Below are 112826 nucleotides of genomic sequence, written 5' to 3'. Positions count from 1 at the left end.
CACCGAAAGCCGGCCGGACTTCCTGTCCTGGAAGGTCACGGACCTCGAAAGCGCCGCGCCCTATCTCTGCCGCAACGTCATCGGGATGCCGCTGATGAGCTGGACGGTGCGCACCCCGGAGGAACGGCAGCGGGCGGCCGATTTCGCCGACCAGATGGTGTTCGAGGGCTTTCGCCCTTGAGCGACGGCCCGGGCGACAGTCTCAGCGTCCGCGTTGCGACCTCGCTCAAGGCCGTGCCCGCCGGCGCGTGGAACGCCTGCGCCAATCCCCATGCCTTGCAGGACGCCCTCGCGGCGCCCTGCTCCCCGTCCGCGGAAACCGGCATCGACCGCGACAACCCCTTCGTCAGCCATGAATTCCTGAGTGCGCTGGAAGAGAGCCGCTGCATTGGCGGCCGCTCGGGCTGGTCGCCGGCCTATCTGGTTGTCGAGGATGAGAGCGGGCAGATCCTCGCCGCGAGTCCCAGCTTCCTGAAGGGCCACAGCCAGGGCGAATATGTCTTCGATCACGGCTGGGCCGATGCCTATGAGCGCGCCGGGGGCCGCTACTACCCCAAGCTCCAGGTCGCCGCACCCTTCACGCCCGCGACCGGCCCGCGCCTGCTCGTCACGGATACGCCGCGCGCCGAGGAAGCGCGCGCAGCCCTCATCGCCGGGCTGGAGGCGCTGCGCGGGCAGACGCAGGCCTCCTCCGTCCATGTCACCTTCGCGCAGGAGCCCGACGTCACGGCGCTGAAGCAGGCCGGCTATCTCGAGCGCAATGATTTGCAGTTCCATTGGCGGAACGAGGGCTTCGCTGGCTATGACGACTTCCTCGCCACGCTGGCCTCGCGCAAGCGCAAGGCGCTGAAGCGCGAGCGGCGCGAGGCGGTTTCGGCCGGCATCACCATCGAAGCTCTGTCGGGCTCCGACCTGACGGAAGCCGTCTGGGACGATTTCCACGGCTTCTATGAGGACACCGGCTCGCGCAAATGGGGCCGACCCTATCTCAACCGGGAGTTCTTCTCACTGGTCGGCGCGGCGATGGGCGAGCGGGTCGTGCTGATCATGGCGAAACGAGCCGGACGCTACATCGCCGGCGCAATCAATTTCCGTGGCGCCAACACGCTCTACGGCCGCAACTGGGGCTGCATCGAGGATCATCCCTTCCTGCATTTCGAGGTCTGCTACCATCAGGCCATCGACTACGCGATCGCGCATGGGCTCGCCCGGGTCGAGGCCGGGGCGCAGGGCGAGCACAAGCTGGCTCGTGGCTACCGGCCGGTCATCACCCGCTCGCTGCATCACATCGCCGATCCCGGCCTGCGCCGGCCGGTCGCGAACTATCTGGCGCAGGAACGCGCGGAGATCGCAGCCGCGCAGGCGGCGCTGGAGGCGGACGGACCGTTTCGGAAGACAGAGGGCGACAATGACTGACGGTCCCGTCGAGCCTGCGAGCCCGCTGCTGTTCTGCACGGACGGCGAGCTCGGCTATCGCCGCAGCCTGACCGATTTCTCGCAACCCCTGACGCTCGACGAGAGCTACCGACTGGCGCATCTGCCGCTGGTGGCGCCGGACCATCCGCGCGTCATTCCCCACCGGGACGGCAAGTTCTACGAGATGGGCCGGCATCCGCGCGTGTTCTCGCTGGTGCTGCCGGTCGACGACGCGACCCTGCAAGCCTCGCCGGCCTTCCGCGAACTGGAAAGCGTGCTGAAAGCGGCGCCTTTCGCCGGCAAGATCGCCTGGGACCTGCTTCCGAGGCGACGCGACAAGCTGCACGCGACCATCTGCGGTTCGCTCGGCGTGGGCGAGCCGCTCGTCATCGCACCTGAAACCCGCCGGGCACTGGCCGGGATCGGTCCTTTCGCGGTCGAGCTGCGCGGGCTGTTCTCCGGAAACGTCAATCGCGGACGCCTCTATCTCCCCGTCTATCCGCAGAAACGGGACGGGGCGAACATGCTGCACAAGGTCCAGGCGGCGTTCGGACGGCCTCCGGGCGATCTCTGGCTCGTCGGACTCTACAATCTGACCGAGGATCTCGATGCGGCGGAGACCGCCGCCCTCGCCGCTCTCATCGAATGCTGGCGGGACGTGGCGCTGCTGCGCTTCACCCCGCGCGAGCTCTGGCTGCTCGGCGCCGACGACGATCTCGTGCTCGACTCGCAGGTCGCGGAGACCCTGCCGCTCGGCGGCTGACGCAGGGGCGCCGGCGGCCCCGCGGCCTTGACGCCCCGGCGGCCGGGCCACAGGTTGCGACACCTTCGTCGAACCAGCCGGACCCGCCATGAGCGCCTATGACCCGTCCAATGTCTTCGCCAAGATCCTGCGTGGCGAACTGCCCTCCCAGACCGTCTACGAGGACGCCGAGACGCTCGCGATCATGGACATCATGCCGCGCGCCGACGGGCATGTGCTGGTGCTCCCGAAAGCCGCCTGCCGCAACATCTTCGACGCCCCGCCCGAGGCGCTGAAGGCCGTCGCGCTGACGACGCAGAAGCTCTCGCATGCGGTGAAGGCAGCCTTCGACGCCGACGGGCTCACCATCCAGCAGTTCAACGAGTCGGCCGGCGGCCAGGTCGTGTTCCACCTGCATGTCCATGTCATGCCGCGCTTCGAGGGCGTGGCGCTCAGGCCCCATACCGGCGCGATGGAAAAACCGGAGATCCTCGCCGCCCATGCCGAGAAGATTCGCGCCGCGTTGAAAAATTCCTGAGGAGCATGTCACAGCGGCGCAGGCTGCCTCGTCCTGTCTTCGTCAACTGATGGAGACGAACCATGAGCCAACGCCTCAACGCCTTTCAGGCCGCGCCCGGCGCGATCGACGCGATGCTGAAGACGCAGACCTACATCAATGAATGCGGGCTGGAGCACAGCCTGCTCGAGCTGGTGAAGATGCGGGCCTCGCAGATCAACGCTTGTGCCTATTGCCTGCACATGCACGCCGCCGATGCGCGCAAGGCCGGCGAAACCGAGGCCCGGCTCTATCTGCTCGACGCCTGGCACGAATCGGACCTCTACACCCCGCGCGAGCGTGCGGCGTTGGCCTGGACGGAGGTGCTGACCCGGCTCTCGCAAGGCGCGCCGAGCGACGAGGCCTTCGCGGAATTGCGCGCGCATTTCAGCGAGAAGGAATGCGTCGACCTGTCGCTCGCCATCGGCGCGATCAACAGCTGGAACCGGATCAATGCCGGCTTCCGTACGCGCCATCCGGCCGACAAGCCGGCGAAGGCCGCCGCCTGACGCTCACGCCTTGACCGGATCGGCCCACAGGCAGAACCTGCGGGCCGGCAACCGCTATCTCTCTCATCTCATCGGATTTCTTCGAAAAGTGGACTCCACTTTTCGGTCCGATGCCAGCGAGAACCGCCATGAACAAACGCCTCAACCCCTATACGACCGCCCCCGATGCATTGAAGCCGATGATGGCGCTCGAGGAGGCGGTCGCGAATTCCGGCCTCGAGCACAGCCTGATCGAGCTCGTGAAAATGCGAGCCTCGCAGATCAACGGCTGCGCCTATTGCCTGCACATGCACTCCGCCGACGCCCGCAAGGCCGGCGAGAGCGAGGCCCGGCTCTACCTGCTGAGCGCCTGGCATGAATCCGCGCTCTATACGCCACGCGAGCGCGCCGCGCTGACCTGGACCGAGGCGCTGACGCTGGTGCCGCAGACCCATGCGCCGGATGCCGATTATGAAGAAGCCTTGCGCCATTTCAGCGGGGAGGAAATGGTGAAACTCACCCTGCTGATCGGCGCGATCAATGTCTGGAACCGGATCGCGATCGGCTTCCGTTTGCACCATCCCAATGACAGGGCGCCGAAGGCTGCGGCAGCCTAGGAATCCGTATACACGGGATTTCATGACGGACGCCACCGCCGCCGGCTTCGAGCTTCACCGGCCCTATCTGACGCGCCTCGCCTACCGCATGCTCGGCTCGCTCAGCGATGCCGAGGATGTGGTGCAGGATGCCTGGCTGCGCTGGCACGAATCCGCGCCCGAAGCGCTCGCGAACCCGCGCGCCTGGCTCGGGCGCGTGGTGACGCGGCTTTGCCTCGACCTGATGAAATCGGCCCGGCGGCGGCGTGAGAACTATGTCGGAGCCTGGTTGCCGGAACCGCTGATCGAGGAGATCGGCGGCCTTTCCCGCGACGAGGACAATCTCGACATTCCCTATGTGCTGCAGCTCGCCCTGGAGCGATTGTCGCCGCTCGAGCGCGCCGCCTTCCTGCTGCACGACGTGTTCGACGTGCCGTTCTCCGACATCGCCGACACGCTGGGGCGCAGCGAGGCGGCGTGCCGGCAGCTCGTCTCGCGGGCGCGCCGGCATGCGCGGCAGGATGCCCCCCGCCACCCGCTCTCGCCTGACGAGGCCCGCCGCTACGCCATCGCCTTCTTCGAAGCGGCCCACAGCACCGATCCCACAGCCCTGAAGGGGCTGCTCGCACAGGATGCGGTGTTGCATGGCGACGGCGGCGGCAAGGCGAGCTCGGTGCTCAACCCGATCTTCGGGCGCGACAAGATCGGCCGCTTCTTCGCCGGCCTCGCCCGCAAATCGGAGCAGCAGGGTTTCGCTCCACGCTACGAGCCGGTGCTGATCAACGGGATGCCCGGCTATATCAGCGTGGAAACCGACACCGAGCAGGCCGTGGTGCTCGATATCCGCGATGGCCAGGTCCATGCGATCTACGTCATCCGCAACCCGGACAAGCTCGGCCCGGTGCGCGACCGCCTCAAAGGCAGCTAGACCGCTCCGAACAGCCAGACGCCACCGATCAGCACCGCTTCCCCCATCAGCACCGCCAGCATCATGCGCCGCCGGTCGATCGCCATAACGGCGACGGCGGCGGCCAGCGCCGTGATCCTTATCAGCAGCGGCGCGTGGGCCAGCGCGCCCGGCGGCGAGACGATGAGCTTGGCGACGATGCCGGCAAGCAGCGCGGTCGCGACGGCACGGACCCAGTCGAGCAGCGCCGATTCGGCACCGAGCCCGCGTGCGAAGACCACGGCGAGCCAGCGCCAGATCTCCGTCGGCAGCACCGCGAACAGAAAGAGCGCGAGATAGGGCCAATACGGCCCGTCGAGCCAGGCGATGGGCTGGGTCATGCCGTCTTTCGCCTTTTGCCGACGAAGAGCGCGATGGTCCCGGCGGCGAGTCCGGCCACGATGAGGTCGAAGCCGCCGCCGATGAAGCGCTCGCAGATCGGGGCCAGCACGAGGCCGAGGACCAACGCGACCACGTCGCCGCGATGGCGCAGCCCCGCCGTGAGCGAGACGAGGAAGAAGATCGGCGTGAGGCAGAGCAGCCCGGCGGCGAACGGCAAGGGCAGCGCCCCGACGAGATAATAGCCCGCGAAGGTGCCGAGCGCGCTCACCGCCATGCAGGTGTTGGCGAAGGCGAGGAAATAGGGAACGCGCTGGTGCAGCGGGATCGCGGGCAGCCGCCGCAGGCCCTCGGTCCAAGCGGTGACGGCGACGTAATGCGCCAGCAGGAGCTGCAGCCAGACGCTCTGGCCGGGGCGGCGCAGCAAGGGCAGGATCGCGACCGTCATCGGCAGGAAGCGCAACGACGCAAAGCCGATCGCGATGGCGATCGCGCTCCAGGCCGCGCCCGCCGCGATCGAGGCAAAGAACAGCACCTGAGAGGGGCCGGCCCAGACGAGAATGGTGGAGAGGACCGCGCTGCCGACGGGATAGCCGACATCGCGCGCCAGAGAGCCGATGCCGACCAGGCCGAAGCCGACGATCCAGGCCGGCAGCGACAGCGCGTCGCGCATGCCGGCCAACGCGACGCGCTGCCAGCTCCAATCGGCGGATACGCTCATGCGGTCATCGGCGGGAAGGCTCGGGAGGGTTCAGGTCCCGGCGAATCCGGAGCCCTCTCCTCTATCGTTCACGCAGCCGACGCTTGCATAGACATCAGCAAGCCGGCCTGCCCTGCGGTAGTTGCAAAGGGAACCAGGCGGCGAACCGGAATCCGCGAGCACCGCACAGCTTCAGGGTTCAGCGACGAGCCATGGCTTCGCCGCGCGCGGGATGACGGCGCCGCCTCAGCCCTTGCCCTTCAGGGCCATGGCGATCAGCTCGTTGGCGAAGTCGACCAGCTCCTTGGGGATGCCGCCGACCGACTTGATGCCGAGATAGATCAAATAGATGAAGGCCGGGACCAGGATCCAGCCCAGCACCTCCTCGAAAATGATGCGCCGCCGCCGGCGGCGGCTGCGCTTCTCGAACCAGCCGAGCTTTTCCTTCTGCCGCGGCGGTGGCGCGGCGGTTTCGGTCGCGACCTCGCCGGTCTCGGTCGCCAGCGTCGCAGTCTTCCGTCTGAACAGCACGTCTTAACGCCTTCTCACGCCTTGGTCAGCGGAACCTTCGGCACCGTGCGGACGGCACGGCCGGACGCCTTGGTCGGCGCGGCCGAGCCGCCCGGTGCCCCATTCGACCCCGCACCGCCTGACCCTGCACCACCTTTGGGAGCACGACGAGGCGGAACGGGCTTGGCCGGAGCGGCGCCCGACGCCTTGGCGCGCGACTTCGGCTCGCGCTTTGCGGTGGCGGCCACGACATCCTTCTCCGGCTTCGGCTTGACCGGGCCATCGGGGAACTCGAGGCCCAGCACCTTGATGCCGGTCTCGGACTGGACGACCACGACCTTGACGGCGCCGCCGCCCTTGAGGCGCCCGAACAGCACCTCATCGGCTAGCGGCGTCTTGATCGTCTGCTGGATGAGCCGGGCCATCGGCCGGGCGCCCATCGCCTCGTCATAGCCGTTCTCAACCAGCCAGTCGCGCGCCTCGTCCGAGAGCTCGATGGTGACGTTGCGGTCGGCGAGCTGCGCCTCGAGCTGGAGCACGAACTTGTCGACGACGCGGGCGACCACGGTCTTCGGCAGGTGGCCGAAGGAGATCGTCGCATCGAGACGGTTGCGGAACTCCGGTGCGAACAGCTTGTTGATCGCCTCGGTATCGTCACCCTCGCGCTTCTGGCGGGTGAAGCCATAGGCGTTCTTGGCCAGATCGGCCGCGCCGGCATTGGTCGTCATGATCAGGATGACGTTCCTGAAATCGACCTGCTTGCCGTTGTTGTCGGTCAGCTTGCCGTGGTCCATCACCTGCAGGAGGATGTTGAACAGGTCGGGATGGGCCTTCTCGATCTCATCGAGCAGCAGAACGCTGTGCGGATGCTGGTCGATCTGGTCGGTCAGCAGGCCGCCCTGGTCGAAGCCGACATAGCCCGGAGGCGCACCGATCAGCCGCGAAACGGTGTGGCGCTCCATATATTCCGACATGTCGAAGCGGATCAGCTCGACGCCGAGCGAAGAGGCGAGCTGGCGCGCGACCTCCGTCTTGCCAACGCCGGTCGGGCCGGCGAAGAGATAGCTGCCGATCGGCTTCTCGCCATCGCGCAGGCCGGCACGGGCGAGCTTGATCGCCGAGGACAGCGCCTCGATCGCCTTCTCCTGGCCGTAGACGGAGCGCTTCAGCGTCTCCTCGAGGTTGCGCAGCACCTCGGCATCGTCCTTCGAGACGGTCTTGGCCGGAATGCGGGCCATGGTCGAGATCGCGACCTCGACCTCCTTCACGCCGATGGTCTTCTTGCGCTTGCCCTCGGGCAGCAGCATCTGCGAGGCGCCGGTCTCGTCGATGACGTCGATCGCCTTGTCCGGCAGCTTGCGATCATGGATGTAACGCGCCGAGAGCTCCACCGCCGCCTTGATGGCGTCGCTGGTGTAGCGCAGCTTGTGGAACTCCTCGAAATAGGGCTTGAGGCCCTTGAGGATCTCGATCGTGTCCGGGATCGACGGCTCGTTGACGTCGATCTTCTGGAAGCGGCGCACCAGCGCCCGGTCCTTCTCGAAATACTGGCGGTATTCCTTGTAGGTGGTCGAGCCGATGCAGCGCAGCGTGCCGGAGGCGAGCGCGGGCTTGAGCAGGTTGGAGGCGTCCATCGCGCCACCCGAGGTCGCACCAGCGCCGATCACCGTATGGATCTCGTCGATGAACATGATCGCCTTGGGGTGCTGCTCGATCTCCTTCATCACCTGCTTGAGGCGCTCCTCGAAGTCGCCGCGATAGCGCGTGCCGGCGAGCAGCGTGCCCATGTCGAGCGAGAAGACGGTGGCGTCGTGCAGCACCTCCGGCACCTCGCCGCGGATGATCTTGAGCGCGAGGCCCTCGGCGATCGCGGTCTTGCCGACGCCGGGGTCGCCGACCAGCAGGGGGTTGTTCTTCTGGCGGCGGCAGAGGATCTGGATGGTGCGCTGGACCTCGGCCTCGCGGCCGATCAGCGGATCGATGCGCCCGTCCCTCGCCTTGCGGTTGAGGTTGACGCAGTAAGCGTCGAGCGCGCTTTCCTTTTTCTTCTTCTCCTTGTCGTCGCTCTGGCCCTGCTCGGCGCGCTGCTCACGCTGCGGCTCGGCATCGTCCTCGGCGCCGCGCACCGGACGGCTCTCGCTGGCGCCCGGGCGCTTGGCGATGCCGTGGCTGATGTAGTTGACCGCATCATAGCGGGTCATGTCCTGCTCCTGCAGGAAGTAGGCGGCGTGGCTCTCGCGCTCGGCGAACATCGCGACGAGCACGTTGGCGCCGGTCACCTCCTCGCGGCCGGAGGACTGGACATGGATGACGGCGCGCTGGATCACGCGCTGGAAGCCCGCCGTCGGCTTGGAATCGTCACGGCCGTCGGTGACCAGATTGGTCAGCTCGGCGTCGATGTAGTCGACGAGGTTGCGACGAAGCAGGTCGAGATCGACGCTGCAGGCGCGCATCACCGCGGCCGCGTCCTGATCATCGACCAGCGCGAGCAGGAGATGCTCGAGAGTGGCGTATTCGTGGCGGCGCTCATTGGCCAGAGCCAGAGCCCGGTGAAGCGCCTGTTCGAGACTGCGCGAGAAACTCGGCAAGGGGCGCGCTCCTATCTGTTTTGAGAGGGTGAAATACCCAAGGCTACTTCTTCTCCATCACGCATTGCAGCGGATGCATGTGCTTGCGCGCCAGATCCATCACCAGCGTAACCTTGGTCTCGGCGACCTCGTAAGTGAAGACGCCGCATTCGCCGACGCCGTTCTGATGCACATGCATCATGATCCGCGTGGCTTCGGAGCGATCCTTGTTGAAGAACCGCTCCAGCACGTGAACGACGAACTCCATCGGCGTGTAGTCGTCGTTCAAGAGCAGAACACGATAAAGATTGGGCTTGCGCGTGCGAGTCCGGGTCAGCACCGCCGTCCCGGTTCCCTCGCGCCCGCCATCGGCCGGCGGCCCGGCCCGTTTCGGGCGGTCGGCCATGCCGACGGTGCCCGCGACACGCTCAGCGCGCGCGGACATCTCCTGCGAAATCCCGGCTCGCATCGCTCTGCCCTGGCCTGCCTCGCTCATATCCGTCCGCGCCGTACCCAACCGATCCCGCATCACGATCCAAGATAGTGCTTCGTCACCGAATTTACAGACCTCGTCTCCGCTTCGCCAGCCTGTTCGCGTCGCAGCCGATCAACTCTGCGCTGGCCTCGCCCGCCCTGCCCCCGGACCGCGACTTGACCGGGGCGGTGCAGCAGCCATATGCCCGGCTGCCCGCCCGCAAAGGAAATGCCATGACCCCGCACGCCATCGTCTCCATCGGCGAGGATCTCGCCCGGCCCGTGCGCTTCGGCAACGCCCTGCCGCTCGCGCTGATCGCCGGCCCCTGCCAGATGGAAAGCCGCGGCCATGCGCTGGAATGCGCGCTGGCGCTCAAGGAGATCGCGACGGCGCTCGGCATCGGGCTGGTGTTCAAGACCTCCTTCGACAAGGCGAACCGGACCAGCGTGCGCGGCCAGCGCGGCATGGGGCTGGAGGCCGCCCTGCCCGTCTTCGCGGAGATCCGCGAGCGCACCGGCATGCCCGTCCTGACCGACGTGCATGATGCGAGTCAATGCGCGCCCGTGGCGGAGGTGGTGGACGTGCTGCAGATCCCCGCCTTTCTTTGCCGTCAGACCGACCTGCTTGTCGCGGCGGCGAAGACCGGCCGGGTGGTCAACATCAAGAAGGGTCAGTTCCTCGCTCCCTGGGATATGGTGAACGTCGCCAACAAGGTAACGGAAAGCGGCAATGCGAATGTCATGCTGACCGAGCGCGGGGCCTCCTTCGGCTACAATATGCTGGTCACCGACATGCGCTCCCTGCCGATCATGGCCGAGATCGGCGCCCCCGTGATCTTCGACGCCACCCATTCGGTGCAGCAGCCGGGCGGCAAGGGCTCCTCCTCCGGGGGGCAGCGCGAATTCGTGCCGGTGCTCGCGCGGGCGGCGGTGGCGGTCGGCGTCGCCGGCGTCTTCATCGAGACGCACCCCGACCCGGACAAGGCGCCGTCCGACGGGCCGAACATGGTGCCGCTGGCGGAGTTCCAGAGCCTGATCGCCGAGCTGCAGGGTTTCGATCGTCTCGCCAAGGGCCGCCCGTCGCCAAACCTGGCCTATGTCTGAGCTGAAGCCGGCCGCCGGCCATGATCTCGGCGCCCTCATCCCCGTGCTGGGGCTGTGCGGCTTCGCCTCGACCTTCACCATGCGGCTGGTCGACCCGCTGGTGCCGACCCTCGCCGCCGAATTCGGCCAGAGCATCCACCAGATCGCCTTCCTGGTGACGGCCTTCGCCGGCTGCTATGCGCTCGGCCAGCCCTTCCTCGGTCCGATCGCCGACTCGGTCGGGAAGCTGCGCAGCATCTCGACCTGCCTCGCCTTGCTGTGCGTGCTGTCCGGCCTCGCGGCCTTCGCCACCAACTACTGGATGCTGTTCGCGCTGCGTGCCGGAGCCGGCGTGATGGCGGGCGGCGTGATCCCCGCCGCGATGGCGGCGATCGGCGATAGGGCTCCGATGGCCGAGCGGCAGATCATGCTCGGTCGCTTCCTCGTCATCATGATCATCGGCCAGATGGCGGGCGCCTCGTTCTCGGGAGTGGTCGCCGACCATATCGGCTGGCGGGCGGTGCTGGGGGTGGCTGCCGCGCTCGCGGCCTGCGGCGCGCTGGTGGTGCGGCTCGTCCTGAAGCCCCGGCCCCTCGCCGAACGGCCGCCGCTGAGTCTCGCCGGCGCCATGACGAGCTACGCAGCCGTCTTCGCCAATCCGCGCAGCAAGGTGCTGTACGGCCTCGTGCTACTGGAAGGCGCGCTGATCTTCGGCTTGCCACCCTTCGTCGCTGCGATCCTGCACGAGCGCTCGGGCACCGGCCCATCCGAGGCGGGGATCGCCATCGGCGCGATGGGGCTTGGCGGGTTGGTCTATGGCCTGCTGACGCGCATCCTTGTCCAGCGCGTCGGACCCGCGCAGATGATGCGCCTTGGCGGGCTTGCCGTGGCGCTGGCCGATTTCGCCTTCATCCTGCCAGCGCCGTGGTGGACGTCGATCGGCGTCTTCCTGTCAATCGGCTTCGGATTCTTCCTGATCCACGGCACGTTTCAGGCCCAGGCGACGGAGCTCGCTCCCACGGCACGCGGTTCGGCCATGGCCCTCTTCGCCTGCTTCTTCTTCATGGGCCATGCGACCGGGCCGCTGCTGATGGGCACGGCCCTTCAAGCGCTCGGCACGCAAGGAGCGCTCGCCCTCTTCGGTACCGCCGTCGGCCTGCTCGGGCTGATGGCGCCGAAGCTGCTGCCGCCCTTGGGCTCGCGGACCTGAGAGGTATACGCCGCCGTCATGCTCGGGCTTGACCCGAGCATGTCTTCCCAAAGGACGTTCCCTGCGCTCCTCTGCCCGGAGTTTCTCGGGTCAGGCCCGAGAACGACACCCGGCTCCAAAACGTCCGGCCGGCCTCAGCGCCCGCGATAGGGCGCGACGCCCTGGTCGGGCAGCCAGAGCCCCTTCGGCGGCTCGCCGGTCTGCCAGAACACGTCGATCGGGATGCCGCCGCGCGGATACCAGTAGCCGCCGATACGGAACCATTCCGGCTCCAGCAGATCGACCAGCGTCTTGCCGATGCCGACGGTGCAATCCTCATGGAAGGCGCCGTGGTTGCGGAACGAGGCGAGATAGAGCTTGAGCGACTTCGACTCCACCAGCCACTGGCCCGGCAGATAGTCGATGACGAGGATGCCGAAATCCGGCTGGCCCGTCACCGGACAGATCGAGGTGAATTCCGGGCAGGTGAAGCGGGCGAGATAATGCGTGCCGACATGGGGATTGGGCACGCGGTCGAGGCGGGCTTCCTGCGGCGAGGCCGGCAGCGCGCTGGATTGCCCGAGCTGCAAGGTCGAGGCGTCGATGGACATCGGATGCTCCTGTGTTTGCGCCGCTTCTAGAGCAGGACGCCAAACAGTGGGAGCCGGTTTTTCGCGAGAATCCTGCCCCAACCCTTTCGCCAGAGCATCTTGCGCGATGACGGGAGCTGCCCGTGCAGGCGCATGACCCTTCGGCGCGCATCGGGGTCGGGCCGCATAGCCTCGCCTGTATCGGACAAGCGCAGAGACCGCCCTAAAGACCTACCGGGTGCGATATCTCAATATTTATCGATCTTCCACACGCATCCTTGCGACGCACCATGCAACATCATAGTGCAAATCAATGGCGTAACGGATCAGATCCCGATAATTTTATGATAATTGCGGGTATATTATTTCTACTCGGTATTCTGATTGGCCTGTCCTATGGCTATCCGGCCATCGTCATTGCCAGCGCCGCCTTGACGCTCTTTTTCTTTCCGCTCTGGTTGATCCGCGGAGAGCTGAGCTTCTTCACCCTCTTCATCTGGATCGGCTATCTGTTCGCGCTCCAGAGCGGCTTCCTGCTTGGCAGCTATTTCGCCACGCCGGATGACGAGGCGTGATCACCAGAACCAGATCGGCCTGCCGGCGTAGAGGCACAGGCCGACCCACCACGCGACGGTCAGCGCGCACCAGAACAGGACAAGGGCGAGAGAGGGGCGACGACGAGCGGACATATTCTGGAACATGCTTGTTTCCCGATGAGGCGAAGCGCCAAAACCATCGAAAAATCCGCAATCATCGCGCCACGCCTTGCCGGTCCGCGTTCCAGAGTAGCCGCTCTTCACACAGTCTCCTCTCGCCTGATCGCGCGGGCCAGAAAAACGCGATCGGCCTTGCCGCGATGCGCAACCAACAAGGAGGCCTCATGATGGCTTCCCGCGCCATGACGCGCCGGCCGGCTTGACCCCACCCCATGTCTAGCCAAGGCCGGGAACAGCCTCTAGAAGCTGCCTGTCCTTCCCGCTTGCCCCTTCTCCGGAGCCTGCCATGACCGCCATCATCGACATCATCGGACGCCAGATCCTCGATTCCCGCGGCAATCCGACGGTCGAGGTCGATGTGGTGCTCGAGGACGGCTCGATGGGCCGCGCCGCCGTTCCCTCCGGCGCCTCGACCGGCGCGCATGAGGCGGTGGAGCTGCGCGACGGCGACAAGTCGCGCTATCTCGGCAAGGGCGTCCTGCAGGCTGTCGAGTCGGTCAATGTCGCGATCGCCGAGGCGATCGTCGCGATGGACGCCGAGGACCAGACCGCGATCGACCAGACGATGATCGAGCTCGACTGCACGCCGAACAAGCGCAAGCTCGGCGCCAACGCCATCCTCGGCGTCTCGCTTGCCGTCGCCAAGGCTGCTGCCGAGGCGTCCGGCCTGCCGCTCTACCGCTATGTCGGCGGTACCTCGGCCCGCGTCCTGCCCGTGCCGATGATGAACATCGTCAATGGCGGCGCCCATGCCGACAATCCGATCGACTTCCAGGAATTCATGGTGATGCCGATCGGCGCGACCTCCTTCGCGGAAGGCCTGCGCATGGGCTCGGAGATCTTCCACACGCTGAAGAAGAAGCTGCACGACGCCGGCCACAACACCAATGTCGGCGACGAGGGCGGCTTCGCCCCCAACATCAAGTCGGCGGAAGCGGCACTGGATTTCGTCATGCAGGCGGTCGAGGCGGCCGGTTACAAGCCGGGCGAGGACATCGCGCTGGCGCTCGACTGCGCCGCGACCGAGTTCTTCAAGGACGGTTCCTATGTCTATGAGGGCGAGCGCAAGACGCGCGATCCCAAGGCGCAGGCCAAGTACCTCGCCAAGCTCGTCGGCAGCTACCCGATCGTCTCGATCGAGGACGGCATGGCCGAGGATGACTGGGAGGGCTGGAAGGCTTTGACCGACCTCGTCGGGGCGAAGTGCCAGCTCGTCGGCGACGATCTCTTCGTCACCAATGTCGAGCGCCTGTCGCGCGGCATCAAGAGCAAGACCGCCAACTCGATCCTGGTCAAGGTCAACCAGATCGGCACGCTGACCGAGACTCTCGCCGCCGTCGATATGGCGCAGCGCGCCGGCTACACGGCGGTGATGTCGCACCGCTCGGGCGAGACCGAGGACTCGACCATCGCCGACCTCGCCGTCGCCACCAATTGCGGGCAGATCAAGACCGGCTCGCTCGCCCGCTCTGACCGGACCGCGAAGTACAACCAGCTTCTGCGCATCGAGGAAGAACTCGGCACGCAGGCGATCTATGCCGGCCGCGCCGCGCTGAAGGCCCTCGCCTGATCGAGGCCCGCGCTGCCGCGCTCACCAGCGCGGCAGCAGGCCGCTCGCCTGCGACAGGCCCCAGGAGCCGACGGCCTGCACGCCGCCAGCAGCCCCCGAAACGGCATCGACGACCTTCGTCGCCGGTGCGATCACGAGACGGCTCCAGGAATCGTCGTGGGACGTCTCGGCCGTCGAGGCGATCTCGATCGCCGTCGCCGCGGCGGGGGGCAGGATGACCAGCGGCCCCGATGCCGCAACGGCGCGGGTCGTCGGCGAAGCGCTCCGGCGCGACACTGCACGGGGCGTGCTGTCGCCCGCCCGCGGCCGGCGCTCGGAGAGCATCGCGAGCTGCGGCGGCGCCCACTCCCCGATTTCCGGCCAATTCAACGACATCGGCATCGCCAGCGCCGCCGGCGTGACCGGCGCGTTGGCCAGGATCTCCGCGCCCCCGGCCGAGATGCGCTCCAGCCGGTCGGCGATCTTGCCGTTCCGCAGCATCGCCAGCGCCGGTACGGACGCCTGATTGCCGATCGCGGCGCGGGCTCCTTGTCCGGGCGCCGTACCGGACAGAAGCGCAGGCAGCGCCGCGAGCAAAGCAACAGTCGTCACCACGCCCAGCGAAAGCAGGAGGTGGTGGCCGAGCCGGCTCGCCATCGCTGCCGGGCTGGGTGGATAGAGGGTGCTGGACATCGCTGCCACTCCGGATCGCTCGCTGCCCCTTTGGCTCGCGGGAGCCAACAAGCCCTGCCCTGTGGGCGGCAGAAGGGCCGAACCGGGGCGCAATTGCGGTTCGCATCCGCAAGCGCGGGCGCCATGCGCAACGGCCCGTAACGGCAGTGCAGCAATCGCGCTATGCCAGCGCATGGATCAGCGCGTCGCCAGCCTTCCCGCACCTCAGGACAAGGAGCGCCGCCGACGCCGGCTCGCCGTCGCCGGCATGCTGCTCAGCGTGCTGATCTTCGGCTCCAACTTCGTCGTCAGCCGGCACGCCATGCTCAACGGCGTCGGTCCGCATGATCTGATGGCACTGCGTTTCGCGACGGCGGGCCTGTTGCTGATGCCGCTCTTCCTGCGCGGGGGCGGCTTGGCCACCTGTGGCGGCGTCGGCTGGAACCGCGGCCTCTGGCTCGCGGCGACCAGCGGCTTCCCGATGACCTTCCTGATGCTGACCGGCCTCACGATGGCACCCGCCGCCCATGGCGCCACGATCGGCCCCGGCACCGTGACCGTGATCGGCATCGTCGGCAGTGTCGTCCTGTTCGGAGCAAGGCTCTCCGCGCCGCTGATCGTCGGCATCCTCGGCGTGATCTGCGGCTTGAGCTTCCTCGCCTTCGCCGGCAGCAGCGGGGCGGCGTCCGAGACGCTCAGGGGCGATCTCTGCTTCCTCGGCGTCGGGCTGCTCTGGGGCTTCTACCCACTGCTGATCCAGCTCTGGAAGATCGACGGCCTCAAGGGGGCGGTGATCGTCTCGGTGCTGTCGCTCGCCTATCTGCCGATCTACTTCCTGTTCTTCTTCCGCGGCTTCGACATCGCGCCCTGGTGGGTTCTCCTCCTGCATGCGCTCTATCAGGGCGTCGTCAACGTCATCCTGGGTCTGTGGCTCTGGGGCTGGGCCGCGCATGTGCTGGGCGCCGCCGTGGTCGGGCGGTTTCCGCCGCTGATCCCTGTCACCGGCACAACGCTCGCCATTCCGGTGCTGGGCGAGCTCCCCGGCCCGATGCAGCTCGCCGGATTCGGTCTGATCGTCAGCGGGCTGTTCGTGGCGTCATGGCGCCGGCCGGTGCGCCAGGAGCCCGAGATTCCAGCAGATCGACAACAGCAATCCGAGAGCCAGCGCCGGTCCTGAGCCGAGCGGGACGGCCGTGAAGTGGAGCACGGCCAGGCCGAGGCCGACGCCGAGCAGGCCGAGCGCGCCATTCCCGATCAGGGCGGCGGTCGCGGCCCCGCCGATGCGCGGCTGCAAGATCAGGACAAGGCTCGACAGCACCAGCGGGAGCCCGGCGAGGATGCCCGACCAGTTCGCCCCGACCTGATGGCTCGCCACGGTGACGCCGCCGACCAGGGCGGCGACGCAAGCGGCGCGCAGCGGGACTGCGAACCAGGCCCGCTTGGACAGGACGGAAGGCCGCGCAGCGAGAAACGGCCGCACCAGGAGATGGACCAGGACAAGCGCGACCGTGGCGAGCAGCGTCAGGGGCAAAGCCGCCAGCGACAGGGCTCGCACCCCGAGCAGCACCGCGATCCAGGCCGTCAGCGCGGCAGCAAGGCTCGGCAGCGTCGCCAGGCGTTGCGCCGCCAGGACATAGGCCAGGACGAAGCCGGCATTGGCGACGTTGGAATGCATCGTGCCGCGGGCGCTCTCGGCGATAAAGGCCGGCTCGTGCTCGAGCGCCAGGAAGAACAGGACCGGGCCGAGCGAGATCGGCAAGGTGGCGATCATCGCCGCGAGCTTCGGCCCGCTGCGCTCGGCGATCAGCGAACAGGTGACCACCACAGCGGCCGCGATCGCCATCTTGACGAGCAGCAGGCCGGGATCGGTAACGGTCACGCCGGGCTGCTTCCGGGTTCGCCCCTGGCCCAGCCTTCCTTCGTCTCGGCGATGAAATCGGCCAGGCGCCCGGCCGCGATGGCACCACGCAGGTCGGCCATCAGCTCCTGATAATAGGCGAGGTTCACCCAGGTCAGCAGCATCTTGCCGAGCATCTCCTCGGCCTTGACCAGATGGTGGAGATAGGAGCGCGACCAGCCATTCGCGGCCGGGCAGGCGGATTGCTCGTCGATCGGGCGCGGATCCTCGGCGTGCTTGGCGTTCTTGAGGTTCATCCGGCCGAAGCGGGTGAAGATCTGGCCATGGCGACCGGCGCGCGTCGGCATCACGCAGTCGAACATGTCGATGCCGCGCGAAACCGCCTCGACGATGTCGTCGGGCGTGCCGACGCCCATCAGATAGCGCGGCTTCTCCTGCGGCAGATGCGGCTCGACGGCCTCGATCATCGCCAGCATGACCTCCTGCGGCTCTCCGACCGCGAGCCCGCCGACGGCATAGCCCTTGAGATCCATCGCGGCGAGCTCGCGTGCGCTCTCGACGCGCAGGCTCGGCACAGCCCCGCCCTGCACGATGCCGAACAGCGCGCGGCCCGGATGGGTGCCGAAGGCCGTTTTGCAGCGCTCGGCCCAGCGCAGCGACAGGCGCATCGCCTTCTCGGCCACCTTGTCCTCGCAGGGCAGCGCGACGCATTCGTCGAGCTGCATCACGATGTCGGAGCCGAGCAGGTTCTGGATCTCGACCGAGCGCTCGGGAGTCATCACATGCTTCGAGCCGTCGATATGCGACTGGAAGGTGACGCCCTCCTCGGTCAGCTTCCTGAGCTGCGACAGGGACATCACCTGGAACCCGCCCGAGTCGGTCAGGATCGGGTGAGGCCAGTTCATGAACTTGTGCAGCCCGCCGAGCCTCGCGATACGCTCGGCCCCCGGACGCAGCATCAGATGATAGGTGTTGCCGAGCACGACATCGGCGCCGAGCGCCCTCACCTGCTCGGGATACATGCCCTTGACGGTCGCGGCCGTGCCGACCGGCATGAAGGCCGGCGTGCGGATGACGCCGCGCGGCATGCTGATCGCGCCGGTGCGGGCTGCGCCGTCGCGGGCCGCGACCTTGAAGGTGAATTCGGGAGTGGCAGCGATGTCCGGCTGCATGGGCTGGGACTGAACGGTCATAGCCTGCGAGGTAGAGCAGCGCGCCGGTTTAGGGAAGAGACCCGCGCGCCGGATGGGCCATGCGTCATCACCGGGAATCCCGATCAGATCGTCATCCCGGGCCACCGCAGGAAGACCCGGGATCCATGCCGGAACCTTCATCGGAAAGGCTCAGCCATGGATCCCGGATCGGCGCCGCTACGCGGCTTGTCCGGGATGACCCGGTTCTTCTACTTCCCCGCGACCGCCGCCTCGTAAACCTCCGGCTTGAAGCCGACGATCGTGCTGCCCTTGCCGAGATCGAGCACCGGGCGCTTGATCATCGAGGGCTGAGCCAGCATCAGCGCGATCGCCTTGCCAGCGTCGAGCCCCTGCTTCTCGGCATCCGGCAGGGTCCGGAAGGTCGTTCCGGCACGGTTCAGCACCGTCTCCCAGCCATGCTCCTTCACCCAGCCTTCCAGCGAGGCGCGGTCGATGCCGCTCGCCTTATAGTCGTGGAAGGCGTGAGCGACGCCGTGGCTGTCGAGCCAGGCGCGCGCCTTCTTCATCGTGTCGCAGTTCTTGATGCCGTAGATCGTCGTCGTCATACCGAGCGCGCCTCAGGCCGGACGCTTCGGGCTGTCGAGGCCGCGCTGCACCGCCGGGCGCGACAGGCAGCGTTCCAGCCAGATCGGCACATGCGTCAGGCTGGCATAGTCGACGAGTTCGCCGGCGCCATAGAAGCCGACGAGGTTGCGCACCCAGCCGAGCATGGAAATATCGGCGATGGTATAGTCGTCGCCCATGATCCAGGTGCGGCTGCCCAGCCGGTCCTCCAGCACGCCGAGCAGGCGCTTGCTTTCGTTCGCGTAACGATCACGCGGGCGCTTGTCCTCATATTCGCGCCCGGCGAATTTATGGAAGAAGCCGAGTTGGCCGAACATCGGCCCGATCGCCGCCATCTGGAAGAAGACCCACTGGATGGTCTCGTAGCGGGCGGCAGGGTCCTTCGGCAGGAGCTTGCCGGTCTTCTCGGCGAGATAGAGCAGGATCGCGCCGGATTCCCACAGACCGAAGGGCTTCCCGTCCGGCCCATCGGGGTCGATGATCGCCGGGATCTTGCCGTTGGGGTTAAGCGAGAGGAATTCCGGTCCCCAGGTCTCGTTCTTGCCGATGTCGATCAGATGCGGCTCATAGGGCAGTTCCAGCTCCTCCAGCGCGATCGAGGCCTTCACGCCGTTGGGCGTCGGCAGCGAATAGAGCTGGATGCGGTCGGGATGGCTGGCGGGCCAGCGCTTGGTGATCGGGAAAGCGGAAAGATCGGCCATCGGGTGCTCCGGTTGAATCGGGAGAGCTTCGGGCGGGCACGATAGAGCCGGATGGGCTCAAGGCAACGGGGCAACCGCATTAGCTTCGCAAAGCCGGTTTGCGATGGTGCACGATCAGCGATTGGCCAGGGGCCAGCGGCCGAGGATTTCATAAGGCTGGTGCGGAACGCTCCGGATCAGGGCGAAGTCCGCCACGCGCCAGCCCAGCGGCCGCACGCGGAACGCCTTCGTCCGAAAGCGGGCATAGAGCAGCGTCAGATGAGGATGGCAGGGAGAGCGCCTGCCCCGAAAGCCGCCTACCCTCAGTTCCCGATCCAACGCGTCGTGAAGCCGGTCTGCCCCGATCACGCTGTCCTGGCCGGTCATGACGAGCGCCGGTTTCTCCGATCCTTGGGCGAAGGTCGCGACTTCGTCGAGCCGCAGCTTGAAGCCATCCTGCCTGACACGTCCCGCCGCGCAGTGCATCAAGGCGAGTTCCTGCGAATCCGGTTCGCGACGTTCAGGCCATCCCCAAAGCGTGACGTGGTATTTGCCGATACCGCGTGGATTGCCGGACAGATCGAACCAATTGCGCAGCGCGCAGGCCATATGGTCGGCCGCGGCCGCTGCGATCGGATTGGGCAGAAGCGCGAAGAAATAATGGGCCCGTTCGGGCAGCCGGACACTCCGTTCCATGGTCGCCTCCTTCGAAAAAATGGCCGAGGGCGACATTCTAGAACAAATCAGGAACATTCGTAAATCGTGATTTTCCTCTCGCACCGCCCGGACCCGGGACCGGGGCACACCGCGATTTTGCGCTCGAAGACTGTCATGAGGCATCGCTGTTGAGGCTTGCCGCCAGTCACATTTCCCCTATATTCGGAATATGCCGAATATATCAAACAAGCCCAGCAAGGATGAGCAACGGTTCGTGGAGGACGTGGCCCGGCTGCTCACGCCCTGGGGCGTGCCGCCCGTCGCGGCTCGCCTTTATGGCTATCTGCTTCTCTGCCCCGGCCCCGCCAGCCTCGACCAGATCACCGAGGGCCTCGAGATCAGCAAGAGCAGTGCAAGCGTCGCCGCGCGACTGTTGGAGAGTTACACGCTGGCGCGTCGCCATAGTCAGCCCGGGACAAAGCGTGCGCTCTATGCCGTGGCAGACGATTACGAAGTCATGATCCGGCAGCAGAACCGCCTGCTCGACGCCTTGGCCGAACAGTTGAACGCCGGAGCCGAAATCGCCGCGTCCAAAACGGCAAGCGCGCGTCTCGACGAGATGGCCGATTTCTATCGGGTGATGCGCGGCGCCATGGAAGACGCCATGAGCCGCTGGAAGCGTGGCCGGCGACCCCGGTGAGAAACGAACTCCCGCAGCGGCGTATGCCGCGCGGAAGGATCAACAGCTTCGACGCGAGAGGCAGGCAATGAGTCTCGTTCTCAATCTTATCCTCCAGACGATCGTCTGGTTCGGCTTCATGGGCGCGATCATCTTCGGCGCCGCAGGTACGATGGCCTACACCGGCGGCTGGCTCTATCTCGGCCTGATGGTCGCGCTTTCGATCCTGTTTGGGACGATCATGGCGCGTATCGATCCCGGGCTCCTTAGAGAACGCCTGAAGTCGCCCATGCAGAAGGACCAGCCTCTAGCCGACAAGCTGGTTCTCGTCCCGATCCTGCTCCTCATCTTCGGAGGCATGGGCTTCATGGCAGCCGATGCGGCGCGCTGGCACTGGTCGACCATGCCGCCATCCGTGCAGTGGGCAGGTTGCGCCCTTCTTCTGGCGGCGCTGGTCTTCGTTTACTGGGTCATGCGCACGAACAGCTTCGCGGCGCCGGTCGTGAAAATACAAAAGGATCGCGGACAGGCGGTCATCTCGACAGGCCCTTATGCCATCGTCCGCCATCCCATGTATTTCGGCTCGCTCTTCTACATCGCCGGCACGTCGCTCGTGCTCGGCTCGTGGTGGGGACTTGCGACAGTCCCCATCCTCGCCCTCCTGTTCGGCATCCGGATCGGCATCGAGGAGCAGGCGCTGCGGACGGGCCTCGAGGGCTATGACGATTACGCGCGCCGCGTGCGCTGGCGCCTGATACCGCTTATCTGGTGAGACGACTGACCCGCGGCCACTCCCAGCAGACTGTTCGGATTGACCATAAGCATCTGATTTCAATATAAATTTCTTAGCTTGGATAACAATAAGCCGACATGGGATCTGTAAAAATCCACGCTGTTGATTTTAACCGTTGTCGCCTCGTGAGGTCACGCGGCCGGCAAGCCTGGATCGATGCCGGTCATGGCGATGGATGCTTCCCACAGCCGCTTCGCGAGCGCTGAATCTTCGGCATGCGGCGCGCGCTTTGCTTCGCCGGCTACACCGCGGATTCCGCCAAAGCCGGTGGGACCATAATAGCCTCCGGGTTTCACCTCGCCGGTCGCGGCCAGAAGTGCCGGCCACGCGCCCTTGTCGGCGCTATTGAGCAACAGGCCGACGATTGGGCCGACGGTCTGGATCAGCCCCATGTGACGGCCAAGACTTGTGGCAGCGACTCCAGGATGAATGCCGATGGCTGTGACGGGCGACTTCGCCGCACGCAGGCGACGATCCAGCTCGAAGAAGAACAGCGCGTTCGCCAACTTACTGGCGCCGTAGCGCTCGGTCTTGACATAACTCTTGTCGGCGTTGAGGTCGTCCCAGTCGATCTTGGCCTTCAGATGTGCGACGCTCGAGGTCACGACCACCCGCGCTCCCGGAGTCTCCGCAAGTTTAGGCAGGAGCAGCGCAGTGAGCGCGAACACGCCGAGATGATTGACGCCGAACTGCGATTCAAACCCCTGCTTCGTGCGCGTCAGCGGCGGGTTCATGACCCCGGCATTGTTGATGAGCGCATCGATCCGGGACTCCTTCGCGGCGATCTCGGCTGCGGCGCGAATGCTGTCCAGGTCACCGAGGTCCAGCGGCAACCAGATGAGATCCGCATTCGGCGTGATCCGCTTGATCCGCGCAATGGCATCCTGCGCCCTAGTCTGCTCGCGGCAGCCAAGCAGGACGCGCGCGCCCCTGGCGGCAAGCACCCGCGCGATTTCAAATCCTACGCCGGCGTTGGCGCCTGTGACGATGAAGCTTTTTCCCGTTTGTTCGGGGACGTTGGCTTCGGTGAAACCCTTACTATTCGACACTTTCGATCCCTGTCTATGAGTGACTACATACTCATTTATGAGTTAAAATTTAAGCGGCGGACCCCTTCCAGAACAGGTCGAACCCGGCCTGCCGGATGGCGTCACTTTCCTGGGGTTTGGCCGCGACCGCGTTGATGCTGATATCGGCTAAATCGAAGAGAATGGTATCGATGTAGAAGGCGATCCTGTCAGGCGCGGTATGGCCGGCGAGACACTCCTCCACCATCGTTCGCGCATCTCGCTGCATGGCGTGACACCGGTTCCGGCTTTCCGCCGTCACGCGATCCGACACCTTCAACTGGCGAAGGGCCTTGCGCGCTGTGGCATGAGCCACCCCCCAATCAATCAGACGGTTCCAGACCGCGAATAGCCGATCTTGGGCGGAGGCGTTCGCGGGATATGGCGCCAGCATCGTCTCTGTGAGGTCGGTCTCGATCTCCAGAAAGAGCTGATTCAGCAGATCGTCCTTGGTTGGAAAGTAAGTGAACAGCGTCCCCTCGGAAACGCCAGCAGCCTTTGCGATCTTGGCCGTGGACGCGCCTGTGCCCAGGCTGGCCACGAACTCGGCCGCTGCATCGAGCAGCGCCTGTCGCTTTTCTTCACTGACGGGACGCGCCATATTTCGGCCTAACGATATTGAGTGAGTAGATGCTCAATTATCTAGGCGATGGCATCAGATTGGTCAAGGGATGCAGCCCCATCTTTCGCGGTCCGCGACGCCCAAGCAGGAATGTCCGCTATCTTTTGGGAATCGCTCTGAAGCCGACCGAGCACAAAGTCTCGCAAGCGGACATTTTCGGTACTGTCGAGGTGTGTAAACCGCCTACACTACGACACGGTTTCCCGCAGTATCCGAAACGACGCTCCTGTCACTCCCACTCGATCGTGCCGGGCGGCTTCGACGTCACATCGTAGACGACGCGGTTGATGCCCTTGACCTCGTTGATGATACGGGTCGCCGCACGGCCGAGGAAATTCATGTCGAAGGGATAGAAATCCGCCGTCATGCCGTCGACCGAAGTCACCGCGCGCAGAGCGCAGACATGGTCGTAGGTGCGGTAGTCGCCCATCACGCCGACGGTGCGGACCGGCAACAGCACGGCGAAGGCCTGCCAGATCACGTCGTAGAGGCCCGCCTTGCGGATCTCGTCGAGATAGATCGCATCCGCCTTGCGCAGGATGTCGAGCTTCTCCTTGGTGATCTCGCCCGGGCAGCGGATGGCGAGGCCCGGCCCCGGGAAGGGGTGGCGGCCGACGAAGGCCTCGGGCAGGCCGAGCTCGCGGCCGAGCACGCGGACCTCGTCCTTGAACAATTCGCGCAGCGGCTCGACGAGCTTCATCTTCATGCGCTCGGGCAGGCCGCCGACATTGTGGTGGCTCTTGATCGTCACCGAAGGCCCGCCGGAGAAGGAGACGCTCTCGATCACGTCGGGATAGAGCGTGCCCTGTGCCAGGAAATCGGCGCCGCCGATCTTGGCGGCTTCCGCGTCGAAGACCTCGATGAAGAGGCGGCCGATGGTCTTGCGCTTGGCTTCCGGATCGGGACCGACCTTCTCCAGCTCGGAGAGGAAAAGCTCCTCGGCCTCAACATGGACGAGCGGGATGTTGTAGTGATCCCTGAACAGGGTCACGACCTGCTCGGCCTCGCCGAGGCGCATCAATCCATGATCGACGAAGACGCAGGTAAGCTGGTCGCCGATCGCCTCATGGATCAGCACCGCAGCCACCGCCGAATCGACGCCGCCGGAAAGCCCGCAGATGACCCGGCCGGTGCCGACCTGCTCCTTGATCTTCTTGCTCATCTCGGCGCGATAGGCCGACATGCTCCAGTCCGGCTTGCAGCCGCAGATTTCGACGACGAAATTGCGCAGCAGCTTGCCGCCATCCGGAGTGTGGACCACCTCCGGGTGGAACATCGTGGTGTAGAAGCGCCGCGCTTCATCGCTTGCCACCGCGAAGGGGGCGTTCTCTGAAGTCGCCTTGACCGAAAAGCCCTGCGGCAATTCGGTGACGCGGTCGCCATGGCTCATCCAGACCGGATAGCGCGCGCCCTTCTCCCAGACGCCTTCGAACAGCTTCGAGGGCGCGACGATCTCGACATCGGCGCGGCCGAACTCGGCGGCATGGCCGCCCTCGACCTTGCCGCCCAGCTGATGCGCCATGGTCTGCTGGCCGTAGCAGATGCCCATCAGCGGGATATTCGCGGTGAACACCGCCTCCGGGGCGCGCGGGCTGCCCTCGTCCGGCACCGAGGCCGGGCCGCCGGAGAAGATCACGCCCTTGGGCTTCAGCCGCTGGAACGCCTCGCCCGCCGACTGGAACGGGGCGATCTCGCAATAGACGCCGATCTCGCGGATGCGCCGCGCGATCAGCTGCGTCACCTGCGAGCCGAAATCGATGATGAGGATGGAGTCGTGATGGGGCTGAGCGCTCGTCATCGCGTCCCGTTAGAGCATCGGACCGAAAAGTGGAACCCACTTTTCGGGGCAATCCGATGCGGCCGCAGAGTATGGATCATGCGGGCGCGCGCAATGGCTGCCCCCGCCTCAATCCCCGCGTCGCAGGCAAGCCAGATAGAACCCGTCCGTCCCGGTCCGGCGCGGCGAGAGCTGCAGGCCGAATTCCGTGGCGAAGCGGGCGAGCAGGGAGAAGTCGCTCTCGGCCCCGGTGAGCACGTCGATCGGCGCCACCGCGGCAAAACCCTGGTGACGGCCGAGGAAGGCGCGGATCGCCTCGTCGTTCTCCTCCGGCAGCATCGAGCAGGTGATGTAGGCGATGCGCCCGCCCGGCTTCACCAGCCTGGCGGCGCGGGCCAGCACCTCGGCCTGGTCCTTGATCCGCTCGGCGAGCGCGCCGGGGCGCACGCGCCATTTCGCATCGGGATTGCGCCGCCAGGTGCCGGAGCCGGTGCAGGGCGCATCGACCAGAACGAGATCGGCCTGTCCGGCGACATCCGCCAAAGGCTCGTGGCCGCGCGAGCGCGGAATGCGGATATCGACGATGTCGGCGCCCGAGCGCGCCAGCCGGTCATGCAGCGGGGCAAGGCGGCGGCTGTCGAGATCGGTGGCGTAGAGATTGCCGCGATTGGCCATCAGGGCTGCCAGCGCCAGCGTCTTGCCCCCTGCCCCGGCGCAAAGATCGATCACCGTATCGCCGGGCTTCGCGCCGGCAAGCAAGGTCACGAGCTGCGAGCCTTCGTCCTGGATCTCGAAGGCACCGGCAAAGAAGGGGGCTTCAGTCTGAAGCGACGGGCCGCGCCCGTCATGGCCGGGCTGGAAGCGCAGGGCGTCGGGCGACCAGGCGCCCTCTTCCGGCTGGAGATGGGCGAGATCCTTCAGCACCGCATCACGGCCAGCCTTGAGCCGGTTGACGCGCAGATCGACGGGCGCGCGCGCCGCCAAGGCCCGCGCCTCCTCCACCGCCATCGCGCCGAACGCCGCCTCGAAGGCGGGCCAGAGCCATTCCGGCACGTCCGCGCGAATCCAGTCGGGCGCATCGTCATCCGAGAAGGCGGTGAGCAGGGCCGTCTCGTCGGCGCTGAGCGGCGCGGGCGCGTGGTTCTCGCCGGAGCAAAGCGCGGCGATCTCGGCGAGCGGCAGGCCGCGCAGGCCCATCAGCATGCCCAGCACCAGCGCGCGCGGCTCCTCGGAAGCCATGGCGTAGCTGGAGGAGGCCTTGCGGCGCAGCGCGTCATAGACCAGCGAGGCGACGGCCGCGCGGTCCTTGGAGCCGGCGAAGCGGCGCGACAGGCCCCAATCCTTGAGCGCGTCGGCAGCCGGGCGACGGCGCTCGATGATGTCCTGCAGCACCTCGATGGCGGCGCTGATCCGGGCGGCTGGCGTCATGGTCGTTCGATCCTGGCGCGGGCCGCTGGGGCATGGCGCCGCGAAACAAGGGCAAGGTCAGTTTCAACGCATTCCATCATGTCGCTGCGGCATGGGTATCGCGGCGGCATGTTCTTGACGCGGTCGTTTCATAAGCAGAAAGACGATGCAACCGCATGTCGCGGCCAATGGGACACGACACCATGAAAAATGCCGCCCGCCTTGCCGTTCTCGGCCTCTTCGCCTTCGCTCTCGCCGCTTGCGCCACCCAGCCGCAGGCCGATCTGACCCCGCCGCCCGCCAAGCGCCTCGACGCCAAGACCACGCTCGAGAATCACCGCTGAGGTTCCGTTTGGAAACGCCCTGAACCCTCATCCCGAGCCGTCATTCCGCCCGGAATGGCCTCTCGGAGCAGGGTCGAGAGTTTCCAAACAGATTCCTGACGTCCGGTTCGCAGTCGGTCGTCTCCGGCCGGCAGCGCACAGGCGCGAACGCACTTCATGGGGATGTCACATCCCGCGGCCTAGCTTCGCGCGCCCTTTCGCGAGCCGAGGCCCATCATGAAGAAGACGCTGCTTTTCTCGACATCGCTTTTCGCCGCCCTGGCGCTGCAACCGCTGACCGTCGGCGCGCAGTCCGCGCCGACGCTTTCGGGCCAACCGCCCCTCGTCATCGCCCATCGCGGCGCCAGCGGCTATCTGCCGGAGCACACGCTCGAAGGTTACCGGCGCGCCATCGCACTCGGTGCCGACTTCATCGAGCCGGACCTGGTCTCGACCAAGGACGGCGTGCTGGTCGTGCGCCACGAGCCGATGCTGAGCGGCACCACCGATGTCGCCGACCGCCCGGAATTCGCCGGCCGCAAGACCACCCGCAAGCTCGACGGCATCGAAACAGCGGACTGGTTCGCCAACGACTTCACGCTGGCCGAGATCAAGACGCTGCGGGCCAAGCAGGCCTTTGCCGACCGCGACCAGTCGCATAACGGCAAATACGAGATCCCGACCTTCCAGGAGGTGATCGACCTCGCCAAGGCGGAGAGCGCCCGCACCGGCCGGACCATCGGCATCTATCCGGAAACCAAGCACCCGACCTACCACGCAGCGCTCGGCCTCGCCTTCGAGGACAAGCTGCTCGACATGCTCACGGACGCAGGCTGGACGCAGAAGAGCTCCCCGGTCTTCATCCAGAGCTTCGAGACGGCGAACCTGAAATATCTGCGCAAGAAGACGCAGCTCCGGCTCGTGCAGCTCGTTGACGGCGACGGCGTCGACAAGGACGGCAAGGTCACGCTGGCCGCCCCCTTCGACCGGCCCTACGACTTCGCGGTGCTCGGCGACAACCGCACCTTCCCCGACATGCTGTCGCCGGAGGGCCTCAAGGAGATCGCTACCTATGCCGACGGCGTCGGCCCCTGGAAGGTCTATCTGATCGGCGCCCGGCAGACGATCGGCCCGGACGGCAAGCCGAAGGACCTCAACGGCGACGGGAAGATCGACGAGCGCGACCGCAACGTCATCGCGCCGACCAATGTGGTGAAGGACGCGCATGCGGCCGGGCTGGTGGTCCACCCTTGGGCCTATCGCAGCGAGGCGCACCGGCTCGCGGCCGACTACAACAACGACCCGGTTGCCGAATACAAGGCCCATCTGGCGCTCGGCATCGACGGCATGTTCACCGACTTCACCGACCACGCCGTGAAGGCGCGCGACGGCAAGTAGGCCGCAAGGCTTGCCCAGGGAGGAAGCTTCAGGCCTCCTCCTCCATGACCATCTGAGCGATGCGCGGATCACCGTTGAACCGGGTGGCGGCGGCGTGGCCGACCGCGACGGCCGTCACGCAGAGCACGACGGAGGCGACGACGTTGATCGCCGCCCGCACCGTCTCGCCGCTGCGCAACAGGTCGAGCGTCTGCAGGCTGAAGGACGAGAAGGTGGTGAAGCCGCCGCAGAGGCCGACCATCACGAACAGGCGCACGGGCTCGGACACCGGGAAGCGGCCGCTCGCCAGCGTCAGCGTGCCGAAGAAGCCGATGACGAAGGAGCCGGCGATATTGATGAGGATGGTGCCCCAGGGCAGGCTCCCGCTGATCGGCAGCGCAAGCACGGAGATGAGGTAGCGCGCCAGCGTACCGAGCGCGCCTCCGATCATGACGAAAACGACGGTCGAGAAGGACATGCTCGCTTCGGCTCCCTTGTCGACGGGCATGAAAAAACCCGCCTTGCGGCGGGCTGCGGACGGCTTCCCACCGCAGTTTCGTGCGGTAGGAGTCATCAGCCCTCACGGGCGGTTTCGGGGGAACTCCATCCCCATCGCCGGTGAGAATAGGATGCCGCGCGGTCCGGCGCAACGGCGTTCGCGGGCGCCGGCCGCATGATTTCCGCATTGGACCGTCGTGATTTTACCCAGAACCTCCGCCGTCATCCCGGGCTTGACCCGGGATCCATGTTGGAGCGCCTCCGATCGAGATTCAGGCATGGATCCCGGATCTGCGCGGAGTTTATCCTTGGGCCGATCGAAGATCGGACCCGAGGGTTGCGTCCGGGATGACTCGCGCTTCCACCACGACGCAATGCTCGACGAAAAAGAAAAGCGCGCCGGTTTCCCGGCGCGCTTTCGCAATTCGATCTAACCCCATCTTCTCAGTGCAGGATCTGGCTGAGGAAGAGCTTGGTGCGCTCGTGCTGCGGGTTCTTGAAGAACTCGTTGGGGGTGTTCATCTCGACGATCTGGCCGGCGTCCATGAAGATGACGCGGTCGGCGACCTGGCGGGCGAAGCCCATCTCGTGCGTGACGCAGAGCATGGTCATGCCCTCCTCCGCCAGCGAGACCATGGTGTCGAGCACCTCCTTGACCATCTCGGGGTCGAGCGCCGAGGTCGGCTCGTCGAACAGCATGATCTTCGGGCTCATGCAGAGCGAGCGGGCGATCGCCACGCGCTGCTGCTGGCCGCCCGAGAGCTGGCCCGGATATTTATGAGCCTGCTCGGGAATCTTGACGCGCTTGAGATAGTGCATGCCGATCTCCTCGGCGTCCTTCTTGGGCATCTTGCGGACCCAGATCGGCGCCAGCGTCAGGTTCTCCAGGATCGTCAGATGCGGGAACAGGTTGAAGTGCTGGAAGACCATGCCGACGTCGCGGCGGATCTCGTCGATCTTCTTGAGATCGTTGGTGAGCTCCGTGCCGTCGACGACGATCTGGCCCTTCTGGTGCTCCTCCAGCCGGTTGATGCAGCGAATCATCGTCGACTTGCCCGAACCGGACGGGCCGCAGATGACCAGCTTCTCGCCGCGGGAGACCTTGAGGTTGATGTCACGCAGCACGTGGAACTCCCCGTACCACTTGTTGACGCCGACCATCTCCACCGCCGTCGCGGTCTTCAACGAGGTCGGCTTCAGCGCTGCCGGGCGGGTGTCGGTGATCTTGGTTTCGGCCATTGCCATGGTTTTTGTCCCTCTCAACGTCTTTGGCCGGCAGCCAGGCGCTTCTCGACCGCAATCGAATATCGCGACATGCCCCAGCAGCACAGGAAATAGAAGATCGCGGCAAAAGCATAGCCCGTCGTCCGCGTCGTCGGCGTCGCCCAGGTCGGATCGACCAGCGTCGCCTGGATCGTGTTCAGGAAGTCGAAGATGCCGACGATCGCGACCAGCGTCGTGTCCTTGAACAGGCCGATGAAGGTGTTGACGATGCCGGGAATGACGATGCGCAGCGCCTGCGGCAGGATGATCAGGCGCATCATCTGCCCGTAGCCGAGGCCGAGCGACATCGCTCCTTCGAACTGCCCCTTCGGAATCGCCTGGAGGCCGCCGCGGATGACCTCCGCCATATAGGCCGAGGCGAAGACCGCGACGCCGATCAGCGGCCGCAGCAGCCGGTCCGGCGAATATTCCTGCGGCACGAAGAGCGGCAGCATGGTGTTCGCCATGAACAGCACCGTGATCAGCGGCACGCCACGCACGAACTCGATGAAGATCACCGAGAGCAGCTGGATGATCGGCAGCCGCGAGCGGCGTCCCAGCGCCAGGACGACACCCAGCGGCAGCGAGAAGACGATGCCGACCGCCGAGATCAGGAAGGTCACCGTCATGCCGCCCCACAGGCCGGTATCGACCCGCGGCAGACCGAGCTGCTGCTGGATGACGGCGATCAGCCCGAAGACGACGAGCGCCATCAGGATCAGCCGCTTCGGCCGGTAGAAGCGCTGCCAGGGCGACGCCTCGCGCTCCGCCGCCAGCAGCGGCGCAGGGGTCCAGAACGCCAGCGAAGGCACGAAGGACACCACGGCGTAGAGCACCGCCAGCGCGGCGCTGAGCAGCAGCAGATTGCGCAGCAGCCCCTCGGCCGTCGCGCCGCCGAGCAGCAGGATGAAGCCGCTGAGCGGCAGGATGATGAAGAAGAAGAAGGCGCCGAGCTTCTTCAGCGGCGCCTTGTTCCAGAGGAGCCAGACGACGCCGAGCGCGAACATCACGAAGACGATGTTGACCCGCCAGCGCTGCGAGACCGGATAGGAGCCGTAGACGAAATACTGGAAACGATCGACCACATAAGGCCAGCACGCGCCGACCGGCCGGCCGATCTTGTCGGCGAGACAGGCTTCGCGGTTCGCACCGGTCCAGACGGCGTCGAGGATGTAGAACCGCACCAGGTCCTCCACCCCGACGATGACGATGTAGAGGCTCACCAGCGTCAGGACCGTGCCCAGCGGGCTGGAGAACAGGTTCGAGCGGATCCACGCCACCGGGCCGGCCACCGAGAGCGGCGCCGGCTGCTGCGCGAGCGTTTCCCTGCGGACGAAGGCGTTGGGTGCGTTGTCGAGAGTTGCGTCGGTCATCGCTTACGCCCTCACCGTTCCACCAGCGCCATGCGCTTATTGTAGATGTTCATCGCGAACGAGGTCACAAGCGAGATCGTGAGGTAGACCCCCATCGTAATCGAGACCATTTCGACGGCCTGGCCGGTCTGGTTCAGCACCGTGCCCATGAAGACCTGAGTGAGATCGGGATAGCCGATCGCCACCGCCAGCGACGAATTCTTGACGAGGTTGAGGTATTGCGAGGTCAGCGGCGGGATGATGACGCGCATCGCCTGCGGCACGACGACGAGCTTCAGGGTCGGCCCCGACCTCAAACCGAGCGCGTTGGCGGCTTCCGTCTGCCCTTTCGAGACAGCGAGGATGCCGGCGCGCACGACCTCGGCGATGAAGCCCGCCGTGTAGGTCGACAGGCCGACGAGGAGCGCGACGAATTCGGGGAAGATCTGCAGGCCGCCCGTCAGGTTGAAGCGGCCCTGCTGCGGATACTCGAAGGATAGCGGCTGGCCGGCCAGCAGGAAGACGATCAAGGGCATGCCGATGACCAGGCCGAACGCCACCCAGCCGTTCGGATACTGCTTCCCCGTCTTGGCCTGCTGCCCGCGCGCCCAGATGTAGAACGCGATCGAGCCCGCGATGCCGATGAGGAAAGCGATCACCACCCACTCGAAGGCCGGTGCAAATTGCGGGTTCGGGAAGATGATGCCGCGGTTGTTCAGATAGATGCCGCCGGGCAGCGAGATCGAATTGCGCGCGTCCGGCAGGGGCTTCAGCACCGCGTTGTACCAGAAGAAGAGCTGGAGCAGCAGCGGGATGTTGCGGATGACCTCGACATAGATCATCGCCAGCTTGGCGATGATCCAGTTGCTGGAGAGCCGCGCGACGCCGACCGAGAAGCCGATGATCGTCGCCAGCACGATGCCGAGCGCGGCGACGAGCAGCGTGTTCAGCAGGCCGACGAAAAACGCCTGACCATAGGTCGAGCCCGAAGCGCTGAAGGGGATGAGCTTCTGGTTGACGTCGAAGCCGGCCGCGTTGTGCCAGAAGCCGAAGCCCGAGGCGATCTTCTGCGCCCGCAGGTTCTCGATGACGTTCGAGGCGGCTGACCAGATCAGGAAGCCGACCACCAGCAGCAGAACGATCTGATAGACATAGCCCCGGATCTTCGGATCGTAGAATAACGACGCCTTGCCGGGTGATACCGTTTCGGTCGGGATGCTCGACACCTGTTACGCCCTTTTTTCTTCGCTTGTTGAGGCCGGCGATCCTGCGGCGGTGCGACTCCACCGAAGGCCGTTTGGTCCGGACCGATTGTCTCTGATCATTCCTGTCCGTCGTCGATCGCGCTTCCTGCGATGGCGGATGCGCCGCGCCTGTGACGCCCTGTCGCCAAGGCGTGCGGGTACCGCCTCGCCGGCCCATCCGCCGGGCTCGGCTGCGAAGAAACCGGCCGCGCTCGCAGCCTCTCGATCGAACTCTTCATCGTCATTCCCCTGTCGGAGCGGGTTGGTCCCGCTCTCGCCGCGTTCATAGCAAGTCCCGGACCACCTTTCCGGCGGTCTTCTTCTCGTTTCAATCCGGAAGCCCGAGGCTTCCGGCCGTTCGGCGCCCCTGCCTCCTGCGCCGGCCGATTTCAGCGCACCGGCGGCGCGTAATGCAACCCACCTCCGGTCCAGAGCGCGTTCAGACCCCGCTCAATCCCCAGCGGCGAGCCGCGGCCGAGGTTGCGCTCGAAGGATTCCCCATAATTGCCGACATGGCGAACGATCCGGTAGGCCCAGTCGCGCGAGAGCCCGAGCGCTCCTCCGAAATCGCCTTCGAGGCCGAGAAGACGGCGGACATCCGGCCGCTCGGAGGCCCGCATCGCTTCCACGTTGTTCTGGCCCACGCCGAGCTCCTCCGCATCGAGCATGGCGAACAGCGTCCACTTCACCAAGCCGAACCAGCCTTCGTCACCCTGCCTCACCACCGGCCCGAGCGGCTCCTTCGAAATCGTCTCGGGCAGGATGACATGATCCTGCGGCGCGGCGAGCCTGCTGCGCTGGATCGCGAGCCCGGCCCGATCATAGGCATAGGCGTCGCAACGGCCGGCCCCATAGGCATCGACCGTCTCGTCGCTGCCGCGATAGGTGACGATCTCGCTGCGCAGGCCGTGACGGCGAAAGAAATCGGCGACGTTGAGCTCCGTGGTGGTGCCCTGCTCGGCGCAGATCGTGGCGCCGCCGAGCTGCGTGGCGGAGGCGATGCCGAGCGCCTTGCGGACCATGAAGCCCTCGCCGCCGTAGAAATTGATCCCGGCGAAACGCAGCCCCAGCGCCGTGTCGCGCGTCATCGACCAGGTCGAGCTGCGCGACAGGAGATCGACCTCCCCCGTCTGCAAGGCGGTGAAACGGTCCTGCGAGGAGAGCGGCACGAAGGTCACCCTGGCCGGATCGTCGAAGATCGCGGCGGCCAGCGCGCGGCAGAGATCGACGTCGAGGCCGGTCCAGTTGCCCCGGCTGTCAGGCATGGAGAAGCCGGGCAGCGATGGCGCGACGCCGCAGAGGATCGTCCCGCGGGCCTTCACCTGCGCCAGCAGATCGCCCTTCGCCAGGGCCTCCGGGGCGATAATCGCCGCGGCGGCAGTCAGCGCAAAGATATGGGCTATCCTCGCTGTTCCCATGGCAAAACCGGTCGTTGCAGCCGATGAGCGGCCGATGTCGTCGCGGTCCGCCCGGGCCATGGCCCAGATCATGGCGCCGGGCGATATCGCGAAGAGGCGCCGGACGATCCGGCGCCTCCCGATGGCACGCTCAGCGAACCGGCGGAGCGTATTGCAGGCCGCCCTTGGTCCAGAGCGCGTTCTGGCCGCGGGCGATCTTGAGCAGCGAGCCCTGGCCGACGTTCTTCTCGAAGGACTCGCCGTAGTTACCCACCAGCTTGACGATCCGGACGACCCAGTCGGTGGTCAGGCCGATCTGCTCGCCGAACTTGCCCTCGGTGCCGAGCAGACGCTTGATCTCCGGATTGTCGGACTTCACCTGCTGGTCGACATTGGCCTTGGTGACGCCGAGCTCCTCGGCGTTCAGCATCGCGTAGCCGACCCACTTCACCAGGTTGAACCACTGCGGGTCATTGTTGCGGACGGAGGGGCCGAGCGGCTCCTTGGAGATGATCTCCGGCAGAACGATGTGATCGTCCGGGGCGGCGAGCTTCAGGCGCTCGGCATAGAGGCCCGAGGCGTCCGTGGTGAAGGCGTCGCAGCGGCCGGCATCATAGGCCTTGATGGTCTCGTCGGCGGTCGCGAAGGCCACGACCTCGTATTTCAGGTTGTTGGCGCGGAAGTAGTCGGCGAGGTTGAGCTCCGTCGTCGTGCCCTGCTGCGTGCAGACCGAGGCGCCGTTGAGCTGCAGCGCCGAGTTCACGCCGAGCTTCTTGCGAACCATGAAGCCCTGGCCGTCATAGTAGTTGACGCCGGTGAAGGCGATGCCGAGCGACGCGTCGCGGGTCATCGTCCAGGTCGAGTTGCGGACGAGCAGGTCGACCTCGCCGGACTGGAGCGCGGTGAAGCGGTCCTTGGCCGAAAGCGGGATGAACTTGACCTTGGCCGGATCGTTGAAGATCGCAGCGGCCACGGCGCGGCAGACGTCGACGTCGAGGCCGGTCCAGTTGCCCTGCGCGTCCGGCACGCCGAAACCGGCGAGGCCGGGATTCGAGCCGCAGTTCAGGATGCCGCGCTGCTTGACCTGCGCGAGTGTGGCCTGGGCCGAGGCGCCCGTTGCGGAAATCGCGAGCCCGGCTCCTGCAAAGAGGGCGGCTGCCAAAAGCTTTTTCATCGTAACTCTCCCGTTGAAACAAGCATACCGGAGGATCCGGACACGCTCGAAAATCCGGTTCGCCGCTGGCGGCTCCCAAACCGCTCTGTCGTTCCCAGCAATGAGGCGGCGTCCCCTTAAACAAGTCGATTGCCAGAGCGACCCATGAGCGTCAAGCAACGGCCATCCGCCGCAGCCGCCACTTGTTCGCCACAATCATCACATGCGAACTTGGCAAGACGGTCAAGCCCGGCCGCCTCGCCTTCCGCTCCAGCCGCATCGGTTCCATGAAAAAGCTGCCCTCCTCTGAATTTGCCCGCCTCGGCACACGGACCCGCCTCGCCCTCGCCGGCCGCGACCCCAGCGACAGCTACGGCTTTGTCAATCCTCCTATCGTACGAGGCTCCACGGTCATCTACCCGAACACGGAGGACTTCCTCGCCCGGAAGGCGCGCTACACCTATGGCACCCATGGCAACCCGACGCTCGACGCGCTCGAGGCCGCGGCCAACACCATCGAGGGTGGCGCCGGCGTCGTGGTGACCCCCTCGGGGCTGCTCGCCTGCACCCTGCCCTTCCTCGCCTTCCTCTCCGCCGGCGACCATGTGCTGGTGACGGACAGCGTCTACCGGCCGACGCGCAATTTCTGCGATTCCTTCCTGAAGCGGATGGGCGTCGAGGTCAGCTATTACGACCCGCTGGTCGGGGCCGACATCGCCAAGCTGTTCCAGCCGAACACCAAGGCGGTCTGGACCGAGGCCCCCGGCTCCCAGACCTTCGAGATGCAGGACATCCCGGCCATCGCCAAGGCCGCCGCCGCGCGCGGCATCCTGACGATGATGGACAACACCTGGGCGACGCCGCTCTATTTCGACAGCCACGCCTTCGGCGTCGACATCTCGGTCCAGGCCGGCACGAAATACTATGCCGGCCATTCCGACGTGCTGATCGGCACGATCTCGGCCCGCACGCCCGAGCTCTACAAGACCCTGCGCAAGGCCTGGGAAGAGCTCGGCGTCATCGTCGCCCCGGAGGACGCCTTCCTGACGCTGCGCGGCATGCGGACCATGGCGATCCGCCTCAAGGAGCAGATGCCAGCCGGAATCGAGATGGCGAAATGGCTGCAGGCGCGCCCGGAGATCGCCCGCGTGCTGCATCCGGCGCTGCCGGAAGACCCTGGCCATGCCCTCTGGAAGCGCGACTTCACCGGCGCCTCCTCGCTCTTCGCCTTCGAGTTCGCGCCGGTCTCGATGAAGGCGGTCGCCGCGATGCTGGACGGGCTCACGCTGTTCGGCATGGGCGCCTCCTGGGGCGGCTATGAGAGCCTCGTCCTGCCCTTCGACTGCCGCGCCTACCGCACGGCGACGACGCCCGACTACAAGGGGCCGACGGTGCGCATCCATATCGGGTTGGAGAACCTCGAAGACCTCAAGGCCGATCTCGAAGCGGGCTTCGCCCGGCTGAAGGCTGCGAGCTGAGAGAAATAGCCGTGATGCCCGGGCTTGACCCGGGCATCACGCGAAGCGGGGCTTCGACCCCGGTTCTGCAAGAGATTCTCGGGTCGGCGCTTCGCTCCGCCCGAGAATGACGCGAGCCTCGATCCCCGGCGTCAGACCCGCCCGATCTCGTAGTCCCGCGCCAGGAGCTTCGCGAGCTGCTTCAGCCGTCCCTCGACGCGCTCGCTCGCCAGCGCCGCGAGATCGTCGGGCAGGCGCAGCACGAGGCGCCTGTCGACGCAGAGCGCCGGAATGCGCGGCAGGATGCCGGCCATGCCGGCCGAGAGCAGATAGGCGACCCGGAAGATCGCGCCGATCAGGACCGCCCGCTCGAACAGAGCCGGCGGCAGCAGCGTCCTGAGACCATCGGCCGCAGGCGAGGACGCCTTCAGCCCGGCATAGCGAAGGAAGATCGTCAGCGCCAGGAAGGCGCGGCCGACATGGTCTATGCCGGTGAAATAGGCATGGGCGATGACGTTCATGCTCTGCTCGCCGCGATAGTCGGGATGGGCGCGCCAGCCGATATCCGACAGCAGGCAGACGGCCTCGACCAGCCGCGCCGAGGGTTCGTCCTGCGGCAGACCCGCCGTCTCCATGATCGCCTTGGTCCAGTCGATCAGCTCGGCCGCGTGGCGTGGATCGCGGGCGCGCAGGAGGTTGTAGTCGCGCGCCGCCTGCAGGAGCGGATCGGCCGCACGCTCCTCGGCCGAAAGCTGCTCGTGCAGCAGGCCCTCGCGTACGCCCTGGGCGGAGATGACGATGTTGCGCGGCTTGCCGCGCTTGATCAGCTCGTCCAGCACCAGTGCGCCATAGGCCAGCAGCGGGCGGCGCGCCGAGGAGACGGCGTCGATCGCATCGAGCACCGAGGCGTCGGCGCGCTCGACCAGCCTGACGAAATCGGCCGCGTCCCGGGGCGGGATGGCGTAGCCGTGCATGACGTTGAGGGGATAATTGGCCCGGCGCTGATGCAGCGTCGCGAGCGCACGCCAGGTGCCGCCGACGGCGTAGAAGTCCCGCCCCTTCATGGCGGCGAGCTGGGGCAGCTTGTCGAGCTCGTCCTTGACGATCTTCTCGGCGGCCTTCAGCGAGCCCTTCGAGCGGTCGAGCAGCGCCAGGCCGCCGAGCGGCACGCTGGCGCCCTTCCCGACTTCGCCGCGCTTCACGGAGATCAGCTCGAGGCTGCCGCCGCCGAGGTCGCCAACCACCCCATCGGGCTCGTCGAAGCCGGAAATGACACCGAGCCCGGACAGCACCGCTTCGCGCCCGCCCGAGATCAGCTCGATCGGCTGGCCGATCGCCTGCTCCGCCCGGGCGATGAATTCGGGGCCGTTCTCGGCATAGCGCGCGGCGGCGGTGGCGATGACGCGGAGCTCGCCGACATGCATCGCCTCGCAGAGGATGCGGAAGCGCACCAGCGCGGCGATCGCCTTCTCGATGGCGTCCTCGGCCAGGCGGCCGGTCGTGGCGACCTGCCGGCCGAGCCCGGCCATCTCCTTCTCGTTGAAGACCTGCGACGGTGCCCGAACGAGCATCTCGTAGACGACGAGACGAACCGAGTTCGAGCCGATATCGACGATGGCGATGGTGTCGCCGAGCGCCAGACGGCCGGGCGCGTGCTGCAATTCAGGCCTTACGGCCTCCCTTGCGGGAAAGGGCACGGGGACTGGAACTGGAGAGCGATTTTCCACGACCGGACAGACTCGGATTTGTCATGAAGTAATTATGCGCATTGAACGGTTCTTCGTTCGGCGCCGGGACAATGCGGCGCGAGCCGCCATCGGGCAGGATCGTCCAGCTCTGCTCATTGTCGAGCAGGTTGGCGAGCATGATCTGATCGAGCAATTGCTGGTGCACCGTCGGGTTCAGGATCGGCGTCAGCGCCTCGACGCGACGGTCGAGATTGCGCGGCATCAGGTCGGCGGAGGAGATGTAGACCTTCGCCTTGGGCGAAGGCAAGCCATGGCCGGCGCCGAAGGCGTAGATGCGGTTGTGCTCCAGGAAGCGGCCGATGATCGACTTGACCCGGATATTCTCCGACAAACCGGGCAGGCCTGGCCGCAGGCAGCAGATGCCGCGCACGACGAAGTCGATCTCGACACCGGCCCGGCTGGCGTCATAGAGCGCGTCGATGATCTCGGGATCGACCAGTGAATTGCATTTGCCCCAGATCGCGCCCTTGCGGCCGGCCTTCACATGCGCGACCTCCTCGGCGATGTCGCCGAGCAGACGCTTCTTCAGGTTCGTCGGCGAGACGGCCATGCGCTCCAGCCCGGCCGGCTCGGCATAGCCGGTGATGAAGTTGAAGACGCGGGCGACATCCTGCGAAAGCACCGGATCGGCGGTGAAGAAGGACACGTCGGTGTAGATGCGCGCCGTGATCGGATGGTAGTTGCCGGTCGCGATATGACAGTAGCTGACGAGCTGGCCGGCTTCGCGCCGCACCACCAGTGACAGCTTGGCGTGGGTCTTCAGCTCGATGAAGCCGTAGACGACCTGGACGCCGGCGCGCTCCATCTCCTTGGCCCAGCGGATGTTCGCTTCCTCGTCGAAGCGGGCCTTGAGCTCGACCAGTGCGGTCACCGACTTGCCGGCCTCGGCGGCCTCGGTCAGCGCCTTGACGATCGGCGAGTTCGAAGAGGTGCGGTAGAGCGTCTGCTTGATCGCGACGACATTGGGGTCGCGCGCCGCCTGCTGCAGGAACTGCACCACGACGTCGAAGCTCTCATAGGGATGATGGACCAGCAGGTCCTTCTGCCGGATCGCGGCGAAGCAGTCGCCGCCATGCTCGCGGATGCGCTCGGGGAAACGGGCGTTGTAGGGCCTGAACTTGAGGTCCGGCCGGTCGACGCTGACGAGCTGGGCAAGCTCGTTCAGGCCGATCATGCCGTTGACCTCGACGACCTCGTCGCTGTCGACCTTGAGCTCGCGCACGATCATCCGGCGCAGATGGTCGGGCATGCCGGTCGAGAGTTCGAGCCGGATGACGACGCCGAGGCGCCGCTGCTTCAGCATGGTCTCGAAGACGCGGACGAGGTCCTCCGCCTCCTCCTCGATATCGAGGTCGGAGTCGCGGATGACGCGGAAGGAGCCGGTGCCCTTGACCTCGTAGCCGGGGAAAAGCTTGGCGATAAAGAGCGAGACCGCATCCTCGAGGGTGATGAAGCGGTGCAAACCTTCGCGGGCGAGATCGGGCAGCTCGATGAAGCGGTCGATCTTGATCGGCACGCGGATCAGCGCGTCGAGCTGGCGCCCGTCGCTGAGGCGCTCCAGCGCGAGCGCGACGGTGAAACCGAGATTCGGGATGAAGGGGAAGGGATGGGCCGGGTCGATCGCCAGCGGTGTCAGCACCGGGAAGACGTAATTGAGGAAATAGTCCTCCAGCCAGATCCGGTCCTGCGAACCGATATCGGCCGGGCCGAGCAGGTGGATGCGGTTCTCGTGCAGCTCATGGCGCAGTTCGACCCAGCGCGCCTGTTGGTCGTCGGTCAGGGCCGAAACCGCATTGCCGATCTCGACGAGCTGCTCGGCCGGGGTGAGCCCGTCCTGGCTGGGAGTGACGACGCCGGCCTTGAGCTGCTCGCGCAGGCCCGAGACGCGGACCATGAAGAACTCGTCGAGGTTGTTGGCCGAGATCGAGAGGAAGCGCAGCTGCTCCAGCAGCGGATGGCTGCGGTTCGACGCCTCCTCCATGACCCGGCGGTTGAACTGCAGCCAGGAGAGCTCGCGATTCATGAAGCGCGCCGGCTGCCGGCGCAGCGGCAATGCGTCCGAATCCCCCGTCGCCCTATCCGGCATGTCGGGCATGTCGGCCGCGATCTCCGTGGTCATGCGCTTGGTCCGTACCCTTACCCTGGTCGTCGTCCTGCTCGTGCGTCTCATGGGGCGTTGTGAAGCCATCCTACCGTGACGGTTCGATGACAAGCGACATGAATCGCTGTCGGAAAAGGTTAGCAGGCATCGGCCGCCGGCCATAGATAGGAGGCTTCACGGGGCGCCCGGCAGCCCCCGCGATCGTCAGCAAGCCGCTCAGCCCGGCTCCTGCGGGAACAGCTCGGCCAGCACCTCCTGCACCAGCGGGCGCGTCACGCGCCGGCCGCGCTCCAGCGCCACCCGGTCGAGCCGGTCCACGACCTGCCGCGCGGCGGCGAAGGAGCGCTCCATCCTGAGCGCCAGCGTATCGATGACCGCCGTATCGACCACGAGCTGGCGATCGATGAAGAGCTTGACCAGCACGGCGCGAAGCAACCCGTCATCCGGCGGCTCGATGGTGGCGCTCGGTGCCAGCCGCAGGCGCGAGAGCAGGTCCGGCACGCGCAGGCCCCAGAGATCGGGCGGCGTGCGCGCCGTCAGCAGCAGATGGCCGCCGCGCGCCTTGATCGCGTTCATCAGATGGAACAGCGCCGGCTCGTCGAAGGGGGCGGCATCGCAATCCTCGATCACGAGCGCGCCGCCCGAGACCAGATGCGGCACCTTCTCGTCAGCCAGATCACGCGCGGGAATTGTCCAGGCATGGGCCATGCGGGCCCAGATCGCGGCGAGATGGGTCTTGCCCGCGCCTTCCGGTCCCGTCAGGCGCAGCCAGGCATCCGGCCAGCGCGGCCAGCTTTCGACCAGCCCGTAGGCCGCCTCGTTCGAGGGGCCGACGAGGAAATCCTCGACGCCGTGGCGACTGTCGACCGGCAGGTCGAAGGCGAGCTGGCGCGGGCGCGAAGGCGCGTCTGACATGGGCGGCTCAGCGCTCGATCTCGATCGTCACATCGGCCTTCGCCGGGTTCGGATGAATGCCGCGATAGAGATTGCTGGCGAGATACTGCCTGAGGGCGAAGCGGCAGAGCACGCCGATCACCGCCGCCAGCGGCACCGCCAGCAGCAGGCCGACGAAGCCGAAGAGCGAACCGAAGGCAAGCAGCGCGAACATCAGCCAGACCGGATGGACGCCGATCGAATCGCCGACGAATTTCGGCTGGAAGATGTTGCCCTCGAGGAACTGCCCGACCAGGAAGACGCCGAGCGTCGCCAGCGGCCAGGTCCAGTCCGGCCAGAACTGCACCGTCGCGACGCCGACCGAGAGCACGAGCCCGGTCAGCGAGCCGACATAGGGAATGAAGGAGAGGAAGCCCGAGATGATGCCGATCAACGCGCCGAAATTGACACCGACCACGCTCAGCCCGATGGCGTAGAAAGCGCCCAGCAGCAGGCAGACCAGCGCCTGCCCGCGCAGGAATCCGGCGATGGCGGTGTCCATCTCGCGGACCAGCCCGCGGATGGTCTTGCGATGGTCGCGCGGCAGCCAGCTATCGACGGTCGCGACCATGCGATCCCAGTCGACCAGCAGATAGAAGGCGATGACCGGCGTCAGCACCAGCAGCGAAAAGACGCCGACGATCGCGGTGCCGCCGCTCCAGAGCGATTGCAGCAGGCCGCCAACCCATTTCGTCGCCTGGCCGACGAGGTCGCCCAGCGAGCTTTGCGCCTGCTTGGCAAGATCGCCGCCGCCGAAGCGCTCGAGCCAGGGCGCGCCCTTTTCGAGCACGAGCGACTGCAGTTTCGCCGCATCCCCGGGCAGCCGTGCCACCAGCCCGGCGAGTTGCTGGCCGAGCAGCGGCGCGAGCAGGATCAGCACCAGCGCGAAGATCAGGATGAAGACGACGAGGATGACGATGGTCGCGGCAAGACGGCTCATCCCGAGGCGCTCCAGCCGGTCGGCCAGCGGATCGAGCAGATAGGCAAGCGCCAGCGCCGCGATGAAGGGCAGCAGGATGTCCCTGAGCAGCACCAGGAACAGCACGAAGAGGAAGAGGGAACCCAGCCAAAAGCCGATCTGGCGCTGTAAGGTCATCCATCAGCCTCTTCGCGTCTTCGGCAGGAAGACGAGCAACTCTATACGTGGTCCGGCGGTTCCCGGCCAGCGCGGGCGGTCTCGGTCGATCCCGCCATGTGCCGCAGCCAGAAGGCGAGATAGGCCGCCATCGAGGCGAGCGTCAACAAGGCGACGACCAGCTCGCCGACCGTGCCGGCGGGACCGGGATCGATGCCGAAGGCGCGCGAGCCGAGCGCCAGCGCGGCAAAGGCGATCTGCGCGGCGGTGTTGAGCTTACTGACGATAAAGGGGGCGATCGTGACCGGCCGGTCGAGCAGCCAGGAGAGCAGCACCGCGGCCACGATCATGATGTCGCGCGCCACGACCAGGACGACGAGCCAGAACGGAATCGCGCCGACCACCGCGAGCGTGATGTAGATCGAGACGATCAGCGCCTTGTCGGCGATGGGATCGAGATAGGCGCCGAGCTCGCTCGCCATGCCGCAGCGCTTGGCGAGGAAGCCGTCGACGGCATCGGACACACCCGCGACGACGAAAATGACGAAAGCGGCGTCCCAGCGCGCATTGACGATCATCACGATGACGAGCGGCACCAGGAAGAGCCGGCCGAGCGTGATCAGATTCGGGATCGTCATGGGTGCAGCTTCGCTCAGCATCACGCGCAATGCCAGCCCGGCCACTCATGACATCCGTTTCCTCGCGCCGTCATCCCGGGTTAGCCCAGGCATGGATCCCGGGTCTCTCTTTCGGTCGCCCGGAATGACGCAAGATGGCGATGATAAAGCCAATAAAGCCCGTTCCAAGCCTTGCCAGCCGGGGCGTGCTTGCCTATCGCTCCCGCGAACAGGAACAAAGGCGAGACCGCAATGAGCAAGCCCGGCGCAAACGGACTGACCTATGCGCAGGCAGGTGTCGATATCGACGCCGGCAATGCCATGGTCGACGAGATCAAGCCGCTGGTGCGCGCGACGCGCCGGCCGGGCGCGGATGCCGAGATCGGCGGTTTCGGCGGGTTGTTCGATCTCAAGGCCGCCGGCTTCAACGATCCGATCTTGGTCGCCGCCAATGACGGCGTCGGCACCAAGGTGAAGATCGCCATCGAAAGCGGGCTGCACTCGACGATCGGCATCGATCTCGTGGCGATGTGCGTCAACGACCTGATCGTCCAGGGCGCCGAGCCCCTGCTCTTCCTCGACTATTACGCCACCGGCAAGCTCGACCCGAAGGTCGGCGTCGAGATCGTGCGCGGCATCGCCGATGGCTGCCGCCAGGCCGGCTGCGCGCTGATCGGCGGCGAGACCGCCGAGATGCCCGGCATGTATGCCGAAAAGGATTACGACCTCGCCGGCTTCGCCGTCGGCGCGGCCGAGCGCGGCACGCTGCTGCCCCGCGAGGACCTGAAGCCGGGCGACGTGGTCTTCGGCCTGCCCTCCTCCGGCGTGCATTCGAACGGCTATTCGCTGGTGCGCCGCATCGTCGAGCTCAGTGGCCTCGGCTGGGAAGCCCCTGCCCCCTTCGCCCCCGCCAGGACGCTGGCGCAGGCGCTGCTGGAGCCGACACGCATCTATGTGAAGCCGCTGCTGCAGGCGCTGAAGGCAACCGACGGCATCAAGGCGCTCGCCCATATCACCGGCGGCGGCTTTCCCGACAATATCCCGCGCGTACTGCCGGAAGGGCTCGGCGTCGCGCTCGACCTCGCCTCGATCCCGGTGCCGCCCGTCTTCGGCTGGCTCGCCAAGATCGGCGGTGTCGCCGAGCGCGAGATGCTGCGCACCTTCAACTGCGGCATCGGCATGATCGTCGCGGCGGATGCTGCGAAGGCCGACGAGGTTCTTGCGGCGCTCAAGGCCGCTGGCGAGGCGCCAGTCAGGCTCGGCGAGATCGTGCCGGCCGCGGAAGGCGAGGAGCCGGTCAGCTATCGCGGCAAGCTCGCGCTGTGAGCATGGCGGCTGGCCGCAAACGCGTCGGAGTGCTGATCTCCGGGCGCGGTTCCAACATGGTTTCGCTGGCGGAAGCCGCGCTGGCGTCGGATTACCCGGCGCAGATCGCGCTTGTGCTCTCGAACATTCCCGACGTCGCGGGGCTCGACCGGGCGCGCGGCTTCGGCATCGCGACCGCGACCGTGGATCACCGCGCCTTCGGCAAGGACCGCGAGGCCTTCGAGCGCGCGATGGACGAGGTGCTGCGCGTCAACCAGATCGATCTGGTCGTGCTCGCCGGCTTCATGCGCATCCTGACGCCCTGGTTCGTGACGCGCTGGGAAGGCCGGATGATCAACATCCACCCCTCGCTGCTGCCGCTGTTCAAGGGCACGCATACGCACCGGCAGGCACTGGAAGCCGGCGTCGCCGAGCATGGCTGCTCGGTGCATTTCGTCGTGCCGGAGCTCGATGCCGGCCCGGTCATCTTGCAGGCGAAGGTGCCGGTCCTGCCCGGCGACGACGAGGACAAGCTGGCGCAGCGCGTCCTTGCCGAGGAGCACAAGCTCTATCCGGCGGCGCTGGCCGAGGTCGCTTCGGGCCGGGCCAGGCTCGAAGGCGGGGTCGTCATCCGCGGCTGAGAGGCGGCTGCGCCCTCGGCGTTCGCCGGCATCCCGCCGCCCTCGCGCTTGCAGCGCTCCCATTCCTCGCGCGTCTTCTCCTCCTCCTTCTGCCAGCGGCGGAAGAGATCGGCGCGGCGGGCGGGGTAACGCTCCTCCAGTGCGACGAGGCCGGTCATACGGTCGGTGCGGAAATGGCGGAAGGCCTGCCGAAGCTCGCACCAGGCGATGACGATGCGGACGCGCTCGTAGAAGGTCATGCCGATCGGCCAGATCATGCGCTGCGTCGCATGGCCGCTTTCGTCGCTGTATTCGATCGAGAGCTTGCGGCCGTTGCGGATCGCGGCGCGCACGGCCGCGACATCGACCTGATCGACCGGCAGCTCGCCCGGATGGGAGGCCGCGAACAAGGCGCCGTCGAGCAGGATCGGCTTCAGATGGGCTGGCAGTACGGCCGCAACCTTGCTGACGACATCCTCGGCCGCTCGCGCGAGCACCGGGTCCGCCCGCTCGCTGAGCCAGCGCATGCCGACGAGCACGGCCTCGATCTCGTCGGGCGAGAGCATCAGCGGCGGCAGGTCGAAACCGGCGTCGAGCACATAGCCGATGCCGGCCTCGCCGCGCACAGGCACGCCCTGGCGCACCAAGGCGCCGATGTCGCGATAGACCGTCCGCACGGAGACATCGAGCTCTGAGGCCAGCGTCTCGGCGGTGACGGGGCGCCTGCGGCGACGCAGGCTCTGGATCATGTCGAGCAATCGTTCGGCGCGCTGCACGGCATTATCTCCCTACCCGGCCTCGTAGCTGCGGCATCATGGCCCAGCCGGGGTGACAACTTCTGTCAGGAGCGTGTCAGCAGCAAGGCGGGAGGTATCGAAGGCGCGGGATCCCCTCTCCGGAAAGGAGAGGGGTAGAGGTGAGGTGTAGGTCGTTTGACCAGTAAGGCACAAACCTCGCAGCAGCAGCCGTCAGGTCACGGCCACAACGTCCAGCGGCCTTCCCCTCACCCTGCCCTCTCCCTCCGGGAGAGGGTTCCCCGCGCTATCCGAGAAACGGCGCTGCCGCACCGACCAAAAACGCCACTCGGCTCAGATCGGCCGCTTCAGCTTGCACTGGTCGATGAAGCGGAGGCCCTTTTCGCGGGCCGTGTCGTTGAAATAGCCGGTGTCGCGGAAGGCCTGGATCTCGTCCTTGCTCATGGCATTGACGGTGCCCTTGGCGTAGCAGCTGCAGGGCGTGTGCACCGCCTCGCGCGTCGTGTTGAGCAGGCGCGACTGGGTGATCAGGCAGGCGTCGAAGGCACGGAGCTGAATCATGTAGGGCGTCAGGTTCTTCGCGGTCGGGTCCGGCGGAGGCAGCGCCGTGGAGCTGCTCGCGGCATAGGCCGAGGCGCCCAACAGCATCGAGAATCCACCGGCCAGAACGACCGCACCCAACCGCCGCATCATCATGACTTGCCCGTCCTTCGAGAAGAAGCGGTCGCATGGATCCCGGCGCCGCCACGCCTCCGCATGACACAGATGCATGAAAGGTCAAGAGGCTCCGAAGCTTGTCAGGCCTTCCGGATCCACACCTTGTTGTCATGGAAGGCGGCACCGCCGAAAGGCGCCGGCGAATCGGCGCCGGTCAGGGTGTTGATGCCGCGACCGTGCTTATGGGCCGCATTGGGCCAGATCGACTCGGCGATGACCACGCCGCGTACCAGCCCTGCGAAGATCGCCGCGGTCAGATGGACCGTGCCGCGCCGGTTGCCGACGACGACTTCGTCGCCGGCCGCGATGCCGAGCCCGGCCGCATCGTCCGGATGCAGCATCAGCGTCGGCTGCCCCTCCTTCTTCAGCGAGCCTGGCGTCTCATTGAAGGTCGAATTAAGGAAGCTGCGCGCCGGGCTGGTGGCGAGGCGGAAAGGATGCTCGTCATCGGCGAGCTCGATGACGTCCCACTGATCGGGTAGCGCCGGCAGCCGGTCATAAGGACCAACGAGGCCGTCATTGGCGTTCGGCACCTTCGGCCAGTCCGGCTTGAAGTGGAACTTGCCGTCGCGATGGCCGAATCCCTTCAGGTAATGCGCCGTCTCGAAATCCGGCTGTACGTCGAGGAAATCATTCGCGATCAGCTCGTCCAGCGTACCGCGCCCGCTCTCGCGCAGCGTCCAGTCGACGATTTCGCGCGGGGTCATGGCGAAGCCGCGATGCTCGGCGCCCAGCCGCTGCGCCAGCGCCGAGACGACCTCATGGTTCGAGCGGCACTCGCCCGGCGGCTCGATCAGCTTGCCGCCCCACATGATGTGCTGGTGGCCGCCGCCCTGGTAGAGATCGTCATGCTCCATGAACTGCGTCGCCGGCAGGACGATGTCGGCCATGGCCGCCGTCTCGGTCATGAACTGCTCGTGGACGACGGTGAACAGGTCCTCGCGGGCAAAGCCCTGCTTGACCAGCTCCTGCTCGGGCGCCACCGAGACCGGGTTGGTGTTCTGGATGAAGAGCGCCTTGACGGGGCCGCCATCGCGCAGGGCCGGCGCATCGCCGGTCAGGACGCGGCCGATCTGCGACTGGTCGAGCTGGCGCACGCCGCGCTCCATGGTGTCGAGCCCCTCGATCAGGCTCTTGCGCCATCTGTAGATGCCGCTGTTGCTGTGGAAGGCGCCGCCGCCCTCGTACTGCCAGGCTCCCGTCACCGCCGGCACCGACAGCGCCGCATGCATCGAGACCGCGCCGTTACGCTGGCGCGCGAAGCCGTAGCCGAGGCGGAAGAAGCTCCGCTTGCGGGTGCCGACCAGCGTGGCGAATTCCTCGATCTCGGCGACGCTCAGCCCCGTGATCGCCGCCGCCCATTCCGGGGTGCGCGTCGCGAGGTGGGCCTCCAGCTCGTCGGGGTAGTCGGTATGGGCAGCGAGATAGTCGCGGTCGGCATGGCCGTCGCGGAACAGGACATGCATCACGGCGCAGGCGAGCGCCGCGTCGGTGCCAGGCTTCAGGACGAGCGCGAGATCGGCCTGCTGCAGCGTGGCGTTGCGGTAGATGTCGATGGCGACGATCTTGGCGCCGCGCTCCTTCCGCGCCTTGATGGCGTGGTTCATGACGTTGACCTGGGTGTGCACGGCGTTGGTGCCCCAGATCACGACGCAGTCCGACTTCGCCATCTCGCGCGGATCGACGCCGGCGAGACGGCCCGTGCCGGCAATGAAGCCGGTCCAGGCGGTCGTCGTGCAGATGGTCGAATACTGGCCGGAATAGCGCTTGGCGTGGCGCAGGCGGTTGATGCCGTCGCGCATCACCAGCCCCATCGTCCCGGCATAATAATAAGGCCAAATCGCCTCGGAACCATGCTCGGTCTCGATGGCGAGGAAACGGCGCGCGATCTCGTCGAGCGCCTCGTCCCAGGAGATGCGCTCGAACTGCCCTGCCCCCTTCGGGCCGACGCGCTTCAGCGGGTGCAGCAGCCGGTCGGGATGGTGGATGCGCTCGGCGTAGCGGGCGACCTTGGCGCAGATCACGCCGTCGGTATAGCTCTGGCGCTTGGAGCCGCGCACGCGGCCGATGCTGCGTCCGTCGAGAACCTCGACCTCGAGCGAGCAGGCGGAAGGGCAATCATGCGGGCAGACCGAGGGGCGGATCTCGACGCGGGGCATCTGGTTCATGGAGCTTTTCTAATCCATCGCGTGGCGGCGCGGGAGCCGAAATTCGCGACAGGCCGCATGCGCAAGGCGCCGTTTGGAAATTCCCTCAACCCCGATCCCGAGGAGCCGTCCGTGAGGAATGGCTTCCCAGGATGAGGGCTCGAATCATCAAGCGGACGCTAAGAAGCCGTCAACGCTAACCGCGTCTTAATCCTCCTGATCGACATTGCAGCAAGATCCCTTGCGAGAGGTGCCACGGCGCCGGAGTTCTCGACTATGCGTTGCGTTGCGTATCTGGCGGGCCTCGTGCTCGGCCTTGCCCTGTCCTTGCCCGGAGCCGCACAGGCCCAGTCGAGCGACTACACCCAGCTCACCTCGCCCCAGTCGGCCCAGAACTGGTATCTGACGGTCGGGGCGGGCCTGCGCTACCAGCCGGACTATACCGGCTCCGACGACTATCTCTTCCGGGCGCGGCCGATCATCTCGCTCGGCCGGGGGCTGAAGAGCACCTGGTGGGCGGCCGAGGACGACGCCATGCTCAGCATCGGCGTGTTCTCCGGCCAGGGCTGGCGCATCGGCTTCTCGGGGGATCTGCTCTGGAAGCGCAACGCCAAGGTCAACCCGGCGCTGGTCGCGGTGCCCCCCACGAAATTCGGTGGCGAGGCCGGCGCCTTCGCCGAATTCTATCCGACATCCTGGCTGCGCGCCCGCGTCGACGTCCGCCGCGGCATCGTCGCCCATGACGGCGTCGTCGCCGACCTCAAGCTCGACGCCTTCACCAATCTCGGCCCCTGGACCTTCGGCATCGGCCCGCGCATGCGCATCGCCAGCGCCGATTACGTGCGCACCTATTTCGGCACCAGCGGCGCCCTGCCCGGCACCGGCGGGCTGCTGCAGCGCTTCAATGCCGGCGTGCATTCGTATGGCGCGCTGGCGCAGGCGACCTATCACTGGTCCGACCGGCTCCAGACCACGACCTATGTCGAGTACAAGCGCCTGACCGGCGACGCCGCCCGCTCGCCGATCGTCCGGCCCTTCGGTTCGCGCAACTCGATCACAGTCGGCATCTCGGCGAGCTATTCCTTCGACACCGGATCGAACTACTCGCTCGGCTTCTGAGGAACGGCAGGGCCATGGCCGGGCAAGCGCCCGGTCAGGCTTGCGCCCCAAAAGAAAAGGGCGGACCGGCAAACCGGTCCGCCCTTTTTGCTTTTCAGCCTGAACTGCGGCTGCGATCAGCCGACGATCTCGTTGCCCGCGAAGAACTGGGCGATCTCGACGGCCGCCGTCTCGGCAGCGTCCGAGCCGTGCACGGTGTTCTCGCCGACCGACTGGGCGAAGAGCTTGCGGATGGTGCCCTCGGCGGCGTTGGCCGGGTTGGTGGCGCCCATCACGTCACGGTACTTGGCGATGGCGTCCTCGCCTTCCAGAACCTGCACGACGACCGGGCCGGAGGTCATGAACTCGACGAGCTCGCCGAAGAAGGGACGCGCCGAATGGACCGCGTAGAAGGTCTCGGCCTGGGCCTTGGTCATCTGGATGCGCTTCTGCGCGACGATCCGCAGGCCAGCCTTCTCGATGACCGCGTTGACCGCGCCGGTGAGGTTGCGCTTCGTCGCGTCGGGCTTGAGAATGGAGAAGGTACGCTGGACAGCCATCGAATGATCCTTGGAAGGGTCGAATAAGGGAATGCGGCGCGCTTATAGCTGCCGCCTTCGCACCCTACAAGGCTTGCCCCAAAAGGCGCGCGCACCGGGCTGCCGCGCCAGAATCGATGAGCCGACTGATCTGTTTCATGCTAGGATGGCGCGTGAACAACAGGGAGCCAATCCATGGTTGTCGTTGCGATCGTCTTCGCGGGCTTCGTTTCCCTGCTCTGCCAGGTGCTGCTCGTGACGCCTGACTCCATCAGCAAGGACCGCAGGGGCAACCTGCCCCCGCCCTCGGGCGGCATCGCGGCCTTCTGAACGACGCGAGACCGCGTCGTCTCCGAGTAGCCGAACGTGGCGCTCAGTGCCGCGTCAGGAAAGTGCGGGCCTCGCGCAGCGCTTCCGCGATCTCGTCGCGGCTCATTTCCAGTGCCAGCTCCTGCCGATGCGCCGCCGCCCGGGCGCTGCCGCGTGCGAAGGCAATGTTGAACCAGGTCTGAGCCTTGACCAGATTGACGGCTCCTGCCCGCCCCGAAGCATGCATCAGCCCGAGCTCGCAATAGGCCTCGGCCGATACTTCCACCGGTGCCACCAGTGAAGCGGGGATCGCGCTCATCTCCATGCGTGCCATGATTGAACCAACCCTGTCTGTCGTTGCGGCCAGCCACCCGTCCAAGGCCCCGACCGATGAGTGCGAGAGTGGCCGCAACCGTTAAAGCGCGGGCTAAATTTTGCGATGAATCGAGTCTCAACGAGACGTCATCGCCAGGTTAAAGCAACGGGGCGTTTACGAAGGAATGCCGGAAAAGCGTTTCCGCTCAATGCCCTGACCAGAGCGGAGGAATGCCGGCGTTGATGATGGATTCACCTTGCCTCACGGAACCGCCGTCAAGAACTGTCGCTGCGGCATCTTGGAGCCGACGCAAAACGGCGCTATGGTTCACATGTAAACCATAACGGCCGACGGGCCGATCAGGAGGAAACGATGAGGACACTGGCGGCTTTCGGCCTGGCAGGCCTGGCGGCGTTCACTCTGGCCGGCGCGGCCACGCGCGCCTCGGCGCAGGAGGTGGTCGGCGTCTGGGAACGCGACACCGGCGCCTCGCGCGTGCGCTTCAGCAAATGCGGCGATGCGCTCTGCGGCACGATCTCATGGCTCAAGGATCCGAACGGTCCGGCGAAACTCGGCCAGCGCATCTTCTTCGACATGAAGCCGAACGGCGCGAACAAGTGGAACGGCAGCGCCTTCAACCCGGAGGACGGCAAGACCTATTCGGGCACGATGACGCTCTCGGGCAATGCGCTGACCACGGCAGGCTGTGTCATGGGCGGCTTGATCTGCCGCACGGTGAAGTGGTCGCGGACCAATTGAGCCGGTTTTCCTTCTCCCCTCGGGGAGAAGGTGTCTGCGAAGCAGACGGATGAGGAAAGGGTGGCGCTGACGGCCCTCATCCGTCAGCGCTTCGCACTGCCACCTTCTCCCCCCGGGGGAGAAGGGAGAGCAGTTCAGCTCGCCTTCTGGCCGAAGAGGACCGCCTTCTGCTCCGGCGTGTTGATGCCGGCCGGGCTGCGCAGCTCCTCGCCGACCTTGAGGCCGCGCTCGACCGCGGGGCGAGCGAGCATCGTCTCGATCCAGCGGCCGACATGCGGGAACTGCTTGATGTCCTGGCCCTGCCGCTCCCAGCCGCGGGCCCAGCCGATGCAAGCCATGTCGGCGATGGAATAATCGCCGCAGATGTAGTCGCGGCCCGCGAGCCGCTTGTTCAGCACGCCATAGAGCCGGTTCGCCTCGTTGGTGTAGCGCTCGATGGCGTAGGGCACCTGCTCAGGCGCGTAGAGGCGGAAATGATGGGTCTGGCCGAGCATCGGTCCGAAGCCGCCCATCTGCCAGAACAGCCACTCGTCGACCGCGACGCGGCCACGCTCGTCCTTCGGATAGAACTTCCCGGTCTTGCGGCCGAGGTATTGGAGGATGGCGCCGGATTCGAAGACGGAAATCGGCTTGCCGTCCGGCCCGTCGGGATCGACGATGGCCGGCATGCGGTTGTTGGGCGAGATGGCGAGGAACTCGGGCTTGAACTGGTCGCCCTTGCCGATGTTCACCGGAACGACGTTGTAGGGCAGCCCGCATTCTTCGAGCATGATGCTGATCTTGTAGCCGTTCGGCGTCGGCCAGAAATAGAGGTCGATCGGATTGGCGGGAGCTTGCGACATCGGGAGCTTCCTTGCTGCGACGAGACTTCAGCCGCCAATCTATGGTTAGGCCGGCGGGGCCGGAAGGGGCTGCGCCCGCCCCCAGCGCGACTGCGCCATGTCCTCCCCGCGTGTAACCTTTTCAGGTTCAGAGCGGCTTCTTGAAGCCCTCATGGCTCTGGTCGAAGCCGAGTTTGCGGTAGAAGCGATGGGCATCGACGCGGCTCTTGTTCGAGGTCAGCTCGACGAGACCGGCGCCGCTCTCCTCGGCAAAGGCCAGGGCGTGGCGGATCATCAGCGCACCGATGCCGAGCCCGCGGCTCTCCGGCGAAACGTGGACGCTCTCGATCTTGGCGCGCTTGCGCCCGCGCGCGATAAGGCCGGGGATCAGCGTGATCTGAAAGGTGCCGATCACCTGCCCTGCCCGCTCGGCGACGCAGAGCGCGCTGTCCCTGCTGGCAGCGATCTCGGCGAAGGCCTCGGCATAGGCGGGGTGACGTGCCTCGGCGGCGATCTCCTCCGGCGTCAACGTCTGCGTCGGCGCGCCGAGCATCATGAGTTCCACGATGCGTGCGACATCCTCGGCCCGCGCGCGGCGGATGGTGATTTCGGCGGCGGAGACAGATGTCCTGGTCATCGCATCGGCTTTCGGCTCAGGCACAGACGGGAAGTGGGCGCGAGGTCACTCGGCAAAGAGGCGCTTGGCCATCAGCAGCGTGTTCGGCGTGTCGTCGCGGCCGTCGAAGCGCGCCTGGCGCTGCAGGAAGAAACCCATGCGTTCGTAGAAGGCGATCGCCGGTTCGTTCTGGCTCTCGACCTCGAGGCGGGCGACCGGCGCCTTCGGAAAGCAGGCGAGCGCGACCTGCAGCAGCGTGCGGCCGATGCCGACACCCTGCCAGGCCGGCAGGACATAGAGCCGGGTCAGCAGCGCCGCGCCGTCGCGTTCCGGTCTGGCGGATGCCGTGGCGACGATCTCCGCACCGACCGACGCGACGAGGAAGACGCCCTCGTCGCGGCCGAGCTGGCTGTGCAGATTCTCCGGCGAATGCCAGGCATTGGTGATCTCGGCGACCCGCTGCCAACCATAGATGCCGTCATAGGTCGCATGCCAGGTCTCGACCAGAAGCGCCCTGACCGCCGGGATGTCGGCGGCTTCGGCGTCACGGATGACGAGGTCGGCGGGGGTCATCCCAATCGTCCAGCTTGCGCAGGGAACACCGCGATCATCCCGGATTTGACCCGGGATCCAGGCCGGAGCGCTTCCGAAAAAGCTTCAAGCATGGATCCCGGATCTCCGCGTCGCAGCGTCCGGGATGACGGCGTATTCGATCACTCGATCCCCAGCTTCTTCTTCAGGATCTCGTTGAGGGCCTGTGGGTTGGCCTTGCCGCCGGAGGCCTTCATTGCCTGGCCGACGAACCAGCCCAGCATGGTCGGCTTGGCCTTGACCTGCTCGACCTTGTCGGGATTGGCCGCGATCAGCTCGTCGACGGCCTTCTCGATCGCGCCGGTGTCGGTGACCTGCTTCATGCCGCGGGTCTCGACGATCTGGCGCGGGTCGCCGCCCTCGGTCCAGAGGATCTCGAAGAGGTCCTTGGCGATGCGGCCCGAGATGACGTTCTCGCCGATCAGGTCGACGAGCCCGCCGAGCTGGAGGGCCGACACAGGAGAGGACGCGATGTCCTTGCCTTCCTTGTTGAGGCGGCCGAACAGCTCGTTGATCACCCAGTTCGCGGCGGCCTTGCCGTCGCGGCCCTTCGCCACCGCCTCGAAATAATCGGCCTGCTCGCGCTCGGCGACGAGCACCGAGGCGTCATAGGGCGACAATCCGTATTCCGCGATGAAGCGGGCCTTCTTGGCGTCCGGCAGCTCCGGCAGCGCGCCCTTCAGGTTCGCGACGAAGGCGTCGTCGAACTCCAGCGGCAGCAGGTCCGGATCGGGGAAGTAGCGATAGTCATGCGCCTCTTCCTTGGAGCGCATCGAGCGGGTCTCGCCCTTGCCGGGATCGTAGAGGCGCGTCTCCTGGTCGATCGTGCCGCCATCCTCGATGATGCCGATCTGGCGGCGCGCCTCGACCTCGACCGCCTGGCCGATGAAGCGGATCGAGTTGACGTTCTTGATCTCGCAGCGCGTGCCGAGCTCGTCGCCGGGCTTGCGGACGGACACGTTCACGTCGGCGCGGAGATTGCCCTTCTCCATGTCGCCGTCGCAGGTGCCGAGATAGCGCAGGATGGTGCGCAGCTTCGAGACATAGGCCTTCGCCTCCTCGGCCGAGCGCAGATCCGGCTTGGAGACGATCTCCATCAGCGCCACGCCCGAACGGTTGAGGTCGACGAAGCTCATCGTCGGATGCTGGTCGTGGATCGACTTGCCGGCATCCTGCTCCAGATGCAGCCGCTCGATGCCGACCGTGATCTGCTCGGTCGGCGAGAGATCGACCACGATCTCGCCCTCGCCCACGATCGGGCTCTTGTACTGGCTGATCTGATAGCCCTGCGGCAGGTCCGGATAGAAATAGTTCTTGCGGTCGAAGACCGAGCGATTGTTGATCTGCGCGTTGAGGCCGAGGCCCGTGCGCACCGCCTGGCGGACGCATTCGGCGTTGATCACCGGCAGCATCCCCGGCATCGCCGCATCGACGAGGCTGACATGTTCGTTCGGCTCGGCGCCGAAGCCGGTGGAAGCCCCGGAGAACAGCTTGGCGTTGGAGGTGACCTGGGCGTGGATCTCCATGCCGATCACCACTTCCCAATCCCCGGTCGCGCCCTTGATCAGCTTCTTGGGGTCGGCGGGGCGGACATGCGCGTTCATCTCTAACCTTTCGGCTCTCAAACTCGGCTACGCGTTACGCTTTCGGCGAACGGGCGGCAAGGGTCACGGCGCGCAAGGATCACAGTGCGCGGAGGTCGCCGCGCGCAAGACGCATTCCTCGCGCCAGGGCCTCGACGCGTCATCCGGAGGCCGAAACGCGTTGCACTCCTGCAACCAGATGGCGGGAACATTGCTTATTTGTGTCAGGAAGGCGTCTTATGATGGGTGATGGTTCTTGACATTCGTCACTGCCATACCCTTCTTGCGCCAACGGCCGGAAACCAACGATGATATGCCTGGCCCGCAATCCGGAGTTTCTCCATGTCACGCAGCCGTTTTATCGGCCTGGTGCTCGCTGCCGCCGCGTCGACCATCCTCGTTCAGCAGGATGCGTCCGCCCAGGGAGCGCCGCCGGCCCCGCCCGTCCAGATCGCCAACCCGCTCGCCAAACGCGTCACCAACTGGGACGAGTATACGGGCCGCTTCGAAGCGAGCGAGCAGGTCGAGGTGCGCGCGCGCGTCTCCGGCTTCATCGACCGCGTCCATTTCCGTGACGGCGCGCTGGTTCAGAAGGGCGACCTCCTCTTTACCATCGATCAGCGGCCTTACAAACTGGCCGTCGATGTGGCGCAGGCCGACATCGCCCGCGCCAAGGCGCAGGTCGATCTCGCCCGCAACGAGGTCGAGCGCGCCGAGGGCCTGACCCAGAACCGCACGATCACGGCGCGCGACGTCGACCAGCGGCGGGCCAATCTCGACAGCGCCGTCGGCACGCTGCAGGGCGCGGAGGCAAATCTCAAGACCGCCCAGCTCAATCTCGAATGGACCGAGGTGCGCGCGCCGCTGGCGGGTCGCATCTCGAACCGCCGCGTCGATCCGGGCAACCTGATCTCGGGCGGCCAGTCCGGCGCGACGCTGCTGACCACCATCGTCGCGGTCGATCCGATCTACTTCACCTTCGACGTCTCGGAGGCCGACTATCTGCGCTATGCCCGCATGGCCAATCCGCGCGACGGTGCCAGCCGCGATTCCGGCACGGTGGTCGAAGTGCGCCTGTCCGACGAGGCGAAGTGGGACCGCCGCGGCAAGGTCAACTTCCTCGACAACGCGCTCAATGCGCGTTCGGCCACCATTCGCGGCCGCGCCGTGTTCGACAACAAGGACCAGTTCCTGACGCCCGGCGTGTTCGGCCGCCTGCGCTTCTTCGCCGGTGAGGCGGATGCGCTGCTGGTGCCCGACGCCGTCATCGCCTCGGACCAGTCCCACAAGGTCGTGCTGACCGTCGGCCCCGAGAACAAGGTGGTGCCGAAGATCGTCGAGCTCGGCCCGCTCAGCGAAGGCCTGCGCGTGATCCGCGCCGGCCTGACCTCGCAGGACAAGGTCATCGTCGGCGGCAATGCCAATCCGATGGTCCGTCCGGGCGTGGCGGTCACGCCGCAGCCGGGCGAGATCAAGGTCGCGACGACGAACTGACCGGTCGGGGGCCGGCCCTCGGCCCCTGACACGACAATCCGGGCGCCTCGCGGCGCCCGTCCGCCTTTTCCGGACAGGACCTTCCATGTTCCGCTTCGCCCATTTCTTCATCGACCGGCCGATCTTCGCCACGGTCCTCTCGATCCTGCTGACGATCGCCGGCGCGATCGCCCAGCGCTCCCTGCCGATCGCCGAATATCCCGAGATCGCCCCGCCGACGGTGTCGATCCGCGCCACCTATCCCGGCGCCTCGGCCGAGACGGTCGCCGCCACGGTGGCGACGCCGATCGAGCAGGAGGTGAACGGCGTCGACGACATGCTCTACATCACCTCGCAGTCGACCGGCGACGGCGTGGTGACGATCAACGTCGTGTTCAAGGGCGGCACCGACATCGACCAGGCGCAGGTGCTGGTGCAGAACCGCGTCTCCCAGGCCGAACCGCGCCTGCCGCAGGACGTACGCGCGCTGGGCGTCCAGGTGCGCAAGGCCTCGCCCGACTTCCTGATGGTCATCAACATGATCTCGCCGGACGGGTCGCGCGACGCGCAATACATCTCCAACTACGCCTCGCTCTATGTGAAGGACGTGCTGACCCGCGTCGACGGCGTCGGCGATGTGCAGGTCTTCGGCGCGCGTGACTTCTCGATGCGCATCTGGCTCGATCCGGCCAAGGTCGCCTCGCGCAACCTGACGGCGAGCGACGTCGTCGCCGCGCTCAGGGCGGCGAACGTGCAGGTGGCCGCCGGCGCGCTGAACCAGCCGCCCGCGAAGTCGAACGAGGCCTTCCAGCTCTCGGTCAATACGCTCGGCCGCCTGACCGACGTCTCCGAGTTCGAGAACATCGTCGTGCGCTCCGACGCCGATGGCGGCACCATCCGCGTCCGCGACATCGCTCGCGTCGAGCTCGGCTCGCAGGACTACACAACCAACGCCTATCTCGACAACAGGAACACCGTCGCCATCGGCGTCTTCCAGCGGCCCGGCTCGAACGCGCTCGCGACCTCGGACAAGCTGATCGCGACGATGAACGACATGTCCAAGCAGTTCCCGCCGGGGCTCGAGCACCGCATCATCTACAACCCGACCGAGTTCATCGCGCAGTCGGTCGACGCGGTCGTGCACACGCTGTTCGAGGCGATGATCCTCGTCGTCGTGGTGGTGATCCTGTTCCTGCAGACCTGGCGGGCGGCGGTGATCCCGATCGTCGCGATCCCGGTCTCGCTGGTCGGCACCTTCCTGATCATGAGCGCGGTCGGCATCTCCTTCAACACGATCTCGCTGCTCGCCCTGGTGCTGGCGATCGGCATCGTCGTCGACGACGCGATCGTGGTTGTCGAGAACGTCGAGCGCTATCTGGCGCAGGGAATGTCGCCCAAGGAGGCCGCGCACAAGACCATGGACGAGGTCGGCGGCGCGCTGCTCGCGATCGCGCTCGTGCTCTGCGCGGTGTTCATCCCGACCGCCTTCATCAGCGGCCTGCAGGGCACATTCTACCAGCAGTTCGCCGTCACCATCGCGGCCTCGACTGCGATCTCCTGCTTTGTCTCGCTGACGCTCTCGCCGGCGATGTCGGCGCTGCTGCTGAAGCCGCACAAGGCGCATGACCCGCATGAGCAGCACGGCTTCATCTACAAGCTGGGCGCGCCTGTGCGCTGGTTCTTCCACTACTTCAACGCGGCCTTCGACTGGCTTTCGCGCAGCTATGGGCGCGTCACCTCGCGGCTGATCCGCCTCGCCGTGATCCTGCTTATCGTCTATGCCGGGCTGATCGCGCTGACCGCGCAGCGGCTGGTCCAGACGCCGACCGGCCTCGTTCCGCAGCTCGACCGCGGCTATTTCATCGCCGTGATCCAGTTGCCGCCCGGCTCCTCGCTCGAGCGTACCGACGCCGTGCTGCGCAGGGCCAACGAGATCCTGCAGTCCCGCCCCGGCGTTGCGCATACCGTCGCCTTCGCCGGCCTCGACGGCGCGACCTTCACCATCGCGCCGAACACCGGCGTCGCCTTCGTCACGCTCTCCCCCTTCGAAGAGCGCGTGAAGCAGGGCCTGACGACCCAGGGCATCTTCGGCGACCTCCGCCAGCAGATGTTCGGGATTTCGGAAGCCTTCACCCTGCTGATCGAGCCGCCGGCGATTTCCGGCATCGGCAATGGCGGCGGCCTCAAGGGCTATGTGCAGGATCGCAGCGGGCGCGGCCTCGCGGCGCTCGAAGGCGCGGCCTGGACGGTCGCCGGCTCGGCCGGCCAGCTGCCCTTCATCGTGCAGCCCTTCACCCTGTTCTCGACCAAGACGCCGCAGATCTACGCCGATATCGACCGCACCAAGGCGGAGATGCTCGGCGTGCCCGTCACCCGCATCTTCGAGACGCTGTCGATCTATATGGGTTCGGCCTATATCAACGACTTCAACCTGCTGGGCCGCACCTTCCGCGTCACGGCACAGGCCGACAATCCGTTCCGCCTGACCACCCGCGACGTCGCCAATCTCAAGACCCGCAACGCGGATGGCGAGATGGTGCCGATCGGCTCGGTCGCCACCTTCAAGGACACGACCGGTGCCTATCGCGTGCCGCGCTACAATCTCTATCCGGCAGCGGAAGTGCAGCTTTCGATGGCGCACGGCTTCTCCACCGGCCAGGGCATCGCGGCGGTCGAGAAGATCGCGGCCGAGCGCCTGCCGGCCGGCTTCGGCTTCGAATGGACCGAGATCGCGCTGCAGGAGAAGCTCGCCGGCAACACCGCGATCGTCGCCTTCGGCCTGGCGGTGGTCTTCGTCTTCCTGCTGCTGGCGGCTCTCTACGAGAGCTGGCTGCTGCCGCTGGCGGTCATCCTGATCGTGCCGATGTGTATCCTGGCGGCGATGTTCGGGGTGAACTACGCCAATCTCGACCGCAACATCCTGGTCGATATCGGCCTGGTCGTGCTCGTCGGCCTGGCGGCGAAGAACGCGATCCTGATCGTCGAGTTCGCCAAGCAGGCCGAGGACGAAGGCATGAACCGGCGCGACGCGGCGATCGCCGCGGCCCGGACGCGACTGCGGCCGATCCTGATGACCTCTGTCGCCTTCATCCTGGGCGTGCTGCCGCTGACCATCTCGGTCGGCGCCGGCGCCGAGATGCGCCAGGCGATGGGCATCGCGGTGTTCTCCGGCATGCTGGGCGTGACCTTCTTCGGCCTGATCTTCACGCCGGTGTTCTATGTGATGGTGCGCTGGCTGGCGGATCTGCGCGGGACCAAGCGGAAGGTGCAGGCCCCGCCGCCGGCCGAACCGACAGCGGCGCACTGAAGCCGCCGGCAGCCGCTCCGGCAACCGGAGCCACGAACAAGAAAGGGGCCGCAATTGCGGCCCCTTTTCGTTTCGTCTCCGCTCAGAGGCTTTCGGAGCCCGAGCGGCGAAGCCTTTCGGAAAGGATCAGACCAGGCGCCGTGCCACCGCCCGGCACCCCAGAGCGAGGCCCAAGGCAATGACGGTCGCGATGGCTCTCGCCGCCGGATCGGGAACGGCCTCCCCTCGCGCCATCTGGACGATCGTCAGCAGGACCAGCAGGACAGCGACGAAGGCGAGGATGCCGGCAAGCACCGTCAGGCAGGCATAGGCCATGGCGCGGCTGAAGATCATGGCCGTCTCCTCGCGGGGGCTGCTCGCACAGCTCTTCTACCCGTTGAGCTCTCCGCATGTCATCCGGGCGCGGCGAAGAGCCCACGTCATGAACGCGACGTCACGTCATGCTCGGGCTTGACCCGAGCATCTCCTGCCCGAGAGTCTCGGGTCTGCGCTTCGCTTCGCCCGAGAATGACGCTTTTCCTGTTCAGCCGCCTCAGCCCCACCAGCGCTCGCTGACCGGGAAGCGGCCCGCCGCCTGCTCGATCACCTCGCCGAGCGAGAACAGCGTCTCCTCGTCGAAGGGGCGGCCGATGAGCTGGAGGCCGAGCGGCAGGCCCTGGCTGTCCAGCCCTGCCGGCACCGCAATGCCCGGCAGGCCAGCCATGTTCACCGTCACGGTGAAGATGTCGTTCAGATACATCTCGACTGGATCGGCCGAGCCCTTCTCGCCGATGCCGAAGGCCGCCGAAGGCGTCGCCGGCGTCAGAACCGCATCGATGCCGTCGGCATAAACCGTCTCGAAATCGCGCTTGATCAGGGTGCGGACCTTCTGGGCGCGCAGATAATAGGCATCGTAATAGCCGGCCGAGAGCACATAGGTGCCGATCATGATGCGGCGCTTGACCTCGGCGCCGAAGCCGGCGGCGCGGGTCTTCTCATACATCTCGACGATATCCTTGCCCTGCTCGCGCAGGCCGTAGCGGACGCCGTCATAGCGGGCGAGGTTGGACGAAGCCTCGGCCGGGGCGACGATGTAATAGGCCGGCAGGGCGTATTTCGTGTGCGGCAGCGAGATCTCGACGATCTCGGCACCGGCCGCCTTGAGCCATTCGATGCCCTTCTGCCAGAGCGCGTCGATCTCAGGGTTCAGCCCCTCCAGCCGGTATTCCCGGGGAATGCCGATCTTCATGCCCTTCACCGAACGGCCGACGGCGTATTCGTAATCCGGCACCGGGGTATCGACGCAGGTGGTGTCCTTCGGGTCGTGCCCGGCCATGGAGCGCAGCATCACGGCGCAGTCGCGCACGCTCTTGCCGATCGGCCCGGCCTGGTCGAGCGAGGAGGCGAAGGCGACGATGCCCCAGCGCGAGCAGCGGCCATAGGTCGGCTTGATGCCGACCGTGCCGGTGAAGGCGGCCGGCTGGCGGATCGAGCCGCCGGTGTCGGTCGCCGTGGCGGCGAGGCAGAGATCGGCGGCGACGGCGGTCGCCGAGCCACCCGAGGAGCCGCCCGGCACGAGATGGTTGCCTTCGACCGCCCCGCCCTGCCCGGCTCCGACATTGGAACCGCTGCGCCGCCAGGGGTTGACGACGTTGCCGAAAGCCGAGGTCTCGTTGGACGAGCCCATGGCGAATTCGTCGTTGTTCAGCTTGCCGAGCATCACCGCGCCGTCGCGCCAGAGCTGGCTAGAGACGGTCGATTCATAGGACGGCACGAAATTGCCGAGGATCTTCGAGCAGGCGGTGGTGCGCACGCCCTGTGTCGCGAAGAGGTCCTTGATGCCGAGCGGCAGCCCCTCGAGCGGCCCGGCCTCGCCTTTGGCGATGCGCTCGTCTGAGGCGGCGGCCTGCTTCAGGGCATGCTCGGGCGTTTCGAGCACGTAAGCGTTGAGGGCGCGCCCCTTCTCGACGGCGGCGATATGCGCCTTGGTCAGCTCGGTCGCGGTGAAGGTCTTGGCCTTCAGGCCGTCACGGGCCTCGGTCAGGGTCAGGCGGGTGAGATCGGTCACGGGAAAATTCCGGAGTTATCTGGTCAAAAGACCCCCGATCGCGCTGCGCGCGTCCGGGGTGATCGAACAAGCGCGTTTCGCGCCTATTCGATCACCTTGGGCACCATGAAGTAATCGTCCTCGGAAACCGGAGCGTTGGCGACGATCTCGTCGGCGATCTCGCCGTCATCGACCACGTCCTCGCGCTGCTTCATCGCCATCGGCGTCACCGAGGTCATCGGCTCGACGCCCTCGACATTCACCTCGTTCAGCTGTTCGACGAAGCCAAGGATGGCGTTGAGCTCGCCTTGCAGCTTGGGCAGATCGGCCTCCGGAACGGCGATGCGCGCGAGATGCGCGACGCGCTTGACGGTGGCGAGATCGACCGACATGGCGGACTCCTGAATGGGGCGCGGCTTATGCGCCTGAAAACGGTTCGCCGGGGCTATAGCGCGGCGAACACCCCGACGTAAATCAACATTGACGATCCGGGAGCCCGGCTCAGATCGCGAAGGCCTCGCCCTTCTTCGGCACCACGACCTCGATGCCGCTGCCCTGCATCCCGGCGACGAAAGCATCGGCGTTCGAGTCGATGATCGGAAACGAGCCGTAGTGACAGGGAATCGCGACCTTCGGCTTGACGAAGCGGGTCATGGCGAGCGCCGCGACCTTGCCGCCCATGGTGAAGCGGTCGCCGACCGGGCAGATGCAGGCCTCGACGCCGTGGATCTCGCTGAGGAGCGCCATGTCCGAGAAGATGTCGGTGTCGCCCATATGCCAGAGCGTCTTCTCGCCCTTCGCCTTGATGATGGCGCCGTTGGGGCTGCCGACCGGGACGGCGACGCCGGCCTCGCCCATTCCCGCCGAATGGTCGGCGCGGACCAGCGTGACGCTGAACGGGCCGAGATCGACGGTGCCGCCCGTATTCATCGGCTGGAATTTCTTCAGCCCCTTCGCGGCGAGATGCATGGCGAGGTCGTAATTGGTGATGACCGTCGCGCCGGTCTTCTCGGCGATGTCGAGCGTGTCGCCGACATGGTCGCCATGGCCGTGGGTGACGACGATATGGGTCACGCCGCTGGAGATGGCCGCGATATCGCCCTCGAAGCCCGGATTACCGGTGAAGAACGGGTCGATCAGGATGACGGCGCCGTCGATCTCGGCGCGGAAGGCGGAATGGCCGTACCAGGTGAGCTTCATGCGGGGTCTCCAGGCTTTTCAGTTGCCGGCCCCTATCTAGGCCGATCCGACCGCCCGACCAAGTCGACAATGCGCGCGCAGCCATGCAGGCTGTCGGCATGACCAGCCAACGGAATCGCTCCATGACCGACGCAGCCACGCTCGCCCGCCGGATCGCCCAGGGGCATGGCGACGAGCCGGCCGATCTCGTCATCAAGGGGGCGCGCCTCCTCGATCTTGTCACCGGCGATCTCGTCGAGAGCGACATCGCCCTCTGCGGCGACACCATCGTCGGGACCTATGGCCAATACGAAGGCAAGCGCGTCTTCGACGCCGCCGGCCTCATCGCCGTGCCCGGCTTCATCGACACGCATCTGCATATCGAATCCTCGCTGGTGACGCCCTTCGAGTTCGAGCGCTGCGTGCTGCCGCACGGCGTCACCACTGCGATCTGCGATCCTCACGAGATCGCCAATGTGTTGGGCGGCGAGGGCATCCGCTATTTCCTCGCCTGCTCTGAGGCGATGCGGATGGATCTGCGCGTCAACCTGTCGAGCTGCGTGCCGGCAACGCATCTGGAGACGGCCGGCGCGCAGCTCGAGGCCGCCGACCTGACCCCGATGATGGACCATCCCAAGGTCATCGGCCTCGCCGAATTCATGAACTTTCCGGGCGTGATCCACCGCGATCCCAGCTGCCTCGCCAAGCTCGAGGCCTTCTCGGACCGCCATATCGACGGCCATGCGCCGCTGGTGCGGGGCATGGACCTCAACGCCTATCTCGCCGCCGGCATCCGCACCGACCACGAGACGACCACCGCCGACGAAGCGCGCGAAAAACTCAGCAAAGGCATGGCGATCCTGATCCGCGAGGGCTCGGTCTCGAAGGATCTGCATGCGCTGATCCCGCTGATCTCGCGCGATGCCTCGCCCTTCCTTGCCTTCTGCACCGATGATCGCAACCCGCTCGATATCGGCGAGGAAGGCCATCTCGACTACATGATCCGCACCGCCATCGCGAACGGCGCGGATATGCTGGCGACCTACCGCATCGCCTCGCTCTCGGCGGCGCGGAATTTCGGCCTGTTCGACCGCGGCTTCATCGGGCCGGGCAAGCGCGCCGACATCGTGCTGGTCGAGGATCTCGCCACCTGTTCGGTGCGCCATGTCTTCACCGGAGGACGATTGGTCGAAGCCGGGCTGTTCGAGGGCCGGACTGAGGTTCCGGCGGTCGGGCATGGCAGCGTGAAGAGCCGCAGGCTCACGCCGGCCGATTTCCGAGCACAGGCCCGCGAGGGCGAGACGCCGGTGATCGGCGTCGTGCCCGGCCGGATCATCACAGAGCGGCTGGCGATGTCCCTGCCCGCGCGCGATGGCGAGGCCCTGCCCGATCTCGCGCAGGATGCGGTCAAGGTCACGGTGATCGAGCGCCATGGCAGGAGCGGCGGCATCGCCACGGGCTTCGTCCATGGCTTCGGCATGAAGCGCGGCGCCATCGCCTCTTCGGTCGGCCATGACAGCCACAATCTCTGCGTGGTCGGCGTCGATGACGTGGCGATGGCGGCGGCGGCCAACCGGCTGATCGAGACCGGCGGCGGCTTCGCGGTGGCCGATGGCGACAAGATCGTGGCGGAGCTGGCGCTGCCGGTCGCCGGGCTGATGAGCGAAGCGCCTTTCGAAGCGGTGCGGCACGATCTTGAAACGCTGCGCGCGGCGGCGAAGGCGCTCGGCGTCGTGCTGGCGGAACCCTTCCTGCAGGTCGCCTTTCTGACCCTGCCGGTGATCCCGCATCTCAAGATCACCGACAAGGGGCTGGTCGATGTCGACCGGTTCGCGCTCGTCTGAGGGACATCTCGCGTGATCTCGGCGCATTCGAGCGGGCCGATTCTTCAATAAGCGGAATCGTTTCCGATCACGGCTTCATCCAACGTTTCACCTGCTGGCCCTCTGGCGAGGCTGATCACCGAGCGGTGCTGAGCTGGAAACGCAGATGCGGGTCGGGGCTATAGAGCAGCGCGGTGAAGGCTTCGACCAGCCGCCCGCCGTTCTTCTCGATGATGCGCCGCGAGGCGTGGTTGGACTCGTCGCAGGTGATGACGACCTCCGGCAAGCCGGCCTGATGCGCCACCTGCAGCATGGCGCCGAGCGCGGCGGTGGCGTAGCCGTGACCGGCGAAGGCCGGGAGGATGGCGTAGCCGATATGTCCGAGCACATGCTCGGGCAGGGCCAGCATCGGGCGGCCTTCTGCATCCGCCTGCCAGCGCAGATTGATCGAACCGACGAAGGGGCGCCCGGGTCTGTCCTGCGCGAAGATCCAGCGCGTCGGCCCCGGCAGGCGCTCGACCTCGCGGCCATCCGGCAGGCGGATACGGCCCGGTCCACCACGGAGTTCGGCGAGGAAGGCGTCGGGATCGGCAGCGATGGCGGTGAGCTGTTCCGGCGCGACGTCGCGTGTCGTATTCGGCGACCAGCCGCCGCGCAGCGCCGCCTCATAGGGCGCGAGCAGGGCTCTGTCGGGAACTTGCAACGAGATCAGAGCCGGCACGCGCAGTGTATCCTTCCATGGCGGCGATCCCGCCTTCGTGCATCGAGGATAGAGCGCTCGGTCGCCATGCGCGACGGCTCCGGCACGATCTGGCGCGACGGTGGCCATTCCCGGGATGCAAGGCGCGCTCTTCGCGCAGCAATCGCTCGTAAGCGCGGGCCCCGCGTGCTACCGCGCTGGGATGACCAGTGCCATCGTTCCGCTCGAAAGCCTTCTCGATCTGCCGGATCACGCGCGGCTGCTCGGGCTCGACCTCGGCACCAAGACGATCGGGCTTGCGCTGTCGGATGTCGAGCGCAGCATCGCGACGCCGCTCGAAACCATCCAGCGCGTCAAGTTCGGGCTCGACGCTGCCGCGCTGCTCAAGATCGCGGGCAAATATCAGGTCGCCGGGCTGGTGATCGGCCTGCCGCTCAACATGGATGGCAGCGAGGGGCCGCGCGTGCAGTCGACCCGCGCCTTCGTGCGCAATCTCGCGCCGCTGACCGAATTGCCGATCGTGTTCTGGGACGAGCGGATGTCGACGCTTGCGGTCACGCGTACCCTGCTCGACGCCGACGCCTCGCGGGCCAAGCGCGCGGCCGTGGTCGACAAGATGGCGGCCGCCTACATCCTCCAAGGCGCGCTCGACCGGCTGGCGCGACTGGCCGACGACGCATTCGGGCCGGAAACGGCGTGAGCCCGGCGCCACGCCGGGGCCCCGATCAGATCGAAGCCTGTCCGCCTTTCCGACATGGCGAAGACCGGAACGGAAGGATTTTCCGTCCCGGTCCGGGTCGTGGCTGGTATCGGAGTGCCGGCGAGGCTGTCAGAAGCCGCGCTTGATGGCCCGCTTCTGCGCCTCGCGCTGGTTCCGGATCGCGCGTTTCTGCTGCTCGATCGACATGCCGTAATAGGGATTGCCGCGCCGGCCGTAAGCGCGTCCACCGCCATAGGCCGGCCCGCCACGATACCCCGGGCCGCCGCGATAGCTGGGCGCGCCGTTGTCGATCGGACCGCCGGCGGCCGGTGGCCGCTGATAATTGTAGTTATAGTTGCCGCCCCGGGAATACGGGTTGGCCTGATAGCTCCCGCCACGGCCGTAGTCATTGCCGTAGGGCATGTCCTGCGCGAGCGAGGCGGCCGGCGCCAGCCCGAGGGCGAGCACCCCAACCATCAGCGCTCGTTTGACCGACACGTAGCGTTTCAACCCAATCATCCGACATTCCCCCAATTCAGGCCCACCGCGAGCCGGAGCGGCTCACGGTGGCGTTTCTCCGTCCGGCCGAAACGGCGACCGAATCTCGATCTTGTTATCGCATCGGAGCGAAGAGCGAGTTCCACCCTTCGCTCCGATCATCATCCGCGATCAGCGATGATCGCGGAAGTCGTAGGGCGCGTAGTAGCCGTAGGGCGCGTAGTAGCGCGGCGCCACATAGACCGGCGGCGGCGGCGCGTAGACCGGCGCGGCATAATAGCCGCCATCGTAATACGGGTCATAGGACCGGGCGCTCGCCGCGGCAGCCGCCGCTCCGAGGATGCCCAGGCCGACGCCGGCCGCAATGGCCGAGCCCCGTGAAGGCCCACGCCAGCCGCCGCGATAGTAACCGCGATAGCGATACTGGCTGTATTCGGCCTGCACCTTGTCGAGCCTGGCCGGATCGAAGGAACGGCGCTCCTGCGCCATCGCCGGCACCGCAACGCTACCCACCGCGACACTGGCCGCGGTCAGAGCGACAATCCATTTCTTCCTCAAAGACATCATGACGATATCTCCTTTCCCGGGGCAGCGCCCGAACCTTGCGGATATCTTGCGCCGCCACTCTTGAATGAGACCTGAACCAATCACGGCGGCAATGCGGCGGAGACAAAGGCGACCGAATGGCAACGCGCTTGCTCCCGATCCGCCTGCCATGGGAGGGACAGGCCGGTCTTCCATCCGACTCTACAACCGGTGATGGAAGCCTTTGTTCCCTCCGGCCATTTCCACGAGTTCCCGCCCGTCATGCTCGACAGCCTGATCGCCGTCTTCCTCGTCATCGCGACGGGCTGGTTCCTCAAGGTTCGCGAGATCGTCTCGCCGGCACATTGGATCGGCGTCGAGCGGCTGACCTATCAGGTGCTCTTCCCGGCCGTCGTCATCTACACGCTGGCGATGGCCAATCTCGGCGACCTGCCCGTGCTGGCCATGGGCTTTAGCCTCGTCCTCGCCATTCTCAGCGTCGCGGCCCTGTTGCTGCTGGCACGCCCGCTGCTCGCGCGGGCCGGCATCGACGGGCCGGCCTTCACCTCGATCTTCCAGGGCTCGGTGCGCTGGAACACCTTCGTCGCGCTCGCCCTCGCCTCCGGGTTACAGGGCCGCACCGGCGCGACGCTGATGGCGATCGCGGTGGCGTCGATGATTCCGCTGCTCAACGTGATCTGCGTGCTGGTGCTGGCGCGCTTCGCGAATGGCAAACCGATGAGCGCCAGCGCGACCATCCGCTCGATCCTGTACAACCCCTTCATCTGGTCGTCCGCGGTGGGGCTCACCCTCAACCAGGTGCAATGGGCCATGCCCATGGCTTTCACCGGCTATCTCGACGTGCTCGGCCGCGCTTCGCTCGGGATCGGGCTGCTCGTGGTCGGGGCCGGGCTCGACCTGAAGCGGCTGGCCCGACCGAACCTGGCGCATGGCGTCGCCGTTCTGCTCAAGCTCGTCGCGATGCCGCTGGCGGCATGGCTCTTTGCCGGGCTTTTCGGCGTGACGGGCCCCGCCCTGACGATGACGATCATCGCGGGCGCCGTGCCCACGGCGACGGCTGCTTATTTCCTGGCCCGAGACCTCGGCGGAGACGCGCCGCTCATGGCCGAGATCACCACCTTGCAGACTCTGCTCGCGCTCGCCACGATACCGGTGGCAGTCCTTCTTCTGGGATAGAATCCGCCGATTTTGGAGGAAAAGCGCCCAATCACACCGGCTCTCTTCCTCTTGCCTCGAAGGCTGGCACCTTATGCGAGCACAGGGCGGAACCATATCCTAAAACTTGTATTTAATTACATATACACTCTATAATTGTATCACTGGCGTTGAGCCGGCGACAGTGAACGACTGGCCTCCAACCATGAGGGAGTCTGCCCGCGATGAATCCGGTCGATAAGGTCCGGTCCGCGTATAGCGATGCCGAACAGGAAGCCGAGTTGCCGGAACGGCCGCTTTCGCCGTTCGAGGCTGCGAGTTTCATCGAAGGGATGACGGCGGAGCTGCACCGGATGGCCCGGAACGCCAAGCTCGACACCCTGTCCTATTTCCTCGAAATGGCGCGGATCGAGGCCTCGGCGCAGATCGAGCAGATCGCAGAGCGGAAGCTCGACGCCTGATCCGGACCAGTCCTGTAGCGAAGCGGGAAGCCCTCAGGCGCCCGCGCGCGACAGGCCGCCTCCAGGATGCCGCAGCACGGCTCCGGTTAATTCCAGTTCGATCAGCGCGCGCCCGACATCCCGCGCCGGATAGCCGCTCGCACGCACCAGATCGTCCAGAGCGACCGGCGTCGGGCTCAGGAGCCCGAGCAGGTTCGAGCCGATATCGTCCGCCTCGCCCGTCCCGGCCGGCGGCGCGGGCGCAAAGCCATCGCGGTCGCTTCCGGCCGCCTCGGAGACCGGCGGCTTCGTCACATCCGGCAGGTCGAGCTCGTCCCAGAGCGGTTCGCCCGCGCTCGCCACAGCCTCCTCCCGCATGGCCTGATGCTGGTGGAACAGGTCGTCCCGCCGCCCCACCATCGGACGCAGCGCCTCGACGACATGCGCGGCTTCGGCGCAGAGCGTGGCCCCCTCGCGGATGAGATGGTTACCGCCCTCGGCCCGCGGGTCGAGCGGCGAGCCCGGCACGGCGAAGACCTGCCTGCCCTGCTCATTGGCGAAGCGTGCGGTGATGAGCGAGCCGGAGCGGCGCGCCGCCTCGACGACGACAGTACCGAGCGCGAGCCCCGAGACGATGCGGTTGCGGCGCGGAAAATCGCGGCCGCGCGGCTCGTAGCCGAGCGGCATCTCGCTGATGAGGGCTCCCTCGGCCGCGATGCGCTCGGCAAGCCCACCATTCTGAGGCGGATAGATCCGGTCGAGGCCGCCGGCCAGGACAGCGATGGTTCCCGTCGCGAGGCTCGCCTGATGGGCGGCAGTGTCGATGCCGCGTGCGAGGCCCGAGACGATGGCGAAGCCCGCCTCCCCGATCTCGCGCGCCAGCCGGCGGGTGAAGGTCAATCCCGCAGCCGAGGCGTTGCGCGAGCCGACCAGCGCCACCGCCGGCAGTTTCGGGAATTCTCCGCGTATCGCGACGAGCGGCGGCGCGGAATCGATCGCTCGCAAGGGCAGCGGATAGTCGGCCTCGCCCTGCGCGACGAAGCGGCCGCCGAGACGGTGCAGCCCCTCCATCTCGCGCTCGGCTTCGGCCTCCGGGAAGATGCGGATGTTGCGGCCGGCCTGCCGCGCGAGGTCGGGCAATGCCTCCAGCGCAGGGCCGGCACCGCCGAAGCGGTTCGTGAGAGAACGAAAGCTGCGCGGCCCGATGCCGTCGCTGCGGATCAGCCTCAACCAATCGAGGCGCTGGCGATCGGAGAGGACGATGCCAGCAGCCATGCCATCAGCCCTTCTGGCCGATCTTGCCTTCGCTGCCGGCCAACAGCCGGGCGATATTGGCCCGGTGCATGATCCAGAGCAGGAGGGTGAGGACGGCCATCACCGCCGCCGCCTGATGCATCCCTGCGGCAAACCAGAGCAGCAGCGGCGTCAGCACGCTCGCCGTCAGCGCGGCGAGCGAGGAGTAGCGCGAGAGCCAGGCCACGCAGAGCCAGATCGCGGCAAAGGCGAGCGCGATCCAGCCATTGAGGCCGATCAGCACGCCGAGATAGGTCGCGACACCCTTGCCGCCCTTGAAGCCGATCCAGACCGGGAAGAGATGGCCGAGAAAGGCGCCGACCGCGGCGGCCAGCGCCGCCTGCGGCCCGCCGAGCCAGTGCCAGGCGAGGAGAACGGCCACCGTGCCCTTGAGCATGTCACCGACAAGCGTCGCCGCCGCGAGCTTCTTGTTGCCGGTGCGCAGCACATTGGTCGCGCCGATATTCCCCGAGCCGATGCTGCGCAGATCCGGCCCGCCGGCGAGCTTCGTCAGGATGATGCCGAAGGGGATGGAGCCGAAGAGATAGCCGATAACGAGGGCGATCAGCGTGGCGGAGCCGGAAAGGCCCCAGGTCAACGTCTCAGCCATGCAGTCCCCTCGCCCCCTTGGCGAGCGTCACAATAGGATTTGTCGGTGGGAATAGAAAGCGCCCGCCCCCCATAAACGCGCTGTCATCCCGGACAAGCCGCTTCGGCGGCGCAGATCCGGGATCCATGCCGGAGCGCTTTCCGCGGAGGTTCAGGCGTGGATCCCGGGTCTGCGCTTCGCTTGCCCGGGATGACCCATACCTTCCATTTAGAAAACTCAGCCCGGCCCGAGCTCGTAAACCGCCCGCCCACCGACAAAGGTCGTCTGCACGATGCCCTGAAGCCGCGCCTCGTCGAAGGGCGAGTTCTTGGCGCGGGACTTCAGCTTGCGCTTGTCGACGACGAAGGGCGCATCGGGGTCGAGCAGGATGAGATCGGCCGGGGCGCCCGCAGCGAGCCTGCCGCCACCAAGCCCGAGCAGCCCGGCAGGGCGCGTCGAGAGGGCGGCCAGCAGCGCGGACAGGCCGATCTGCTCCGACTGCACCATGCGCAGCGCGGCCGCCAGCATGGTCTCGATGCCGAGCGCGCCGTCGGCCGCCTCGGCGAAGGGCTGGCGCTTGGTCTCGACATCCTGCGGATCGTGGTCGGAGACGATGACGTCGATCACGCCCTCGGCCAGCGCCGCGACCATGGCGAGACGCTCGTCCTCGGACCGCAGCGGCGGCGAGACCTTGCAGAAGGTGCGGTAGTCGCCGACATCGTTCTCGTTGAGGGTGAGGTTGTTGATCGAGACGCCGCAGGTGACGCGCACGCCGTCCTGCTTCGCCCGGCGCACCAACTCGGCCGATTCCGCGCAGGAGATCATCGCGGCGTGGTAGCGGGCGCCGGTGGCGCGGGCGAGGCGCAGATCGCGTTCCAACATCACCGTCTCGGCCTCGGCCGGAATGCCCGGCAGGCCCTTGCGGCTGGCGAACTCGCCCTCGTTCATCACGCCGGAACCGCGCAGCTCGGGATCCTCGACATGGTTCATGATCAGCGCGTCGAAATTGCCGGCATAGATCATGGCGCGGCGCATGACCTGCGGATTGCGCAGCGCCCGGGCGCCGTCGCAGAAAGCGACCGCGCCGGCTTCGAGCAGCAGGCCGAATTCGGTGATCTCTCGGCCCTCGAGCCCCTTGGTCAGGGCGGCGCAGGGCAGCACGTTGACGATCGCCTTGTCGCGGGCGCGGCGCTTCAGGAAGTCGATGATGGCGGGGTCGTCGATCGGCGGATCGGTGTCCGGCCGGCAGACGACGGTGGTGACGCCGCCGGCAGCCGCCGCATGCGAGCCGGAGCCGAGCGTCTCGCGGAACTCCGCGCCGGGCTCACCGAGGAAGGCGCGCAGATCGACGAGGCCGGGCGTCAGCACCAGTCCCTTCGCATCGATGTGGCGGACGCTCTCGCCCGTCGCCGGCGCCGCGCCCCATTCCACGGCCGCGATGGCGCCATCGCGCAGCAGGACCGAACCCGCCCCTTCGCGACCGGTGGCCGGATCGACCAGCCGGGCGTTGACGATCGCGATGTCCTGCGCTGCGATGTCCTGCGTTTCAGCCATGATCCGTTCCATTGCGGCCGTCAGCATCCGGCCGGCGCGTAAAGACGAAGCTCCAGAAGGCGACGAGCCCCCAGAACAGCAGACAGAGCCCTGCACCGGCCAGGACGATGAACCAGGTCCAGCCGGCGTGCGGATCGGCCCAGAGATAGCCGGCCGCGACCACGAGATAGAGCCCGACGAAGACGAACCGCACCCGGCGCATCGTTCGAAGCAGCCAGGCGAGAGCTCCGTCCATCGGCCTCAGACATTCGGCAGGTGCTGTGCGAGCGCGTCGAGCACCGCCATGCGGACGGCGACGCCCATCTCGACCTGCTCCCGGATCAGCGACTGGGCACCGTCGGCCACCTCCGAGGAGATCTCGACGCCGCGGTTCATCGGGCCGGGATGCATCACCAGCGCATCGGGCGCGGCACGTTCCAGTTTCTCGCGGTCGAGCCCGTAATAGCGGAAATACTCCTTCGGGGACGGCACGAAGGCGCCATGCATGCGTTCGAGCTGGAGGCGCAGCATCATCACGATGTCAGCGCCTTCGAGCCCCTTGTTCATGTCGGTGAAGAGTTCGACGCCCATGCGCTCGATGCCCGGCGGCAGCAGCGTCGTCGGCGCGATCAGCCGGACTTTTGCACCCAATGCATTCAGCAGGATGATGTTGGAGCGGGCGACGCGCGAATGCAGGATGTCGCCGCAGATCGCCACCGTCAGCCCCTGGATGCGGCCCTTGTTGCGGCGGATGGTCAGGGCGTCGAGCAGGGCCTGGGTCGGATGCTCATGGGCGCCGTCGCCGGCGTTGACCACCGAGCAGCCCACCTTGCGGGCGAGCAGGTTGACCGCGCCGGCGGCATGGTGGCGCACGACAATGATGTCGGGCCGCATGGCGTTGAGCGTCGCGGCGGTGTCGATCAGCGTCTCGCCCTTCTTCACCGAGGAAGAGGCGACCGACATGTTCATGACGTCGGCGCCGAGCCGCTTGCCGGCGAGCTCGAAGGAGGCCTGCGTGCGGGTCGAAGGCTCGAAGAACAGGTTGATCTGGGTGCGGCCGCGCAAGGTCGCCGCCTTCTTCTCGACCTGCCGGGACAGCGCGACATAGTCCTCGGCCCGGTCCAACAGGCCCTCGATGTCGAGATGGGACAACCCCTCGATGCCGAGCAGGTGGCGGTGCGGATAGAGCGGCGCTGGCGATGTCATTTGAAGCAGGCTGTTTAGGCGCGACTCGCCCGAGGTGCAAGCCGCTCCGAACAGGAAAGACCGCTATGCCGCGCGCAGCGGTGGAGCTTGCCTGCGATTGGCGCTAGGTCAGAAGCCGATCCGTCCGCTGCCTGCGTTTGCCGAAGGAATTCGCCTTGTCCGCTTCCACGACCGCTCATGTTCCGGCGCCTCACGGAGCCGATTGGCAGACCATCGCCCCGGCCGAGGCCGGCTTCGATGCCGGACGGCTCGGCGAGGCCGTCACTTTCGCGCAAGGCCATGAGAGCCCCTGGCCGCGCAGCCTCTATTATCCGGACGGCTCCTATGTCGGGAATGTCGAATGGAACGAGACCGGCCCCTGGACCGAGATCGTCGGCCCGGTGCGCGAGCGCGGCGGCCCGGCCGGGCTGATTCTGAAGGGTGGGCGTATCGTTGCCGAATGGGGCGACACCGGCCGCACCGACATGACCTTCTCGATCGCGAAAAGCTATCTCTCGGTGCTGGCCGGCATAGCCTTCGACGACGGGCTGATCCGCGATGTCGAGGAACCCATCGGCAAAAGCGTGGATGATCCCGCTTTCGCCGGGCCGCATAACGGCCAGATCACCTGGCGGCACCTGCTGCAGCAATCGAGCGAATGGCAGGGCGAGATCTTCGGGAAATCCGATCAGGTCGATCACAATCGCCAGATCGGCCCCGGCGCCGACAACAGCCGCAAGGGCCAACGCCGCGAGCTCAGGGATCCCGGCTCCTTCTACGAGTATAACGACGTGCGGGTGAACGTCCTTGCCTATGCCCTTCTCCAGCTTTTCCGCCGGCCGCTGCCGGAGGTGCTGCGCGAACGGATCATGGACCCGGTCGGCGCCTCGCCGGACTGGCGATGGGAGGGCTACAGCTCGTCCTTCGTCGAGATCGATGGCCGGCGCATCCAGTCCGTGCCCGGCGGCGGGCATTGGGGTGGCGGGCTCTTCATCGGCGCCCGCGACCATGCCCGCTTCGGCCTGCTGATCGGCCGCAAGGGCGAGTGGAACGGGCGGCAGCTCGTTTCCCGCAACTGGATCGAACGCTCGCTGACGCCCTCCCCCACGCTCGGCAATTACGGCTATCTCTGGTGGCTGGCGCGCGGCCCCGCGGCGCGGCCCGGCGTTCCCCAGACCGCGTTCTCGGCGCTGGGCGCCGGCAGCAACGTGATCTGGGTCGAGCCGGAGCGCGACATCGTCGCGGTGCTGCGCTGGATCGAGGGCGCCTCGACCGAGGGCTTCATCGACCGGCTGCTGGCGGCGCAGGCCTGAGCGCGCCTCAGCCTTCCTTCACGGCATAAACCTGCTCGGGTCCGGGAAAGCGTCGGGCTCGAACCTCGGCGGCGTAATCCGCCACGGCCTTGTCGACGCCCTCGGCGAGGTTGCCGAAGAGCTTGACGAATTTCGGCACGCGCCCGGTCAAGCCGAGCATGTCGTCGAGCACGAGCACCTGCCCGTCGCAGGCGGCCGAGGCACCGATGCCGATGGTCGGGATCGCGATCCTGGCGGTGATCTCCGCCGCGAGCGGCTCGGCCACGGCCTCCAGCACCACCGCAAAGGCGCCGGCCTCGGTCACCGCCACGGCATCGGCGATGATCGCCGGCCATTCGGCCCGGTTACGCCCCTGCGCCTTGAAGCCGCCGAGCACATTGACCGCCTGCGGCGTCAAGCCGACATGGGCCATCACCGGAATGCCGCGCTCGACGAGGAAGGCGATGGTCCTGGCCATGCGCTGCCCGCCTTCGAGCTTCACCGCCCCGCAGCCGGTCTCCTGCATGATGCGGGCGGCGTTGCGGAAGGCCTGCTCGGGGCTCTCCTCATAGCTGCCGAAGGGCATGTCGACGACGATCAGCGCGCGACGGGAGCCGCGCATGACCGCCTGCCCGTGCAGGATCATCATCTCCAGCGTCACCGGCACGGTGCTGTCGAGGCCGTGCACGACCATGCCCAGCGAGTCACCGACGAGCAGGAAATCGCAATGGCGGTCGGCCAGCGCCGCCATCGGCGCGGTATAGGCCGTCAGCGAGACGATCGGCTCAGCCGCCTTGCGGCTGCGGATGTCCAACGCCGTCATGCGCTTGATCTGTGCTTGCGACGACACGCTCTTCTCCCCATGTGACGGGTGCTACCCCGTGGAAGGCCCTAAACGCTCTCCCCCATCCCGGAAAGCGCAATCGGCGTTTGACACGGCTCGCCCGCTGAACCACTTTCGCGCGCAATTCCGAACCGCACAGGTCTTGCGGGTCGCGGACCCGTCCGTTACGGCCGGTTCCGCGCTCTGATCAGGGCTGTCATCGAGACACGAAAACCATGAAGCTCCTCGTCGTCGAGTCGCCGGCCAAGGCCAAGACGATCAACAAATATCTCGGCTCCGACTACGAGGTCATCGCCTCGTTCGGGCACATTCGCGACCTGCCGGCCAAGGACGGCTCGGTCGAGCCCGACAATGATTTCGCGATGAAGTGGGAGATCGAGGGGCGCGGCGCCAAGCAGGTCGCCGAGATCGCGCGCGCCGTGAAGGGCGCCGAGAAGCTGATCCTCGCCACCGACCCGGATCGCGAGGGCGAGGCGATCTCCTGGCATGTGCTGGAGGCCCTGAACCAGAAGCGCGTGCTCAAGGGCATCCCCGTCGAGCGCGTCACCTTCAACGCCGTCACCAAGGACGCCGTGCAGAAGGCGCTGGCCAATCCCCGCGCCATCGACCAGGCGCTGGTCGATGCCTATCTGGCGCGCCGCGCGCTCGACTACCTCGTCGGCTTCACCCTTTCGCCGGTGCTGTGGCGCAAGCTGCCGGGCGCCCGCTCGGCCGGGCGCGTCCAGTCCGTGGCGCTGCGCCTGGTCTGCGACCGCGAGCGCGAGATCGAAGCGTTCCGGGCCCGCGAATACTGGTCGCTCGTCGCGACGCTCGCGACCGAATCCGGTCAGACCTTCGAGGCCCGTCTCGTCGGCGCCGACGGCAAGAAGATCGCAAGGCTCGACATCGGCAATGCCGAGGAGGCCAAGGCCTTCAAGGAGGCCCTGGAAACCGCGCTCTTCACCGTGACCGAGGTCGAGGCCAAGCCGGTCAAGCGCCACCCCTACCCGCCCTTCCAGACCTCGACGCTGCAGCAGGAAGCCTCGCGCAAGCTGGGTCTCGCCCCGGCCCGGACCATGCAGCTCGCCCAGCGCCTCTATGAGGGCGTCGATATCGGCGGCGAGACGGTCGGCCTCATCACCTATATGCGAACCGACGGCGTCGACATGGACGGCTCGGCCATCACCGCCGCGCGCAGCGTCATCGGCAAGGAATTCGGCGACCGCTACGTGCCGAGCGTGCCGCGCAAATACACGGTCAAGGCCAAGAACGCGCAGGAGGCTCACGAGGCCATCCGCCCGACCGATCTCGGCCGCCTGCCGGCGCAGGTCATGCGTCATCTCGAGCCGGAACAGGCGAAGCTCTACGAGCTGATCTGGAAGCGCACCATCGCGAGCCAGATGGAATCGGCCGAGATGGAACGCACCACGGTCGACATCGCCGCCAAGGTCGGCGCCCGCAATCTGGAGCTGCGCGCCTCCGGCCAGGTCGTGCTCTTCGACGGCTTCCTGACGCTCTATCAGGAAAGCCGCGACGACGAGGAAGACGAGGACTCCAAGAAGCTGCCGGCGATGAAGGCGGCCGACAGGCTGGAGAAGCGCGCCATCGCCGCCGACCAGCATTTCACCGAACCGCCGCCCCGCTTCTCGGAAGCGAGCCTGGTCAAGCGCATGGAAGAGCTCGGCATCGGCCGGCCCTCGACCTATGCCGCGACGCTCTCGACCCTGCGCGACCGCGAATATGTCCGCATCGAGAAGAAGCGCCTCGTGCCCGAGGACAAGGGCATGCTGGTGACCTCGTTCCTGGAGAGCTTCTTCAAGCGCTATGTCGAGTTCGACTTCACCGCGAACCTGGAGGAGAAGCTCGACCGCGTCTCCAACGCCGAGATCGACTGGAAGGCGCTGCTGCGCGAGTTCTGGGAGGAATTCACCGCCTCCATCGGCGAGACCAAGGATCTGCGCGTCGGCGACGTGCTGGAGGCGCTGAACGGCGTCCTCGGCGACTATATCTTCCCGCAGAAGGCCGACGGTTCCGACCCGCGGATCTGCCCGACCTGCGGCAACGGCCAGCTTTCGCTCAAGCTCGGCAAGTTCGGCGCCTTCGTCGGCTGCTCGAACTATCCGGAATGCCGCTATACGCGGCCCCTCTCCGTGCCCGCCGCCGATGGCGAGGCCTCGGCCGAGGGCGGCCAGGGCGCACCCGGCGTGCGCATCCTCGGCACCGATCCGGTGACGAGCCTCGAGGTCACGATGCGCGACGGCCGCTTCGGCCCCTATATCCAGCTCGGCGAGGGCGAGAAGCCGAAGCGCTCCAGCCTGCCCAAGGGCATGAGCCCGGCCAGCGTGACGCTGGAGAAGGCGCTGGCCCTGCTCTCCCTGCCGCGTGAGGTGGCGCGGCACCCCGAAAGCGGCGAGCCCATCCTCGTCGGCATCGGTCGCTACGGGCCTTACGTGCAGCACGGCAAGACCTACGCCAATATCGACAAGGGCGACGACGTGCTCGAGCTCGGCGCCAACCGCGCCATCGACCTAATCGTCGCCAAGGAAAGCGGCGGTGGGCGCGGCGGCCGGGCATCGACACCGGGACGGGCGCTCGGCGATCATCCCGCCGGCGGTGCTCTGGAAGTGAAGGCCGGCAAGTACGGCCCCTATGTCGCCTGGGGCAAGATCTTCGCGACACTGCCCAAGACGATGACCGCGGAGAGCATCACGCTGGAGCAGGCCATCGAGCTGGCGAACGCCAAGGCCGAGGCGAAAGGCGGCGCCAAGGGCAAGGCGAAGGCCGCGGGTGCTGCGGCAAAGGCCAAGGCACCGGCGAAAAAGCCCGCCGCGAAGAAGGCGCCGGCCAAGAAGGCTGCAGCCGCGAAGGCTCCCGCCAAGGCCAAGACGGCAAGCGGCTGAGGCCGCTCGCTTTCGCAAGAGACAGCGCGGTCATGCGTCTGGCGAGCTGGTTATTTGCAGGTCTCGGGGCACTCGTCTGCTCCGTGACCTTCGCGGGCTGGGTCTGGCTCAACGCCTACGCTTGCGGAGGCTGCAAGAACTTCCGCCTGCGCTGGGAGGATACCGAGGCGCTCAGCCTGTTCATCCCGCCCTTCTTCCTGGGCTGCGTTCTGATGGTCACAGGCGCCGTGCTGTGGATCGGGAACCGTTCGCAACGGCGCTAGAGCTTGCTGGCTTTACCCGGACCACGGGTCGTTCCGGGCTCATGCTTGTGACATGCCCCTAATGACGGCGTGCTTCCGTCACAGGCTCGCGACCACCACGATCCGTCTCACCTCGCCGCGCAGGAAGGCCTGCAGGAAGCGTTCGTAGTCCTTGAACGAGATGCAGCCGTTCGAGTCACCGCGCGGCCCGAGCAGATAGGTGTGGGCGAGGAGACCGGCGCGGCCGTGGATCGCGCCCGAGCCGCCGACCGGATTGAGCCGGATGGCGCGCACGCCATGGAACAGCGCCTCGCGCTCGGTCAGCGTGTAGGTGTGCGGCGGGGTGACGCCCTTCATGCGGACATGGGCGTAGCTGGGATTGTCCATCATCTCGCCCAGGCCGGAATGGGCCTCGAGCCGCTCGCCATTGGGCATGTAGACCATCTTGGCGCTGATATCGTAGATCGCGGTGCCGGCCTCGGCGGTGCGCGGCGGCGTGCCGGCCGAGGGGCTGAGGCGCGCGACGCGACCGCGGTCGACGACGTCATCCTGCGGCGCGGCATAGGCCAGCGCCGTGCCCGCCGGCTGCTGCTTCTGCACGCCGAAGAGCTTCTCGAAGAAATTGCGATTGTCCTCGGACGTCGGCGCGGGCGTGGCGGCAGCGACCCGGCTGCGGCGGGCCGATGTCGCCGGCTGCTGCGCCAGGCGCGGCGGCTGGGCCTCGGCAGGCGGCGGCACCAGCTCGGCCGGACGCGGCACGGGGAACGGAGCGGCAGCGAGGCCGGCGATCTCCTGCGAGGCCGTCTCGGGCGGAACGGACGCGATCAGCTCCGAGGGACGCGACGCCGGCAGCGGCGCCTTTTCGGCCAGGCTCACGGGCGCCTGCGACGGCAGCGGCAGAACCGAACCCGAATCCGGCAGATCGAGCGCTTCCGGCACCGCGGCCAGGCGCATCGCGGAGCCGACTGGCCGGCTCTGCGCGAGCGAGGTCGGGGTCGTGCCGGCGAAATGCGGATCGAGCAGGCCGCCATAGGCCCGCTCGGTGGTCGTTCCGGCGAGGCGCTCCGGCGCAGGTGGCCTGATCACCTGGGAGATGGCGGCTTTCTTGTCGTTGGCGGCAACATCGACGCTGGGATCATGCGGCGCGACATGATCGAGCAAGCGGAAGCCCGTCATCGCTCCGAGGCAGAGCGCGGCCGCCCAGAACAGGGTCCGGCCGATGGGGCGACGACGCCGCCGAAGACGCAGATGGGGCGCCCCGCTCCGCCGCGCATGTCTGCCATAGCTCATTGCCCGCACTCTCGATACGCCAACGCCACGCCCGGCCTCGACAGGCGCGCATGCTCGTTCCGCCACACCCCGAGGCAACGGGATGCGCGGCGCGTGACGATGCGTCCGGCCATGCTGGGAGAACCCAAACTACGTTCTTCTCCGATAAAGCGCCGTGTTGGTTAATCGTCGGTGAAGCCGACCGCGCTTTTTTTAGGCGGTGGGTGGTGAAGCGGCGCGACGTGTCGCGGGCCCCGAAGGCCACGCAAAGGCGGCACCATCAAGGCGCGGGTTGCAAGGCGCAGGGCGGTCATTCGCAAAGAGAGGGTTTTTCTGGCTCACCCGCCGCGATTAGTTCATCTTTCCGGGCGAAGGGACCTGGTCCTCTCCCCAGCCTGGCCGAATCGCACATGTCGCAAGGACCGCAGCCCGCAGAGACGGCCACGCAGGAGGCAGCGCCTCCCGTGACGCCGCCAGCCGAGGCGAGAACGAGTTCGGTCGCGGCGCTCGGCGCCATCGTGAGCGGCGCGCTCATCCTGCAAATCGCCGCGACGATCGTGAACACGGTCATCCCGCTCAAGATGGCGCTCGCCCAGAAGGCGCCGCTGCTGATCGGCCTGGTCGGCTCGGCCTATTCGGTCGGCTTCCTCGCCGGCTGCTTCATCATTCCCGCTTTCATCCGGCGCGTGGGGCATATCCGCGCCTTCGCCGTCTTCGCGGCGTTGCAGGCAGTGCTGACGCTGAGCTTCGGGCAGACGCCGATCGACATCTGGGGGTTGTCGCGGCTGGGCATGGGCTTCGCCGGCGCAGGCCACGCCATCTGCATCGAGAGCTGGATCAGCGGCCAGGCGAAGGCCGGCCAGCGCGGGCGCATCTTCGGCCTGTACCAGATCATCAACCGGCTTGCCCTGATCGGCTCGCAGATCGGCGTCGGCTATGTCGCGATGCAGTCGAGCGAGATCTTCCTGTTCGCCAGCGCGGCGTTCTCGCTGGCGCTGATCCCGGTCGGCATGACGAAAGCCAGGGGCCCGGAATCGGGCGCCGTGATCTCGGTCAGGCTGAACACGATCTGGCAGTATGCCCCGGCCGCCGTCATCGGCTGCCTCTATGTCGGGCTGATGGGCGGGGCGCTCTCCAACGTCGCGCCGGCCTATGGCATCCTGATCGGCCTCGACCAGAAATGGGCGATCCTGCTGACCGCCGGCATCCAGATCGGCGCGCTGGTGCTGCAATGGCCGCTCGGCCTGCTGGCGGACCGGGTCGAGAGCCGCAAGATCATGCTCAGCGCCACCGCCTCGGTGGTGCTCTGCACGCTGGCGCTGGGCGTCGTGCTCTGGTTCGCCCTGCCCCATAGCCGGTTCTGGCTGTTCGGGCTGTTCGCGCTGATCGGCGCCGGCAGCATGCCGATCTATACCGTTGCCGTCGCACATGCCTATTTCCGGCTCGGCCGCGAGCGGGCGCTCGGCCTCTCGGCGCAGCTCCTCTTCCTCTGGGCGACGGGCTCGGCCATCGGCCCGCTGGTCTCGACCGCCTTCATGCAGGTCATCGGGCCGCAGGGGATGCTGATCTATCTCGGCCTGCTCTCGGCCGCGACCGGCGTCTATCTCGCCTTCCGCCTGCGGCGTAACCCGCCCTCGGCCAATCCTTTCGGGGAACGCCCGGCCACGGCACCGACCATTCCCGACGTCTCGCCTTCGGGGCGTTCGCAGGGCGGCAAGTAGGACAGCGTTCGAGCCCGCGCCGACACGCGAGTCATCCCGGTCGCAGCGAAGCGAAGAGCCGGGATCCATGCCTGAACGTCAAACGGAAGCGCTCCGGCATGGATCCCGGGTCAAGCCCGGGATGCCGGCGCGTTTTCCGCTCGAGATCAGCAAGCTCTAAGCCAGGCCTACGCTTGGGCGGCGTGGCGCGTCGGCTTGGCCTTGAGCTTCAGCGCTTCCAGCTCCTCGCGCTCGCGCGGGGTGTTGCGCATGAGCTGGTCCTTGCCGGGCGCATATTGCACCGGCTGCTCTGTATCGACGCCGTACCAGGCGGCGGCGCGGAGCACGAAGGACGGATCGGCCAGATGCGGCCGCCCGAGCGCGACGAGATCGGCGCGGCCGGCGGCAATGATGGTGTTGACCTGATCGGCGGAGGTGATGTTGCCGACGCACATGGTCGCGACCTCCGCCTCGTTGCGGATGCGGTCCGAGAACGGCGTCTGGAACATGCGGCCGTAGATGGGGCGCGATTCCCGAGCGGTCTGGCCGGTCGAGACGTCGACGAGGTCGCAGCCCTCGGCAGCGAAAGCCTCGGCGATGGCGACGGAGTCGGCGGCGGAGAGGCCGCCCTCGGCCCAGTCAGTGGCGGAGATGCGCACCGACATCGGCTTCTCCCGCGGCCAGGCCTCGCGCAGCGCTCGGAAAACCTCCAGCGGATAGCGCAGGCGGTTCTCGACCGAGCCGCCATAGTCGTCGGTGCGCCTGTTGGTCAGCGGCGAGAGGAAGCTCGCCAGCAGATAGCCATGGGCGCAGTGCAGCTCCAGCATGTCGAAATCGGCGCGCATCCCCCGTTCGGCGGCGGCGACGAACTCGGCCTTGACCCGGTCCATGTCGGCGCGGGCCATCTCGCGCGGCACCTGGCTTTCCGGATAATAGGGCAGAGGCGAGGCCGAGATGATCGGCCAGGCGCCTTCCGGCAGAGGCCGGTCCATGCCCTCCCACATCAGCTTGGTCGCGCCCTTGCGGCCGGCATGGCCGAGCTGGAGGCAGATCTTCGCGGCGGAGTGGCTGTGCACGAAATCGACGATCCGCTTCCAGGCGACTTCCTGCTCGTCGTTCCACAGGCCGGTGCAGCCGGGGGTAATCCGGGCATCGGGCGCGATGCAGGTCATCTCGGTGAAGATCAGCCCGGGCCCACCGATGGCGCGCGAGCCGTAATGCATCAGGTGCCAATCGCCCGGCAGGCCGTCCTCGGCGGAGTACTGGCACATCGGCGAGAGCGTCATGCGGTTCTCGACCTGCATCTCGCGCAGCTTGAAGGGCTGGAAGGCCGGCGGGACCGGCGAGCCGTCCTTGCGGCGCTTGGCGAGGTCTCCGAGCCCGTCGGCGACGAGCTTGTCGACGGCCGTGACCATTTCCGGCGCGCGCAGGGCCAGATTGTCGTAGGTGATCGCCTTGGAGCGCGTCATCAGGCCGAATGCGAAGCGCAGCGGCTCGAAATCCCAGAAGCGCTTCAATTCCTCGAACCAGACCAGCGAGACATCCGCGGCATGCTGGGTCTTCTCGACCTCCTCGCGGCGCTGCGTCTCGAACAGCTTCAGGCCCGCCGTGACATCGAGCTTCGCCTGCCCCATCGCCCTGTGCAGGGCGATGGCATCCTCCATCGCGAGCTTGGTGCCGGAACCGATCGAGAAATGCGCCGTCGCCTTGGCGTCGCCGATCAGCACGACGTTCTCGCTCACCCAATTCCGGCAGCGGATCATCGGGAAATTGCGCCATAGCGAGCGATTGGTGATGAGCTTGTGGCCTTCGAGCTCCTCGGCGAAGACGCCTTCGAGGAAGGCGGCCGACTGCGCCTCGTCGAGTTTGCCGAGCCCGGCCTTCTCGAAGGTCTCGGGGTCGGTTTCCAGCACCCAGGTCGAGCGCCCGGCCTCGTATTGGTAGCAATGGGCGATGAAGAGCCCGTGCTCGGTCTGCTTGAAGAAGAAGGTGAAGGCGTCGAAGGGCCGGGTCGAACCCATCCAGGTGAACTTGTTCGGCCGCAGGTCGGTCTGCGGCTGGAAGCGGTCGCGCCAGTTCTCGCGGATGCGGCTGTTGATGCCGTCGGCAGCGACGACAAGGTCGTAATCGCGCTTCAGCGCCTCGATATCGGCAATCTCCTCGCCGAAATGCAGCCCGACGCCGAGCGCGCGCGCCCTCGCCTGCACCAGCATCAGCAGCGAGCGACGCGAGCAGCCGCAGAAGCCGTTGCCGGGAACGCGGTGGACCGTGTCCTTGAAGTGGATCTCGATGTCGTCCCAATAGGCGAAGTTGTCGCGGATCGCGGCATAGCTCTCGGCATCCGCCGCCTTGAACGTGTCGAGCGTCTGATCGGAGAACACGACGCCGAAGCCGAAGGTGTCGTCCGCCTGGTTGCGCTCGAAGACATCGACCGCAATCTCCGGCCAGTCACGTTTCATCAGCAGCGCGAAATAGAGCCCTGCCGGCCCGCCGCCCACGACCGCAATGCGCATCGACGCCTCCTCCAGAGCACCAGCCGATCCGGCTGATGATATTATTTTAAGCCTAAAATATTTTTGAGCTCAAGAGACTTTTGCAACCTTCAAATCGGACACTCAACAACGGAGCCGAAACCCCATCGACCCCCCGCAGCCCCATCCTGAGGAGTCACGCAGCGGCATCTCGAAAGACGGTCAAGAGACCTGCAGGTGCCCCCGGAAGCACCCTTCGAGACGCCATTACCGACGGGGCAGCTCCTCAGGATGAGGGCTTCAGGCCCTGCAGACCAGCCCCGACGCCCCCAGAACGGCGCCGGCGTGTCCGCCGGCGCCCGACGAGCCGCTTGCAAATTGATTGAGACTTAAAATATGTTCTGCGGAGGAGGTCGAGCGATCATGACTCTGCGGGAACGGCACGCGCTGGTGACGGGAGGCGGACGCGGCATCGGCCGAGCCATCGCCGCGGCACTGACGCAGGCCGGAGCGCGGGTCAGCATCCTCGGGCGCGATGAAACCTCTCTGCGCGACGCCGTGGCTGCGGGAGTCGCCGCCGATTTCGCTCCTTGCGACGTGCGCGACGAGAGTGCCGTCTCATCCGCGCTCGATCATCTCTCCGGTGGACATGGCTTCGACATCGCCATCGCCAATGCCGGCGCGGTCGAGACCGGCCCGTTCATGCGCAGCGACAGCAAACGTTTCCGCCGGATGGTCGAGATCAACCTGATCGGCACCGTCAATCTGTTCCACGCCGTGCTGCCGGCGATGCTGGAACAGCGCCGCGGCCGGCTGATCGCCATCGCCTCGACCGCCGGGCATCGCGGCTATCCTTATGTCAGCGCCTATGTGGCGGCGAAGCATGCCGTGGTCGGGCTGGTGAAGTCGCTGGCGCTGGAGACGGCCCGCTCCGGCGTCACCGTCAACGCCGTCTGCCCCGGTTACGCCGATACCGACATGGTCGCGAGCGGGCTCGACACCATCGCGGCGAAGACCGGCAAGAGCCGCGAGCAGGCATTGGCCGAGATGGTCAGGGACAATCCGCAAGGCCGGCTGATCGCGCCCGAAGAGGTCGCGGCCGCCGTGCTCTATCTCTGCGGGTCCGGCAGCGATGCCGTCACCGGCCAGTCGCTCATGATCAATGGTGGGGAGTTCTGAGATGGAGACACCCTCCTCCGCCCCGATGCTCGACCGCGAGACCAAGGCTAGCGAGCGCCCCGGCGACCACAAGGACGAGCTCAGGCTCTGGCTGCGCCTGCTCACCTGCTCGACCCTGATCGAGACCGAGATCCGCAACCGTTTGCGTGAGGAATTCAAGACCACGCTGCCGCGTTTCGACCTGATGGCCCAGCTCGACAAGACCGCCGTCGGCATGACGGTGGGCGAGGTCTCGCAGCGCCTGATGGTGTCGAATGGCAATGTCACCGCCGTCGTGGCCGGGCTGGTGACGGATGGGCTCGTCGACAAGCGCTCCGCCCCGCAGGACCGGCGCGTGCAGATCCTCACGCTGACGGCTTCGGGTCGCAAGGCCTTCCGGGCCATGGCCGAACGCCATGAAGGCTGGATCGCCGAGCTCTTCGCCGGACTCGACCAGCCCGAGCTCGCGCAGCTCTTCCGGTTGCTCGGAGAAACCAAGACCTCGCTGCATCGTGCCATCGCCGACCGCGCGAAGGATGCCGCCGACGAGGCCGCGAAGGGAAACGCCTGATGATCGCCGCCAACGCCACGATCCTGCCGCTGGCCGGCTTCACGCCGCAGCATTTCGCTCTCTCGGTCTCCGGCAAGGTCGCGACGGTGACACTGAACCGGCCTGAGAAAAAGAATCCGCTGACCTTCGCAAGCTACCGCGAACTCACGGATTTCTTCCTTGCCGCGCAGAAGGAGGAAGAGGTCAAGGCGATCGTCGTGACCGGCGCCGGCGGCAATTTCTCCTCGGGCGGCGACGTCTTCGAGATCATCGGGCCGCTGGTCGCGATGGAGACCAAGGACCTGCTCAAGTTCACCCGGATGACCGGCGAGCTGGTCAAGGCGATGCGCGCCTGCCCGCAGCCGATCATCGCCGCGATCGACGGCATCTGCGCGGGAGCCGGCGCGATCGTCGCCATGGCCTCCGACCTGCGGCTCGGCACGGCCGGCAGCAAGATCGCCTTCCTGTTCAACCGCGTCGGCCTGGCCGGCTGCGACATGGGCGCCTGCGCGATGCTGCCGCGCATCATCGGCCAGGGCCGCGCCGCCGAGCTGCTCTATACCGGCCGCGTGCTCAAGGGCGAGGAAGCGGAACGCTGGGGCTTCCTCAACCGGCTCTGCGCATCCGAGGCCGTGCTGCCGGAAGCGCAAGCCCTCGCGGCCGAGCTGGCGGACGGCCCCACCTTCGCCAACGCCATGACCAAGCGCATGCTGGAAATGGAATGGGCGATGTCGGTCGAGAGCGCGATCGAGGCCGAGGCCGTGGCGCAGGCTTTGTGCATGCAGACCGAGGACTTTTCCCGCGCCTATCACGCCTTCGCCGCGAAACAGAAGCCGGTCTTCGAGGGCAACTGAGATGAGCGGCTCCCCTCGCCTCGGCCTCGATATCCTCGGCGACACGCTGGACTGGCCGTTCTTCGAGGATCGCCACCGCGCCTTCGCCACGGAGCTCTCCGGCTGGGCCGATTCCTATCTCGCCGATTTGCCGCATGACGATGTCGACGAGGCCTGCCGGGCGCGCGTCGCGGCCTTGGGTGCGGCTGGCTTCCTGAAGGCTGCCGTGCCGGCGGCCTATGGCGGGCTTTCCGACAAGCTCGATGTCCGCACGCTCTGCCTCGCCCGCGAGATCCTGGCGGCGCATGACGGGCTCGCTGATTTCGCCTTCGCCATGCAGGGGCTCGGGACCGGCTCGATCAGCATCGCAGGCTCGGAGGCGATGAAGCAGCGCATCCTGCCGGATGTCGCGGCCGGCAAGCGCATCGCGGCCTTCGCCCTTTCCGAGAAGGAGGCCGGCTCCGATGTCGCCGCCATGGCGACGACCGCGACAGCTGACGGTAACAGCCATGTCCGCATCGACGGCGAGAAGAGCTGGATCTCCAATGGCGGCATCGCCGACCATTACATCGTCTTCGCCCGCACCGGCGAGGCGCCGGGCGCGCGCGGGCTCTCCGCCTTCCTGGTCGAAGCCGATACGCCTGGCCTCACCATTGCGGAGCGCATCGAGGTGATCGCGCCGCATCCGCTGGCGACCTTGCGCTTCGAGGGTTGCCGCGTGCCGCTCGAAAACCGCATCGGCGGGCCGGGCGAGGGCTTCAAGGTCGCGATGGCGACGCTCGACATCTTCCGCTCGACGGTCGGCGCCGCCGCGCTCGGCTTCGCCCGACGGGCGCTGCACGAGACGATTTCGCACGCCAATGGCCGCAAGCTCTTCGGTGGCACGCTCGGCGACCTTCAGCTCTCGCAGGCGGCCATCGCCGACAGCGCGGCTGAGGTCGATGCCGCCGCCCTTCTCGTCTACCGCGCCGCCTGGACCAAGGATCGCGGCGCGCCCCGCGTCACCCGGGAGGCGGCGCTGGCCAAACTCGTCGCGACGGAGAACGCCCAGAGCGTGATCGACCGGGCCGTCCAGATCCATGGCGGCCTCGGCGTCACCAAGGGCGTCAAGGTGGAGGAATTGTACCGGGAGATCAGAGCGCTGCGCATCTACGAGGGCGCCAGCGAGGTCCAGAAGGTCGTGATCGCGCGCGACCTGCTGAAACTACATGCCGAAAAGGCAGGGGAACGCAATGACAGCAACCGGATTCGCGAGATCAGGACATAAGGACAGCTTTGCGCGGGACAACCTGCCGCCGCGCGAAAGCTGGCCCGATCTCACACTTGCAGAGGCAGGGTTGGCCTATCCCGAAAGGCTGAACTGCGTCGCCGAACTGCTCGACCGGCACATCACCGAGGGACGCGGCCGACGCACCGCCGTTGTCGCGGCCGGTCTCGAGTGGAGCTATGCCGATCTCGCCGAGAAAGTGAACCGCATCGCCAATGTGCTGAGCCGTGATCTCGGAATGATCAGCGGCAACCGCGTGCTGCTGCGCGCCGGCAACACGCCGATGATGGTCGCGGCCTATCTCGCCGTCATCAAGGCCGGCGGCGTCGCGGTCGCGACCATGCCGATGCTGCGGGTGGGCGAGCTCGTCTATCCCCTGCGCAAGGCGAAGATCGCGCTGGCGCTCTGCGACCATCGGCTTACCGCCGATCTCGAAGCCGCCGGAGCGCACGTACCGGAGCTTGCCCGCATCGTCGCCTTCGGCGGCGCGGAGAGCGAGCTGGAGGCGCTGATGGCGCAGCCGGGCTATGAGCGCTTCGAGGCCGCAGACACCGCGCGCGACGATGTCTGCCTGATCGCCTTCACCTCCGGCACGACCGGCGAGCCCAAGGGCACGATGCATTTCCATCAGGACATGCTGGCGATCTGCGACTGCTACGGTGCACGCGTGCTGAAGGCCTCGGCCGATGACCGCTTCACCGGCTCGCCGCCGCTCGCCTTCACCTTCGGGCTCGGCGGGCTCGTGCTGTTTCCGATGCGGATCGGCGCTGCGATGGTGCTGCCCGAGAAGGCAGGCCCCGCCGATCTGATCGACGCGATCGAGCGCTACAAGGTCAGCGTCGTCTTCACCGCGCCGACCGCCTACCGCGCCATTCTCGACAAGCTCGACGGGCGCGACATCTCTTCACTCAGGATTTGCGTCTCGGCCGGCGAGGCCCTGCCCAAGGCGACCTTCGACGCCTGGCAGGCGCGCACCGGCATCCCGCTGATGGACGGCATCGGCGCGACCGAGATGCTGCACATCTTCATCGGCGCGCCACGCGACAGGATCAGGCCGGGCTCGACCGGAATTCCGGTGCCGGGCTACGAGGCCAAGATCGTCGACGAGGAAGGGCGCGACGTGCCGGACGGCACGCCGGGGCGGCTCGCCGTGCGCGGCCCGACCGGCTGCCGCTATCTCGCCGACCCGCGGCAGGCGAAATACGTGCTGAACGGCTGGAACATCACCGGCGACACCTATCTGCGCGACGCCGACGGCTATTTCTGGTACCAGGCCCGCTCCGACGACATGATCATCTCGGCCGGCTACAACATCGCCGGGCCCGAGGTGGAGGCCGCCCTGCTGACGCACGAGGCCGTGGCCGAATGCGGCGTGGTCGGCGCGCCCTGCCCCGAGCGCGGGCAGATCGTGAAGGCCTATGTCGTGCTGCGCGAGGGCGTCATCGGCGATGCCGCCCTGGTCAAGGCCTTGCAGGAGCATGTGAAGGCCGGTATCGCGCCGTACAAATATCCGCGCGCCATCGCTTTCGTCGAAGCCCTGCCGAAGACGGCGACCGGCAAGCTCCAACGCTTCGCGCTCCGCCAGATCGCGCAAGGCGAGAGCTGACCTTTCTTCCAACAGAGCCTGAACGGCCGAAATCGAGGCGATACGCCATGTCCGACCATTCGCAATCCCGCGCCATCCTGCCCGAGGGCTGGCCGCAGCCGCGCGGCTATGCCAACGGCATGGTGGCGGAAGGCCGCGTGCTGGTCACCGGCGGCCTTGTCGGCTGGGACGCGCAGGGCGTCTTCGCCAAGGGCTTCATCGGCCAGCTCCGCCAGACCTTCCTCAACATCAGGGCGGTGGTCGAGGCCGGCGGCGGGCGCGTCGAGGATATCGTGCGGCTGACCTGGTACGTGACGGACATCGCGACCTATCGCGCCAGCCTGAAGGAAATGGGACCGGTCTATCGCGAGGTCTTCGGCCGGCACTTCCCGGCCATGGCGGTGGTCGCGGTCACCGCGCTGGTCGAGCCGGAGGCGTTGCTGGAGATCGAGGCGACGGCGGTGGTGGACGGCTGAGGACAGCCTGCGTCAAACCGCCGCGATTCCACGGCCGAGAAGACAACTCACGCAACGTCATTCATTAGGCATTCACCAAGATTCCGAGCGCAGAATCCGGGACGCGTCGCAAGATCGCGACGTGTCCCGGAGTATCTCCATGTCCAGTATCAGCGGGGTGGGCGGCGGCTTCCGCCCCCACCACAAACCTCCCAGCTTCGACCAGATCGACAGTAACAGCGACGGCGGCATCAGCCTCGACGAGTTCGAGAGCGCCGCCCCCAAGGGTGCCGACAGCGCCAAGAGCGAAGAGCTCTTCAAGAAGATCGACACGGACGGCGACGGCTCGATCACCAAGGCCGAGTCGGATGCGTTCAAGGACAAGGCCAAGAAGGCCGACAGCCTGCTGCAGTCCTTCCTGTTCTCACTCCAGGCGGGCGGAACGCAGAACGCCCAAGCTGCCTCCGACAGCGACAGCGATAAAGACAGCAAGTCGGCCTTCGACGCGATCGACAGCGACGTCAATGGCGGGATCAGCAAGGACGAGTTCAGCGCGGCTTTCAAGGACAGCCGGCTGAACAGCGACCAGTTGAACCGGCTCTTCAGCTCGCTGGACAAGAATGGCGACGGCTCCGTCTCGCAGGACGAGGTGAAGGCCTTCCAGTCCTCGCTGCAACAATCCGGCGAGCGGCATCACCACCGGCGGCCGCCGGAAGCCTTCCAGAACGCCTCACAAGCCTATGGCAGCGCGTCGCAGCTCTCAGCGCAGGGCACCACCGAAACGATCTACGCCAAGGCGGCCTGAGTTCGGCCAACCGGATGCCGCCTCGCATCGTGGCAACCGCAACACTCTCGACGCCCACGGCAGAAGCCGCTGGCGCCGCTCCTCAGATCCCTGCCCCGTCCTGCAAGGTTCCGGTCGGCACCTTCCGCCAGAGCCGCATATGCAGCGCCCGCAGGCCCGGTCGCAGCAGGATGTCGCCGAAGGCGAGCGCCAGAGAGACAGGCACATTCGCCGTCAGCGCGAAGGCCGCGACGAACAACCCCGCCGTGCTGAGAACGCGCCAGCTCACCGCCGCGAGCCAGGCTCTGCGATCCGGCGTACCCTTCCGGCCGACGATGCGAAGGACGCCGCGCTGCGCCCGTGCCAGCGCCCCGCCCTCGCCCACCGCCTGCCGGGCCTCGCCCTCGCCCGGCTCGACGAAGCCGAAGGCGACCGTCTCGTTGCTGATGCGGTCGATCAGGATGAAGCCGCCGAGCTCATGGCTGCGCGCATAGGGCAGCGAGACCAGCGGCCGGTCGAGCCGGAGCGTGACGAGGCCGATGCCGTTCATGCGCAGGCTCTGCGCCGGCAGGGGCTGGAAGCCCTCGATGTCGATGCTGTGATGCAGCGCCTCGACCGTGGCATTGGCGCTCTGCGTCGCGAGCTTCACGAGGAACTGCCCGCCTTCGAGCATGGCGCGCTCGCCGGTCCAGAGCAAACGCGCCTTCAGCCCGCGGCTCACCGGCAGCGTCGAACCCGCGGCAGCGATCACGTCGCCGCGCGAAATGTCGATGTCGTCTTCCAGCGTCACCGTCGCGGCCTGGCCGGCGGCGATCTGGCTGGCTTCGCCGGCCGCGCCGATCAATCGCGCGATGCGGCTCGTGCGGCCGGACGGCAGCGCCACGATGGGATCGCCGACGCGGGCCCGGCCGGTGACAGGCGTGCCGGCATAGCCGCGGAAGTCGAGATCCGGGCGGTTGACCCATTGCACCGGCAGCACGAAGCCCTCGTCGCGCGGTGCGGAGGGCGCGATCGCGACGCTTTCGAGATAGGGCAGCAGCGCCGGGCCGTCATACCAGGGCATCAGGGCGGAGGGCCGCATGACGTTCTCGCCGTCACGCGCCGAGACCGGAATGAAGCGGATCGAGGCGAAGCCGAGGTTTTGCACCGCCGCGCGGTAATCGGCGGCGATCTGCTCGAAGACCGCCTCGTCATAGCCGACGAGGTCCATCTTGTTGATCGCGACCACGACATGGCGCACGCCGACCAACGAGACGATGAAGGAATGGCGGCGGGTCTGCGGCAGCAGGCCCTTGCGTGCATCGATCAGGATGATGGCGAGGTCGGCTGTCGAGGCGCCGGTCGCCATGTTGCGGGTGTATTGCTCGTGGCCGGGCGTGTCGGCGACGATGAAGCTGCGCCTGTCGGTCGCGAAATAGCGATAGGCGACATCGATGGTGATGCCCTGCTCGCGCTCGGCCGAAAGCCCATCGACGAGAAGCGCGAAATCGGGCGCCGCGCCTTGCGTGCCGAATTTGCGGGAATCGCTGTCGAGCGCGCTGAGCTGGTCGTCGAAGACCGCGCCGGCCTCGTAGAGCACACGGCCGATCAGCGTCGACTTGCCGTCATCGACCGAGCCGCAAGTGATGAAGCGCAGCAGCGAATGCTGGCCGGTTTCGGAGGCGCTGGGCGTATCGTTGGCGGGGAGAAGGTTCTGAGCCGGCCTCAGTGCCTTGTTCTTCTTGGCCAGATTCCTGGCGATGGCGAAGCTCATCAGAAATAGCCTTCCTGCTTCTTCTGCTCCATCGAGCCCGAGCCGTCATGGTCGATGACGCGGCCCTGCCGCTCGGAGGATCGCGACGAGCGCATCTCGGCGATGATGTCGGTGAGGCTGGCCGCCTCGCTCTCGACAGCGCCGGTCAGCGGGTAGCAACCGAGCGTGCGGAAGCGGACCATGCGGGTCTCGACGACCTCGCCGGGGAGAAGCTCCATGCGCTCGTCGTCGCGCATGATCCAGGCGCCGTCGCGCCGGACGACCGGGCGCGGCGCGGCAAAATAGAGCGGCACGACCGGGATGTTCTCGAGCGCGATGTAGTCCCAGACGTCACGCTCGGTCCAGTTCGAGAGCGGAAACACGCGAAAGCTCTCGCCGCGATGCTTGCGGGTGTTGAAGAGCTGCCAGGGCTCGGGGCGCTGGTTCTTCGGATCCCAGCGATGCTCCGGGCTGCGAAGCGAGAAGACGCGTTCCTTGGCCCGGCTCTTCTCCTCGTCGCGGCGCGCGCCGCCGAAGGCAGCATCGAACTTGTAGAGGTCGAGCGCCTGCTTCAACCCTTGCGTCTTCATCACGTCGGTATGGACGCGCGAGCCCGAGGCGAAGGGGCTGATTCCGGCCCTCACGCCCTCCTGGTTGATGTGGACGATGAGATCGAGCCCCAGCCGCGCCGCCGTCTCATCGCGGAAGGCGATCATGTCGCGGAACTTCCAGGTCGTATCGACATGGAGCAGCGGGAAAGGCGGCTTGGCCGGGTAGAACGCCTTCATCGCCAGATGCAGCAGGACGGCGGAATCCTTGCCGATCGAATAGAGCAGCACCGGCTTGTCCGATGTCGCCACCACCTCGCGGATGATGAAGATGGCTTCCGCCTCGAGCTTCTGAAGATGGCTGAGCTGGATCATGCGTGGGCCTCCGCCGGCGCGATTTTGGCGCGCGCCAGCTTTCCGTCCGACCCGACATGCAGGCCGCATTCCTTGGCGGCATCGTCCTCCCACCACCAGCGCCCGGCCCGCTCGGGCTCGCCGGGGCGGATGGCGCGGGTGCAGGGCTGGCAGCCGATCGAGACGAAGCCCTGTGCGTGCAGCGGGTTGATCGGCACGTCGTTCGCCTCGGCGAAGGCGAGCGTGCGTTCGCGCGACCAGTCGATCAGCGGGCTCGCCTTGACGAGGCCGCGCGCCGCATCGGCCTCCGCCAGCTTGACGCCGCCCCGCGCGGCTGACTGGTCGGCGCGCAGGCCGGTCAGCCAGGTATCGGCCCCGGCCAGAGCCCGGCCGAGCGGCTCCACCTTGCGGATGTCGCAGCAGGATTTGCGGGCATCGCGCGAGCCGTAGAAGCCGTTGATGCCGTTCTGGCGAACATAGAGCTCGACCGCGTCATGGCGCGGATAATAGGGGCGGATCAGGATGCCATAGCGCTCCTCCGTCTCCTGCCAGAGGGCGTAGACCTCCGGAAAGAGCCGGCCGGTATCGAGCGTGGCGAAGATGACCGGGAGCTTCGCGGTCGCGATGAAATGGGTCAGCACCTGATCTTCGAGGCCGAAGGAGGTGGTGAAGACGACGGGGCCGGCGGCTTGCGCGACGATGCCGGAGAGGCGCTCGGGAACGTCCGCCATGCCGAACGCCGCATCGAGCGCGGCCGCGCGGGCCGCCAGCACCACGGTTGGCTGCGGGCTTGTCGAGGTTTCGTCCGGGCCGGGGCTTGCCGCCATCGTTCTGGCCATCTGTTCGGTAAATCGAACGCTGGATTTATACCCATGAGGCCAAAGGTTCAATTTACGGCAGGTAGCGTGTTTTTTCTTATTTCACTTCCATTGGAGAAGTTTGTTTTAGCGGACGTTGCTGGGCATTATCGGAGGGAGGCTCTGCCGCCGCCGCCTCCTCGCCGTCATCCCGGACGAGCGACGAAGTCTCGCCGATCCGGGATCCATGCCGGAGCGGTTCCGATAGAGGTTCCGGCATGGATCCCGGGTCTCGCTGCGCTCGCCCGGGATGAACCGCGCGGAGGCTGAACCGCCTGCCTCTCAGTGGAAATCCCGCGATTTCGGCAGGATGCGGACATTGCGCGGGTGGCGATGGCGCGGGAGCGGCGGGTTCTTCAATTCGTCGATGGGAAGCGGCACTTCGGCACGGTGCGTATCCGAGAGCGACAGCAGATCGATCGAACGGTCGGCGATGCGCTGGGCCATGAGATGGGTGACGCCCTCGACGCTCTTCTGCACCCGGCCCTCGACCAGCATCAATCGCGCGCCCATCACCTCGCGGCGGAAGCGCTCGAACAACCGCGCCCAGATCACGACATTGGTGATGCCGGTCTCGTCCTCCAGCGTGACGAAGATGGCCTTGCCGTTGCCGGGGCGCTGGCGGACCAGCACGATTCCGGCCGTGCGGGCGAAGGCGGCGTCCGGCTTCCCCTCGGTCTGCGCGCAGCTCAGGATGCCCTCGCGTTGGAAGCGCGGGCGCAACAACTGCATCGGATGGCCCTTCAGCGAGAGCCGGACGGTCTGGTAGTCGGCGACGATATGCTCGGCAAGCGGCATGCTCGGCAGCGCCATCGCCCGCTCCTGTCCCAGTTCGCGGGCTTGCGCGGCCTGGAAGAGCGGCAGCGCCGCATCATCCGGCAGGCGACGCACGGCCCAGAGCGCCTCGCGCCGGTCGAGGCCGAGCGAGCGGAAGGCATCGGCATCGGCGAGCAGGCGCATGGCGCGGGCGGGAAGGCTGGCGCGGCGCATCAGTTCCTCGACGTCGCGGTAGGGGCCGCCCGCTTCCCGCGCCTCCGCAATGGCCTTGCCCCATTCATCCTTGAAGCCGTCGATCTGACGGAAGCCCAGACGCAGGGCGAAGGGGTCTCTCTCGGCCTCATGGCGTGGCCGATCATGGTAAGAGCTCGATTCCGAAACGGCTTCCAAGCTGTTGTCCAAAAAGCTGGAATTGACATCGGCCGGCCGTGGTTCGACGCCGCCGTTCTCCTCCGCCTCCCGCACGATCTGGGCCGGCGCATAGAAGCCCATCGGCTGGGAATTCAGCAGCGCGGCAGCGAAAGCCGCCGGGTAATGCTTCTTCAGAAAGGAGGAGATGTAGACCAGCTTGGCGAAGGAGGCGGCATGGCTCTCCGGAAAACCGTAACTGCCGAAGCCCTTGATCTGCTCGAAGCAGCGCTGGGCGAAATCGCGCTCATAACCACGCGCGACCATGCGCTCGACCATCATCGTCTCGTAATTGCCGATGGTGCCGGCATTGCGGAAGGTGGCCATCGCCTTGCGCAGGCCATTGGCTTCGATGTCGGAGAACTTGGCAGCGACCATGGCGAGCCGCATCGCCTGTTCCTGAAAGAGCGGGACGCCTTCGGTCTTGTTCAGGACCTCGAAAAGCTCGTCCTTGTCACCCTGTCCCGGCGCAGGCGCGGGGTAAGTTACCTCTTCGATCCCCGCCCGCCGCTTCAGATAAGGGTGCACCATATTGCCCTGGATCGGGCCGGGCCGGACGATCGCGACCTGGATGACGAGATCGTAGAATTTCCGCGGCTTGAGCCGCGGCAGCATGTTCATCTGCGCCCGGCTCTCGACCTGGAAGACGCCGAGCGACTTGCCTTCGCAGAGCATGTCGTAGGTCGCTTCGTCGCCATCCTTCAAGTCGGCGAGCGCATAGTCCTTCCCCCCGTTCTCCTTGATCAGATCGAAGGCCTTGCGGATGCAGGTCAGCATGCCCAGCGCCAGCACATCGACCTTCATCAATTGCAACGCGTCGATGTCGTCGCGGTCCCATTCGATGAAGGTGCGGTCCGCCATCGCGGCATTGCCGATCGGCACGGTCTCGTCGAGGCGTCCGCGCGACAACACGAAGCCGCCGACATGTTGCGAGAGATGGCGCGGATAGCCCAAGAGCCGGGTGGCGAAGTCTACGGCTCGGCGGATCGTCGGATTGGTCGGGTCGAGCCCGGCCTGGCGGACGCGGGCGTCGCCGATCTCGCTGCCCCAGCTCCCCCAGTTCGTATCGGCGATGCGAGCGGTGACGTCCTCGGTCAGGCCCAGCACCTTGCCGGCCTCGCGGATGGCGCTGCGCGGCCGGTAATGGATCACGGTCGCGGCGATGCCGGCGCGATGGCGGCCATATTTCTCATAAATCCACTGGATCACCTCCTCGCGCCGCTCGTGCTCGAAATCGACGTCGATATCGGGCGGTTCGCGACGCTCGGTGGAGATGAAGCGCTCGAACAGCACGTCGTTCTCGTCCGGGTCGACAGCGGTGATGCCGAGCACATAACAGACGGCGGAATTGGCGGCCGAGCCGCGACCTTGGCAGAGAATGCCTTTGCTGTCGGCGAACTCGACGATCTGGCGAATCGTCAGGAAATAGCGGGCATATTCGAGCTTCTCGATGAGGGCGAGTTCCTTCGCCAGCAGGCCCTGAACCTTGTCCGAAACGCCGTCGGGATAGCGGATCAGGCAGCAGCGGCGGACCAGTTCCACCAGCCAGTCCTGATCCTTCCAGCCGGGCGGGATCGGCTCGTCGGGGTATTCGTATTTGAGCTGGCCGAGATCGAATTCGATGCGGGAGAACAGGGTTTGCGTCTCGGCGATAGCCTCGGGCGCATCCCTGAAAAGACGGGCCATTTCCTGCGGCAGCTTGAGATGGCGCTCGGCATTGGATTCGAGCAACCGCCCGGCCCGCTCGATGGTGACGCCCTCGCGGATGCAGTTGAGCACGTCCTGCAGATCGCGCTGCGCGATGGAATCGTAGAGCGCGTCATTGCTCGCGATCAGCGGGGTGCGGGTCGCGGCAGCGATGGCCTTGAGCCGCGCGAGGCGGCGGCGATCGTCGCCGTGGCGGTGCATGCTGGCAGCAAGCCAGACCGCGCCGGGCGCGGCCTCGTCGAGCCGGGCGAGCACTTCGGGAAGCCCGTCGAGCCTGCGGCCCGGCATCAGGATCAGCAGCAGGTCGCGGGCATCGTTCAGAAGGTCGTCGAGGACGAGGTGGCATTCGCCCTTCTTCACGCCGTCCTTGCGATTGCCGTGGCTGAGCAAACGGCAGAGCCGGCCCCAGCCGTCGCGATTGGCGGGATAGACAACGATGTCGGGCGTGCCGTCGGCGAAGACGAGACGGGTGCCGGTCGCGAGCTTGAAGCGCTCCGCCAGCGCCTTCATCTCCTCGGGCTTGATGGGCAGGTCGGAGAAATCCGGGTTCTCGATCCAGACATATTCGCCGGGGCTGCCGCCTTCGCGGATTTTCTCGGGCGCCGGCAAACCATCCTCGCGCAACTGCCTCAACGCCGCCCAGGCCCGCACGACGCCCGCCACCGTATTGCGATCGGCGATGCCGATGCCGGCATATCCGAGCAGCAGCGCCGTCAGCACCATGTTCGGCCCCGGCGAGGCACCGCGCAGGAAGGAAAAATTTGTCGCCGCAACAGGTTCGGCGAAAGGGCTGACAGACTGATTCATGCGAAGAGCCCGTGCAGAAACCAGCGCGGCGGCGCGCTCTCGGCCTCGTAGAAGCCGGTGCGGTAGAGCCAGAAGCGGCGGCCTTGCGCATCCTCGACGCGGTAATAATCGCGCATCGGCTCGTCGCTGCCGTCGCGCCACCATTCGGGCGCAATCCGCTCCGGGCCTTCGGCGCGAGCGACGTCGTGGATGAGGCGCCGCCAGCGGAAACGGATCGGCGGTCCATCCGGCACTTCCGCGATCGCCTCGACGGGCTGGGGCGGCTCGAAGAGCTGGAGCGGGCGGGCCGGCGGCTCCTGCGGCTCGGGTGCGGACCAGACCGCTTCCGGCATGGGCGCAGCGGCCGAGAGCGCCTTTGCCGCGCGGACGGGGTGATGGGTGTCCTGCGCCGCGAAGCGCAGCACCCGGTCGCGACCGAAGCGGGTGACGAGCCGGTCGACGAGATCGGCCACCGCCTCCTCCTCCACCGCGCGGCCGTCGAGGCTGTGCTGCTGCGTGTTGAGCGGCTCGCAGACCGGCACGGCGAGTTTGATGGCATCGAAACCGAAGCCGGGATCGAGCGGGTCGGCCAGGGTCTCGATGCGCTCGCGATAGAGCCGCAACAAAGCCTTGGCGTCGCGCGAGGGCCGGCCGGTCTCGATGACGAGGCGGCGAACCGTGCCGTCGCTGCGGAAGAAGCCGAGCTCGAAGGCGCGCCCGCCTTCACCGCGCGCCTCCAGCACCCGTGCCGCCTCCCCGATCAGCCGGACGACCACCGCCTCGAGGCTCGCCGTATCGGCGAAGGGTTCGGGGAAATGACGCTCGACCACGCAATCCGGCGGCGGCCGCAAGGGCGTGATGCGGCGATCCTCATGGCCGAGGATGCGCCGGAGCTTCACCGCCAGCGCTTCGCCGAAGCGGGCGGAGAGGGTTTCCGAGGGGCGCGCGGCGACATCGGCCAGGGTCTTCAGCCCGGCGCGGGAAAGAGCAATCACGGTCTCGGGCTCCGCCTCCAGCGCGGCGACCGGCAGCAGGCGCAGCACCGCTTCGTCCCGTCCCGGCGGGATGATGTCGCGCGGTCCGAAGCGGGAACAGGCGCGTGCGGCCTCGGGCGTGCTGGCGATGGCGGCTTGCAGGCTCAAGCCCGATCGATCCATCACCTGCCGCACGAGATCGAGCATCCCCGCCTCGCCGCCGAAGAGATGGGCGCAGCCGGTGACGTCGAGCGTGAGGCCGTGCGGCTCGTCGCGCGCAACCAGCGGGGTGAAGCGGTCGCAGAAGGCGGCGACCTCATCGAGAAAGTCCCGATCCGCCTGCGGTTCGGCTTCCAGCGCGACGAGATCGGGAATGCGGGCGCGGGCATCGGCCAGCGTCATGGCCCGCGTCAGGCCGAGGCGGACGGCGCGCCGGTCGCAATCGGCGAGGCGCAAGGCGTTGCCCTGCATCTCGACGAGGACATGGGGCTTCTCAGCCGGCGCGCCGAAGGCCGGAATCCGGCCCAGCCGCCGCAGCCTGTCCGTCGCCAGATAGGGAAACCAGAGGGCGAGATAGCGGCGGGACATCGTTCCTGCGGGGAATGAGCCTGTCGGATCGGTCAAAGACGGTTCGGTTCTCGAAAGCGCATCGGTCACGGTTCCACTCCACACGCCACTCACGCTCTGCCGCATCGCCGCGCACGCCGCCGCGATGGCGCAGCAACCTCAAGGCGAAGGCCGGGGCGCCCGGCGCATTCGCCTCCAGCGCCCGCGAGGCCAGCGGCACGACCTGCCAGCGCGTCCGCGCCGCGCTCGGCGCTTCCGCCGCCGCGACCCGCAGCAGCAGGGTCGCCACGCCGGACCCCTCGGCCGCGAGCGCGAGCCGCCGGCTCGCGGTCAGGTCGAAGGCGCGCGGCTCGCCCCAGGGCTCGATCAGCACGGCGCCGAGCGCCGGACAGCGCGCTCCCTCGGCGCCGGCCCGCAACACGCCCAGGGCGTCGCGTGCCCGCACCAGCAGAAGCCGGGCGGGATCGAGCCCGAGTTCGTTCAACCCCGGCGCATGCAAACGGCCGGTCTCGGCATCGACGAAATCCTGCCGCACCCAGAGGATCGGCCGCGCAGCGTCGTCTCCCGCCTCCCCTTGCGCCGCCCGCAGCGCCAGCCCGAGCGCGAAGCCCGTCGCAGCCGCCAGATCGGCGGCGCCAGCGGCGTAGACTTCATGCAGCGCTGCCCGTTCGAGCCCGCCGAACAGGGCTGCATCGATCTCCGTGGCGCCGAGGCTTATCTTGCCCGCCGCAGCCGGCCCCGACCGCAAGGCCGCCTCGGCGAGGCTGCGGCGCAGATTGGACAAGGCTGGCGAGATGGCGTTCTGCATGGGCGACAAAGCAATTGTTCACTCTTTGTTCTTTTATAGAACGTCGCGCGGTGGAAGGCGAGTCGAGTCTCCCGTTTCGGCAGTGGACCGCTGACAGCGGGTGGCACGGAAAGTTTTCGGCTTCGTCCCATATCCGCTGTCATCCCGAACGAGCGAAGCGCAGATCCGGGATCCATGCCGGAACCTCACTCGGAAGCGCTCCGGCATGGATCCCGGATCGGCGCCGCTTCGCGGCTTGTCCGGGATAACCATCCGGTTCTTTGGCCAGCTACTCCGCCGCCGTACCCGCCGCCTGCCAGGTCAGCGTCTGCGCCTCGTGCAGCGCCTGATAGGGCCCGCCGGCACGAATGAGATCCTCGTGGCGGCCCTGCTCGGCGATGCCGGCCGGCGTCACCACCACGATGCGGTCGGCATGGCGGATGGTGGCGAGGCGGTGCGCGATGACCAGCGTCGTGCGCCCCTGCGCCAGCTCGGTCAGCGATTGCTGGATCGCCTTCTCGGTCTCGGTGTCGAGAGCGGAAGTGGCCTCGTCGAGGATCAGGATCGGCGGGTTCTTCAGGAAGATGCGGGCGATGGCGAGGCGCTGCTTCTGGCCGCCGGAAAGCTTGACGCCGCGCTCGCCGATCACCGTGTCCAGCCCCGCCGGAAGATCGGCGATCATCCGGTCGAGCCGCGCCCGGCGGGCGGCCTCTACGATCTCCGCTTCCGAAGCGCCGAGCCGGCCATAGGCGATGTTCTCGCGGATGGTGCCGGCGAAGAGGAAGACATCCTGCTGGACGATGCCGATCTGGCGGCGCAGCGAGGCGAGCGTCAGCTCGCGGAGGTCGATGCCGTCAACGGTGATGCGGCCGGCATCGACCTCGTAGAAGCGCGGCAGCAGCGAGAGCAATGTCGTCTTGCCCGCTCCCGAAGGGCCGACGAAGGCAACCGTCTCGCCGGCCCGGATCGCGAGGTCGATATGGGACAGGATCGGCCTGTCCTTGGCATAGCCGAAGCGCACGCCCTCGAAGCGAATCTCGCCCTTGAGCGGCGGCGCCTCGACGGCATCGGGCGCATCGGCGATATCGGGCTCGGTCGCGAGCAGTTCCTGGTAGCGGCGGAAGCCGGCGATGCCCTTCGGATAGGTCTCGATCACCGCGGCGATCTTGTCGAGCGGGCGGTAGAAGACACCGACCAGCAAGAGGAAGCCGACGAAGCCGCCGATGCTGAGGCTGCCCTGCACGACATACCAGGTGCCGGCCAGCATGACCGCGAGCTGGACCAGGCGCATGCCGAAATAGTTCAGCGCCTGGCTCGCCGCCATGATGCGGTAGGCTTCGAGCTTGGTCGAGCGATAGCGCTGGTTGTCGCCGGCGAAGAGCGCGCGCTCATGGGCCTCGTTGGCGAAGGCCTGGACCACGCGCATGCCGCCGATATTCTCCTCCAGCCGGGCGTTGAAGGCGCCGACGCGGCCATATTGCGCCTGCCAGTTGGTGGTCATGCGGCCGCCATAGCGGGCGACGATGAAGCCGGCGAGTGGCACGATCAGCGCCGTGATCAGCGCCAGATGGACATGGACCGAGAGCATCAGCAGGAAGGCGCCGACGAAGGTCATCACCGCGATGAACAGATCCTCCGGCCCGTGATGGGCGACCTCGCCGATCTCCTCCAGATCCTTAGTGACGCGGGCGACGAGATGGCCGGTCTTCTGGTCGTCGTAGAAACGGAAGGAGAGCTTCTGCAGATGGTCGAAGGCGCGCCGGCGCATCTCCGTCTCGATATTGATGCCGAGCCGGTGGCCCCAATAGGTCACGATCGCCATCAGCCCGGTGTTGAGCCCATAGATCGCGAGCAGCAGGACGCCCGCGAGCAGGATCAGCGGCCAGTCGCCGCGCGGCAGCAGGAGGTCGACGAAGGCCTTCATCGCCATCGGGAAGCCGAGCTCGAGCAGGCCGGACAGCACGGCGCAGCCGAAATCGACCAGGAACAGCGTCCGGTGCGGGCGATAATAGGCGAAGAACTCTCTCAGCATGGCGCGCTCATAGCAGATCGGCACCGTTTTGCGTCAGCTTCGCTGCAACAGCCCCGATATCCCGCGACCGATGCCGGGAGTCCGCCCCGATGCTCCGATGACCCCGTTTCCCAACGGCGCGGTGCCACTTTCCCTCGCCATGCTCTAGCTTCGCGTCATGTGGCAGATTCTCTCGACCTACTGGCCGCACATCCTCGCCGTCATTTCCGTGGTGATGGCGGCCGTGGCCGCCGCGCATGCGGTGATGACCAAGGACGAGGTGCGCGCGGCCATCGGCTGGGCGGGCGTCATCATCCTGTCGCCGATCGTCGGCCCGCTCCTCTATGCCGTCGCCGGCGTCAACCGTATCCGCCGTGCCACGATCCTCTCGCAACGCCCCGGGCACGGCGCCGCCGCGGATTCCACCCGACGCTTCCATATCAGCCATGACGAGGTCGGCGACGTGTTCGGCCAGCGCTTCGCGGCGCTGAAGACGCTGGGCGACCGCGTCGCGCGCCATCCGCTGACCAAGGGCAACCAGATCGAGACGCTGCGGACCGGGGACGAGGCCTATGCCGCCATGCTCGCCGCCATCGCAGCGGCCGAGCGCAGCGTGATCCTGGAGACCTACATCTTCGATCGCGACCCGCTGGGCTTGAGGATCGCCGACGCGCTGATCGCGGCCTCGAGACGCGGCGTCTCCGTCCGCGTGCTGATCGACTCGGTCGGCGCCCGTTACTCGGTGCCCAGCATCGTCGGCCCCCTGCGCAGCGGCGGCGTCACCGTCGCCGTGTTCAACGGCAACATCATCATGGGCTTGCGGTTGCCCTATGCCAATCTGCGCACCCATCGGAAGATCATCGTCGTGGACGGCGCGACCGCCTTCATGGGCGGAATGAACATCCGGCAGGGCTTCACGACGGAATTCGCGGGCGAGGCCTCGGCCCATGACACGCATTTCCGCATCACCGGGCCGGTCGTCGCCGACCTCTTCGCCGTGGCGGCCGAGGACTGGCGCTTCGCCACCGGCGAGGCGCTGACCGGCGCGGACTGGGCGATGCAGGCGCCGGCACCCGTCGAGCGGCCGGTGCTGATGCGCGCCGTGCCCTCCGGCCCCGACTCCTTCCTCGAGACCAATCACAAGCTGCTGATCGGTGCGCTCTCGGTGGCGCGCCGCTCGGTCAGGATCATGTCGCCCTATTTCCTGCCCGACCAGGAACTGATCAGCGCCCTGGTGACGGCGGCGCGGCGCGGCGTCGACATCGACATCGTCGTGCCCTCGGTCAACAACCTCGTGCTGGTCGACCGGGCAATGACGGCGCAGTTCGACCAGATCCTCAAGAATTACTGCCGGATCTGGCGCGCAACCGGCCCCTTCGACCATTCCAAGCTCTTCGCCATCGACGGGGCTTGGGCCTATGTCGGCTCCTCCAATCTCGACCCGCGCTCGCTCCGGCTGAATTTCGAGATCGACGTGGAGGTTCTCGATCCCGGCTTCGCACGCGGGATCGAGGCCCGGATCGACGCCGTGATCGCCAAGGCCGGCAAGGTCACGCTTGCCGGCCTGCGCGCGCGGCCCTATCTCGTACGTCTGATGGACCGGGTGATCTGGCTCGGCTCGCCCTATCTCTGACGAAACGGTGACGAGCCCGGCCTCCTCGGCAGTATAGACTGCGGGTCCGCCCGATTCGATTCCGTGCCGACACAGGCTGGCGCAGCGATGCAGAAGAAGAGCCCAAGCCTGCGGGCCAGCATCATCTCCTCGCTCCGCCAGCGCAGGAACCGAGCGGGAACCCTTTCCGGCATCGCCGGCGAACGCCTCTCCGGCACGCTGGTCGCGTCCTACAATGTCCATAAATGCGTCGGCGTCGACGGCCGCTTCGATCCGGAGCGGATCGCCCGCGTCATCGCCGAGATCGGCCCCGACGTCATTGCCCTGCAGGAGGCCGACAAGCGCTTCGGCGAGCGCGAGGGCCTGCTCGACCTCGCCTGGCTCGAGCAGGAAACCGGGCTGGTGCCGGTCCCGCTCGGCAATGCGAGCCGGGCCCATGGCTGGCGCGGCAATGTCGTGCTGTTCCGGCGTGGCATCGTACAGGACGTCCATCAGGTGAGCCTGCCGGGGCTCGAGCCACGCGGCGCGCTCGTCGTCGATCTCGACCTCGAAAGCGGTGCGGCGCTCCGGCTCGTCGCCGCTCATTTCGGCCTGCTCCGGCGCTCGCGCTCGCAGCAGGCGCGCCGGCTGATCGAGATCATGCAAAGCCGGGACGAGCGCCCCACCCTCCTGCTGGGAGACCTCAACGAATGGCGCCTGGGCGAGCGCTCCTCGCTCAAGGAGCTGGGTCCGGCCTTCGGCAGGCTGCCGGTGCCGGTGCCGAGCTTTCCCTCCGGCCTGCCGCTCCTGGCGCTCGACCGCATCATCGCCAACCGGCCGGAAATCCTGTCCGATGTCGAAGTCCACGACACGCCGCTGGCAAGGACCGCCTCGGACCATCTGCCGATCAAGGCCTATGTCGATCCCGGCCTGCAGAGCCTCGCCCTTCCCGAGAGCGCGGAAACCGATGCCGCGACAGCAAGCGAGGCCACGCACGCCATGCTGTCCGAACGCCCCCTGCCCTTGCCGGAGGCGCTCTCGGGCGACACCGGCGAGCGGCGCAACCGCGAACTCGTCCGGAAAGCCGGCGTCCGCCTGAAACGGGCCGTCAGCCGCACCTTGCGGCGGCGCGAGCCTCCTTCGCGCTGATGAAACAGGCGCACCCCGCCCCTCGTCGCGCCGGTCATGACCAGCATGCGCGGGCGTGCTGGCCAGCCGGGACAAAGCCGGCAATGTGGGACGTTCCAGAGTCGCTCGTCTCCCGGAGTTGAGATGCCGGATTCCTCCCCAACGCCTCAGCCCGAAAGCCGGAACGCAGCGCTCCGAAAAGGCCGGGACGAAGCCCCCGCCGAACGCCCAAGCGCGGTGCAGCTCTTCCTGATCTTCACGCGCATCGGGTTGACCAGCTTCGGCGGCGGCCTGAGCGGCTGGCTGCTGCGGGAGTTCGTGCAGCGGCGCAAGCTGATGAGCGAGGAGGATTTCCTGAACGGGCTCTCGATCGCGCAGGCGCTTCCGGGGGTCAACGTCACCAATATGGCGATCTGGATCGGCTACAAGCTCGGCGGGCGCAACGGCGCCATCGCCTCCTGGCTCGGCATCATCGTGCCGGCCGCCATCGTGATCACGCTGATCAGCACCGTCTTCACCGCGCTCGCCGGCTTCGAGCTGACCCATGTCGCGCTTGCGGGCGCCGCCTGCGCCGCGATCGGGCTGTCGCTCTCGATGGGGCTCGTCGCCGCGCGGCGCGTGCCGCGCCGCGTGTTCCCGCTCGCGATCATGGCCGCCACCTTCGTCGCGGTCGCCATCCTGCAATTGCCGCTGATCTGGACGGTGCTCGTCGCCGGCTCGCTCAGCGTCGCCGTGACCTACCACCAGGGCTGACGGACAATGCCGGCCATCGCCATCAGCATCCTGCTGGTCTTCCTGCCGCTCTCGCTGGTGACGATCGGCGGCGGGCAGAGCGCCGTTGCCGATATGCACCGCCAGATCGTCGACGTGCATGGCTGGATGACCGCCTCCCAATTCGTCGATGCCTTCGCGATCTCGCGGCTGGCGCCGGGCCCGGGCTCGCTGCTCGCGACGCTGATCGGCTGGCGCATCGCCGGTTTCTGGGGGGCGCTGGCGGCGACCATCGGCATCTTCGGCCCGACCGCGCTGCTGATCTACGGTGTCGCCCATATCTGGTCGCGCTTCGAGGGTGCGCGATTGCTCAAGGCGCTGGAAAGAGGCCTGCGGCCCGTCGCGGCCGGGATGATCCTGGCGGCGAGCTACGTGCTGATCAATTCGCTCGACAGCGGCTGGATCGGGCGCGGGTTGGCGCTGGCCTCGACCGCGCTGCTGATGACGACGCCGATCAATCCGCTCGTGCTGATCGGCGGCGGAGCGGGCTGCTTCGTCCTTCTGCACATGGCGGCGCTGATCTGACACGCCGCGCGTAGCCTGAGGGGTGTCATCGCCTGACGCGGACAACCATCTCCCTGCAGGCAAGAACGAGAACGATATCGCCAGCCCGGGCCTCAACTGGGATCGAGCTGGTTTGCCAATATCGTCAAAATTGATAGATATGCTGTAATTTATAAACGGGAGCTGTGCGCCGTGCTCACCAACAAGGGCAAATACGGCCTCAAAGCCATCGTTCATCTTGCCAAACTCGAGGCTGGCGAAACCGCGCAGGTCGCCGACATCGCCCAGAAGAACAACATCTCGAAGAAATTCCTCGATGCGATCCTGCTCGACCTGCGCAATGCCGGCATGCTGCGCAGCAAGAAGGGACCGGGCGGCGGTTACGCGCTCGCCAAGCCGGCCAGAACGATCAAGGTCGGCGCCGTGATCCGCGCGCTCGAGGGCCCGATTGCACCGATCGCCTGCGCCAGCCGCTCGGCCTTCAGCATCTGCGAGGATTGCGGCGACATCGACAACTGCCCGGTGCGCTCCGTCATGACCGAGGTCCGCGACGCCATGGCCTCGGTCGTCGACAACACCACGGTCGCCGACCTCGTCCGGCGCCCCCTTGTCCAGCCAGCCATCGCGATGGACTATGCGATCTAGCATTAATCCACTTACGTTATAGACAAATACCGTCCGCACCCCTCGTGCCTTGCATGCGGCCGGCGAGCCGTCGGGGATCTTATGTGGCGCGATGAACCGGCAAATCAGCCCTCCCCGATCCAGCGATGTCCACGCGGACGCCTACAAGGCGGTCACCAAGGAAGCGCAATAGCTGGCAGGCCGGCGAAGCTGTCCTTGCTCTGCTAGTCGATCAGCGGCGCCTGCGGCCCCTCGATGTTCACATGACATAAGAAGCCGCGTCTGCCGGCACATTCCCATAACGGACCAGCACCACAGCTTCAGTGAACTCTCCAAGGTCGGGCTCTCCCGTCCGCGAGAAGGCCGCTCCCTCATTGGCGATCGCGCGTCGTGCTGCCCGGCTCCTCGCGATCAGCTCGGATTGAGCCTCGACTTCTACCAGACCACCGTTCGCGCACCTCGGGCTACCCCAGGTGCCTCGTCAAGCTCCCGGCCGCTGCAATGCCCGATCAGGCGGCCCGGCTCGGGGCCTCCTCAGACGGCATACCATCTTTGATGATGCCTTTGAGTTGCTGCCGCAGTTCGGGCGTATCCTGATGACCATGCACGGCGACGGCATGCTGAACGGCAGCCTCCAATAATTCGCCTTCACTATCGGCGCTGATCGCGATCGAGCAGTTCATCTGGCTCGGGAATGCGCGGCAGTCTACGAACTTGCGTCCCATGACATCCTCCCCGCTTGGAAGATTTCAAGCACCCTTCCGGTGAACGAGGGCTGCTTAGCTCCCATTTTACGCCTAGGCAGGATGCTTGGCAAAAGACACAATGCAGGCTGCTGTTCCTCATTTCGGCCTCTCCGAAGAAGGAACATAACTAGAACTTCAAATCAGAGGCCGGCGTCAATACAAGGTGGGAGCCATCGGCCACCCGGGGCGGCGATTTCCCGCAATAGGTCTCGGGGCTACAGCTCTACCCTGCCTTCCCATACTATCCCGAGCCCTCCTGAAGCTGCCCTGCCGCTGGAGCCGACAGCTGACGAGACAACACTAACGGGGCTTCCTGTCTCCAACGCCGCCGCCGATTGGGGTACGCAAATGGGAGACATCGCGGGGACACCCTCGATCTTCGATCTCTGACTTTCGTTTATTTTCAATCTTTTACCACCCAATAGTGGGTGGCGCACCATCCAAGAAAAAAACTGCGAACACCTATGTATTTGAGATAGCGTTGTAATTTTTAGCCCGCTTGGAGCTCGGCCACCCTGCCTTGGATCATCCGGCTTCCGGACTAGGCCGATTGTGTTGAAGAAGTCGGCTTTGGGTCGGCTGTCGAGCGAGACTGAACGGATCGCTGAGAGGGCGTTCGCCCTCATGCCGCCAGAGGTGGCGTTCTCATCAACATCAGCTTCGCCATTTTCCTGAGGTTCTGGGCGGTGGCTGCGAGGAGGAACTCGTCGCGGGCGCCGCATGGTCCTCGCAGGCGCAGGCGATCGAGTTTGAGGATGCGCTTCAGGTGCGCAAACAGCATCTCGACCTTCTTCCTCTCGCGCCGCGAGGTGACGTAGGCATCGGTGGCGGCGATGTCGCGCGCCATGTCGCGGGCGCCTTCGTGGATGGAGCGCAGGATCTTGCGGGCAGGATCTTTCGGACAGCACTGCGGCTTCAGGGAACAGGCGCCGCAGTCGCGCTTGATCGCCCGGTAGCGCATGAGGCCTTCAGGATCGATGCCGTCTCGGGGCACCGCAAAGGGCCAACGGAACTGCCGCAGCTCCTTGCCGCCTGGGCAGATGTAGAGATCGCGATCATGGTCGTAAGCGAAGTCGGAGCGGCTGAAGGTACCGTCCCGGCGCCGGGATTTGTCGAACACGGGAACATGCGGCTCGATCCCGCGCTCATGCACCAGCCAGGCGAGGTTCTCGGCCGAGCCATAGGCGGCATCCGCGACCAGCTTCTCGGGCCAGGTGCCGAACCTGTCCTGGGTGCGCTCGATCATGGTTCGTGCGGCGCCGACCTCGGCCTGCCGCACGGCCGTCGTCGCCTCCACGTCCATGATGACGGCATGTTTCAGATCGATCAGGTAGTTGGTCGCATCGGCGAAGAAGGCCTGCCCGCCATGGGCCGCGGTCCAGCGCGCGGCCGGATCAGCCGGTGAGATAAACTTCGGCACAACCGGCGTCGCCCCGCCGAAGGCGGCATCGTCCAGCACGGCCAGATACTCACGCACCGCGTGGCTCGCCGCTTCGGGCGTCAGCCCGTCCTTGCCGGGCACGCCATTCTGGCGGTTGGCGTCAGCCTTGATCAGGCTGGCATCGACTGCAAAGCCCTCGCCACCGACGAGGCCTCTGCCATGCAGCGCCGGACCGTCGTCTCGAACACCTCGCGGAGCAGATCGGTATCCCGGAAGCGGCCGTGGCGGTTCTTCGAGAAAGTGGAATGGTCGGGCACGTCACCTTCGAGCCCGAGCCGGCAGAACCAACGATAGGCGAGGTTCAGATGGACCTCGTCGCACAGCCTGCGCTCGGAGCGAATGCCGAAGCAGTAGCCGACGATCAGCATCCGGATCATCAGCTCGGGATCGATCGAGGGCCGACCCGTCTCGCTGTAAAAGGGGCGTAGATGCGCGCGGATGCCGGACAGATCGACGAAGCGGTCGATCGCACGAAGCAGGTGGTTGGCTGGGACATGCCGCTCCAGGCTGAACTCATAGAACAGCGCCTCTTGCCCCACTGTTCGTTCGCCCATCATCGGTCGCTCTCCAGCCCAAGGACGACTGAATCAGGACTTCAACCTCGCAGCAACGCCGACTTCTTCAACACAATCGGTCGAAAGCGGACATCCGGAACTTCTGCTTCCGGTATGCGATGCGAATACAAGCGTGATCGCATGATCGCCGGTTTCGAGGATGCGGTCAGCCTGTTCTGCAAGTGGCCGGTGCCGGGCCGGAAATTGGCGCCGGCCCGCAATCGAACAGGATCAAGTCCTTGCCGCGCCGCAGACAGGTGATGTTGAGGGGCGCCCGGAAGGGATCGGACGGGCCGGCCTGCGCGGCGATCTCGGCGGCCGGCACGTCGCACTGCAAGGTCGACAGCGGCATCTCGAAGCCTCCCTCGCTGAGGATCGTGATGCGCTCCGCCTCGGAGCCGAGCGTGGTGACCACATGGGCCCGCGCCGGGGCAGCAAGACTTGCAGCCCCGGCGGCGAGCAGGGTGCGGCGCGCGAGCATCCCCGCGGGTAGTAAGAAAAATCCACGCTTCGTGATGACGTCACCGCCACGCTCGATCTGGCTCTGGCCGCATCGCCCACGCCCATATTTTTTCTTCTCCCGTGGAAATAGGCGTATGACGAATATCGGCTGCTTGGCGGTTCCGGTCTGCGAGAGGATGGCGGGTCGCCGGCTCACCCATGGCGAGAGGTAAGGGCGGGAGAGCGGGTCTGCCTTTGAATCGTTTCTTGGATCGCGAGCAACCCCGGGCTAACCAATGCGAAAAGGGCAGCGCAGCAGTGGCAACGATGGACATCAAATGGCAGCGGCTCTCGTCGGAGACGATCATCAAGGACCGCTGGATCGACCTCAGAGCAGATGAATGCCGCACCCCCAACGGTCAAGAAATCTCGCCCTACTATGTCCTAAACTACCCGGATTGGGTGCACGTCGTTGCCATCACTCAATCCGACGAACTCGTGCTCGTGCGGCAGTATCGCCACGGAGCGCAAGATGTCTTTTTGGAACTGCCTGCCGGCACCGTCGATGCGAATGACAGCAGTCCGGAGGTATCCGCTCGCCGGGAACTGGAAGAAGAAACCGGCTACCAGGCAGCCGAGCTGCTGCTGATCTCCTCGCTCTTTCCTAACCCCGCGATCCAGTCCAATCGGGTTCACACGTATCTGGCAATCGGGGTGCAGCCCACAGGAACGCGGAAACTGGACGCTGGCGAAGAGGGCATGACGGTCCACCTCCTGCCGGTGAGGGAGGCTCTCGCCAACCTGCAGGGCGGAATTCTGCCTCAGTCCCTTCACGTCGCCTCACTCATGCTTGCACTTTCGGTCTCGGGGCACCTTTCGTTGCCGGCCAGCTTGGACGCGCCAAAGTAAAGAGGCCCCGCCAGCCAGAGCTGGCGGGGCCAAGTTCAGGGAGGAAACGCCCAAGGAGGGCCGCCCCTTACAAGGGCAAGGCGATCTTGCGGCGATCAGCCGCTCGATTTCGGCGGTGGTGTCGGGAATGTCGGCGGCGCGCCCCACCAATCCAGCCAGCGCATAGCAACCGCGTTCGCCGCCGGGCCGACGCTTCCGGCGGTGAGAGCCCGGACGATCGTCGAAGCGATGCGCTGCGACCAGGACAGATTTCGAACGACGAGGCCGCGGACGCTGCCGCCGGCTGCGCCGAAGATGACGTCGACAAGACGCATGCCGATCAGAGCATGCAACCAGTCGGGAGGCGGAGGCTGATAGTGGCTCATCGGGCCTCCAACTCAGCGCGGCGCAACGGCCGGGGCAGCCACCCTTGCGGCAATCTCCGGGGTGGTGATGATCCGCTTCACCTCCGGCAGCGCGGCCGCAGAGGCGACGAGCCCGGCCTTACGGCGGACATAGAGCCCCCAGACCGTCGGGATCAGCCACATGACGAAGGCGACGACGACCGTCTGCCCCTGCGCATCGAGCACGCCGTAGGTGCCGAGCGCAGCCGCAGCCGATTGGACGACGGTGCGGATAAAGCTGAGTATCTGTTCGTTCATGGCTCAGGCTCCTTTCTTCGCGGCTTCGATCGCCTGCAGCGCCTTCATCGTTTCGCCGATCGCGATAGCGAGATCGGAAGCGGAGCGCGGCGGTTTCAGGTGCGGGCGGCTGCGATCGCTGCCATGAATTGGCGGTAGAAGCTGGCGATCTCTTCCCAGTGGTCCGTGAGGTTGACGGTCCGGCGAGCGTTCTTCAGGTCGTCGTGCCCGGCGGTCGGGAGATAGGCGATGCCCTTCCCCTGCTTGTTCCAGCGGCCATCAAGAAGCCCTGCAAACATGAGCTCCGCAGCGAACTCGGGAGCGAGCGCGCGATCGAGATCGGCGGCAATGCCCTCGCGTTCGTAGTTGTCGAACCAGGTCAATTGAACGATGCCACGACCGTAATAGACGTGCCCCCACGGCCCGGCCGGCTTGCTGTAGCCCTTGTTCGGATAGTGCTTGGCGACATAGGCGCGGGCCGCCGCATCGGTCTTGCTGAAGCCCTCCCGCACCGGGACCATGCCGGAACCGATCTCGCGCCGCGCCGTGGCGAGCCCATAGCCCAGCGTCTTGTCGCGCCCATCGCCAGTCTGCGCGAAACCGTCGAGGATGCCTTCGATGCCCCGGACCTGACCGGTCGAGAGCGAGGATCCGAACATCGGAGCTTTGCCCGACCGCAGATAGGCAAAGAACTTCGCGCGATCGATAACCGAGACGCCCTGCGGCCTTCCCGCCGTCGCCACGTTCAAGGCTGCAGTCGTCTTCGGCCCGATGATCCCGTCGACATGCAGCCCATGCGACACCTGAAACGCCTGGATAGCCGCCTTCGTCGCCGGCCCCGGCTTGTTATCCACCACAAGCGAATAGCCGAGCGCGACCAGCGCGGCCTGAGCCTCGCGGATATCCATGATGACCTCCAGAAATCGGAACAGCGCCCACCGGCGCGGTTGTTGGAGTGCTACGCCTCGACGGAGGGCGCTATGCTTGCTCAGGTGACGATCATTGCCGTGCTGCTGATCGCGGGGACTATTGCTTTTGTGATGGCTGC

The 112826-nt window shown here is 66.7% G+C and carries 107 protein-coding genes, 3 pseudogenes and 1 riboswitch (1 of these 111 running past the window's edge); of the genes and pseudogenes, 45 read left to right on the top strand and 65 right to left on the bottom strand.

Annotation, left to right across the window (positions count from 1 at the left end):
• From IED13_RS04710 to IED13_RS04680, 7 genes are all read left to right on the top strand, one after another.
• On the top strand, nt 1-181 hold the 3' end of the coding sequence (locus IED13_RS04710; protein WP_191123522.1) for a glycerophosphodiester phosphodiesterase family protein. Its footprint begins 599 nt before the window's first position; the window shows 181 of its 780 coding nt (coding positions 600-780); its start codon lies beyond the left edge, outside the window; the stop codon is at nt 179-181.
• Nucleotides 178-1416, top strand: coding sequence for a GNAT family N-acetyltransferase (locus IED13_RS04705; RefSeq protein WP_191123521.1), 1239 nt, complete (start codon nt 178-180; stop codon nt 1414-1416). The genes IED13_RS04710 and IED13_RS04705 overlap by 4 nt, the downstream gene beginning before the upstream one ends.
• Nucleotides 1409-2179 carry a hypothetical protein gene (locus IED13_RS04700; protein ID WP_191123520.1) on the top strand — a complete coding sequence of 257 codons (771 nt, stop codon included), beginning with the start codon at nt 1409-1411 and terminating at the stop codon, nt 2177-2179. The genes IED13_RS04705 and IED13_RS04700 overlap by 8 nt, the downstream gene beginning before the upstream one ends.
• A gap of 88 nt (nt 2180-2267) precedes the next feature.
• Complete coding sequence (locus IED13_RS04695) at nt 2268-2696, top strand: HIT family protein (RefSeq protein ID WP_191123519.1); 429 nt, start codon at nt 2268-2270, stop codon at nt 2694-2696.
• A gap of 62 nt (nt 2697-2758) precedes the next feature.
• Nucleotides 2759-3223 carry a carboxymuconolactone decarboxylase family protein gene (locus IED13_RS04690; RefSeq protein WP_113253044.1) on the top strand — a complete coding sequence of 155 codons (465 nt, stop codon included), beginning with the start codon at nt 2759-2761 and terminating at the stop codon, nt 3221-3223.
• A gap of 128 nt (nt 3224-3351) precedes the next feature.
• On the top strand, nt 3352-3819 hold the full coding sequence (locus IED13_RS04685) for a carboxymuconolactone decarboxylase family protein (RefSeq protein WP_191123518.1): 468 nt from the start codon (nt 3352-3354) through the stop codon (nt 3817-3819).
• Nucleotides 3820-3841: 22 nt separating this feature from the next.
• Nucleotides 3842-4726 (top strand): sigma-70 family RNA polymerase sigma factor, encoded by an 885-nt coding sequence (locus tag IED13_RS04680; protein ID WP_191123517.1) that lies wholly within the window; start codon nt 3842-3844, stop codon nt 4724-4726.
• On the opposite strand, the gene IED13_RS04675 is transcribed toward IED13_RS04680, so the two are convergent.
• From IED13_RS04675 to clpS, 5 genes are all read right to left on the bottom strand, one after another.
• The gene (locus tag IED13_RS04675; protein WP_081925639.1) at nt 4723-5085 is read right to left on the bottom strand and encodes an AzlD domain-containing protein; all 363 of its coding nucleotides are present in this window, start codon (nt 5083-5085) and stop codon (nt 4723-4725) included. The genes IED13_RS04680 and IED13_RS04675 overlap by 4 nt on opposite strands.
• Nucleotides 5082-5804, bottom strand: coding sequence for an AzlC family ABC transporter permease (locus IED13_RS04670; protein ID WP_191123516.1), 723 nt, complete (start codon nt 5802-5804; stop codon nt 5082-5084). Before IED13_RS04670 ends, IED13_RS04675 begins: the two co-directional genes overlap by 4 nt.
• Before the next feature lie 225 nt (nt 5805-6029).
• On the bottom strand, nt 6030-6314 hold the full coding sequence (locus IED13_RS04665) for a hypothetical protein (protein WP_038368030.1): 285 nt from the start codon (nt 6312-6314) through the stop codon (nt 6030-6032).
• A gap of 14 nt (nt 6315-6328) precedes the next feature.
• Nucleotides 6329-8881 carry an ATP-dependent Clp protease ATP-binding subunit ClpA gene (clpA, locus tag IED13_RS04660; protein ID WP_112762051.1) on the bottom strand — a complete coding sequence of 851 codons (2553 nt, stop codon included), beginning with the start codon at nt 8879-8881 and terminating at the stop codon, nt 6329-6331.
• 43 nt (nt 8882-8924) lie between these two features.
• Nucleotides 8925-9266, bottom strand: a complete 342-nt coding sequence (gene clpS / locus IED13_RS04655) for an ATP-dependent Clp protease adapter ClpS (RefSeq protein WP_038368775.1) — start codon at nt 9264-9266, stop codon at nt 8925-8927.
• A 302-nt stretch (nt 9267-9568) separates the two neighbouring features.
• Between clpS and kdsA the strand changes: the two genes are divergently transcribed.
• Nucleotides 9569-10438 carry a 3-deoxy-8-phosphooctulonate synthase gene (gene kdsA / locus IED13_RS04650; protein WP_191123515.1) on the top strand — a complete coding sequence of 290 codons (870 nt, stop codon included), beginning with the start codon at nt 9569-9571 and terminating at the stop codon, nt 10436-10438.
• Nucleotides 10431-11627, top strand: a complete 1197-nt coding sequence (locus IED13_RS04645) for an MFS transporter (protein WP_191123514.1) — start codon at nt 10431-10433, stop codon at nt 11625-11627. Before kdsA ends, IED13_RS04645 begins: the two co-directional genes overlap by 8 nt.
• A 134-nt stretch (nt 11628-11761) precedes the next feature.
• Here the strand turns inward: IED13_RS04645 and queF are convergent, their stop codons facing one another.
• A complete protein-coding gene (gene queF, locus IED13_RS04640; RefSeq protein ID WP_191123513.1) occupies nt 11762-12217 on the bottom strand; it encodes a preQ(1) synthase in 456 nt (151 codons plus the stop codon).
• 269 nt (nt 12218-12486) lie between these two features.
• Here queF and IED13_RS04635 point away from each other — a divergent pair, with 269 nt between their 5' ends.
• Complete coding sequence (locus IED13_RS04635; RefSeq protein WP_133563851.1) at nt 12487-12771, top strand: hypothetical protein; 285 nt, start codon at nt 12487-12489, stop codon at nt 12769-12771.
• On the opposite strand, the gene IED13_RS29055 is transcribed toward IED13_RS04635, so the two are convergent.
• Nucleotides 12772-12897 (bottom strand): hypothetical protein, encoded by a 126-nt coding sequence (locus tag IED13_RS29055; protein ID WP_260368326.1) that lies wholly within the window; start codon nt 12895-12897, stop codon nt 12772-12774.
• A gap of 301 nt (nt 12898-13198) precedes the next feature.
• Between IED13_RS29055 and eno the strand changes: the two genes are divergently transcribed.
• On the top strand, nt 13199-14482 hold the full coding sequence (gene eno, locus IED13_RS04630; RefSeq protein ID WP_191123512.1) for a phosphopyruvate hydratase: 1284 nt from the start codon (nt 13199-13201) through the stop codon (nt 14480-14482).
• A gap of 21 nt (nt 14483-14503) precedes the next feature.
• Here eno and IED13_RS04625 read toward each other — a convergent pair whose 3' ends face one another.
• Nucleotides 14504-15154: a hypothetical protein gene (locus IED13_RS04625; protein WP_191123511.1), complete on the bottom strand. Its 651-nt coding sequence runs from the start codon at nt 15152-15154 to the stop codon at nt 14504-14506.
• 172 nt (nt 15155-15326) lie between these two features.
• On the opposite strand from IED13_RS04625, the gene IED13_RS04620 reads away from it, so the two are divergent.
• On the top strand, nt 15327-16310 hold the full coding sequence (locus IED13_RS04620) for a DMT family transporter (protein ID WP_113253039.1): 984 nt from the start codon (nt 15327-15329) through the stop codon (nt 16308-16310).
• Here the strand turns inward: IED13_RS04620 and IED13_RS04615 are convergent.
• The 5 genes from IED13_RS04615 to IED13_RS04595 all read right to left on the bottom strand — a co-directional run bounded on the left by IED13_RS04615 (nt 16230) and on the right by IED13_RS04595 (nt 20181).
• Nucleotides 16230-17012: a hypothetical protein gene (locus IED13_RS04615; RefSeq protein WP_191123510.1), complete on the bottom strand. Its 783-nt coding sequence runs from the start codon at nt 17010-17012 to the stop codon at nt 16230-16232. The two genes, IED13_RS04620 and IED13_RS04615, sit on opposite strands and share 81 nt — an antisense overlap.
• A complete protein-coding gene (gene tgt, locus IED13_RS04610) occupies nt 17009-18184 on the bottom strand; it encodes a tRNA guanosine(34) transglycosylase Tgt (RefSeq protein ID WP_404801881.1) in 1176 nt (391 codons plus the stop codon). Before tgt ends, IED13_RS04615 begins: the two co-directional genes overlap by 4 nt.
• 209 nt (nt 18185-18393) lie before the next feature.
• On the bottom strand, nt 18394-18750 hold the full coding sequence (locus IED13_RS04605; RefSeq protein WP_191123508.1) for an ArsC family reductase: 357 nt from the start codon (nt 18748-18750) through the stop codon (nt 18394-18396).
• 12 nt (nt 18751-18762) lie between these two features.
• Nucleotides 18763-19470 carry a glutathione S-transferase N-terminal domain-containing protein gene (locus IED13_RS04600; RefSeq protein ID WP_191123507.1) on the bottom strand — a complete coding sequence of 236 codons (708 nt, stop codon included), beginning with the start codon at nt 19468-19470 and terminating at the stop codon, nt 18763-18765.
• 114 nt (nt 19471-19584) lie between these two features.
• Nucleotides 19585-20181: a 2'-5' RNA ligase family protein gene (locus tag IED13_RS04595; protein ID WP_191123506.1), complete on the bottom strand. Its 597-nt coding sequence runs from the start codon at nt 20179-20181 to the stop codon at nt 19585-19587.
• 199 nt (nt 20182-20380) lie between these two features.
• On the opposite strand from IED13_RS04595, the gene IED13_RS04590 reads away from it, so the two are divergent.
• Together IED13_RS04590 and IED13_RS04585 are read left to right on the top strand one after the other, a co-directional pair.
• Nucleotides 20381-20806, top strand: coding sequence for a GbsR/MarR family transcriptional regulator (locus IED13_RS04590; protein WP_260368325.1), 426 nt, complete (start codon nt 20381-20383; stop codon nt 20804-20806).
• Between the two features lie 67 nt (nt 20807-20873).
• Nucleotides 20874-21557 (top strand): methyltransferase family protein, encoded by a 684-nt coding sequence (locus IED13_RS04585; RefSeq protein WP_191123504.1) that lies wholly within the window; start codon nt 20874-20876, stop codon nt 21555-21557.
• 152 nt (nt 21558-21709) lie between these two features.
• Here the strand turns inward: IED13_RS04585 and IED13_RS04580 are convergent, their stop codons facing one another.
• The 4 genes from IED13_RS04580 to IED13_RS04565 all read right to left on the bottom strand — a co-directional run bounded on the left by IED13_RS04580 (nt 21710) and on the right by IED13_RS04565 (nt 26472).
• On the bottom strand, nt 21710-22627 hold the full coding sequence (locus IED13_RS04580; RefSeq protein WP_191123503.1) for an oxidoreductase: 918 nt from the start codon (nt 22625-22627) through the stop codon (nt 21710-21712).
• 49 nt (nt 22628-22676) lie between these two features.
• A complete protein-coding gene (locus tag IED13_RS04575; protein WP_038368066.1) occupies nt 22677-23246 on the bottom strand; it encodes a TetR/AcrR family transcriptional regulator in 570 nt (189 codons plus the stop codon).
• A gap of 250 nt (nt 23247-23496) precedes the next feature.
• Nucleotides 23497-25065 carry a glutamine-hydrolyzing GMP synthase gene (gene guaA / locus IED13_RS04570; RefSeq protein WP_191123502.1) on the bottom strand — a complete coding sequence of 523 codons (1569 nt, stop codon included), beginning with the start codon at nt 25063-25065 and terminating at the stop codon, nt 23497-23499.
• Between the two features lie 108 nt (nt 25066-25173).
• Nucleotides 25174-26472 (bottom strand): RsmB/NOP family class I SAM-dependent RNA methyltransferase, encoded by a 1299-nt coding sequence (locus IED13_RS04565; protein WP_113253033.1) that lies wholly within the window; start codon nt 26470-26472, stop codon nt 25174-25176.
• Between the two features lie 182 nt (nt 26473-26654).
• Between IED13_RS04565 and IED13_RS04560 the strand changes: the two genes are divergently transcribed.
• On the top strand, nt 26655-26795 hold the full coding sequence (locus IED13_RS04560) for a hypothetical protein (protein ID WP_166653092.1): 141 nt from the start codon (nt 26655-26657) through the stop codon (nt 26793-26795).
• A 216-nt stretch (nt 26796-27011) separates the two neighbouring features.
• A complete protein-coding gene (locus tag IED13_RS04555) occupies nt 27012-28172 on the top strand; it encodes a glycerophosphodiester phosphodiesterase (protein WP_191123501.1) in 1161 nt (386 codons plus the stop codon).
• A 28-nt stretch (nt 28173-28200) separates the two neighbouring features.
• On the opposite strand, the gene crcB is transcribed toward IED13_RS04555, so the two are convergent.
• From crcB to IED13_RS04525, 6 genes are all read right to left on the bottom strand, one after another.
• Complete coding sequence (gene crcB, locus IED13_RS04550) at nt 28201-28629, bottom strand: fluoride efflux transporter CrcB (RefSeq protein ID WP_038368783.1); 429 nt, start codon at nt 28627-28629, stop codon at nt 28201-28203.
• A 79-nt stretch (nt 28630-28708) separates the two neighbouring features.
• A riboswitch (Fluoride riboswitch) is annotated at nt 28709-28771 on the bottom strand.
• A 322-nt stretch (nt 28772-29093) separates the two neighbouring features.
• Nucleotides 29094-29888, bottom strand: coding sequence for an amino acid ABC transporter ATP-binding protein (locus tag IED13_RS04545; RefSeq protein ID WP_370954309.1), 795 nt, complete (start codon nt 29886-29888; stop codon nt 29094-29096).
• Nucleotides 29889-29908: 20 nt separating this feature from the next.
• Nucleotides 29909-31285 carry an amino acid ABC transporter permease gene (locus IED13_RS04540; protein WP_038368076.1) on the bottom strand — a complete coding sequence of 459 codons (1377 nt, stop codon included), beginning with the start codon at nt 31283-31285 and terminating at the stop codon, nt 29909-29911.
• 11 nt (nt 31286-31296) lie between these two features.
• Complete coding sequence (locus tag IED13_RS04535; RefSeq protein ID WP_248311273.1) at nt 31297-32490, bottom strand: amino acid ABC transporter permease; 1194 nt, start codon at nt 32488-32490, stop codon at nt 31297-31299.
• A 407-nt stretch (nt 32491-32897) separates the two neighbouring features.
• On the bottom strand, nt 32898-33926 hold the full coding sequence (locus tag IED13_RS04530; RefSeq protein WP_191123600.1) for an amino acid ABC transporter substrate-binding protein: 1029 nt from the start codon (nt 33924-33926) through the stop codon (nt 32898-32900).
• A gap of 130 nt (nt 33927-34056) precedes the next feature.
• Nucleotides 34057-35079 (bottom strand): amino acid ABC transporter substrate-binding protein, encoded by a 1023-nt coding sequence (locus IED13_RS04525; RefSeq protein WP_038368079.1) that lies wholly within the window; start codon nt 35077-35079, stop codon nt 34057-34059.
• A 266-nt stretch (nt 35080-35345) separates the two neighbouring features.
• On the opposite strand from IED13_RS04525, the gene metC reads away from it, so the two are divergent.
• Nucleotides 35346-36536: a cystathionine beta-lyase gene (metC, locus tag IED13_RS04520; RefSeq protein WP_112762345.1), complete on the top strand. Its 1191-nt coding sequence runs from the start codon at nt 35346-35348 to the stop codon at nt 36534-36536.
• Nucleotides 36537-36667: 131 nt separating this feature from the next.
• Here metC and ppx read toward each other — a convergent pair whose 3' ends face one another.
• The 5 genes from ppx to IED13_RS04495 all read right to left on the bottom strand — a co-directional run bounded on the left by ppx (nt 36668) and on the right by IED13_RS04495 (nt 43010).
• A complete protein-coding gene (gene ppx / locus IED13_RS04515; RefSeq protein ID WP_210323500.1) occupies nt 36668-38176 on the bottom strand; it encodes an exopolyphosphatase in 1509 nt (502 codons plus the stop codon).
• Nucleotide 38177: 1 nt separating this feature from the next.
• Nucleotides 38178-40358 (bottom strand): RNA degradosome polyphosphate kinase, encoded by a 2181-nt coding sequence (locus IED13_RS04510; protein WP_370954308.1) that lies wholly within the window; start codon nt 40356-40358, stop codon nt 38178-38180.
• A gap of 222 nt (nt 40359-40580) precedes the next feature.
• Nucleotides 40581-41279 carry an HdaA/DnaA family protein gene (locus IED13_RS04505; RefSeq protein WP_112761942.1) on the bottom strand — a complete coding sequence of 233 codons (699 nt, stop codon included), beginning with the start codon at nt 41277-41279 and terminating at the stop codon, nt 40581-40583.
• Nucleotides 41280-41286: 7 nt separating this feature from the next.
• Complete coding sequence (locus IED13_RS04500) at nt 41287-42393, bottom strand: AI-2E family transporter (RefSeq protein WP_191123500.1); 1107 nt, start codon at nt 42391-42393, stop codon at nt 41287-41289.
• Between the two features lie 41 nt (nt 42394-42434).
• Nucleotides 42435-43010: a CDP-alcohol phosphatidyltransferase family protein gene (locus IED13_RS04495; protein WP_038368791.1), complete on the bottom strand. Its 576-nt coding sequence runs from the start codon at nt 43008-43010 to the stop codon at nt 42435-42437.
• Between the two features lie 231 nt (nt 43011-43241).
• Here IED13_RS04495 and purM point away from each other — a divergent pair, with 231 nt between their 5' ends.
• Both purM and purN read left to right on the top strand, forming a co-directional pair.
• On the top strand, nt 43242-44315 hold the full coding sequence (gene purM, locus IED13_RS04490) for a phosphoribosylformylglycinamidine cyclo-ligase (protein ID WP_191123499.1): 1074 nt from the start codon (nt 43242-43244) through the stop codon (nt 44313-44315).
• A 2-nt stretch (nt 44316-44317) separates the two neighbouring features.
• Nucleotides 44318-44935 carry a phosphoribosylglycinamide formyltransferase gene (purN, locus tag IED13_RS04485; RefSeq protein ID WP_191123498.1) on the top strand — a complete coding sequence of 206 codons (618 nt, stop codon included), beginning with the start codon at nt 44318-44320 and terminating at the stop codon, nt 44933-44935.
• A gap of 86 nt (nt 44936-45021) precedes the next feature.
• On the opposite strand, the pseudogene IED13_RS04480 reads toward purN, so the two are convergent.
• The 3 genes and pseudogenes from IED13_RS04480 to IED13_RS04470 all read right to left on the bottom strand — a co-directional run.
• Nucleotides 45022-45690: pseudogene (locus tag IED13_RS04480) on the bottom strand (helix-turn-helix transcriptional regulator); the annotation flags it as partial.
• Nucleotides 45691-46002: 312 nt separating this feature from the next.
• Nucleotides 46003-46365: a hypothetical protein gene (locus IED13_RS04475; protein WP_038368794.1), complete on the bottom strand. Its 363-nt coding sequence runs from the start codon at nt 46363-46365 to the stop codon at nt 46003-46005.
• Between the two features lie 101 nt (nt 46366-46466).
• Entirely contained in the window at nt 46467-48554 is a 2088-nt protein-coding gene (locus IED13_RS04470; protein ID WP_191123497.1) for a molybdopterin-containing oxidoreductase family protein, read from the bottom strand.
• 255 nt (nt 48555-48809) lie between these two features.
• Between IED13_RS04470 and IED13_RS04465 the strand changes: the two genes are divergently transcribed.
• The gene (locus IED13_RS04465) at nt 48810-49652 is read left to right on the top strand and encodes a MipA/OmpV family protein (protein WP_051988489.1); all 843 of its coding nucleotides are present in this window, start codon (nt 48810-48812) and stop codon (nt 49650-49652) included.
• A 116-nt stretch (nt 49653-49768) separates the two neighbouring features.
• Here IED13_RS04465 and ndk read toward each other — a convergent pair whose 3' ends face one another.
• Entirely contained in the window at nt 49769-50191 is a 423-nt protein-coding gene (gene ndk / locus IED13_RS04460) for a nucleoside-diphosphate kinase (RefSeq protein ID WP_038368099.1), read from the bottom strand.
• 174 nt (nt 50192-50365) lie between these two features.
• Here ndk and IED13_RS29050 point away from each other — a divergent pair, with 174 nt between their 5' ends.
• Complete coding sequence (locus tag IED13_RS29050) at nt 50366-50500, top strand: hypothetical protein (RefSeq protein WP_260368324.1); 135 nt, start codon at nt 50366-50368, stop codon at nt 50498-50500.
• Nucleotides 50501-50543: 43 nt separating this feature from the next.
• Here IED13_RS29050 and IED13_RS04455 read toward each other — a convergent pair whose 3' ends face one another.
• A complete protein-coding gene (locus tag IED13_RS04455; protein ID WP_248312443.1) occupies nt 50544-50798 on the bottom strand; it encodes a sel1 repeat family protein in 255 nt (84 codons plus the stop codon).
• A 369-nt stretch (nt 50799-51167) separates the two neighbouring features.
• On the opposite strand from IED13_RS04455, the gene IED13_RS04450 reads away from it, so the two are divergent.
• Complete coding sequence (locus tag IED13_RS04450) at nt 51168-51554, top strand: DUF2147 domain-containing protein (RefSeq protein WP_133565586.1); 387 nt, start codon at nt 51168-51170, stop codon at nt 51552-51554.
• A 134-nt stretch (nt 51555-51688) separates the two neighbouring features.
• Here the strand turns inward: IED13_RS04450 and IED13_RS04445 are convergent, their stop codons facing one another.
• From IED13_RS04445 to gatB, 4 genes are all read right to left on the bottom strand, one after another.
• Nucleotides 51689-52396, bottom strand: coding sequence for a glutathione S-transferase N-terminal domain-containing protein (locus IED13_RS04445; RefSeq protein ID WP_038368107.1), 708 nt, complete (start codon nt 52394-52396; stop codon nt 51689-51691).
• A 127-nt stretch (nt 52397-52523) separates the two neighbouring features.
• The gene (locus tag IED13_RS04440; RefSeq protein WP_133565588.1) at nt 52524-53012 is read right to left on the bottom strand and encodes a GNAT family N-acetyltransferase; all 489 of its coding nucleotides are present in this window, start codon (nt 53010-53012) and stop codon (nt 52524-52526) included.
• Between the two features lie 45 nt (nt 53013-53057).
• The gene (locus IED13_RS04435; RefSeq protein ID WP_038368112.1) at nt 53058-53564 is read right to left on the bottom strand and encodes a GNAT family N-acetyltransferase; all 507 of its coding nucleotides are present in this window, start codon (nt 53562-53564) and stop codon (nt 53058-53060) included.
• A gap of 140 nt (nt 53565-53704) precedes the next feature.
• The gene (gene gatB, locus IED13_RS04430) at nt 53705-55186 is read right to left on the bottom strand and encodes an Asp-tRNA(Asn)/Glu-tRNA(Gln) amidotransferase subunit GatB (RefSeq protein WP_038368115.1); all 1482 of its coding nucleotides are present in this window, start codon (nt 55184-55186) and stop codon (nt 53705-53707) included.
• A 321-nt stretch (nt 55187-55507) separates the two neighbouring features.
• Between gatB and IED13_RS04425 the strand changes: the two genes are divergently transcribed.
• Nucleotides 55508-56659, top strand: a complete 1152-nt coding sequence (locus IED13_RS04425; protein WP_038368118.1) for an efflux RND transporter periplasmic adaptor subunit — start codon at nt 55508-55510, stop codon at nt 56657-56659.
• Nucleotides 56660-56744: 85 nt separating this feature from the next.
• Nucleotides 56745-59945: an efflux RND transporter permease subunit gene (locus tag IED13_RS04420; RefSeq protein WP_191123496.1), complete on the top strand. Its 3201-nt coding sequence runs from the start codon at nt 56745-56747 to the stop codon at nt 59943-59945.
• A gap of 126 nt (nt 59946-60071) precedes the next feature.
• Here the strand turns inward: IED13_RS04420 and IED13_RS04415 are convergent, their stop codons facing one another.
• From IED13_RS04415 to IED13_RS04400, 4 genes are all read right to left on the bottom strand, one after another.
• A complete protein-coding gene (locus tag IED13_RS04415; protein WP_038368122.1) occupies nt 60072-60278 on the bottom strand; it encodes a hypothetical protein in 207 nt (68 codons plus the stop codon).
• A 199-nt stretch (nt 60279-60477) separates the two neighbouring features.
• Nucleotides 60478-61992 (bottom strand): Asp-tRNA(Asn)/Glu-tRNA(Gln) amidotransferase subunit GatA, encoded by a 1515-nt coding sequence (gene gatA / locus IED13_RS04410; RefSeq protein ID WP_191123495.1) that lies wholly within the window; start codon nt 61990-61992, stop codon nt 60478-60480.
• 83 nt (nt 61993-62075) lie between these two features.
• Nucleotides 62076-62363: an Asp-tRNA(Asn)/Glu-tRNA(Gln) amidotransferase subunit GatC gene (gene gatC / locus IED13_RS04405; protein WP_038368128.1), complete on the bottom strand. Its 288-nt coding sequence runs from the start codon at nt 62361-62363 to the stop codon at nt 62076-62078.
• Nucleotides 62364-62472: 109 nt separating this feature from the next.
• Nucleotides 62473-63171 carry a metal-dependent hydrolase gene (locus IED13_RS04400; RefSeq protein WP_191123494.1) on the bottom strand — a complete coding sequence of 233 codons (699 nt, stop codon included), beginning with the start codon at nt 63169-63171 and terminating at the stop codon, nt 62473-62475.
• A 122-nt stretch (nt 63172-63293) separates the two neighbouring features.
• On the opposite strand from IED13_RS04400, the gene ade reads away from it, so the two are divergent.
• The gene (ade, locus tag IED13_RS04395; protein ID WP_191123493.1) at nt 63294-64994 is read left to right on the top strand and encodes an adenine deaminase; all 1701 of its coding nucleotides are present in this window, start codon (nt 63294-63296) and stop codon (nt 64992-64994) included.
• A 115-nt stretch (nt 64995-65109) separates the two neighbouring features.
• Here ade and IED13_RS04390 read toward each other — a convergent pair whose 3' ends face one another.
• Nucleotides 65110-65694, bottom strand: coding sequence for a GNAT family N-acetyltransferase (locus IED13_RS04390; protein ID WP_260368322.1), 585 nt, complete (start codon nt 65692-65694; stop codon nt 65110-65112).
• Between the two features lie 181 nt (nt 65695-65875).
• On the opposite strand from IED13_RS04390, the gene ruvX reads away from it, so the two are divergent.
• Nucleotides 65876-66373, top strand: a complete 498-nt coding sequence (ruvX, locus tag IED13_RS04385; RefSeq protein WP_038368799.1) for a Holliday junction resolvase RuvX — start codon at nt 65876-65878, stop codon at nt 66371-66373.
• A 129-nt stretch (nt 66374-66502) separates the two neighbouring features.
• Here the strand turns inward: ruvX and IED13_RS04380 are convergent, their stop codons facing one another.
• Together IED13_RS04380 and IED13_RS04375 are read right to left on the bottom strand one after the other, a co-directional pair.
• Nucleotides 66503-66883 (bottom strand): hypothetical protein, encoded by a 381-nt coding sequence (locus tag IED13_RS04380; RefSeq protein WP_210323498.1) that lies wholly within the window; start codon nt 66881-66883, stop codon nt 66503-66505.
• Nucleotides 66884-67042: 159 nt separating this feature from the next.
• Nucleotides 67043-67438: a hypothetical protein gene (locus tag IED13_RS04375; protein WP_038368137.1), complete on the bottom strand. Its 396-nt coding sequence runs from the start codon at nt 67436-67438 to the stop codon at nt 67043-67045.
• A 192-nt stretch (nt 67439-67630) separates the two neighbouring features.
• On the opposite strand from IED13_RS04375, the gene IED13_RS04370 reads away from it, so the two are divergent.
• Nucleotides 67631-68593, top strand: a complete 963-nt coding sequence (locus IED13_RS04370) for an AEC family transporter (RefSeq protein ID WP_211200687.1) — start codon at nt 67631-67633, stop codon at nt 68591-68593.
• A gap of 203 nt (nt 68594-68796) precedes the next feature.
• Nucleotides 68797-69033 (top strand): hypothetical protein, encoded by a 237-nt coding sequence (locus IED13_RS04365; RefSeq protein ID WP_191123492.1) that lies wholly within the window; start codon nt 68797-68799, stop codon nt 69031-69033.
• A 33-nt stretch (nt 69034-69066) separates the two neighbouring features.
• On the opposite strand, the gene dprA is transcribed toward IED13_RS04365, so the two are convergent.
• From dprA to IED13_RS04340, 5 genes are all read right to left on the bottom strand, one after another.
• On the bottom strand, nt 69067-70287 hold the full coding sequence (gene dprA, locus IED13_RS04360; RefSeq protein ID WP_210323497.1) for a DNA-processing protein DprA: 1221 nt from the start codon (nt 70285-70287) through the stop codon (nt 69067-69069).
• A gap of 4 nt (nt 70288-70291) precedes the next feature.
• Nucleotides 70292-70915, bottom strand: coding sequence for a glycerol-3-phosphate 1-O-acyltransferase PlsY (gene plsY / locus IED13_RS04355; protein WP_191123491.1), 624 nt, complete (start codon nt 70913-70915; stop codon nt 70292-70294).
• Nucleotides 70916-71131: 216 nt separating this feature from the next.
• On the bottom strand, nt 71132-72448 hold the full coding sequence (pyrC, locus tag IED13_RS04350) for a dihydroorotase (protein WP_191123490.1): 1317 nt from the start codon (nt 72446-72448) through the stop codon (nt 71132-71134).
• A complete protein-coding gene (locus IED13_RS04345) occupies nt 72441-72683 on the bottom strand; it encodes a hypothetical protein (protein WP_038368143.1) in 243 nt (80 codons plus the stop codon). Before IED13_RS04345 ends, pyrC begins: the two co-directional genes overlap by 8 nt.
• Before the next feature lie 5 nt (nt 72684-72688).
• A complete protein-coding gene (locus IED13_RS04340; protein ID WP_038368145.1) occupies nt 72689-73633 on the bottom strand; it encodes an aspartate carbamoyltransferase catalytic subunit in 945 nt (314 codons plus the stop codon).
• Nucleotides 73634-73788: 155 nt separating this feature from the next.
• Here IED13_RS04340 and IED13_RS04335 point away from each other — a divergent pair, with 155 nt between their 5' ends.
• The gene (locus tag IED13_RS04335; RefSeq protein WP_210323496.1) at nt 73789-74925 is read left to right on the top strand and encodes a serine hydrolase domain-containing protein; all 1137 of its coding nucleotides are present in this window, start codon (nt 73789-73791) and stop codon (nt 74923-74925) included.
• 7 nt (nt 74926-74932) lie between these two features.
• On the opposite strand, the gene panB is transcribed toward IED13_RS04335, so the two are convergent.
• Nucleotides 74933-75754: a 3-methyl-2-oxobutanoate hydroxymethyltransferase gene (panB, locus tag IED13_RS04330; protein ID WP_191123488.1), complete on the bottom strand. Its 822-nt coding sequence runs from the start codon at nt 75752-75754 to the stop codon at nt 74933-74935.
• Between the two features lie 209 nt (nt 75755-75963).
• On the opposite strand from panB, the gene topA reads away from it, so the two are divergent.
• Both topA and IED13_RS04320 read left to right on the top strand, forming a co-directional pair.
• Entirely contained in the window at nt 75964-78627 is a 2664-nt protein-coding gene (topA, locus tag IED13_RS04325) for a type I DNA topoisomerase (RefSeq protein ID WP_191123487.1), read from the top strand.
• A 32-nt stretch (nt 78628-78659) separates the two neighbouring features.
• Nucleotides 78660-78890, top strand: coding sequence for a hypothetical protein (locus IED13_RS04320; protein ID WP_038368152.1), 231 nt, complete (start codon nt 78660-78662; stop codon nt 78888-78890).
• A 78-nt stretch (nt 78891-78968) separates the two neighbouring features.
• On the opposite strand, the gene IED13_RS04315 is transcribed toward IED13_RS04320, so the two are convergent.
• Nucleotides 78969-80045, bottom strand: a complete 1077-nt coding sequence (locus tag IED13_RS04315; protein WP_191123595.1) for a tlde1 domain-containing protein — start codon at nt 80043-80045, stop codon at nt 78969-78971.
• 557 nt (nt 80046-80602) lie between these two features.
• On the opposite strand from IED13_RS04315, the gene IED13_RS29155 reads away from it, so the two are divergent.
• A complete protein-coding gene (locus IED13_RS29155) occupies nt 80603-81859 on the top strand; it encodes an MFS transporter (protein WP_162719961.1) in 1257 nt (418 codons plus the stop codon).
• A gap of 167 nt (nt 81860-82026) precedes the next feature.
• On the opposite strand, the gene IED13_RS04305 is transcribed toward IED13_RS29155, so the two are convergent.
• Nucleotides 82027-84351 (bottom strand): bifunctional salicylyl-CoA 5-hydroxylase/oxidoreductase, encoded by a 2325-nt coding sequence (locus IED13_RS04305; protein ID WP_191123486.1) that lies wholly within the window; start codon nt 84349-84351, stop codon nt 82027-82029.
• 381 nt (nt 84352-84732) lie between these two features.
• Here IED13_RS04305 and IED13_RS04300 point away from each other — a divergent pair, with 381 nt between their 5' ends.
• The 7 genes from IED13_RS04300 (at nt 84733) to IED13_RS04270 (ending at nt 90962) form a co-directional block, all read left to right on the top strand.
• Entirely contained in the window at nt 84733-85488 is a 756-nt protein-coding gene (locus IED13_RS04300) for an SDR family NAD(P)-dependent oxidoreductase (RefSeq protein WP_191123485.1), read from the top strand.
• A 1-nt stretch (nt 85489) separates the two neighbouring features.
• A complete protein-coding gene (locus tag IED13_RS04295; RefSeq protein ID WP_248312442.1) occupies nt 85490-86038 on the top strand; it encodes a MarR family winged helix-turn-helix transcriptional regulator in 549 nt (182 codons plus the stop codon).
• A complete protein-coding gene (locus IED13_RS04290) occupies nt 86038-86871 on the top strand; it encodes an enoyl-CoA hydratase family protein (RefSeq protein WP_191123484.1) in 834 nt (277 codons plus the stop codon). The genes IED13_RS04295 and IED13_RS04290 overlap by 1 nt, the downstream gene beginning before the upstream one ends.
• A 1-nt stretch (nt 86872) precedes the next feature.
• Nucleotides 86873-88117 (top strand): acyl-CoA dehydrogenase family protein, encoded by a 1245-nt coding sequence (locus tag IED13_RS04285; RefSeq protein ID WP_191123483.1) that lies wholly within the window; start codon nt 86873-86875, stop codon nt 88115-88117.
• Entirely contained in the window at nt 88083-89723 is a 1641-nt protein-coding gene (locus IED13_RS04280; RefSeq protein WP_248312441.1) for a benzoate-CoA ligase family protein, read from the top strand. The genes IED13_RS04285 and IED13_RS04280 overlap by 35 nt, the downstream gene beginning before the upstream one ends.
• 47 nt (nt 89724-89770) lie before the next feature.
• Nucleotides 89771-90178 (top strand): RidA family protein, encoded by a 408-nt coding sequence (locus IED13_RS04275; RefSeq protein ID WP_191123481.1) that lies wholly within the window; start codon nt 89771-89773, stop codon nt 90176-90178.
• A 139-nt stretch (nt 90179-90317) separates the two neighbouring features.
• Complete coding sequence (locus IED13_RS04270; RefSeq protein WP_191123480.1) at nt 90318-90962, top strand: EF-hand domain-containing protein; 645 nt, start codon at nt 90318-90320, stop codon at nt 90960-90962.
• An 82-nt stretch (nt 90963-91044) separates the two neighbouring features.
• Here IED13_RS04270 and IED13_RS04265 read toward each other — a convergent pair whose 3' ends face one another.
• From IED13_RS04265 to IED13_RS04235, 7 genes are all read right to left on the bottom strand, one after another.
• Nucleotides 91045-92694: a GTP-binding protein gene (locus IED13_RS04265; protein ID WP_191123479.1), complete on the bottom strand. Its 1650-nt coding sequence runs from the start codon at nt 92692-92694 to the stop codon at nt 91045-91047.
• Nucleotides 92694-93596, bottom strand: a complete 903-nt coding sequence (cysD, locus tag IED13_RS04260) for a sulfate adenylyltransferase subunit CysD (RefSeq protein WP_038368167.1) — start codon at nt 93594-93596, stop codon at nt 92694-92696. The genes IED13_RS04265 and cysD overlap by 1 nt, the downstream gene beginning before the upstream one ends.
• Nucleotides 93593-94402, bottom strand: a complete 810-nt coding sequence (locus IED13_RS04255; RefSeq protein WP_191123478.1) for a phosphoadenylyl-sulfate reductase — start codon at nt 94400-94402, stop codon at nt 93593-93595. Before IED13_RS04255 ends, cysD begins: the two co-directional genes overlap by 4 nt.
• A gap of 312 nt (nt 94403-94714) precedes the next feature.
• Nucleotides 94715-98131, bottom strand: coding sequence for an error-prone DNA polymerase (locus tag IED13_RS04250; RefSeq protein WP_191123477.1), 3417 nt, complete (start codon nt 98129-98131; stop codon nt 94715-94717).
• A complete protein-coding gene (locus IED13_RS04245; protein ID WP_191123476.1) occupies nt 98128-99672 on the bottom strand; it encodes a Y-family DNA polymerase in 1545 nt (514 codons plus the stop codon). Before IED13_RS04245 ends, IED13_RS04250 begins: the two co-directional genes overlap by 4 nt.
• Nucleotides 99578-100459, bottom strand: coding sequence for an ImuA family protein (locus IED13_RS04240; protein ID WP_210323495.1), 882 nt, complete (start codon nt 100457-100459; stop codon nt 99578-99580). The genes IED13_RS04245 and IED13_RS04240 overlap by 95 nt, the downstream gene beginning before the upstream one ends.
• A 268-nt stretch (nt 100460-100727) precedes the next feature.
• Nucleotides 100728-102470, bottom strand: a complete 1743-nt coding sequence (locus tag IED13_RS04235) for an ABC transporter ATP-binding protein (RefSeq protein WP_191123475.1) — start codon at nt 102468-102470, stop codon at nt 100728-100730.
• Nucleotides 102471-102627: 157 nt separating this feature from the next.
• On the opposite strand from IED13_RS04235, the gene IED13_RS04230 reads away from it, so the two are divergent.
• From IED13_RS04230 to IED13_RS04210, 5 genes and pseudogenes are all read left to right on the top strand, one after another.
• On the top strand, nt 102628-104082 hold the full coding sequence (locus IED13_RS04230) for a phospholipase D-like domain-containing protein (RefSeq protein ID WP_191123474.1): 1455 nt from the start codon (nt 102628-102630) through the stop codon (nt 104080-104082).
• Nucleotides 104083-104169: 87 nt separating this feature from the next.
• Nucleotides 104170-104964, top strand: a pseudogene (locus tag IED13_RS04225) (endonuclease/exonuclease/phosphatase family protein); the annotation flags it as partial.
• A gap of 441 nt (nt 104965-105405) precedes the next feature.
• The gene (locus IED13_RS04220) at nt 105406-105921 is read left to right on the top strand and encodes a chromate transporter (RefSeq protein ID WP_208112951.1); all 516 of its coding nucleotides are present in this window, start codon (nt 105406-105408) and stop codon (nt 105919-105921) included.
• A 6-nt stretch (nt 105922-105927) separates the two neighbouring features.
• Entirely contained in the window at nt 105928-106464 is a 537-nt protein-coding gene (locus tag IED13_RS04215; RefSeq protein ID WP_191123472.1) for a chromate transporter, read from the top strand.
• 171 nt (nt 106465-106635) lie between these two features.
• Entirely contained in the window at nt 106636-107088 is a 453-nt protein-coding gene (locus IED13_RS04210) for an RrF2 family transcriptional regulator (protein WP_191123471.1), read from the top strand.
• Nucleotides 107089-107576: 488 nt separating this feature from the next.
• Here the strand turns inward: IED13_RS04210 and IED13_RS04205 are convergent, their stop codons facing one another.
• From IED13_RS04205 to IED13_RS04195, 3 genes and pseudogenes are all read right to left on the bottom strand, one after another.
• On the bottom strand, nt 107577-107792 hold the full coding sequence (locus tag IED13_RS04205) for a DUF1059 domain-containing protein (protein WP_191123470.1): 216 nt from the start codon (nt 107790-107792) through the stop codon (nt 107577-107579).
• A 643-nt stretch (nt 107793-108435) separates the two neighbouring features.
• Nucleotides 108436-109811 (bottom strand): annotated as a pseudogene (locus IED13_RS04200) (transposase).
• A gap of 163 nt (nt 109812-109974) precedes the next feature.
• Nucleotides 109975-110289: an MBL fold metallo-hydrolase gene (locus IED13_RS04195; RefSeq protein WP_191123469.1), complete on the bottom strand. Its 315-nt coding sequence runs from the start codon at nt 110287-110289 to the stop codon at nt 109975-109977.
• Nucleotides 110290-110576: 287 nt separating this feature from the next.
• Here IED13_RS04195 and IED13_RS04190 point away from each other — a divergent pair, with 287 nt between their 5' ends.
• Nucleotides 110577-111158 carry an NUDIX hydrolase gene (locus IED13_RS04190; protein ID WP_191123468.1) on the top strand — a complete coding sequence of 194 codons (582 nt, stop codon included), beginning with the start codon at nt 110577-110579 and terminating at the stop codon, nt 111156-111158.
• A gap of 95 nt (nt 111159-111253) precedes the next feature.
• Here IED13_RS04190 and IED13_RS04185 read toward each other — a convergent pair whose 3' ends face one another.
• The 3 genes from IED13_RS04185 to IED13_RS04175 all read right to left on the bottom strand — a co-directional run bounded on the left by IED13_RS04185 (nt 111254) and on the right by IED13_RS04175 (nt 112686).
• Nucleotides 111254-111523, bottom strand: a complete 270-nt coding sequence (locus IED13_RS04185) for a hypothetical protein (RefSeq protein WP_191123467.1) — start codon at nt 111521-111523, stop codon at nt 111254-111256.
• 12 nt (nt 111524-111535) lie between these two features.
• Nucleotides 111536-111799 (bottom strand): Pam3-gp28 family putative phage holin, encoded by a 264-nt coding sequence (locus IED13_RS04180; protein ID WP_191123466.1) that lies wholly within the window; start codon nt 111797-111799, stop codon nt 111536-111538.
• Between the two features lie 95 nt (nt 111800-111894).
• Nucleotides 111895-112686: a peptidoglycan-binding protein gene (locus tag IED13_RS04175; RefSeq protein ID WP_191123465.1), complete on the bottom strand. Its 792-nt coding sequence runs from the start codon at nt 112684-112686 to the stop codon at nt 111895-111897.
• Nucleotides 112687-112826 lie beyond the last annotated feature (140 nt).

Origin of the sequence: Allobosea spartocytisi (genome assembly GCF_014764685.1) — a bacterium.
Taxonomy (GTDB): domain Bacteria; phylum Pseudomonadota; class Alphaproteobacteria; order Rhizobiales; family Beijerinckiaceae; genus Allobosea; species Allobosea spartocytisi.
The sequence above is the reverse complement of the archived record's forward strand: the minus strand, read 5'-3'. Positions and strand labels throughout refer to the sequence as shown.

Excerpts from the sequence above, each read along its gene's own strand:
- IED13_RS04455 (WP_248312443.1), bottom strand. The coding sequence starts at position 50,798 with ATGAGCGCGATCCCCGCTTCACTGGTGGCACCGGTGGAAGTATCGGCC.
- IED13_RS04635 (WP_133563851.1), top strand. The coding sequence starts at position 12,487 with ATGCAACATCATAGTGCAAATCAATGGCGTAACGGATCAGATCCCGAT.
- IED13_RS04540 (WP_038368076.1), bottom strand. The coding sequence starts at position 31,285 with ATGACCGACGCAACTCTCGACAACGCACCCAACGCCTTCGTCCGCAGG.
- dprA (WP_210323497.1), bottom strand. The coding sequence starts at position 70,287 with ATGGCTGCTGGCATCGTCCTCTCCGATCGCCAGCGCCTCGATTGGTTG.
- IED13_RS04175 (WP_191123465.1), bottom strand. The coding sequence starts at position 112,686 with ATGGATATCCGCGAGGCTCAGGCCGCGCTGGTCGCGCTCGGCTATTCG.
- purM (WP_191123499.1), top strand. The coding sequence starts at position 43,242 with ATGAGCAAGCCCGGCGCAAACGGACTGACCTATGCGCAGGCAGGTGTC.
- IED13_RS04230 (WP_191123474.1), top strand. The coding sequence starts at position 102,628 with ATGTGGCAGATTCTCTCGACCTACTGGCCGCACATCCTCGCCGTCATT.
- IED13_RS04625 (WP_191123511.1), bottom strand. The coding sequence starts at position 15,154 with ATGTCCAGCACCCTCTATCCACCCAGCCCGGCAGCGATGGCGAGCCGG.
- IED13_RS04375 (WP_038368137.1), bottom strand. The coding sequence starts at position 67,438 with ATGATGTCTTTGAGGAAGAAATGGATTGTCGCTCTGACCGCGGCCAGT.
- IED13_RS04265 (WP_191123479.1), bottom strand. The coding sequence starts at position 92,694 with ATGAGCTTCGCCATCGCCAGGAATCTGGCCAAGAAGAACAAGGCACTG.
- IED13_RS04190 (WP_191123468.1), top strand. The coding sequence starts at position 110,577 with ATGGACATCAAATGGCAGCGGCTCTCGTCGGAGACGATCATCAAGGAC.
- IED13_RS04365 (WP_191123492.1), top strand. The coding sequence starts at position 68,797 with ATGAATCCGGTCGATAAGGTCCGGTCCGCGTATAGCGATGCCGAACAG.
- ruvX (WP_038368799.1), top strand. The coding sequence starts at position 65,876 with ATGACCAGTGCCATCGTTCCGCTCGAAAGCCTTCTCGATCTGCCGGAT.
- IED13_RS29055 (WP_260368326.1), bottom strand. The coding sequence starts at position 12,897 with ATGTTCCAGAATATGTCCGCTCGTCGTCGCCCCTCTCTCGCCCTTGTC.
- IED13_RS04305 (WP_191123486.1), bottom strand. The coding sequence starts at position 84,351 with ATGCGCATTGCGGTCGTGGGCGGCGGGCCGGCAGGGCTCTATTTCGCG.
- IED13_RS04255 (WP_191123478.1), bottom strand. The coding sequence starts at position 94,402 with ATGGCGGCAAGCCCCGGCCCGGACGAAACCTCGACAAGCCCGCAGCCA.
- IED13_RS04565 (WP_113253033.1), bottom strand. The coding sequence starts at position 26,472 with ATGACGCCAGCCGCCCGGATCAGCGCCGCCATCGAGGTGCTGCAGGAC.
- IED13_RS04700 (WP_191123520.1), top strand. The coding sequence starts at position 1,409 with ATGACTGACGGTCCCGTCGAGCCTGCGAGCCCGCTGCTGTTCTGCACG.
- IED13_RS04530 (WP_191123600.1), bottom strand. The coding sequence starts at position 33,926 with ATGGGAACAGCGAGGATAGCCCATATCTTTGCGCTGACTGCCGCCGCG.
- crcB (WP_038368783.1), bottom strand. The coding sequence starts at position 28,629 with ATGTCCTTCTCGACCGTCGTTTTCGTCATGATCGGAGGCGCGCTCGGT.
- cysD (WP_038368167.1), bottom strand. The coding sequence starts at position 93,596 with ATGATCCAGCTCAGCCATCTTCAGAAGCTCGAGGCGGAAGCCATCTTC.
- IED13_RS04690 (WP_113253044.1), top strand. The coding sequence starts at position 2,759 with ATGAGCCAACGCCTCAACGCCTTTCAGGCCGCGCCCGGCGCGATCGAC.
- IED13_RS04605 (WP_191123508.1), bottom strand. The coding sequence starts at position 18,750 with ATGACGACGACGATCTACGGCATCAAGAACTGCGACACGATGAAGAAG.
- IED13_RS04560 (WP_166653092.1), top strand. The coding sequence starts at position 26,655 with ATGAAAAATGCCGCCCGCCTTGCCGTTCTCGGCCTCTTCGCCTTCGCT.
- IED13_RS04400 (WP_191123494.1), bottom strand. The coding sequence starts at position 63,171 with ATGAAGCTCACCTGGTACGGCCATTCCGCCTTCCGCGCCGAGATCGAC.
- ade (WP_191123493.1), top strand. The coding sequence starts at position 63,294 with ATGACCGACGCAGCCACGCTCGCCCGCCGGATCGCCCAGGGGCATGGC.
- IED13_RS04595 (WP_191123506.1), bottom strand. The coding sequence starts at position 20,181 with ATGTCGCCCTCGGCCATTTTTTCGAAGGAGGCGACCATGGAACGGAGT.
- IED13_RS04685 (WP_191123518.1), top strand. The coding sequence starts at position 3,352 with ATGAACAAACGCCTCAACCCCTATACGACCGCCCCCGATGCATTGAAG.
- IED13_RS29050 (WP_260368324.1), top strand. The coding sequence starts at position 50,366 with ATGGTTGTCGTTGCGATCGTCTTCGCGGGCTTCGTTTCCCTGCTCTGC.
- IED13_RS04415 (WP_038368122.1), bottom strand. The coding sequence starts at position 60,278 with ATGATCTTCAGCCGCGCCATGGCCTATGCCTGCCTGACGGTGCTTGCC.
- IED13_RS04435 (WP_038368112.1), bottom strand. The coding sequence starts at position 53,564 with ATGACCCCCGCCGACCTCGTCATCCGTGACGCCGAAGCCGCCGACATC.
- IED13_RS04290 (WP_191123484.1), top strand. The coding sequence starts at position 86,038 with ATGATCGCCGCCAACGCCACGATCCTGCCGCTGGCCGGCTTCACGCCG.
- IED13_RS04425 (WP_038368118.1), top strand. The coding sequence starts at position 55,508 with ATGTCACGCAGCCGTTTTATCGGCCTGGTGCTCGCTGCCGCCGCGTCG.
- IED13_RS04525 (WP_038368079.1), bottom strand. The coding sequence starts at position 35,079 with ATGAAAAAGCTTTTGGCAGCCGCCCTCTTTGCAGGAGCCGGGCTCGCG.
- ndk (WP_038368099.1), bottom strand. The coding sequence starts at position 50,191 with ATGGCTGTCCAGCGTACCTTCTCCATTCTCAAGCCCGACGCGACGAAG.
- pyrC (WP_191123490.1), bottom strand. The coding sequence starts at position 72,448 with ATGGCTGAAACGCAGGACATCGCAGCGCAGGACATCGCGATCGTCAAC.
- IED13_RS04620 (WP_113253039.1), top strand. The coding sequence starts at position 15,327 with ATGGATCAGCGCGTCGCCAGCCTTCCCGCACCTCAGGACAAGGAGCGC.
- clpS (WP_038368775.1), bottom strand. The coding sequence starts at position 9,266 with ATGGCCGACCGCCCGAAACGGGCCGGGCCGCCGGCCGATGGCGGGCGC.
- IED13_RS04575 (WP_038368066.1), bottom strand. The coding sequence starts at position 23,246 with ATGGCGCGTCCCGTCAGTGAAGAAAAGCGACAGGCGCTGCTCGATGCA.
- IED13_RS04235 (WP_191123475.1), bottom strand. The coding sequence starts at position 102,470 with ATGCTGAGAGAGTTCTTCGCCTATTATCGCCCGCACCGGACGCTGTTC.
- IED13_RS04300 (WP_191123485.1), top strand. The coding sequence starts at position 84,733 with ATGACTCTGCGGGAACGGCACGCGCTGGTGACGGGAGGCGGACGCGGC.
- plsY (WP_191123491.1), bottom strand. The coding sequence starts at position 70,915 with ATGGCTGAGACGTTGACCTGGGGCCTTTCCGGCTCCGCCACGCTGATC.
- kdsA (WP_191123515.1), top strand. The coding sequence starts at position 9,569 with ATGACCCCGCACGCCATCGTCTCCATCGGCGAGGATCTCGCCCGGCCC.
- IED13_RS04205 (WP_191123470.1), bottom strand. The coding sequence starts at position 107,792 with ATGGGACGCAAGTTCGTAGACTGCCGCGCATTCCCGAGCCAGATGAAC.
- gatC (WP_038368128.1), bottom strand. The coding sequence starts at position 62,363 with ATGTCGGTCGATCTCGCCACCGTCAAGCGCGTCGCGCATCTCGCGCGC.
- IED13_RS04420 (WP_191123496.1), top strand. The coding sequence starts at position 56,745 with ATGTTCCGCTTCGCCCATTTCTTCATCGACCGGCCGATCTTCGCCACG.
- IED13_RS04545 (WP_370954309.1), bottom strand. The coding sequence starts at position 29,888 with ATGGCCGAAACCAAGATCACCGACACCCGCCCGGCAGCGCTGAAGCCG.
- eno (WP_191123512.1), top strand. The coding sequence starts at position 13,199 with ATGACCGCCATCATCGACATCATCGGACGCCAGATCCTCGATTCCCGC.
- IED13_RS04470 (WP_191123497.1), bottom strand. The coding sequence starts at position 48,554 with ATGAACCAGATGCCCCGCGTCGAGATCCGCCCCTCGGTCTGCCCGCAT.
- IED13_RS04450 (WP_133565586.1), top strand. The coding sequence starts at position 51,168 with ATGAGGACACTGGCGGCTTTCGGCCTGGCAGGCCTGGCGGCGTTCACT.
- IED13_RS04285 (WP_191123483.1), top strand. The coding sequence starts at position 86,873 with ATGAGCGGCTCCCCTCGCCTCGGCCTCGATATCCTCGGCGACACGCTG.
- IED13_RS04215 (WP_191123472.1), top strand. The coding sequence starts at position 105,928 with ATGCCGGCCATCGCCATCAGCATCCTGCTGGTCTTCCTGCCGCTCTCG.
- IED13_RS04465 (WP_051988489.1), top strand. The coding sequence starts at position 48,810 with ATGCGTTGCGTTGCGTATCTGGCGGGCCTCGTGCTCGGCCTTGCCCTG.
- IED13_RS04495 (WP_038368791.1), bottom strand. The coding sequence starts at position 43,010 with ATGACGATCCCGAATCTGATCACGCTCGGCCGGCTCTTCCTGGTGCCG.
- IED13_RS04555 (WP_191123501.1), top strand. The coding sequence starts at position 27,012 with ATGAAGAAGACGCTGCTTTTCTCGACATCGCTTTTCGCCGCCCTGGCG.
- purN (WP_191123498.1), top strand. The coding sequence starts at position 44,318 with ATGGCGGCTGGCCGCAAACGCGTCGGAGTGCTGATCTCCGGGCGCGGT.
- IED13_RS04180 (WP_191123466.1), bottom strand. The coding sequence starts at position 111,799 with ATGAACGAACAGATACTCAGCTTTATCCGCACCGTCGTCCAATCGGCT.
- IED13_RS04345 (WP_038368143.1), bottom strand. The coding sequence starts at position 72,683 with ATGGACGGAGCTCTCGCCTGGCTGCTTCGAACGATGCGCCGGGTGCGG.
- IED13_RS04695 (WP_191123519.1), top strand. The coding sequence starts at position 2,268 with ATGAGCGCCTATGACCCGTCCAATGTCTTCGCCAAGATCCTGCGTGGC.
- IED13_RS04275 (WP_191123481.1), top strand. The coding sequence starts at position 89,771 with ATGTCCGACCATTCGCAATCCCGCGCCATCCTGCCCGAGGGCTGGCCG.
- IED13_RS04270 (WP_191123480.1), top strand. The coding sequence starts at position 90,318 with ATGTCCAGTATCAGCGGGGTGGGCGGCGGCTTCCGCCCCCACCACAAA.
- IED13_RS04505 (WP_112761942.1), bottom strand. The coding sequence starts at position 41,279 with ATGTCAGACGCGCCTTCGCGCCCGCGCCAGCTCGCCTTCGACCTGCCG.
- IED13_RS04675 (WP_081925639.1), bottom strand. The coding sequence starts at position 5,085 with ATGACCCAGCCCATCGCCTGGCTCGACGGGCCGTATTGGCCCTATCTC.
- IED13_RS04500 (WP_191123500.1), bottom strand. The coding sequence starts at position 42,393 with ATGACCTTACAGCGCCAGATCGGCTTTTGGCTGGGTTCCCTCTTCCTC.
- IED13_RS04295 (WP_248312442.1), top strand. The coding sequence starts at position 85,490 with ATGGAGACACCCTCCTCCGCCCCGATGCTCGACCGCGAGACCAAGGCT.
- IED13_RS04475 (WP_038368794.1), bottom strand. The coding sequence starts at position 46,365 with ATGATGATGCGGCGGTTGGGTGCGGTCGTTCTGGCCGGTGGATTCTCG.
- IED13_RS04250 (WP_191123477.1), bottom strand. The coding sequence starts at position 98,131 with ATGAATCAGTCTGTCAGCCCTTTCGCCGAACCTGTTGCGGCGACAAAT.
- IED13_RS04600 (WP_191123507.1), bottom strand. The coding sequence starts at position 19,470 with ATGGCCGATCTTTCCGCTTTCCCGATCACCAAGCGCTGGCCCGCCAGC.
- tgt (WP_404801881.1), bottom strand. The coding sequence starts at position 18,184 with ATGACCGTTCAGTCCCAGCCCATGCAGCCGGACATCGCTGCCACTCCC.
- gatB (WP_038368115.1), bottom strand. The coding sequence starts at position 55,186 with ATGAACGCGCATGTCCGCCCCGCCGACCCCAAGAAGCTGATCAAGGGC.
- IED13_RS04510 (WP_370954308.1), bottom strand. The coding sequence starts at position 40,358 with ATGCCCGACATGCCGGATAGGGCGACGGGGGATTCGGACGCATTGCCG.
- IED13_RS04645 (WP_191123514.1), top strand. The coding sequence starts at position 10,431 with ATGTCTGAGCTGAAGCCGGCCGCCGGCCATGATCTCGGCGCCCTCATC.
- IED13_RS04185 (WP_191123467.1), bottom strand. The coding sequence starts at position 111,523 with ATGAGCCACTATCAGCCTCCGCCTCCCGACTGGTTGCATGCTCTGATC.
- queF (WP_191123513.1), bottom strand. The coding sequence starts at position 12,217 with ATGTCCATCGACGCCTCGACCTTGCAGCTCGGGCAATCCAGCGCGCTG.
- IED13_RS04445 (WP_038368107.1), bottom strand. The coding sequence starts at position 52,396 with ATGTCGCAAGCTCCCGCCAATCCGATCGACCTCTATTTCTGGCCGACG.
- IED13_RS04195 (WP_191123469.1), bottom strand. The coding sequence starts at position 110,289 with ATGCTCGCGCGCCGCACCCTGCTCGCCGCCGGGGCTGCAAGTCTTGCT.
- IED13_RS04280 (WP_248312441.1), top strand. The coding sequence starts at position 88,083 with ATGACAGCAACCGGATTCGCGAGATCAGGACATAAGGACAGCTTTGCG.
- IED13_RS04315 (WP_191123595.1), bottom strand. The coding sequence starts at position 80,045 with ATGACGGGCTTCCGCTTGCTCGATCATGTCGCGCCGCATGATCCCAGC.
- IED13_RS04240 (WP_210323495.1), bottom strand. The coding sequence starts at position 100,459 with ATGCAGAACGCCATCTCGCCAGCCTTGTCCAATCTGCGCCGCAGCCTC.
- guaA (WP_191123502.1), bottom strand. The coding sequence starts at position 25,065 with ATGACGAGCGCTCAGCCCCATCACGACTCCATCCTCATCATCGATTTC.
- IED13_RS04340 (WP_038368145.1), bottom strand. The coding sequence starts at position 73,633 with ATGACATCGCCAGCGCCGCTCTATCCGCACCGCCACCTGCTCGGCATC.
- topA (WP_191123487.1), top strand. The coding sequence starts at position 75,964 with ATGAAGCTCCTCGTCGTCGAGTCGCCGGCCAAGGCCAAGACGATCAAC.
- metC (WP_112762345.1), top strand. The coding sequence starts at position 35,346 with ATGAAAAAGCTGCCCTCCTCTGAATTTGCCCGCCTCGGCACACGGACC.
- IED13_RS04670 (WP_191123516.1), bottom strand. The coding sequence starts at position 5,804 with ATGAGCGTATCCGCCGATTGGAGCTGGCAGCGCGTCGCGTTGGCCGGC.
- IED13_RS04370 (WP_211200687.1), top strand. The coding sequence starts at position 67,631 with ATGGAAGCCTTTGTTCCCTCCGGCCATTTCCACGAGTTCCCGCCCGTC.
- IED13_RS04245 (WP_191123476.1), bottom strand. The coding sequence starts at position 99,672 with ATGTCCCGCCGCTATCTCGCCCTCTGGTTTCCCTATCTGGCGACGGAC.
- IED13_RS04320 (WP_038368152.1), top strand. The coding sequence starts at position 78,660 with ATGCGTCTGGCGAGCTGGTTATTTGCAGGTCTCGGGGCACTCGTCTGC.
- IED13_RS04585 (WP_191123504.1), top strand. The coding sequence starts at position 20,874 with ATGAGTCTCGTTCTCAATCTTATCCTCCAGACGATCGTCTGGTTCGGC.
- IED13_RS04440 (WP_133565588.1), bottom strand. The coding sequence starts at position 53,012 with ATGACCAGGACATCTGTCTCCGCCGCCGAAATCACCATCCGCCGCGCG.
- IED13_RS04680 (WP_191123517.1), top strand. The coding sequence starts at position 3,842 with ATGACGGACGCCACCGCCGCCGGCTTCGAGCTTCACCGGCCCTATCTG.